The 113,648-nt window shown below is 61.4% G+C and carries 105 protein-coding genes, 2 tRNA genes, 5 pseudogenes and 1 CRISPR repeat array (2 of these 113 running past the window's edge); of the genes and pseudogenes, 35 read left to right on the top strand and 77 right to left on the bottom strand.

The features are described 5' to 3' along the window. The 3 genes from ccoN to C7441_RS12935 all read right to left on the bottom strand — a co-directional run. On the bottom strand, nt 1–1,559 hold the 5' portion of the coding sequence (gene ccoN / locus C7441_RS12940; protein WP_109613212.1) for a cytochrome-c oxidase, cbb3-type subunit I. 97 nt of this gene lie to the left of the window's left edge; the window shows 1,559 of its 1,656 coding nt (coding positions 1–1,559); the start codon lies at nt 1,557–1,559; the stop codon falls past the left edge of the window. A gap of 201 nt (nt 1,560–1,760) precedes the next feature. Next, nucleotides 1,761–1,898 carry a hypothetical protein gene (locus C7441_RS24065; RefSeq protein ID WP_170125114.1) on the bottom strand — a complete coding sequence of 46 codons (138 nt, stop codon included), beginning with the start codon at nt 1,896–1,898 and terminating at the stop codon, nt 1,761–1,763. Next, nucleotides 1,895–2,203, bottom strand: coding sequence for a TehB family protein (locus C7441_RS12935; RefSeq protein ID WP_109613211.1), 309 nt, complete (start codon nt 2,201–2,203; stop codon nt 1,895–1,897). Before C7441_RS12935 ends, C7441_RS24065 begins: the two co-directional genes overlap by 4 nt. Before the next feature lie 225 nt (nt 2,204–2,428). On the opposite strand from C7441_RS12935, the gene C7441_RS12930 reads away from it, so the two are divergent. Further along, nucleotides 2,429–2,992, top strand: coding sequence for a group III truncated hemoglobin (locus tag C7441_RS12930; protein WP_210205637.1), 564 nt, complete (start codon nt 2,429–2,431; stop codon nt 2,990–2,992). Nucleotides 2,993–3,084: 92 nt separating this feature from the next. On the opposite strand, the gene C7441_RS12925 is transcribed toward C7441_RS12930, so the two are convergent. Beyond that, a complete protein-coding gene (locus tag C7441_RS12925) occupies nt 3,085–4,056 on the bottom strand; it encodes a methionyl-tRNA formyltransferase (RefSeq protein ID WP_109613210.1) in 972 nt (323 codons plus the stop codon). Between the two features lie 113 nt (nt 4,057–4,169). Continuing rightward, nucleotides 4,170–5,639 carry an aldehyde dehydrogenase family protein gene (locus tag C7441_RS12920; RefSeq protein ID WP_109613209.1) on the bottom strand — a complete coding sequence of 490 codons (1,470 nt, stop codon included), beginning with the start codon at nt 5,637–5,639 and terminating at the stop codon, nt 4,170–4,172. Nucleotides 5,640–5,846: 207 nt separating this feature from the next. Here C7441_RS12920 and C7441_RS12915 point away from each other — a divergent pair, with 207 nt between their 5' ends. Next, nucleotides 5,847–6,917: a substrate-binding domain-containing protein gene (locus tag C7441_RS12915; RefSeq protein ID WP_109613208.1), complete on the top strand. Its 1,071-nt coding sequence runs from the start codon at nt 5,847–5,849 to the stop codon at nt 6,915–6,917. Between the two features lie 125 nt (nt 6,918–7,042). Here the strand turns inward: C7441_RS12915 and C7441_RS12910 are convergent, their stop codons facing one another. From C7441_RS12910 to C7441_RS12885, 6 genes and pseudogenes are all read right to left on the bottom strand, one after another. Continuing rightward, nucleotides 7,043–8,251, bottom strand: a complete 1,209-nt coding sequence (locus C7441_RS12910) for a cyanate transporter (RefSeq protein ID WP_109613207.1) — start codon at nt 8,249–8,251, stop codon at nt 7,043–7,045. 3 nt (nt 8,252–8,254) lie between these two features. Further along, nucleotides 8,255–8,722, bottom strand: coding sequence for a nucleoside deaminase (locus tag C7441_RS12905; protein ID WP_109613206.1), 468 nt, complete (start codon nt 8,720–8,722; stop codon nt 8,255–8,257). A gap of 17 nt (nt 8,723–8,739) precedes the next feature. Continuing rightward, nucleotides 8,740–9,411 (bottom strand): ankyrin repeat domain-containing protein, encoded by a 672-nt coding sequence (locus C7441_RS12900; protein ID WP_244916139.1) that lies wholly within the window; start codon nt 9,409–9,411, stop codon nt 8,740–8,742. A gap of 73 nt (nt 9,412–9,484) precedes the next feature. Then, nucleotides 9,485–9,667 carry a hypothetical protein gene (locus C7441_RS12895; RefSeq protein WP_109613205.1) on the bottom strand — a complete coding sequence of 61 codons (183 nt, stop codon included), beginning with the start codon at nt 9,665–9,667 and terminating at the stop codon, nt 9,485–9,487. Beyond that, nucleotides 9,667–10,857 (bottom strand): annotated as a pseudogene (locus C7441_RS12890) (IS701 family transposase); the annotation flags it as partial. The pseudogene C7441_RS12890 and the gene C7441_RS12895, both read right to left, overlap by 1 nt. A 324-nt stretch (nt 10,858–11,181) precedes the next feature. Next, nucleotides 11,182–12,201: a linear amide C-N hydrolase gene (locus C7441_RS12885; protein ID WP_244916143.1), complete on the bottom strand. Its 1,020-nt coding sequence runs from the start codon at nt 12,199–12,201 to the stop codon at nt 11,182–11,184. A gap of 176 nt (nt 12,202–12,377) precedes the next feature. Here C7441_RS12885 and C7441_RS12880 point away from each other — a divergent pair, with 176 nt between their 5' ends. Next, nucleotides 12,378–13,835: a metal-dependent hydrolase family protein gene (locus C7441_RS12880; RefSeq protein WP_244916138.1), complete on the top strand. Its 1,458-nt coding sequence runs from the start codon at nt 12,378–12,380 to the stop codon at nt 13,833–13,835. A 16-nt stretch (nt 13,836–13,851) separates the two neighbouring features. Continuing rightward, nucleotides 13,852–14,691, top strand: a complete 840-nt coding sequence (locus tag C7441_RS12875; protein ID WP_425326585.1) for a porin family protein — start codon at nt 13,852–13,854, stop codon at nt 14,689–14,691. Nucleotides 14,692–14,724: 33 nt separating this feature from the next. Here the strand turns inward: C7441_RS12875 and C7441_RS24250 are convergent. The 5 genes and pseudogenes from C7441_RS24250 to C7441_RS12855 form a co-directional block, all read right to left on the bottom strand. Continuing rightward, nucleotides 14,725–14,910, bottom strand: a pseudogene (locus tag C7441_RS24250) (IS630 family transposase); the annotation flags it as partial. Further along, nucleotides 14,829–15,143 carry a PIN domain-containing protein gene (locus C7441_RS24060; RefSeq protein ID WP_170125112.1) on the bottom strand — a complete coding sequence of 105 codons (315 nt, stop codon included), beginning with the start codon at nt 15,141–15,143 and terminating at the stop codon, nt 14,829–14,831. The gene C7441_RS24060 and the pseudogene C7441_RS24250, both read right to left, overlap by 82 nt. 134 nt (nt 15,144–15,277) lie before the next feature. Then, nucleotides 15,278–16,069 (bottom strand): phytanoyl-CoA dioxygenase family protein, encoded by a 792-nt coding sequence (locus C7441_RS12865; RefSeq protein ID WP_109613259.1) that lies wholly within the window; start codon nt 16,067–16,069, stop codon nt 15,278–15,280. A gap of 359 nt (nt 16,070–16,428) precedes the next feature. Then, complete coding sequence (locus tag C7441_RS12860; RefSeq protein WP_109613201.1) at nt 16,429–16,743, bottom strand: ArsR/SmtB family transcription factor; 315 nt, start codon at nt 16,741–16,743, stop codon at nt 16,429–16,431. Continuing rightward, on the bottom strand, nt 16,740–17,684 hold the full coding sequence (locus C7441_RS12855) for a cation diffusion facilitator family transporter (RefSeq protein WP_425326584.1): 945 nt from the start codon (nt 17,682–17,684) through the stop codon (nt 16,740–16,742). The genes C7441_RS12860 and C7441_RS12855 overlap by 4 nt, the downstream gene beginning before the upstream one ends. A 237-nt stretch (nt 17,685–17,921) precedes the next feature. Here C7441_RS12855 and C7441_RS12850 point away from each other — a divergent pair. Then, a pseudogene (locus tag C7441_RS12850) lies at nt 17,922–18,517 on the top strand (LysE family translocator). Here the strand turns inward: C7441_RS12850 and C7441_RS12845 are convergent. Beyond that, entirely contained in the window at nt 18,504–19,379 is an 876-nt protein-coding gene (locus C7441_RS12845) for a helix-turn-helix transcriptional regulator (RefSeq protein ID WP_244916137.1), read from the bottom strand. The pseudogene C7441_RS12850 and the gene C7441_RS12845 overlap by 14 nt on opposite strands. A 27-nt stretch (nt 19,380–19,406) precedes the next feature. Between C7441_RS12845 and C7441_RS12840 the strand changes: the two genes are divergently transcribed. Continuing rightward, on the top strand, nt 19,407–20,984 hold the full coding sequence (locus C7441_RS12840) for an MFS transporter (RefSeq protein WP_109613258.1): 1,578 nt from the start codon (nt 19,407–19,409) through the stop codon (nt 20,982–20,984). A 10-nt stretch (nt 20,985–20,994) separates the two neighbouring features. On the opposite strand, the gene C7441_RS12835 is transcribed toward C7441_RS12840, so the two are convergent. After that, nucleotides 20,995–21,960, bottom strand: a complete 966-nt coding sequence (locus C7441_RS12835; RefSeq protein ID WP_244916136.1) for a LysR family transcriptional regulator — start codon at nt 21,958–21,960, stop codon at nt 20,995–20,997. Between the two features lie 63 nt (nt 21,961–22,023). Here C7441_RS12835 and C7441_RS12830 point away from each other — a divergent pair, with 63 nt between their 5' ends. Continuing rightward, a complete protein-coding gene (locus C7441_RS12830; protein WP_109613197.1) occupies nt 22,024–23,523 on the top strand; it encodes an MFS transporter in 1,500 nt (499 codons plus the stop codon). A 531-nt stretch (nt 23,524–24,054) separates the two neighbouring features. On the opposite strand, the gene C7441_RS12820 is transcribed toward C7441_RS12830, so the two are convergent. The 4 genes and pseudogenes from C7441_RS12820 to C7441_RS12805 all read right to left on the bottom strand — a co-directional run bounded on the left by C7441_RS12820 (nt 24,055) and on the right by C7441_RS12805 (nt 27,693). After that, nucleotides 24,055–24,543, bottom strand: coding sequence for a GlcG/HbpS family heme-binding protein (locus C7441_RS12820; protein WP_109613196.1), 489 nt, complete (start codon nt 24,541–24,543; stop codon nt 24,055–24,057). Between the two features lie 87 nt (nt 24,544–24,630). After that, nucleotides 24,631–25,238, bottom strand: a pseudogene (locus tag C7441_RS12815) (response regulator transcription factor). After that, nucleotides 25,235–26,770: a sensor histidine kinase gene (locus C7441_RS12810; protein ID WP_109613195.1), complete on the bottom strand. Its 1,536-nt coding sequence runs from the start codon at nt 26,768–26,770 to the stop codon at nt 25,235–25,237. The pseudogene C7441_RS12815 and the gene C7441_RS12810 overlap by 4 nt, the downstream one beginning before the upstream one ends. After that, the gene (locus C7441_RS12805; protein WP_244916135.1) at nt 26,767–27,693 is read right to left on the bottom strand and encodes a LysR family transcriptional regulator; all 927 of its coding nucleotides are present in this window, start codon (nt 27,691–27,693) and stop codon (nt 26,767–26,769) included. The genes C7441_RS12810 and C7441_RS12805 overlap by 4 nt, the downstream gene beginning before the upstream one ends. 193 nt (nt 27,694–27,886) lie before the next feature. Between C7441_RS12805 and C7441_RS12800 the strand changes: the two genes are divergently transcribed. Genes C7441_RS12800 through C7441_RS12790 form a run of 3 tightly spaced genes read left to right on the top strand, consistent with a single transcriptional unit; the run spans nt 27,887 to nt 30,251 of the window. Further along, nucleotides 27,887–28,480 (top strand): ankyrin repeat domain-containing protein, encoded by a 594-nt coding sequence (locus C7441_RS12800; RefSeq protein WP_425326583.1) that lies wholly within the window; start codon nt 27,887–27,889, stop codon nt 28,478–28,480. Nucleotides 28,481–28,495: 15 nt separating this feature from the next. After that, nucleotides 28,496–28,969: a nucleoside deaminase gene (locus tag C7441_RS12795; protein WP_109613257.1), complete on the top strand. Its 474-nt coding sequence runs from the start codon at nt 28,496–28,498 to the stop codon at nt 28,967–28,969. Between the two features lie 4 nt (nt 28,970–28,973). Beyond that, a complete protein-coding gene (locus tag C7441_RS12790) occupies nt 28,974–30,251 on the top strand; it encodes a cyanate transporter (RefSeq protein WP_109613192.1) in 1,278 nt (425 codons plus the stop codon). Here the strand turns inward: C7441_RS12790 and C7441_RS23755 are convergent. From C7441_RS23755 to C7441_RS12770, 5 genes are all read right to left on the bottom strand, one after another. Continuing rightward, nucleotides 30,207–30,989, bottom strand: a complete 783-nt coding sequence (locus C7441_RS23755) for a hypothetical protein (RefSeq protein ID WP_146201460.1) — start codon at nt 30,987–30,989, stop codon at nt 30,207–30,209. The genes C7441_RS12790 and C7441_RS23755 overlap by 45 nt on opposite strands. Nucleotides 30,990–31,348: 359 nt before the next feature. Next, a complete protein-coding gene (locus tag C7441_RS12785; RefSeq protein WP_109613191.1) occupies nt 31,349–31,792 on the bottom strand; it encodes a hypothetical protein in 444 nt (147 codons plus the stop codon). Nucleotides 31,793–31,858: 66 nt separating this feature from the next. Beyond that, entirely contained in the window at nt 31,859–32,671 is an 813-nt protein-coding gene (locus C7441_RS12780; protein WP_109613190.1) for an SH3 domain-containing protein, read from the bottom strand. Between the two features lie 2 nt (nt 32,672–32,673). Next, nucleotides 32,674–34,698, bottom strand: coding sequence for a vWA domain-containing protein (locus tag C7441_RS12775; RefSeq protein ID WP_170125111.1), 2,025 nt, complete (start codon nt 34,696–34,698; stop codon nt 32,674–32,676). Nucleotides 34,699–34,724: 26 nt separating this feature from the next. Further along, entirely contained in the window at nt 34,725–35,708 is a 984-nt protein-coding gene (locus C7441_RS12770; RefSeq protein WP_109613188.1) for a hypothetical protein, read from the bottom strand. A 186-nt stretch (nt 35,709–35,894) separates the two neighbouring features. On the opposite strand from C7441_RS12770, the gene C7441_RS12765 reads away from it, so the two are divergent. The 4 genes from C7441_RS12765 (at nt 35,895) to C7441_RS12750 (ending at nt 40,653) form a co-directional block, all read left to right on the top strand. Further along, nucleotides 35,895–36,410 carry a putative pterin-binding protein gene (locus C7441_RS12765; RefSeq protein WP_210205636.1) on the top strand — a complete coding sequence of 172 codons (516 nt, stop codon included), beginning with the start codon at nt 35,895–35,897 and terminating at the stop codon, nt 36,408–36,410. Next, entirely contained in the window at nt 36,392–38,218 is a 1,827-nt protein-coding gene (locus C7441_RS12760) for a sensor histidine kinase (protein ID WP_109613186.1), read from the top strand. Before C7441_RS12765 ends, C7441_RS12760 begins: the two co-directional genes overlap by 19 nt. Next, a complete protein-coding gene (locus C7441_RS12755) occupies nt 38,215–38,862 on the top strand; it encodes a response regulator transcription factor (RefSeq protein WP_109613185.1) in 648 nt (215 codons plus the stop codon). The genes C7441_RS12760 and C7441_RS12755 overlap by 4 nt, the downstream gene beginning before the upstream one ends. Nucleotides 38,863–39,327: 465 nt before the next feature. Beyond that, nucleotides 39,328–40,653, top strand: coding sequence for a hypothetical protein (locus tag C7441_RS12750; RefSeq protein WP_244916134.1), 1,326 nt, complete (start codon nt 39,328–39,330; stop codon nt 40,651–40,653). Nucleotides 40,654–40,910: 257 nt separating this feature from the next. On the opposite strand, the gene C7441_RS12745 is transcribed toward C7441_RS12750, so the two are convergent. The 4 genes from C7441_RS12745 to C7441_RS12730 form a co-directional block, all read right to left on the bottom strand. Beyond that, a complete protein-coding gene (locus C7441_RS12745; protein WP_109613184.1) occupies nt 40,911–41,771 on the bottom strand; it encodes a hypothetical protein in 861 nt (286 codons plus the stop codon). 119 nt (nt 41,772–41,890) lie between these two features. Next, on the bottom strand, nt 41,891–42,808 hold the full coding sequence (locus C7441_RS12740) for a hypothetical protein (RefSeq protein ID WP_146201459.1): 918 nt from the start codon (nt 42,806–42,808) through the stop codon (nt 41,891–41,893). Nucleotides 42,809–42,822: 14 nt separating this feature from the next. Further along, nucleotides 42,823–42,916, bottom strand: a tRNA-OTHER gene (locus tag C7441_RS12735). A gap of 439 nt (nt 42,917–43,355) precedes the next feature. Beyond that, the gene (locus C7441_RS12730; protein ID WP_109613182.1) at nt 43,356–47,153 is read right to left on the bottom strand and encodes a hypothetical protein; all 3,798 of its coding nucleotides are present in this window, start codon (nt 47,151–47,153) and stop codon (nt 43,356–43,358) included. A 900-nt stretch (nt 47,154–48,053) separates the two neighbouring features. Between C7441_RS12730 and C7441_RS12725 the strand changes: the two genes are divergently transcribed. The 3 genes from C7441_RS12725 to C7441_RS12715 all read left to right on the top strand — a co-directional run bounded on the left by C7441_RS12725 (nt 48,054) and on the right by C7441_RS12715 (nt 56,229). Then, complete coding sequence (locus C7441_RS12725) at nt 48,054–49,007, top strand: DUF6615 family protein (protein ID WP_109613181.1); 954 nt, start codon at nt 48,054–48,056, stop codon at nt 49,005–49,007. Nucleotides 49,008–49,278: 271 nt separating this feature from the next. Continuing rightward, nucleotides 49,279–49,746, top strand: coding sequence for a hypothetical protein (locus C7441_RS12720; RefSeq protein WP_109613180.1), 468 nt, complete (start codon nt 49,279–49,281; stop codon nt 49,744–49,746). 144 nt (nt 49,747–49,890) lie between these two features. Beyond that, nucleotides 49,891–56,229 (top strand): NACHT domain-containing protein, encoded by a 6,339-nt coding sequence (locus C7441_RS12715; protein ID WP_244916133.1) that lies wholly within the window; start codon nt 49,891–49,893, stop codon nt 56,227–56,229. A gap of 301 nt (nt 56,230–56,530) precedes the next feature. Here C7441_RS12715 and C7441_RS12710 read toward each other — a convergent pair. After that, nucleotides 56,531–56,607, bottom strand: a tRNA-Arg gene (locus tag C7441_RS12710). Between the two features lie 404 nt (nt 56,608–57,011). On the opposite strand from C7441_RS12710, the gene cas9 reads away from it, so the two are divergent. The 4 genes from cas9 (at nt 57,012) to C7441_RS12690 (ending at nt 63,060) form a co-directional block, all read left to right on the top strand. After that, complete coding sequence (cas9, locus tag C7441_RS12705) at nt 57,012–60,272, top strand: type II CRISPR RNA-guided endonuclease Cas9 (RefSeq protein ID WP_342353272.1); 3,261 nt, start codon at nt 57,012–57,014, stop codon at nt 60,270–60,272. A gap of 15 nt (nt 60,273–60,287) precedes the next feature. Further along, on the top strand, nt 60,288–61,226 hold the full coding sequence (cas1, locus tag C7441_RS12700; RefSeq protein WP_109613177.1) for a type II CRISPR-associated endonuclease Cas1: 939 nt from the start codon (nt 60,288–60,290) through the stop codon (nt 61,224–61,226). Beyond that, on the top strand, nt 61,223–61,585 hold the full coding sequence (gene cas2, locus C7441_RS12695; protein ID WP_244916131.1) for a CRISPR-associated endonuclease Cas2: 363 nt from the start codon (nt 61,223–61,225) through the stop codon (nt 61,583–61,585). The genes cas1 and cas2 overlap by 4 nt, the downstream gene beginning before the upstream one ends. Nucleotides 61,586–61,657: 72 nt before the next feature. Continuing rightward, a CRISPR array of direct repeats spans nt 61,658–62,353; the repeat unit is 36 nt; unit sequence AGCTTAGCAGTTCAGAAAACGCGGTCCAGCCGCAAC. Nucleotides 62,354–62,472: 119 nt separating this feature from the next. Further along, nucleotides 62,473–63,060, top strand: a complete 588-nt coding sequence (locus tag C7441_RS12690; RefSeq protein WP_109613176.1) for an IMPACT family protein — start codon at nt 62,473–62,475, stop codon at nt 63,058–63,060. Nucleotides 63,061–63,117: 57 nt separating this feature from the next. Here C7441_RS12690 and C7441_RS12685 read toward each other — a convergent pair whose 3' ends face one another. Continuing rightward, nucleotides 63,118–64,317: a pyridoxal phosphate-dependent aminotransferase gene (locus C7441_RS12685; RefSeq protein WP_109613175.1), complete on the bottom strand. Its 1,200-nt coding sequence runs from the start codon at nt 64,315–64,317 to the stop codon at nt 63,118–63,120. A gap of 85 nt (nt 64,318–64,402) precedes the next feature. On the opposite strand from C7441_RS12685, the gene C7441_RS12680 reads away from it, so the two are divergent. Continuing rightward, nucleotides 64,403–65,089, top strand: a complete 687-nt coding sequence (locus C7441_RS12680) for a GNAT family N-acetyltransferase (RefSeq protein WP_109613174.1) — start codon at nt 64,403–64,405, stop codon at nt 65,087–65,089. Between the two features lie 43 nt (nt 65,090–65,132). Further along, the gene (locus tag C7441_RS12675) at nt 65,133–65,339 is read left to right on the top strand and encodes a hypothetical protein (protein ID WP_019174001.1); all 207 of its coding nucleotides are present in this window, start codon (nt 65,133–65,135) and stop codon (nt 65,337–65,339) included. Nucleotides 65,340–65,353: 14 nt separating this feature from the next. Here C7441_RS12675 and C7441_RS12670 read toward each other — a convergent pair whose 3' ends face one another. Then, entirely contained in the window at nt 65,354–66,793 is a 1,440-nt protein-coding gene (locus C7441_RS12670; protein ID WP_109613173.1) for an ATP-binding protein, read from the bottom strand. Then, entirely contained in the window at nt 66,790–67,506 is a 717-nt protein-coding gene (locus C7441_RS12665; protein ID WP_019173170.1) for a response regulator, read from the bottom strand. Before C7441_RS12665 ends, C7441_RS12670 begins: the two co-directional genes overlap by 4 nt. Before the next feature lie 224 nt (nt 67,507–67,730). Between C7441_RS12665 and C7441_RS12660 the strand changes: the two genes are divergently transcribed. After that, on the top strand, nt 67,731–68,000 hold the full coding sequence (locus tag C7441_RS12660; RefSeq protein WP_019173171.1) for a hypothetical protein: 270 nt from the start codon (nt 67,731–67,733) through the stop codon (nt 67,998–68,000). Nucleotides 68,001–68,043: 43 nt separating this feature from the next. Next, the gene (locus C7441_RS12655) at nt 68,044–68,286 is read left to right on the top strand and encodes a hypothetical protein (RefSeq protein ID WP_019173172.1); all 243 of its coding nucleotides are present in this window, start codon (nt 68,044–68,046) and stop codon (nt 68,284–68,286) included. An 84-nt stretch (nt 68,287–68,370) separates the two neighbouring features. Here the strand turns inward: C7441_RS12655 and C7441_RS12650 are convergent, their stop codons facing one another. The 3 genes from C7441_RS12650 to C7441_RS12640 form a co-directional block, all read right to left on the bottom strand. Continuing rightward, nucleotides 68,371–69,474: a nickel/cobalt transporter gene (locus C7441_RS12650; RefSeq protein ID WP_170125110.1), complete on the bottom strand. Its 1,104-nt coding sequence runs from the start codon at nt 69,472–69,474 to the stop codon at nt 68,371–68,373. Nucleotides 69,475–69,478: 4 nt separating this feature from the next. Next, complete coding sequence (locus C7441_RS12645) at nt 69,479–70,144, bottom strand: DUF1007 family protein (protein WP_109613171.1); 666 nt, start codon at nt 70,142–70,144, stop codon at nt 69,479–69,481. An 83-nt stretch (nt 70,145–70,227) separates the two neighbouring features. After that, nucleotides 70,228–71,127, bottom strand: a complete 900-nt coding sequence (locus C7441_RS12640) for a LysR family transcriptional regulator (RefSeq protein WP_019173175.1) — start codon at nt 71,125–71,127, stop codon at nt 70,228–70,230. Nucleotides 71,128–71,755: 628 nt separating this feature from the next. Here C7441_RS12640 and odc2 point away from each other — a divergent pair. Both odc2 and C7441_RS12630 read left to right on the top strand, forming a co-directional pair. Further along, nucleotides 71,756–72,889 (top strand): ornithine/lysine decarboxylase, encoded by a 1,134-nt coding sequence (odc2, locus tag C7441_RS12635; protein ID WP_109613170.1) that lies wholly within the window; start codon nt 71,756–71,758, stop codon nt 72,887–72,889. A 123-nt stretch (nt 72,890–73,012) separates the two neighbouring features. Then, a complete protein-coding gene (locus C7441_RS12630; protein WP_109613169.1) occupies nt 73,013–73,633 on the top strand; it encodes a GNAT family N-acetyltransferase in 621 nt (206 codons plus the stop codon). Nucleotides 73,634–73,724: 91 nt separating this feature from the next. On the opposite strand, the gene C7441_RS12625 is transcribed toward C7441_RS12630, so the two are convergent. From C7441_RS12625 to C7441_RS12445, 37 genes and pseudogenes are all read right to left on the bottom strand, one after another. Further along, entirely contained in the window at nt 73,725–74,006 is a 282-nt protein-coding gene (locus C7441_RS12625; RefSeq protein WP_019173178.1) for an SCP2 sterol-binding domain-containing protein, read from the bottom strand. Between the two features lie 138 nt (nt 74,007–74,144). After that, on the bottom strand, nt 74,145–74,660 hold the full coding sequence (locus tag C7441_RS12620; RefSeq protein ID WP_244916130.1) for a hypothetical protein: 516 nt from the start codon (nt 74,658–74,660) through the stop codon (nt 74,145–74,147). Next, nucleotides 74,657–75,070 (bottom strand): hypothetical protein, encoded by a 414-nt coding sequence (locus C7441_RS12615; RefSeq protein WP_019173180.1) that lies wholly within the window; start codon nt 75,068–75,070, stop codon nt 74,657–74,659. Before C7441_RS12615 ends, C7441_RS12620 begins: the two co-directional genes overlap by 4 nt. A gap of 24 nt (nt 75,071–75,094) precedes the next feature. Further along, nucleotides 75,095–75,664 (bottom strand): rod-binding protein, encoded by a 570-nt coding sequence (locus C7441_RS12610; protein WP_109613167.1) that lies wholly within the window; start codon nt 75,662–75,664, stop codon nt 75,095–75,097. A 63-nt stretch (nt 75,665–75,727) separates the two neighbouring features. Continuing rightward, on the bottom strand, nt 75,728–76,117 hold the full coding sequence (locus C7441_RS12605; protein WP_109613166.1) for a hypothetical protein: 390 nt from the start codon (nt 76,115–76,117) through the stop codon (nt 75,728–75,730). A gap of 5 nt (nt 76,118–76,122) precedes the next feature. After that, a complete protein-coding gene (gene fliR, locus C7441_RS12600) occupies nt 76,123–76,875 on the bottom strand; it encodes a flagellar biosynthetic protein FliR (protein ID WP_109613165.1) in 753 nt (250 codons plus the stop codon). After that, nucleotides 76,872–78,971, bottom strand: coding sequence for a flagellar biosynthesis protein FlhA (gene flhA / locus C7441_RS12595; RefSeq protein WP_170125109.1), 2,100 nt, complete (start codon nt 78,969–78,971; stop codon nt 76,872–76,874). The genes fliR and flhA overlap by 4 nt, the downstream gene beginning before the upstream one ends. A gap of 233 nt (nt 78,972–79,204) precedes the next feature. Further along, complete coding sequence (locus tag C7441_RS12590; RefSeq protein ID WP_146201458.1) at nt 79,205–79,912, bottom strand: hypothetical protein; 708 nt, start codon at nt 79,910–79,912, stop codon at nt 79,205–79,207. A 146-nt stretch (nt 79,913–80,058) separates the two neighbouring features. After that, the gene (gene fliQ, locus C7441_RS12585) at nt 80,059–80,325 is read right to left on the bottom strand and encodes a flagellar biosynthesis protein FliQ (RefSeq protein ID WP_109613163.1); all 267 of its coding nucleotides are present in this window, start codon (nt 80,323–80,325) and stop codon (nt 80,059–80,061) included. Next, nucleotides 80,322–80,759, bottom strand: coding sequence for a flagellar hook assembly protein FlgD (flgD, locus tag C7441_RS12580; RefSeq protein ID WP_019173187.1), 438 nt, complete (start codon nt 80,757–80,759; stop codon nt 80,322–80,324). The genes fliQ and flgD overlap by 4 nt, the downstream gene beginning before the upstream one ends. Nucleotide 80,760: 1 nt before the next feature. Continuing rightward, on the bottom strand, nt 80,761–81,204 hold the full coding sequence (gene flbT / locus C7441_RS12575; RefSeq protein ID WP_019173188.1) for a flagellar biosynthesis repressor FlbT: 444 nt from the start codon (nt 81,202–81,204) through the stop codon (nt 80,761–80,763). Next, nucleotides 81,201–81,548, bottom strand: coding sequence for a flagellar biosynthesis regulator FlaF (gene flaF, locus C7441_RS12570; protein ID WP_019173189.1), 348 nt, complete (start codon nt 81,546–81,548; stop codon nt 81,201–81,203). Before flaF ends, flbT begins: the two co-directional genes overlap by 4 nt. Nucleotides 81,549–81,559: 11 nt before the next feature. Next, nucleotides 81,560–82,606 (bottom strand): flagellar hook-associated family protein, encoded by a 1,047-nt coding sequence (locus tag C7441_RS12565; RefSeq protein WP_109613162.1) that lies wholly within the window; start codon nt 82,604–82,606, stop codon nt 81,560–81,562. Nucleotides 82,607–82,610: 4 nt separating this feature from the next. After that, nucleotides 82,611–84,059: a flagellar hook-associated protein FlgK gene (flgK, locus tag C7441_RS12560; RefSeq protein ID WP_109613161.1), complete on the bottom strand. Its 1,449-nt coding sequence runs from the start codon at nt 84,057–84,059 to the stop codon at nt 82,611–82,613. A 29-nt stretch (nt 84,060–84,088) separates the two neighbouring features. After that, nucleotides 84,089–85,357, bottom strand: coding sequence for a flagellar hook protein FlgE (locus tag C7441_RS12555; RefSeq protein WP_170125108.1), 1,269 nt, complete (start codon nt 85,355–85,357; stop codon nt 84,089–84,091). Nucleotides 85,358–85,481: 124 nt separating this feature from the next. Next, on the bottom strand, nt 85,482–86,150 hold the full coding sequence (locus tag C7441_RS12550; protein ID WP_109613159.1) for a response regulator transcription factor: 669 nt from the start codon (nt 86,148–86,150) through the stop codon (nt 85,482–85,484). A gap of 223 nt (nt 86,151–86,373) precedes the next feature. Next, nucleotides 86,374–86,883 carry a transglycosylase SLT domain-containing protein gene (locus tag C7441_RS12545; RefSeq protein ID WP_109613158.1) on the bottom strand — a complete coding sequence of 170 codons (510 nt, stop codon included), beginning with the start codon at nt 86,881–86,883 and terminating at the stop codon, nt 86,374–86,376. 7 nt (nt 86,884–86,890) lie between these two features. Further along, a complete protein-coding gene (locus C7441_RS12540) occupies nt 86,891–88,234 on the bottom strand; it encodes a flagellar hook-length control protein FliK (protein ID WP_109613157.1) in 1,344 nt (447 codons plus the stop codon). Beyond that, a complete protein-coding gene (locus C7441_RS12535) occupies nt 88,231–89,517 on the bottom strand; it encodes a chemotaxis protein MotC (protein ID WP_109613156.1) in 1,287 nt (428 codons plus the stop codon). The genes C7441_RS12540 and C7441_RS12535 overlap by 4 nt, the downstream gene beginning before the upstream one ends. Beyond that, nucleotides 89,514–90,749 (bottom strand): MotB family protein, encoded by a 1,236-nt coding sequence (locus C7441_RS12530; RefSeq protein ID WP_109613155.1) that lies wholly within the window; start codon nt 90,747–90,749, stop codon nt 89,514–89,516. Before C7441_RS12530 ends, C7441_RS12535 begins: the two co-directional genes overlap by 4 nt. Beyond that, nucleotides 90,746–91,381 carry a hypothetical protein gene (locus tag C7441_RS12525; RefSeq protein ID WP_109613154.1) on the bottom strand — a complete coding sequence of 212 codons (636 nt, stop codon included), beginning with the start codon at nt 91,379–91,381 and terminating at the stop codon, nt 90,746–90,748. Before C7441_RS12525 ends, C7441_RS12530 begins: the two co-directional genes overlap by 4 nt. 3 nt (nt 91,382–91,384) lie before the next feature. Next, nucleotides 91,385–93,030, bottom strand: a pseudogene (gene fliF, locus C7441_RS12520) (flagellar basal-body MS-ring/collar protein FliF). A gap of 120 nt (nt 93,031–93,150) precedes the next feature. Continuing rightward, complete coding sequence (locus tag C7441_RS12515) at nt 93,151–93,933, bottom strand: flagellin N-terminal helical domain-containing protein (protein ID WP_109613153.1); 783 nt, start codon at nt 93,931–93,933, stop codon at nt 93,151–93,153. A gap of 165 nt (nt 93,934–94,098) precedes the next feature. After that, nucleotides 94,099–94,830 (bottom strand): flagellar type III secretion system pore protein FliP, encoded by a 732-nt coding sequence (gene fliP, locus C7441_RS12510; protein ID WP_109613152.1) that lies wholly within the window; start codon nt 94,828–94,830, stop codon nt 94,099–94,101. Next, nucleotides 94,827–95,315, bottom strand: coding sequence for a flagellar basal body-associated FliL family protein (locus tag C7441_RS12505; protein WP_109613151.1), 489 nt, complete (start codon nt 95,313–95,315; stop codon nt 94,827–94,829). The genes fliP and C7441_RS12505 overlap by 4 nt, the downstream gene beginning before the upstream one ends. Nucleotides 95,316–95,326: 11 nt before the next feature. Next, nucleotides 95,327–96,028: a flagellar basal body L-ring protein FlgH gene (gene flgH / locus C7441_RS12500; RefSeq protein ID WP_019173202.1), complete on the bottom strand. Its 702-nt coding sequence runs from the start codon at nt 96,026–96,028 to the stop codon at nt 95,327–95,329. Beyond that, complete coding sequence (locus C7441_RS12495) at nt 96,025–96,570, bottom strand: MotE family protein (protein WP_244916129.1); 546 nt, start codon at nt 96,568–96,570, stop codon at nt 96,025–96,027. The genes flgH and C7441_RS12495 overlap by 4 nt, the downstream gene beginning before the upstream one ends. 9 nt (nt 96,571–96,579) lie before the next feature. Continuing rightward, the gene (locus tag C7441_RS12490; RefSeq protein ID WP_109613149.1) at nt 96,580–97,731 is read right to left on the bottom strand and encodes a flagellar basal body P-ring protein FlgI; all 1,152 of its coding nucleotides are present in this window, start codon (nt 97,729–97,731) and stop codon (nt 96,580–96,582) included. Beyond that, complete coding sequence (gene flgA / locus C7441_RS12485) at nt 97,728–98,186, bottom strand: flagellar basal body P-ring formation chaperone FlgA (protein WP_244916128.1); 459 nt, start codon at nt 98,184–98,186, stop codon at nt 97,728–97,730. The genes C7441_RS12490 and flgA overlap by 4 nt, the downstream gene beginning before the upstream one ends. 18 nt (nt 98,187–98,204) lie before the next feature. Further along, on the bottom strand, nt 98,205–98,993 hold the full coding sequence (gene flgG / locus C7441_RS12480; RefSeq protein ID WP_109613147.1) for a flagellar basal-body rod protein FlgG: 789 nt from the start codon (nt 98,991–98,993) through the stop codon (nt 98,205–98,207). Nucleotides 98,994–99,007: 14 nt separating this feature from the next. Then, the gene (fliE, locus tag C7441_RS12475; protein ID WP_109613146.1) at nt 99,008–99,331 is read right to left on the bottom strand and encodes a flagellar hook-basal body complex protein FliE; all 324 of its coding nucleotides are present in this window, start codon (nt 99,329–99,331) and stop codon (nt 99,008–99,010) included. Continuing rightward, nucleotides 99,328–99,747: a flagellar basal body rod protein FlgC gene (gene flgC / locus C7441_RS12470; protein WP_019173208.1), complete on the bottom strand. Its 420-nt coding sequence runs from the start codon at nt 99,745–99,747 to the stop codon at nt 99,328–99,330. Before flgC ends, fliE begins: the two co-directional genes overlap by 4 nt. A gap of 2 nt (nt 99,748–99,749) precedes the next feature. Next, complete coding sequence (gene flgB / locus C7441_RS12465) at nt 99,750–100,130, bottom strand: flagellar basal body rod protein FlgB (RefSeq protein WP_109613145.1); 381 nt, start codon at nt 100,128–100,130, stop codon at nt 99,750–99,752. A gap of 65 nt (nt 100,131–100,195) precedes the next feature. Further along, nucleotides 100,196–100,810 carry a hypothetical protein gene (locus tag C7441_RS12460; protein WP_109613144.1) on the bottom strand — a complete coding sequence of 205 codons (615 nt, stop codon included), beginning with the start codon at nt 100,808–100,810 and terminating at the stop codon, nt 100,196–100,198. After that, nucleotides 100,791–102,203: a flagellar protein export ATPase FliI gene (fliI, locus tag C7441_RS12455; protein ID WP_109613143.1), complete on the bottom strand. Its 1,413-nt coding sequence runs from the start codon at nt 102,201–102,203 to the stop codon at nt 100,791–100,793. Before fliI ends, C7441_RS12460 begins: the two co-directional genes overlap by 20 nt. Nucleotides 102,204–102,212: 9 nt before the next feature. Continuing rightward, nucleotides 102,213–102,935 carry a flagellar basal-body rod protein FlgF gene (gene flgF, locus C7441_RS12450; RefSeq protein WP_019173212.1) on the bottom strand — a complete coding sequence of 241 codons (723 nt, stop codon included), beginning with the start codon at nt 102,933–102,935 and terminating at the stop codon, nt 102,213–102,215. Between the two features lie 10 nt (nt 102,936–102,945). Further along, nucleotides 102,946–104,067, bottom strand: a complete 1,122-nt coding sequence (locus tag C7441_RS12445) for a DUF1217 domain-containing protein (protein WP_109613142.1) — start codon at nt 104,065–104,067, stop codon at nt 102,946–102,948. 160 nt (nt 104,068–104,227) lie between these two features. Here C7441_RS12445 and motA point away from each other — a divergent pair, with 160 nt between their 5' ends. Genes motA through C7441_RS12415 form a run of 6 tightly spaced genes read left to right on the top strand, consistent with a single transcriptional unit; the run spans nt 104,228 to nt 109,109 of the window. Next, nucleotides 104,228–105,106, top strand: a complete 879-nt coding sequence (motA, locus tag C7441_RS12440; RefSeq protein WP_026060611.1) for a flagellar motor stator protein MotA — start codon at nt 104,228–104,230, stop codon at nt 105,104–105,106. A gap of 34 nt (nt 105,107–105,140) precedes the next feature. Beyond that, on the top strand, nt 105,141–106,076 hold the full coding sequence (locus C7441_RS12435; protein ID WP_109613141.1) for a FliM/FliN family flagellar motor switch protein: 936 nt from the start codon (nt 105,141–105,143) through the stop codon (nt 106,074–106,076). A 43-nt stretch (nt 106,077–106,119) separates the two neighbouring features. Next, nucleotides 106,120–106,527: a flagellar motor switch protein FliN gene (gene fliN / locus C7441_RS12430; protein ID WP_026060612.1), complete on the top strand. Its 408-nt coding sequence runs from the start codon at nt 106,120–106,122 to the stop codon at nt 106,525–106,527. Between the two features lie 43 nt (nt 106,528–106,570). After that, a complete protein-coding gene (locus tag C7441_RS12425; protein ID WP_019173217.1) occupies nt 106,571–107,578 on the top strand; it encodes a flagellar motor switch protein FliG in 1,008 nt (335 codons plus the stop codon). Between the two features lie 20 nt (nt 107,579–107,598). Then, on the top strand, nt 107,599–108,678 hold the full coding sequence (flhB, locus tag C7441_RS12420) for a flagellar biosynthesis protein FlhB (protein WP_109613140.1): 1,080 nt from the start codon (nt 107,599–107,601) through the stop codon (nt 108,676–108,678). Continuing rightward, entirely contained in the window at nt 108,675–109,109 is a 435-nt protein-coding gene (locus C7441_RS12415) for a hypothetical protein (protein ID WP_109613139.1), read from the top strand. Before flhB ends, C7441_RS12415 begins: the two co-directional genes overlap by 4 nt. Before the next feature lie 61 nt (nt 109,110–109,170). Here C7441_RS12415 and C7441_RS12410 read toward each other — a convergent pair whose 3' ends face one another. Together C7441_RS12410 and C7441_RS12405 are read right to left on the bottom strand one after the other, a co-directional pair. Further along, nucleotides 109,171–109,917, bottom strand: coding sequence for a helix-turn-helix transcriptional regulator (locus C7441_RS12410; protein ID WP_109613138.1), 747 nt, complete (start codon nt 109,915–109,917; stop codon nt 109,171–109,173). 17 nt (nt 109,918–109,934) lie between these two features. Next, nucleotides 109,935–110,645: a helix-turn-helix transcriptional regulator gene (locus tag C7441_RS12405; RefSeq protein WP_109613137.1), complete on the bottom strand. Its 711-nt coding sequence runs from the start codon at nt 110,643–110,645 to the stop codon at nt 109,935–109,937. A gap of 449 nt (nt 110,646–111,094) precedes the next feature. On the opposite strand from C7441_RS12405, the gene C7441_RS12400 reads away from it, so the two are divergent. Then, complete coding sequence (locus tag C7441_RS12400) at nt 111,095–112,120, top strand: substrate-binding domain-containing protein (RefSeq protein WP_109613136.1); 1,026 nt, start codon at nt 111,095–111,097, stop codon at nt 112,118–112,120. A gap of 128 nt (nt 112,121–112,248) precedes the next feature. Then, a protein-coding gene (locus tag C7441_RS12395) for a sugar ABC transporter ATP-binding protein (RefSeq protein ID WP_109613135.1) crosses the window boundary here: on the top strand, nt 112,249–113,648 show its 5' portion. 103 nt of this gene lie beyond the right edge of the window; 1,400 of the gene's 1,503 nt are visible here — the first part of the coding sequence; it begins with the start codon at nt 112,249–112,251; its stop codon lies off the right edge, out of view.

Raw genomic sequence — 113,648 nt, 5'->3', positions numbered from 1 at the left:
CAGATGTTGTAGAAGCCGATTATGGAGCCGATCAGGAACAGGAGGCCGCCCACGCCGCGCGCGACGTAGTAGGGATGCATCACCACCACCGAGTCGATGAATGAATAGGCCAGCGTTCCGCTTTCATTATAGGTGCGCCACATCAGGCCCTGGATGATGCCGGAGTTCCACATCGCGAAGACGTAAACAAAGGTGCCGGCGACGGCGAGCCAGAAATGCACCTCGACAAGCGCAGGCGAGTACATCTGCGGGCGCTTCCACAATTGCGGAACGAGGTAGTAGATCGCGCCGAATGTGATCATCGAGTTCCAGCCGAGCGTTCCGGCGTGGACATGGGCGACCGTCCAGTCCGTATAGTGCGACAGCGAGTTGACCGGCCGGATCGCCAGGAACGAACCTTCGAAAGTGGCCAGTCCGTAGAACACCGCCGCAACCATCATGAAACGCAAGGTGGCGTCGTCGCGCACCTTGTGCCAGGCGCCGTTGAGGGTGAGCAGCGCATTCGCCGCCGCAATCCACGAAGGTATGAGAAGCATCAGTGAGAAGGTCATGCCGAGCGTCTGCACCCACTGCGGCAATGCCGTGTAATGCAGGTGGTGCGACCCCGCCCACATGTAGAAGAAGGTGATGCCCCAGAAGCCGATGATCGACATGCGATAGGAGAAGATCGGCCTGCCGGCGCGCTTCGGCAGATAGTAGTACATCATGCCGAGGAAGCCCGCCGTGAGGAAGAAGGCCACGGCATTGTGGCCGTACCACCATTGGGTCATCGCGTCCTGCACGCCGGAGAACAGCGAGTAGCTTTTGGCGCTGCCCAGGGAAAGCGGCACCGCCAGATTGTTGACGATGTGGAGCATGGCCACCACGAGGATGAACGCCATGAAATACCAGTTCGCGACGTAGATATGCGGCTCCTTGCGTCGCGCGAGCGTGCGCAAATAGAGGGCCAGATAGCTCACCCACACGACCACCAGCCAGATATCGGCATACCATTCAGGCTCGGCATATTCCTTCGACTGGGTGATCCCCATCAGATAGCCGGAAACGGCGAGCAGACAGAAAAGATTATAGCCGACGAGGATGAACCACGGGCTGAACTGGTCGGGCAGGCGCGTGCGCGACGTCCGCTGAAGCACATGAAAGGACGTTGCGATCAACGCATTGCCGCCGAAACCGAAAATGATGCCCGTGGTGTGCACCGGCCGCAGCCGGCCGAAGCTCGCCCAGGGCGCGTCGAAGGTCATGTCGGGATAGGCCAGCAGCCAGGCGACCCAATCTCCGACGAACATGGCGACGATCGCCCAGATCATCGACACGATGATGCCGGCCCGAATGGGGTCGTCGTAATATTGCGCAAGCCGCTCGCTCGACGGTTCGGGGGCATAATATCCCGACATGACCGCGAAAAGCATCGCGATGCCGAACAGCAGCACTATGAAGCCCTGACCGCCCATCAGGTCGCCTCGCCCGAGCACTGCCATGGCCAATCCGAGAGCCACCACAACGGCCGAGGTGGCCAGTGCGAGTTGCCGTTCGCCTAAGGTGAGTTGTGAGATCATGCGGACGCCCCGTGCTCCTCGGCTGGCATGCGTCGCGTAAAGCACTGCGTCATGACATGCGACCGCCGGTCAGGGCCGATGGGTCACTGTTCTGACGCGAAACCCCGGAGTCCAGGAGCCGTACCGCCAGAGACAAGCAGCACCCGAGACCTCCGCCTGTGCACGACCGCTGCCTGCCTTTCATCGATTGGTTATGATCTATCATATTTCTATCTTTTCAATTTCTGGTTGGCAATGATCGGTGACGCATGTGCGGAATTGTCCTGCCGCCGGGCCGCTGGTTCCGGCAATTGCCGGGATGAAGCGACGCTTTTTCTTATGACGGTTCACCAAGCTCATGGATTTGCCGGCTCGATGGCGCGGTAGAACTCAATGAAGAATCGCCCCGGTTCGACGAAGGCGACGCGGTGCGATATGCCGGGTTCGATAACCAGCCTTTCATCGGCTGCCACCATTCGCTGGTCCGAATGGGGTTCTTCCAGCCGGTAGAGCACTTTGCCCTCCAGCACGTGAAGCAATCCCCATGTGCCGGCTTTCGTTGCGTGCGCCGCCTGCAGCTTGGCGGGCAGGTTCTGCGGAGTGAAGTCGGGTGATCGGCCATAGGCCACCAGGCCGTGCGGAAGCGTTTCGGGAACAGGGGACATGCGGTTCTTTCGCCAAGCCAAAACGTCGCGGGACGTCGAGTTGCAATTCATGCCCCATAAGATACATTTAGGTTATATCTTTGTGAAGCCTTTTTGCGGTGTGTGGTTCTCAGGAACAACGCGCTCAGTTCGGAACAAGGTCACCATCATGCCAGGGAAATCTCGTCATCATATCGCCATGCTCAGAGGAGCAGTTGCGGCCGTCTCACTGCTGGGTGTTGCGATATGAGCAAGGAAGTTCAGACGAATTCGGCCGCGCCGCAAGCTGCGCGGGACGATACCATTTCCGTGCGGTCGGTGCAGGAAGGCGGGCCGGAGCGCCGCTCCAGCATCACCGCCGAGATCATGGAAAGGACGGGGATCGACGAGACGATGATCGAGCGGCTCGTTCGCACCTTTTACGATCGCGTCCGGCAGGACACATTGATCGGCCCGATCTTTGCCGCGCGGATTACCGATTGGGAGCACCATATCGCCAAGCTCTGCGCGTTCTGGTCCTCAGTGGCGCTGATGTCCGGGCGCTATCACGGGCAGCCCATGCAGAGGCATGTGGGGCTGCCGATTGGCGGTGCGCATTTCGATCGATGGCTGGACCTGTTCGAGGCAACGGCGGTGGAGCTGTGCCCGCCCGTCGCGGCCGCGCATTTCATCGAGCGCGCCCGGCGGATTGCCGACAGTCTGGAGATGGGCGTCGCCACCCAGCGGGGTCAGTTCTACAGGCCCCGGCATAGCAACCGGGAACTTGACCTTCGAAGCCTCGAAGCCAGCGGCGCCGAAACATCGCGGTAGTCGGTATAACCCTTATCTCTCGAAAAAAAGGCCGCCGATCGCTCGGCGGCCAAAGGGGAAGATGGGAAACTTCTGAACCGGCCACGGAAAAGTCAGGAAGCGGTCTCGGCGGCTTTTTCCTTCGCTTCTGCCTCGACGTCGAGCTTCATGCCTGCGGTCAGCGCATAAGCGGCGGCGAGTTCGGCACCTGATAGCTTTTGCCCGGTTTGCGTGCGCGCCTTGAAGATTTCGAGGACACCGCCCTGCACGCTGACCGAGAAGCTTTGCTCACCGACGGCGACGATCTCGCCCGGTTTGCCGACAACATCTCCGAAACGGCGCACCGGGTGCTTGCGCACGTCGAACAGCCGCACCTTCGCGCCGCCAATCGTCGTCCAGGCACCGGGCGCGGGGTCGCAGCCGCGGATCAGGTTGTGAATGGCATCGACATGGCCATGCCAGTTGATCTTTGCCTCCGGGTCTTTGCACCAGCCTTCATATGAGGCCTGGCTCTCGTCCTGCACGGTTTGGCTGTGGCGGCCGGCAATCACCAGATCGGCCGCTTCCAGCATGGCCTCGACCCCGAGCGGGAACAGCCAGTCGAAATAGACGCTGCCCAGCGTGTCTTCCGGGCCGATGTCGACACTTTTTTGCAGGATCACCGGGCCTTCATCGAGCCCGTCGGTAGGCCGGAAGATGGTGAGACCGGTTTGCGTTTCGCCCTTGATGATCGGCCAGTTGATAGAGCTTGGCCCGCGATACTTAGGCAGCAGCGACGGGTGATACTGGATGGTGCCGTGCCGGGGGATATTGACGAAGGACTGCGGCGCGAACTGCAGCACATAGGCCATGACTGCGAGATCGACGTCGAGCGCGCGCAACGCGTTTTCGGCCGCTTCACCCTTGAGGCTGGGAAGCTGGAACAGTTTGAGGTCGGCCTTTTCGGCCGCGAGCCGCAAGGGGTCGGGCCGCGCGCCCGGCTTTTCCGGTGCGCAGAATACGCCGGCGATCTCGTCGCCGCGTTCCAGGAATGCCTCGAGCACGCTTTGTCCGAAAGCCTGTTGTCCGATGATGGCGATACGCATAAGGGCTTGATCTTCTTCGGATTGGGCAGGGTTCCCCCGACGCCTGGCATATAGCCTTTGCGAAGGGGGCGCCCTGCGGTTGCAACCGGCTCGCGCCTCTCGGCGCGAGACATTCAGCGGCCAGTGTTGATCCAGACCGCTTTAGGTTCGGTAAAGTTCTCGATCGCCTCTTCGCCATGTTCGCGGCCGAAGCCGGAGTCGCGCGTGCCGCCCCAGGGCAGGCGAATGTCGGTCGGACCATAGGTGTTCACCCAAACGGTTCCGGCCTTCAGGCGCCGCGTGAAGCGATGCGCCCGGCCGATATCGGCGGTCCAGACACCGGCGGCGAGGCTGTAGACGGTGCCGTTGGCGATGCGCAGCGCGTCGTCTTCGTCCTTGAAGCTGATGACGGTCGCGACAGGGCCGAAGATCTCTTCCTGCGAGATGCGCATTTCGTGCTCGACCCCGGCAAAGACGGTCGGTTCGACATAGAAGCCGCGCTCGCCGTGACGGTTGCCGCCGGCGACCAGCCGCGCGCCTTCCTTCCTGCCGATGTCGATGTAATCCAGCACCCGGTTCATCTGCACTTCCGAGACCAGCGGCCCCATGCCGGCGGAACTGTCGCGCGGATCGCCGATGCGAACGGTGCTGGCACGGGCCGCCAGCCTCTCGACCACCTCGTCATAGACCGATTCATGGGCGAGAATGCGCGAGCCGGCCGAGCAGACCTGCCCGGTATTGAAGAAAATGCCGGCCGCCGCCGCCTTCACCGCCGCATCGAGATCGGCGTCGGGGAAGATGATGTTGGCCGATTTTCCGCCAAGCTCCAGCGTCACGCGCTTGAGATTGCCTGCCGCGCCCTGAAGGATCTGGCGGCCGACAGTCGGCGAACCGGTGAAAGTGACCTTGTCGATATCGGGATGGTCGACGATGGCCTGCCCGGCGATCCTCCCGAAGCCGGGCACCACGTTGAGCGTGCCGGCGGGCAAGCCCGCCTCAAGCGCCAGTTCGCCGATCTTGAGCGCGGTCAGCGGGGTGATTTCGGCCGGCTTCAGCACCACGGTGCAGCCGCAGGCCAGCGCCGGTGCGATCTTCCACATGCCGATCATCAGCGGGAAATTCCATGGGACGATGGCGCCGACCACGCCGAGCGGCTCGCGCACCGTGTAGGTCAGCGCGTCCTGACGAGCCGGGATGACCTGGCCGTTGATCTTGTCGGCCATGCCGGCATAGTAGACCAGCGTGTCGATCACCGCCGGCAGGTCCTGACGGCGGATCGCCGAGACGGGCTTGCCGCTGTCGAGGCTTTCAAGGCTCACCAGTTCGTCCTCGTCGCGGCGGATCAGTTCCGCGAGTTTGAGCAGAAGCAGCCCGCGTTCGTTGGCGCGCATGCGCCGCCAGTCACCCTCGAATGCCTTGCGGGCCGAGCGAACGGCCTTGTCGACATCGCTGGCGTCGGCCTCGGCGATCTTGGCGATGATGTTGCCGGTGGAGGGATCGACCGTGTCGAAGGTGCGGCCGGACAGGGCATCGACGCGCCGGCCGTCGATCAGCAGTTTCTGGGTCCAGTCCGAAAAAACATATACCACTGACTCTTCCTCCATATATGAAATCTGATTCATATTTATCGTCAACGCACATCCGTGCAGGAAAGACGCCGTAAGGGTAGGGAAGATATGGTTGCATGTGAATAAGATATAAGTTGCCTATATCGGGCCGCTGATACATGATCCCGAGTGCCGATTTGGTGACGGTCTATATATGAATTTCAAATCATATTTATGCCGCGTGGAATAACAGGGAGGATTGCGGTGATCCGGATCGAGATCGACCCCGTCTGGCGGTTCAGGCGTGACGAGGACTCCCAGTCCTTGCAGGTCATGCTCGACTTCCTGGCCGAGATAAAGTCGACCGGGAAGATCACGAAGGCCGCCGACCGCGCCGGGGTTTCCTATCGGCATGCCTGGAACCTGATCGAGAAATGGTCGGCTTTCTTCGGCACGCCGCTGGCGGTGCGCAAGCGGGGCAGCGGCACGAGCCTGACACCCTTCGGCGACAAGCTGGTATGGGCCGGACAGCGGCTGGAAGCACGCCTTGGTCCGCTCCTGCAAAACCTGTCGCAGGAGCTGGAGACCGAGATCAACCAGCTATTGCCGCACCAGCGGTTGATCCTGCGCGTTCATGCCAGCCATGGCTTTGCGGTGCCGAAGCTGCGCGAATTGCTCAGCCGGGAGCCGGGCATGGGCATAGACTTCCGTTATGTCGGAAACCAGAACTCTCTGGTTTCACTGGCGCATGACGGATGCGACCTCGCCGGCATGCATCTGCCGCAGGGCGAGTTGCGCAAGCGCAGCATCGCTGCCACCAAGGGCTGGCTCAGCCCCGGCGGGCATCGCGTCATCGGCTTCGTCATCCGCGAAATGGGGTTGATGGTGGCGCCCGGCAATCCGCTGGGCATTACCTCGCTCGAGCGGCTGCTCGATCCGCAAATCCGTTTCGTCAACCGTGATCCGGATTCGGGCGCGCGCATGCTCTTCGCGCAATTGCTTGCGCAGCATGGCATCGATCCTTCGCGCATCAACGGCTATGAGCATGCCGAGTTCACGCATGCGGCGGTGGCGGCCTATGTGGCGTCGGGAATGGCCGATGTCGCTTTCGGCGTGGAAGCGGCCGCCAGCCAGTTCGGCCTCGATTTCGTGCGGCTTCTGACCGAGGATTATTTCTTCGTCTGCCGCAAGGAGACGCTGGAACTGGAAGCCGTCAAGCGCGTGCTTTCAGTGATGCGCAGCCAGGAATTCCACGCAGCCATATCGCAACTGCCCGGCTATCGGGTGAACGACGCCGGAACCATCAGGACGGTGCGCGATGTCTTCCGGACGTAGCCGTCGGAAGTCGTTGCCTGCGACTGCCTGAGCGGAGCCTCAACACGTTTTCCCGAATCGTCTTGAGTAGGGGCTTTTTCGAAACCGGTTTCCACTTTTCGCTGGCGCGGTCCTTCGGTTCGGGATCATGCTCTCGCCGCGGCTTCGACTGCCGGCATGGTGTGCGCATAGCTGCGTGGCGCAAGCCGGTATGTCAGCACCATCACCACGGCGACATTGACCAGATGCAGCGTCCAGCCGGCCACGAAGTCGCCGGTCAGGTCGTGCAGGACCGCGACGATCCAGGGCGGCATCGCTGCAAGCAGGAAGCCGCCGCCCTGCATAAGCGCCGACAATGCCCCCGCTTCCGCCGGGTCGGACAGGTGATCGAGCGCGACGATCATCGAGAGGGCAAAACAACCGCCCAGACCAGCGCCGACGACAGCCGCCCAGACAAGTGGCGCGACCTCCGGCCAGAAGGCGAGCCCGGCAAAGCCTGTCGCCTGCATGGCCAGGGTAAGCCACAGCCAGAGGCGCCGATCGTCGCTTCTGCTCGCCAGGGCAGGCGCAAGAAGCGCGGAAACGGCCTGACAGACCGCCATGATCGCCAGTAGACCGCCACTGGCGGAGCTGCTCCAGCCGTGGCTTTGGTAAGCGGGTGCAAGCCATGCCACGACGGTCGAATAGCCACCGTTGACGAGGCCGAAGCATGCCATCAGCAGCCAGGTGCGCGGTCGCTTGAGCAGGGTCATCGCGACATTCCCGCGTTGCTGGCGTGCTCCGTCGTCCGGCAGATGAAGGAAAGCCAGGGCGGCAGCGAGAAATGCGGGGATTGCCAGCCAGGCAAGCCCCAGATGCCAGTTTCCGGAGATGTTCGCGATCATCGGCGAGATCTGTGCGCCAATGGCACCGCCACCCATCAGCATTGCGGAATAGAGCCCCATGACCACGCTGACATGCCGAGGAAAATGGCGCTTGATGACGCCGGGAAAGACGGCCTGCACGATCGCCGCCCCGAGGCCGAGAAGTGCTGCCGTGCCGACCATCTGCCAGCCGGTTGATGCGGATAGGCGCAACAGGGAGCCAAGGCCGAGGATGGCGAGTGCCGCAATGATGGCCCGCCGTGCACCCAGCCGCGCCTGCAGAGAAGGTCCGGCAAAGGCAAAGCATCCCATCAGCAACATTGGCACCAGTGTCAGAAGCGCCATGCCCTGGAGATCAAGTCCGGTCTCCGCACCTACGCTGCCAGCAAGAGGGCCGACGCCGGTGATGAACGGCCGCAGATTGAGGCCGACCAGCGCAACGATTGCAAGCAGAAGCAGGCGAGTGGACGATGACAGTTCCTTCCTCTCCATTGCCTAGGCCTGCTGTCTCCGTTTCCAGTCCGCATAAAGGTCTAAGCCGGTCTCCAGACGAACCGGGACGTAGCGGATTTTCATGGACTGTTCGGCGAAGGGCTTTGCGAGATCGGCGTAGATCGCGGCGGTCGAGAGACCGAACGGCGTGCCGTCATCATTGGAATAGGCATAGGCAACCTCGCCGACGCCGGCGAGCCGCATCGCTGCCATGCACATCGGGCAGGGATGGCCGCTGGCATAAACCGCGCAGCCTTGAAGATCGGGCGAGCCGAGCTTCTGGCTCGCCGCGCGGATAGCGGTCAGTTCCGCGTGGGCGGTCGGATCATTGGTGCTGAGAATTTCGTTCACACCTGTGGCGATCACCTCGCCGTCCTTGACGACGACCGCGCCAAAAGGACGTCCGCCCTTCTCGACATTGGCATGGGCAAGCTCGATGGCTTCGCACAGGAAGCGTTTTTCGTTTTCCATGATGTTCTCCGGCCCTGTTATCGGGCGCTGGCCGCGACGAGGATCGCCTCGATTTGCTTGTAACCGCGCTGACGCGCGTGCTGGAGTGGCGTGACGCCATCGCGATCCGCCAGATTGACGTTGGCTCCGGCCTTCACCAGCAGGTCCACGATCTGGCGGTGCGCATTGCCGCCTTCGCCCAGGATGATGGCCTCAAGCAACGCCGTCCAGCCAAGGTTGTTGACGTGGTCGACATCGACCCCGGCTTCGATCAGCGTTCGCACCGTCTCGACATGCCCGCGTTCGGCAGCGGGAATGAGAGCCGTACCGCCATAGCGGTTGGTGCTTTTGAGATCGGCCCCATGCGCCAGCGTCATCATCAGAATTTCCAGATGACCGCGTGCGCCGGCATAGAGATAGGGGCTGTCATGGATGTTGTCCTTGGCGTTGACGTCGGCACCAGCGTCGATCAGCGCCCTGGCGGCGTCGACCTTGTTGCCGTGGGTCGCAACCAGCAGGGCAGTGCGCCCGTCACCGTCCCGCGCGTCGATATCGACGCCTTTGGACAGCAGTGTTCCGATCGTCGCAACATCGTCATTCGCAGCCGCGCTGAACAAATTGGTCTCCTTCGTCGATTGTCCCGAAGCCAGCATCGGATAAACCATCACGCCGGCGATAAGGGCGACAAAAATGGCAAGGACATTGCGCACCGTCAGTTCTCGCTGTTGTTGCTGGCAGGGTCCAAGGCAAGGCCACCTTGGCCAGGGTCATTGCAACCTAACATTACAGTTGCGGTTTTGATTTGAGGTGTGCTTGTCGAGCAATGGCCTGATGCGCGCGTCGCCAGACCGACCAGGCGATGATGTATGAAGGTTCGATGCGCGTCCGTGCGAGGCGGGTGGCGATGCGGCGGATTTCCTGGATCGACCAGCGGATCAGTTGCCGGTGCTGCGCCTTGAGGTCCACATCGTTTTTGGGGGCGGCGCGACATTTGCATGGTGGCGGATCGCCGCCATCATGGCGAAGGCGAGCATGACCAGCGAGACATGACGATGCCAGCCATGCCAGGAGCGGGTCTCGTTATGGTCGAGACCGAGTTCGTTCTTGGCGCTCTCGAAGCTGTCCTCGATCGCCCAGCGATGGCCTTCCACCGTCACCAGCGTCTCGATGGATGTGCCGGCCGGACACCAGGTGGAGAAGAAGGCGAGATCGCCATCGGCGATATTGCGGCGGATCAGCAGTCCGCGTGTCCAGATGCCGGGGAATGTCGCATCAAAATCATCGGCGTCGAGGTCGGCAAGATCGAGGTAGACCCAATCATGCAGCCGTGCGCCTTTGGTTCCTTCGCCTGCCGACAGACGTTGCCAGGCATCTTCCGGCAAGCTTTCGGCGATGTCCTTCGCCGTCCCGGCGACAGCCAGCGGTTTACCCCATGCGCGAAAGGGATGGTTGGCGTTCACTCCCAGCACATAGCCCTTTGCGGCCCGTTTAAGTGCCATTTCGATATCGCCAACGCCGTAGACACTGTCGGCCGCCACCCAGGAAAAGGGCACGTTCGTCGCGATGGCCCGCTCAATCATGGCGAGCGCCAATGCTGGCTTGGTGGCAAAGTCGGTATTGTCTGGCACATGGGACCTGGCCATACGCGCAGCGTCGTCCGTCCAGGCCTTCGGCAGATAGAGCGCCCGGTCGATGAAGGCATGGCCATGGCGCGAGACGTAGGAAGCGAAGACGCCGATTTGGCAATTGGTGATCTTGCCCGCCGAGCCGGTGTATTGCCGGCCAACACCACAGGACGCCTTGCCCTGCTTGAGAAAGCCGGTCTCATCAAGCACCAGAACAGCGCCAGGATCGGCCAGTGTCTCCAGAGCATAATCGCGCACGATGTCGCGCAGCGCGTCTGCATCCCATTGCCCGCGGCCCAGAATTGCCTGCTGCCGCCACGGACCGGCATCGCCGGCCGCTTCCGCCCGCATCCAGCCGGTCTTGCGGCGTTCATCGCCAAGCAGGCCATCCAGAAACTGCCCCGCTGAGACCGCAATGCGCTCCTGGGTGAACAACGGCCGCATTCGGGTCTTCACATCGCGCAGCGAAGACACCCAAAGCTCCAGCGTCGCCTCGATCGATAATCCAGTCATCCATGGCCTCCGAATCATGGAAACCCATGGATTCAGAAGTCAGAAAAAACCGCAACTGTAATGCTAAGCCAAAGCGGTCCTGTTCGGAAACCATTTGTCGAATATTCACCTTCAAGATTGAATTGATAAAACAGACCGGCGAGAGGCCTGTGCGATACCGGTATGATCCGCAGCGCTTTCATCTGACTTGGGAGCCATCCGAGATGCGGCGCGCGCCGCATCTTGCGTATCGTTTCGGTTTTCGCCGAGGGGAAACGAGCAGCTTTTCCGGCGCAAATGCTGCGCTGACGGAGGCTCTTTCTTGCTTTTGCGGAGCGGAACCGGGTTTCCCAGCACCCTGGTTTAAAGGCCCAGGAACTTGAAAGGCTCGGCTTCCTTGAACTGGTCGTTGGTCATGCCGGAATGGATGTGCGTCTGGTCGGGGCCTAGATCGAGTTTCATCACCTTTCCGGTCCCTTCCGAGAAATCCAGTTTCGTGAGATCGACCCAAAAGACATTCGGCGTGAGCGCGGACTCGAAGAAATAGAGCTTGCGCTTATGGTCGGAAACGGTGCGCCAGCGCGTGGAGGAAATGTTGGGCTGGTCGGGTGTCGTGATGCCATAAGGAACGGAGACGTTCCGGATCACGCTGAAGGCGCTTGCGATGGCTTCCACCGGACTCTCGCTTTTTGGGATCGCGTTCACGTAGAAGGAGGCGCGCGCAAAACGATCGGAGGCCCGGTTCGTGCCCGGCAGCATGACCGTGCCGCCGATCTGCTTCCAGTATTCATTCAGTGCGAGCTGCTGTTCGAAAACGGGGGAATTGGTCATCACCTGATAATCGCGGCTGTGATGAATGACCTGCTTGCCGTCGATATATTCGATGATGGCACTGTCGCCGCTGGCGTCCGAGAGCGAGAGATGCAGGGTGGCAAGTCTCTCTTCACCCGGCACGCTGTCCGTGACGACGGTGAAGGGCTCCTTGGCCAGAGCATCGACCGTTTCCTGTACGGTCCCAAAATTGTCGAGCACATATTGCGCCCATGCCGCAAGCGTCAGGCCCGGCGTCTTGCCATCGTATTCGGGGTAGGAAGATTCCACCAGCCACAACAGGTTGGCGACGAGTCCCGCCTCGTTCATGCCGTCCGTTGTCGAGATGTCGTAGCCTGATGCGATGACGCTGCCGTATTTCGACGTCCACTGGATCGAGTTCGGCCCCGCCTCTCCAGACCGCTGCATGCCGCGCGGAAACACCCACAGATTCGTCCCGACATCCGTCTTCCAGTCCATGGAGCGCCCAGTGATCACCTGATCATCGACGCCATGATAGACAAAGCGCGTACACGCCTCGGCTGTCGAGGAAACCAGCATGCCGGTGGACATGAGCGCGGCGATCCAGGTGATCGCGCGCGAACGCTTCTTCGAAATCATGACTTTACTCCATCAATTGCAGTCCGATATCGCCAGACGATTTTAGCTGGGGAAGTCCAATCGACTCAATGAGTTGATTGATTCTTGCTTGATGACATAAATAGCGGCGAACGCGAAGGGAGCATGTCTTGCCGATTCGTCTTGGTCAGAAATACCAGCACCTGATCCACGGCCGGGGTTGCGCCTGCCATAACCCGCAGGCGCAGCAAGTGTTGGCGCGAATCGACCAGGGGTTGTCGCGCCGCTCCGTTCTGAGTGGAATCGCGGCGAGCTTTGCTGCTCCCGCCCTTGGCCTTGTCAGCCCCGCCTTCGCGCAAAGTCCCGCAAAACCACTGCTGCTCCGGAACGCGAATATCTTCGATGGGACAAACGGCAAGCTTGTCGAAGGTCAGGACGTGCTGGTCGATGGCAAGTTCATCAAGGCCCTGATCGCATCCTCGGACCCGGTCGCGGATGCGGACGTGATCGATTGCGGCGGGCGCACCCTGATGCCGGGTATGATCGATGCCCACTGGCACTCGATCCTCGCCGGTATTTCGCAGATGGTGGCGATGACCGCGGATATCCCCTACGTCCATTTGGTGGCGGCGCAGGAAGCCGAGCGCACGATGTTGCGCGGCTTCACGACGGTGCGCGACGTCGGCGGGCCGTCATTCGCGCTGAAACGCGCCATCGACGAGGGGCGCATCGCGGGGCCACGCATCTATCCTTCCGGCGCCATGATCTCGCAGACGTCCGGGCATGGCGATTTCCGCATGCGCCCGGAACTGCCGCGCGCGCCGCAGAGCGACCTCAGCACGGCAGAGCAGGCGGGCATCTCGGCGATCGCCGATGGCGAGGCGGAGGTGCTGCGCCGGGTGCGCGAGCAGCTGATGCTCGGCGCCAGCCAGATCAAGATCATGGGGGGTGGCGGCGTTGCCTCGAGTTACGACCCGATCGATGCGCTCCAGTATTCCGAAGCCGAGATGAAGGCGGCGGTTTCTGCGGCGGCGGACTGGGGCACATATGTGTGCATCCACGCCTACACGGCGGCCGCCGTCCAGCGGGCGCTTTCCTGTGGGGTCAAATCGATCGAGCACGGCCAGCTTGCCGACGAAGAGACGGTCAAGCGCATGGCGGATGCCGGCGCCTGGTGGAGCATCCAGCCCTTCCTTGCCGACGAGGATGCCAACGTCTACCCATCTCCGGAACAGCGGGCGCAGCAGCAGCGCATTGCCGAAGGCACGGCTCGGGCGGCCGAGTTGGGGCGCAAGCACGGGGTCAACATGGCACTCGGCACCGACATATTGTTCAACCCGAAGGGAACGGCGACACAAGGCAAGCAACTCGCCAAGTTTGCCCGGTGGTACGACAATGCGGAGGTGCTGCGGCTTCTGACCAGCGGCAATGCCGAGCTTGCAGCCCTGTCCGGGCAACGCAACCCCTATCCGGCGCGGCTTGGCCGCATCGAGGCCGGAGCTTATGCGGATATTCTCGTGGTCGATGGCGATCCGCTCGAAGACATCTCGTTGATTGCCGACCCGGACCGGACGATGAAGCTCATCATGAAGGATGGGCGCATTCACAAGAACATGCTTGCGGCCTGATAGAGGAGAGGGGTCCTTGAACCGATTTGCTACTGTCGTCGTTCTGTCCCTGTGTGGATTGCGGGCAGCATATGCCGCCGACACTGTTGCGCCGGAAGAACCGGCGCCGGAAGTGGCGCGCCCGGCCTGGGCGCTGCAGATCACGCCCTATATGTGGGCAGCCGGCCTTGAGGGGGATATATCGCCGTTCCGGCGCGCTCCGACGATTCATGTCGACAAGCCGTTTTCCGACGTCATCGACGATCTCAATTTCGGCGGCTTCGTCAATGTGTGGGGGCGCTATGACCGCTTCGTCCTCTCGGGCGACATGATGTATGTCGATACGACCGACAACCATGGCAGCGGCCCGCTGCCGGCGCTGCAGATTCCGGGCCTGGGCATCACGATACCGCCGGGCGCCAGTGTCGATGCGAAGGTCGACACGAAACAGTTCATGGCAACCTTGCAGGGTGGCTACCGCATCATCGATACGCCGCAATTCACTCTCGACGCGCTTGGTGGCGTGCGCTTCTGGCACATCTCGAACGACGTCACGGTCACCGCAAGTCACCCCGCCATCGGCACCCGTTCCGCGACCCATCGCGAGAGTTTCGGCTGGGTGGATCCGGTGGTCGGCGTGCGTGCCTTCCTTCCGTTGACGGAAAAGCTATCTTTGCAGGCGCAGGCGGACGTGGGCGGGTTCGGTGCCGGATCCGATCTCACCTGGTCAGCCCTCGCCACCGCCAACTATACGGTCACCGAGCACCTTTCGTTGTCGGCGGGCTACAAGATACTGAAAGTGGATTACGATCGCGGCGATCATGTCTATGACACCAGCTTGAGCGGTCCGGTTCTGGGTATGACCTGGCGCTTCTAAATAGTTGCTGCATTCGGTTGGTTGGATCATCGCGCGCTCCACGATGAAGGCCCGGTGCGGTTCCAAAACGTGCTTGCGATGCCCGCCCATCTTGCGCGGCACCAACGAGCCGGTTGCCCGGTAGCGCTGGTGTCACTTTACTGCCGAGGAAACGGCAACCCCAAAGTACGCAGTGACAGACCGGCAGCTCTCCCCAACGAGTACAGGCCGTCCATCCACTGCCTGAGGCCGCTTGCTCTGGCGGTGGCGCCTTTTCGTTCGAGCAATATGATCCCCCGTTCGATCTCGTGGATCGTGACGACCGACAGGAAAAACTCAGCCGTCTTTTCCGTCTCATCGAGCCAGGCGGTCAATCCCGTCGCAATCTCGGCGCGCGAAGGCGACAGCGGCGAGACGACATTCGTATCTGGTGGATTCCGGAGCACTGAAGGCCCCGGAATTAAGCGAACCATGGAGGGCAGTCGCCGGACTGTAGCGTGCCGCATTTGCGTTGACGCGCTGGCGGCACTCCTAAGCCTGCTGCAGACTCAGTGGCGGATTGCCGGCAACATCCGGGACCGCTTTGCGGTCCCGGATGTTTTCTGGCTTAGAGCGTCAGCCTACATGCTTGGCGGATAGCCATCTGGACCGGCGATGGAGGTAACGCCGGATCAAACTCACCCTTGGGCAGCAGCGGTGGCTGTGCCATGAAACGCGGTTGCTCCCCTCGGTGAGGCTGCGCGGCATGGACGATGAATGGGTGGCATAGGTAGACAGTGCCCGCCGCACCTGTTGCCAACTCAACATCGCAACCTTCCGTGGAGGCGTAGCCGTTAGCGGAAAGTTGCCTGAGCGTCGCGCCCGCGTCCACGTAGGGCAGCAACTCACGCGCAATGGTTCCGTGTGACCTTTTTCGTATTTTTGTTGGCGCATCATTGGGACCAACATCCGACAACAGGAACAGCATCAACAAGGCGCGTCCGCTACTTTTCACGTTGGCCCTCCACTCCATGAAATCCGGATTGTCGGTGCCAAAGCTTACGTCCACATGCCAGCCATCGTCACCGGGGGATTCCGGTGAGGGAAAGCGGATCGGGAAGGTTCCCAGTTCTTTGGGTGCAATCCAACGATTTTCCCCGACCAGCTGATCGTAGGCTCTGTGTAATTGCGGTGTGTTAGCGGCTTCGATGAAGGGAGGCGAGGATTTCGAGGCTACCCGAATAACGGGTCGAACCCATTTTTCGGGATCGTCCTGCGACAAACCGATTTCCGCCCACAATTCATCCCTGCATTGCTTTGCAAGGTCTAGACTGAAGGCGTTTTCGAATTTGACGAAGCCATCGTTGATGAAGCTCTGGACCTGACCAGAAGTCAGGCCGACATGCTTAGATTTAGGCATTACAAACACATTCTCCATTCGGCCGCCGCGTCAGCAGGGCCGTGTCAATCTGAAGGGCGCAGGTGCGCCGGCACGACTTTCAGTCGTTCAGATCAGCGGGAAGAATGTGGAAATGAACATCACGAGTGTCACATAAGCTTCGTGGCGGATGGATTTCAAGACGCACGACGGAGCACATGCCGCGGCGCAGGATGCTTGATGGTTAGCATATCCCCGTCAACGAAAATAGGTAGCTGTGTAGAGTTTTTTACTTTTGCCACCCACATACGCCAATTCAAGCGCATGCTTTTATAGTCTGTTCCGCCTCCTGCCGTGCCAGTTTTTTACGCGGTAGGACCATCAACACGAAAGCTTGCTTGTCAATCATCTACATGGTCTTCATCAATGTGAGTCGCCATGTCGGTCAGCATGTCACTCACGTGGCTGTCGGCGATCTCGTAGAAGATCTGTTTTGACCGGCGCTCTCCCCTGACCAGCCGCGCGCCCCTCAGCAATCGCAGATGGTGGCTGACCAGCGTCTGGGACAGGTCGAGACTATCCGCAATGTCGCCGACCGACTTCGCTTCCGGCAGACAGAAGAACAGAATCCTCAGCCGGGTCGGATCTCCAAGCAGCCGGAAGGTCTCTGCCAGAATGGTGATTTCGTGTTGCGATGCTGACGGGGCGGTCGTCAATGTACATGCTCCTTCCTGCTATGGTCGTATTCATATGTATGATGGGCATGATCATGTCCTTGGACGAAGGATCGAGAGAGACTGCACAGATCGGTTTCGCCATTCCAATCCAGAGCGACGGTGGCATGTTCAATCTCGAACTGTGACCGCAACGCTTCCTCGACCGCTTGCACCACCTTGCGGGCATCCGAGTCAGCCGTGGGTCGCACATGCAGCGTGGCCAGCGTCCGACCTGATGTGATCGACCAGACATGAATGTGACTGACTGCCGCAACGCCAGGGACGCTCTTCGTGAGATGGCCTTCGATTTTCTCGGGCGCCGCATTGTCTGGCGCCCCTTCAAGCAGGATATGAAGCGACCTGACGAGAAGCGCCCAGGCGCTGCGCAGAATTAGAAGAGAGACGACCACCGACAGGATGGGGTCGATTGGTGTCCAGCCCGTGTAGTGGATCACGATGGCCGCAGTGACCGCACCGACAGAACCGAGAAGATCGCCGAGGACGTGGAGTGCGGCGCCCTTGATGTTGACGTGCTCGCTATCCCCACGCGTCAGAACCCAGAACACGAGGATATTGACGAGCAAACCGGCGATGGCAACGCTGAGCATTGGTCCCGCAAGAATGACATGCGGCTCCTGAAAGCGCTGCCAGGCTTCGTAGACGATCCATACGACGATGGCGAAGAGTGTGATCGCGTTGATGAAGCCAGCAACAACCTCGAAACGCAGGTAGCCAAAGGTCCGCCTCGCATCGGCCGCGCGTCGTCCAAAGCGGAAGGCCGCATAGGCGAGCGCCAACGCAGCCGCATCCGTCAGCATGTGCCCCGCATCGGCGAGCAATGCGAGAGAGCCCGAGATCAGGCCGCCGATGACCTCCACGATCATGAAGGCGAAAATCAGGGAGAACGACAGAAGCACCTTGCGCTCGTTTTCACCGGTCATGGTGGGCGCATGGGAATGATCGTGGTCGTGGTCATGATGACCGTGAGAGTGTGATTGGGACATGGCTCGCTCACAAGGGTTTTGACATGAAACATATGAATATATATTCATATGTTTCATGTCAATGGCGGCCCATGATGCCAATGTCCTGCGGCGTGGAACGAGCGTGCCGAACCGGGCCGCTGGGGCACTGGCCGCGATCTGGTCCGCCGCTGCAGCGACAGGAATGGAACCCCAATGACGCTGGAATTTCTCCTGACCTCTCTGGTCATTGTCGCGTCGCCCGGAACCGGCGCGATTTGCACGGTGGCAGCCGGTCTTTCGGGAGGTGCGCGTGCAAGCGTCGCCGCCTTCGGCTGCACGCTCGGCATCGTGCCGCATATGCTGGCCGCGATCAGCGGGCTTGCCGCCCTGCTACACACGAGCGCGCTGGCTTTCCAGATTCTCAAATATCTCGGTGTCGCCTATCTGCTCTACATGGCATGGGCGATGTTCCGTGATCGCGGAATGCTGAGTCTGAACGATGAGACAAGCGGTAAGAGCGTCCGGCAGGCGATCCTCATCAACCTGTTGAACCCCAAGCTCTCGATCTTTTTCTTCGCCTTCCTGCCGCAATTCGTGCGGCCCGACGATGCAGCACCGGTGAGCAGGATGCTGGAATTGAGCCTCGTGTTTATGGGCTGACCTTCGTGATCTTCGCTGCTTATGGAGCCTTCGCCGCTGCTGTCCGACGGCATGTCATCTCTAGCTCCTCCGTGCAGGTCTGGATGCGGCGCGGCTTCGCGGCAGCTTTCGCCGGCCTCGCGGCGCGGCTCGCGTTCACCCAGCGATGAGGCGGCGATCCGATGATCCGAAATACACGATCATCTTTAGATGACGATACTCGTCCACGATCAGCATCTCATGGGCGAAGTCGCATCGAACGCCAGCATGGTCAAGAAGTGCCCCAATTCCCCGACTGTAGCTCTCCATCTCGGGTTGTTCGAACCAGCGACGGAAGTCAGGCGACAGTATTTTAAGCTCGTCAATCAGCGCAAGCATAGCGGGATCATCTGGGGCGGTTGTCAGGTCAGCGCGGAATTGCGCGAGCAACCTCGGCGCATCTTCTTTCCAAGCTGGTAAGCGATGACGCATGTCAGGATCGGCGAAAACTATCCGCATAACGTTGCGATCCACTTGCTCCCGACGAGCAAAGCTGAACAGATCATCGGCGGCGACATTCCACGCGATCACGTCCCAGCGCAGGTTCAGCACATAGGCGGGACGAACCGTAAGATCGTCCAGCATCTGCTGGATCAGCGGCTTCACGGACGGCCACTGATAGGCTTCCGGGGGCGGAGGACGGCGGTGCGCAAAAAGGAACAGGCGGCTGCATTCCGAGTCGTCCAGCCGGAGCGCCTTCGCCACCTTGAGCAGAAAACTCTCCGAGACCTGAATGTCGCGGCCCTGTTCGAACCATGTATACCATGTGAGGCCGACGCCAGCGAGCCCTGCCACTTCCTCACGACGCAGGCCCGGCGTACGGCGACCGCCGGTGGTCGGCAGCCCTACATCAGCCGGCGTGAGCTTCGCCCTGTGCCGGATCAGGAAATCGGAAAGATCGCTTCGCGTGCGAGCAAGGGTTCGGGTGGACAAGATGTTGCTTTCAGTAATAGGATAATTTCCAATATTGTAACGGTTTTCATTCTGACTCAATCATCCGTCTCTAGCAAGGAGACGATGATGAGTTCACAGCACGAGACCAAAGTACCCAAAACCCCGGCACTAACGGATGATCCTTCATCGCTTGTCTCCAAAGCCGGCCCGCGTGAGTGGATGGGACTGGCGCTGCTCTCGTTGCCTACCGTTTTGCTCGGCCTGGATCTGACGCTTCTACACCTCACATTACCGGCTCTCGCGGCGGATTTGCAGCCCACCAGCACCCAGGCGCTTTGGATCATGGACGCCTATGGCTTCATGATCGCCGGCTTCCTCATCACTATGGGCACGCTCGGCGATCGCATTGGCCGGCGTAAGCTACTGATGATTGGCGCGACCGCCTTCGCCATCGCTTCCGTATTTGCTGCCTTCTCAACGAGTGCGATCATGCTAATCGCTGCCCGCGCTATGCTCGGTATATCGGCAGCGACGCTCATGCCTTCGACACTCGCGCTCATCAGCAATATCTTCAAAGACCCGCAACAGCGCGCGCTCGGTTTCGGCATCTGGGCCACCATGTTCGGTGTCGGCTATGCGCTGGGGCCTGTCGTGGGCGGCTTCCTGCTGGAATTGTTCTGGTGGGGCGCGGCGTTTCTGATCGCGGTGCCTATAGTCGGGCTGCTGCTTATCCTGTCTCCCATCCTCCTGCCGGAATACCGCGCCCCGAACAGTGAGCGACTGGACCTACCAAGCGTCGCACTGTCGCTCGCGTTAATGTTGCCGGTCATCTACGGTATCAAGCAAATCGCCAAGCATGGCATCGCGATGGATGCGTTCATCGCCATCATCGTAGGACTGGTCTTCGCCGTTCTCTTTGTCAGACGGCAGCGGCGGTTGGTCGATCCGTTGCTCGACTTATCGCTGTTCGTCAACAAGGCCTTCTCGGTGGCCCTGATCGTCTTGCTTGTGGGACTGATCGCCGTGGGTGGGGCCATGTTGCTTGTTGCGCAATATCTCCAGCTTGTCGCGGGCTATTCCCCGTTCGGCGCCGGTCTTTGGATGGGCCTTGCTGCGTTGGCAATGATCGTGGGTGGTGTCACCGCGCCACTGATCGCCCGCCACATCCGACCCGGTTACGTTGTCGCCGCCTCGCTCGTTCTATCAGCTATCGGCTATATCCTTCTGGCGATCATCGGCAGCGATGCGTCGCCCGGGGTGGCTTTGGCCGTGGCAGGACTCGCGCTCGCCTATCTCGGCAACGGCACAATCGCAGCGCTGGGCACTGACCTCGTTGTCGGTTCCGCGCCACCTGAAAAAGCGGGTTCGGCCTCCGCCATGACTGAAACCGTACAGGATCTTGGCATCTCACTGGGCATCGCCCTGCTTGGTAGCATCAGCTCCGCCGCCTATCGTCATATGATTACCCTTAGCGCACCCGAAGGCCTGAGCGAGGCGACGCACAATGCTCTCAGCGATAGCCTGTGGGCGGCGCTGGCCGTGCAGTCGGAACTACCGGCAGGGCTGATCGAGCAAGCCCAGGCGGCATTTACCAAGGGCTTCAACGATGCATCCGCCGTTAGTGCCGTAAGCGTCGTCGTTCTCGCGTTTCTCTCAGCCGTGGCATTGCGTCATGTCGGCAAGCTCGGGCAGCCTGATGATTAACTACGCAATCTCAAAAGGCTTTGTCCCAATCCGGCAACGGCGACCAGCTTTCTGCAATCAGGTCGATGAAACGACGCACCTTAGGCGACAAGTGGCGCGGCGATGGATAGACGACCCGGATTGGCTCGCCCTCGATCGTGTGGCCTCTCAGGAGGGGGATGAGCCGACCAGCACGCAGATCGTCACCAATGAGGAAGGTCGCAAGCTGGCCGATGCCATAACCGGCCAAGACACCGTCGCGCAGGGCCTCCGCATTGCCGGCGCAGAAACGGCCATGGACTGGAAACAAACGCGGCACACCATCAACGGTGAACCGCCACTCCGCCGGACGACCGCCATGAATGTAGGCAAGGCAGCTGTGGCCCGCCAGATCATCGAGGTTCGCGGGCGTTCCATGAGCTTCGAGATAGGCAGGCGTCGCGCAGGTGACGAGCCGCTGCGGAGCAAGCGCCTTTGTCATCAGGCGGCTATCATCCGCCCCGCCGATCCGAATGGCAAGATCGATGCCTTCCTCGATCAGATCGACATAGCGGTCGTTGAAGCTAACATTGACCACCAGTTCCGGCCACTCCGCCATGAAACGGTGCAGGACCGGCAGAACATGCAGCCGGCCGAAAGAAACCGGCACATCGAGTCGAAGTCGCCCGCGTGGTTCTTCCTTACGGGTCGCCATCACCGCTTCGACTTCATCGAGATCGGCGAGGATTCTCTGGCATCGGTCATAGAAGGCTGCGCCTTCGTCCGACAGGCTGACGCTGCGCGTAGTGCGATGAAGGAGGCGAAGCCCGAGTCGTTCTTCCAGTCGCACGATGCGCTTGCCCACGGCCGAACGCGAAAGGCCAAGTTGTTCGGCCGCTACCGTGAAGCTGCGCGCATCCGCCGTGCGGACGAAAGCTACGATGTCACCCATACGATCGAGGTTCATGATTTCATTTATTGCACACTTGTTTTCCCCAATAAAGGGAAATATTGTCACTTAATATGCAGATATTTCCCTAATAGGCTCTACCGGATCGAGATCGAATCCGAAAGAGATCTAATGACCACCTTCCTTCATGACCGCCGATACTGGCTGCTTCTGGCCGTTTGTATCGCCAGCTTCCTCGAACCGCTCGCAACGACGGTCGTCACTGTTTCCCTGCCGCAAATCCAGCGCGCGACCGGAGCGAGCTTCGCCGAACTCCAATGGGTGCTGAACGCCTATGTGCTGACCTTTGCCGCACTGGTGCTGACCGGTGGCGCGCTGGCGGACCGCTTCGGGCGCAAACGCATCTTCAACGTCGGCCTCTGGATGTTCATCACCGCATCGCTGGTGTGTGGTATCGCGAATGACCCGTTACTGTTGATCGTCGGCCGCGCCGTCGCCGGCACCGGATCGGCGTTTATGTTGAGCGCGGGCCTCGCGTTGCTCGTGCAGGTTTTCCACGGCAAGGAGCGCGTGCGGGCTTTCGCGATTTGGGGCGTGGTAGTCGGCGCGGGTTCGGCTCTTGGCCCACTCGTCGGCGGTCTGCTCACCGACAATCTCGGCTGGCGCTGGATTTTCTTCATCAACCTGCCAGTCTGCCTGCCGCTGCTCTGGCTCAGCCATTGGAGTGCGGGGGAATCGCGTGACCCGCAGTCGGGCGCAATCGACTGGCTCGGCCTCGGCAGCTTCACGGGCATGTTCCTGCTGCTGATGTATGCCCTGATCGAAGGCAACAACCTCGGCTGGACCAGTCCCGCCCTTATCTCGCTTCTCGTCGTGTCCGCAGCTCTGCTCGCGATCTTCATCCGCGTGCAGCTCCGTCGGCCGCGCCCGATGTTCGACCTGTCGCTATTCGCCAATCCGACCTTCACGGGGGCGTCCATCGTCGCTATCGCAATCGCGGCCGCCTTCTTTACACTACTGGTCTATCTGCCGATCTACATTCAGGGCGTGCTCGGCTATAGCCCGTCTCAGACCGGATTGGCGTTGGTGGTCATGGCGGTGCCGCTGCTCGTCATGGGCCCGGTCAGCGCCCGAATGGCGGTTGTCATCTCGCCGAGGCTGTTTCTGCCCTTCGGCCTGCTCATCATCGCAGGGGGCGGCTTCCTGCTAAGTCTCGTCGATCAATACGGTGCGACGGCCCTCTATGCGGGCATGATCGCCACCGGCGTCGGCGCGGGTCTCATCAATGGCGAGCTGTCGAATGTCGCGATCAGCGTGGTCGCGCCGGAACGCAGCGGCATGGCGTCGGGCATTAACAACACTATGCGCCAGCTCGGTTTTGGCATTGGCATTGCTGGGCTGGGCGCGATCTTCAGCGCCAACCTCACGCACGGTCTCTCACAATATGATCGCGCCTTTGTCGAGCGGGTGGCTTCTGGCGACGTAGTGGCAGCGGCTTCTGATATTGGCAGCGACCCGGCGGGTGCGGTCGATACGGCCATGGCAACACTCGCCTCGGCAATCTCTGATCTGTCACTCTGGGCGGCAGCGTTAGCGGCGGCAGCGGCAGTGCTCGCTTTCTTGCTCATCCGCCCCGTGACTGTCGCGAAGGCAACGCGCGAGGCCGGGTAGTACATGCGACGGCGGAATTCAGCACCTATCATCGATCGCCAATGGGGGATGCCGACCAAGTTAGGCTCGCGTATCCCCTTGGCGTCCCTGATCCAGACGCTCGCCGTTGCCGAATATCTGAACATCCGCCATGCCGCTAATGCGCTGGGCGTGGCGCGCTGCACCGAGTGAAGATGACAACTATGTCTACGCCATAGCCCTCTAAATTCAAAGGCCGCAATCGAATCGGAAACCGCTGAAACAGCAGTGACTTTCAGTCTTCTCCCTTATCCAAATCTGCATGCCAAGCGCCAAGCTTGCGCGCCTGAGGTTCGAAATCTACCTACCGACCAGCCGAAGACGCCGATGCCGGGATAAGCGTTGAAGATGCTTCCGTGACTATCAGTCTTTGAAGAAAGAATAGGAGCTCATAGCAAAGGCTTACGTCCGGACGCCTCTCAAGGCTGAAGCCCTATCCAACACAGGATACCAAAAGGAAACGGCCCGCATCGGAGGCAGGCCGTTCGGTCTTACATGCTGTTCACAGCGATATTACTCGGTCGCGGCGCCGATGGCCTTCAGACCGGTAACGGCGCAGCCGGCGTCGATATCACCCGAGGGGGCACCGCCCACGCCGATGCCACCGACAAGCGCCGTGCCGAACTTGATCGGCAGGCCGCCGCCCTGAATGACCATGCGGCCATCCATGTCGCGCAGGCCGTCATTGGCCGGCTTGGAAGCGATGAACTCCGCAAGGCCAGCGGTATCGCGACCCATGGCGGCGGAGGTGAAAGCCTTGCCGGTGGCGCTGGAAGCCGTATGGGGGCCGGAGTTGTCGGCCTTCAACAGCACCTTGGTGGCACCGTCGCGAGCCACGATGGCAACGCTCACATTGTGACCTTCGGCAGCGCACGCCTTCAGCGCGGCGTCGGCAGCCTGGGTGGCCAGCTCAAGTGGAAGGTACGGGGCCGTCGGCAGGTCTTGTGCGGAGGCAGCCAGCGGAGCAAGAAGCGCGGAGACGAGAACGAGGGTGCGGATCATTTGGGTTCCTTTCCTGTTGATGGCCGTCATTTAACCCGCCCATTGTTCTCCTGCCATTCGTAGGTCTTGTGGGCCATATCCGTAGTTCTACGGAGTTTGGCGCCCCTCAAGCCACAGCCGCGTCATCTCGGCCTGCGAGGTGGTGCCGAGTTTCGCGCCGATGGCGGCGCGGTAGCTTTCCACGGTGCGTGGCGACAGGTCCAGTCCCTCCGCGATCTGACGAGTGGTGAAACCTTCGGCAATACGGTCCAGCACCTCGCGCTCGCGCCGCGTCAGCGCGGCGAGCAGCGCCAGCGTTTCCGCCTGTTCGGCCGCCGGTCAAGCGTGCGCGCAAGCACTTCCTGCCCTCGCTGAATGGCGTCGATCAGGTCTTGCTCATCGACCGGCTTGGACAGGAAATCGACCGCGCCATTGCGGAAGGCGCGCCGGCAGGCTTCGATGTCGCCATGGCCGGAAATGACGATGGTGGGCCAGTCGATACCCTGCGCTGTCAGCCGCTCCTGCAATTTCAGACCGGAAATGGCCGGCATTCTGATATCGAGGATCAGGCAGCCGGGAGAAAGTTTCGGCACTTCAGCCAGGAAGGCTTGGGGATCGCCAAAGCCTGTCGCCGTGATGCCGACGGTGGATAGAAGCAGGGCGAGGGCCTTGCACACCGCCTCATCATCGTCCACGAGATAGACAGGATGGATCATCGTTTGACCTCCATCAGATCCTGTTTGCGCGGCAGCACGACCCGGAAGGTTGCTCCCGCGTCGCGGTCGACCAGTGCGATTTCCCCACCGGCGCGCTCCACCAACCGCTGGCTGAGTGCAAGACCAAGCCCGGTGCCGTCGGGGCGGGTAGTGGTGAAGGGCGTGAACAGGCGCGGCCGCAATTCCTCCGGCACGCCGGGGCCATTGTCGGTCACCTCCAGCAGGATATGGGACACATCCCGCCGCAGTTGGATGGTAACCCGCCCCCCGCTGCCGGCATAGCCTGCGGCTTCGATGGCGTTGCGCACGAGATTGAAGACGACCTGCTCCATCTCGACGGAATCGGCGGCCACCGCTACCGACGTTTCCGGTACGTCGAAGATAAGCTGCACACCATGCTGCATCGCCTGCGGCTCCAGCAGCGTCCGCACATTGGCGACCGCCTCGCGCAGATCGAAAGCTGATACTGGGTCATGTTGCGGCCGAGACCAGTTGCGGAAGCGCTCCAGCATGGCGGAAGCCCGGCGCGCCTGCGTCACCGTGTCGTCGAGTGTTGGAGCAAGTGCCGCCGTATCACCAAGTATGAGCAAGCGCCGACCAGCCTGCGCCTGCGCCAGAATGGCGGTTAGCGGCTGCGTCAGTTCGTGGGCAAGGCCGCTTGCCATCTCCCCCAGCGCATTGACGCGCGAGGCATGGGCAAGGCGCGAATCCAGCGCGCTGAGCCGCACCTGCTCCAGTGCCCGGCGGGTACGTGCCCGCTGGCGCAGCATGATTAACGCTGCAACATAGGCCAGCGCGACGGCTAGCAGCACCAGCACCGTCTTGACGGGCGGGAACAGGTCCGCCAGCCTGACCTCCATCCCGGTCTGAAGAACGAGAGGCTGAGAGGCGCTGCCGAGCGGCTGTGAAAAGTGGATCGTCTGTGGCGCCCCGCCATAGGCTGTAAGCTTTTGGCTGCCAGGCAGGGAAAGGCCGAGTGCGATGCCGGGCCGCTGCCAGAACGACCCCGCCTCGTCGAGCAGTCTTTCCGCATCGATGCCCAGCATCAGCCCGTAGCGTGCCGCCTCCGAATTGGGACTGCGCTTGACCATGATGTAATGATGCGGCTTACCGGGATGCGGCAACAGGGCGATCCTGCCATCGGACGCCATCGCCGCCGCACGGATCGTTGCGGCCAATGCCGGATCGAGCCGTTCCGTGCCGATGATCTCTCCCTGATCGAACAGAGGAACGAGTTGCACTTCGTCGATCCGCGGATAAAAGCGCGAGATGGTGGCGGCGACGTCGAGAAAAAGGTCGTGGCGCGCGCCATTCGCAGCCACCGCAATCGCCGACAGGGCGGTCATATGCGCATCGTGCTGATCGGCCTGCTGCGATGCCAGCCGATGCAGGACGATGCTTTCCTGCTCCAGTTCGGCTATCAGTGACTGGCGCTCCGCCATTGCCAGAATGCCGGCCGCGCACAAAAGCAACAGCACGCCGCCGACGATCAGCCGGAACGGATTTTCAAGGGTTGGTCTGTTGCCAGTCATCGAAGCTCTCCTGCCGTATCCGTCCGAGGCCGAAATGGCGTGGCTCTGGCGGCAAGAACGGACTGCATGGAATCCACCAATTCGGACACCGCCCCCGTGCTTTCCCAAGAATAAAGGGAAACGGCCATGGCCGTTTCCATGTCGAATGGCGCATAGGGGCGGACGCGGTAGTCCTGCGCGGCCCTGACCGGCAGAAGGGAGAGACCGAGCCCGGCTTCCACGGCGACCAGCACATTGTGCAGGCTGCTGGCCGCGAAGGCGACATACCAGCGGCGGTCTTCACGCTCGATGCGCTCGAACATTGCCTCGCGATAAAGCCCGCCCGGCGGAAAGGCAACCAGCGGGACCGGGTCCGCATGGGTCCCCAGCGTATGAATGTCCGGTGGCGTATCGATACTCTCGAACCAGGCGATGGGCTCGGCAAAGGCCACCCGGCAATCGGGACCCGGCTCGCTTTCCTTGACGATGACGATGTCGAATTCACCGCTGCGATAGCGCCTTGTCAGATCACGGCTCAAGCCGGTGGTGACGTCGAGCCGAATTTCGCGATGGCGGCGGGCGAAGCTGCTGAACGTCCTGGCCATGGCTGCATCGACAATATCTTCGGGTACGCCGATGCGGATCGCCGCTGTTCCGGCCGGTTCGCCGACCGCCGCCTGCGCTTCCTGTTGCAAGGCGAGTAGCCGGCGGGCATAGCCCAAAAGCCGCTCTCCCGCCGCCGTAGGCTCAACCGGTCGAGCTGCCCGCTCGATCAGTTCTGTGCCCACCGCGCCCTCCAGCCTGGCGAGTTGCTGGCTGATGGTGGATTGCGTCATATGCAGCCGCTCGGCCGCAAGGGTGAAGCTTCCTGCATCGACGATTGCAGTGAAGGCGCGAAGCAGGCGCGGATCGAGCATGTCGGTTCCGTCGGCGGGAGATGGCATTCAGATTTTCAATGCAAAGCATCTTGATATTTAATTTTCAAATGTCAACTTTCCTCCCTATCTGGACGGCATCAGTCACGGGCGACCGTTATAGCCATTGATCAGGAGTTTCATTGTGCGCCGACGTACGATCCTTACAGGTGCCGCCGGCTTGCTCTTGATGGCAGCATCTTTCGCTGGAACAGGAGAAGCCATGAGCAAAACGCACTTGCACAATGCGGCTGAAAAGAACGAGGCAGCCCTCATCACGCGGCTTCTGGCCGATGGGGCCGAAATCGATACACGCGACAGCAGCGGAGCGACGGCGCTTTTGAGTGCCACCCACGCGAATGCGGTCGATGCGGCCCGCGTCCTCATCGAGGCTGGCGCCGATGTCAACGCCAAGGACAAGATCAATGACAGCCCCTATCTCTATGCCGGGGCGCGGGGTCATCTGGAAATTCTTAAAATGACACTGGCGCATGGGGCCGATCTGAAAAGCACCAACCGCTATGGCGGCACGGCGCTGATTCCGGCTTCGGAGCGCGGCCATGTGGAGACGGTGAAAACGCTGATCGAGGCAGGCGTCGATGTCGATCACGTCAACAACCTGCACTGGACCGCGCTGCTGGAGGCGATCATCCTCGGCGATGGCGGCAGCCGCCACCGTCAGATCGTGGAACTGCTGGTCAAGGCCGGCGCCAACGTCAATCTGGCGGACGGCAATGGCGTGACGCCGCTTCAACATGCACGCAGCGCCGGCTATCGCGACATCGAGAAAATCCTTGCCGCCGCTGGCGGCCGATAAACCGTGGAGGTTGCAATGAGTGATGCAAAGGGTTTCTTGCGCCAGGCGGTTGAGCTCGCGCGCGCGAATGTCGAGGCCGGCGGGCGGCCGTTCGGGGCTGTGGTGGTGAGTGGCGGCGAGATCATAGCCACCGCCGTCAACGAAATGCATCTGAGCCATGACGTCACCGACCACGCTGAACTTCTGGCCATTCGCGTTGCCGCCCGCACGCACGGCCCGGACGCGCTGAAAGGCAGTTCCGTCTATGCCAGCGGCCATCCCTGTCCGATGTGCATGGCCGCCATGCGGCTGGCCGGGGTGGGTACGGTCGCCTACGCCTATTCCAACGAGGATGGTGCGCCGTTCAACCTGTCGACGGCTGAGATTTATGCAGAACTGAAGCGTCCTTTTGCCGAGCAGTCGATGACGATCAGCCATCTGCCGCTGGAGAGCAAGCCCGGCCAAAACCTCTACGAACAGTGGGCCGAAGCCCGCGACAGTCGGAAGTAACACGATGAAACACGACTCCGCACCGGTTCCCGGTGGCCTGCTGCTGCTTGCGGCCATTGTGCTGGTGGGGCTGGCTCTGAGGTTGTTCATCACTGGAATCGGTCCGCTCGCCGCCGATATTTCCTTGCAGACCGGTCTCGACCTGCAAGGCCTCTCGCTGCTGACGCTGGTGCCGATGTTCCTGATGGGGGCGCTGGCTTTCGCGGGCCCGACCTTGCAGGCACGGGTTGGTGCGCGGCGTTCCATCCTTGTCGCGCTTGCGGTGCTGGCGGTCGCCTCATTGCTGCGCCTGTTCGTGTGGACCGGCTGGCAGATGGTGGCCACGGCGGCGCTGCTCGGCCTTGGCGCGGCAGTGGTTCAGGCCATGTTTCCCGGCGTCATCAAGCGGCATTTTCCTGCCCATGTCAGCGTCGTCATGGGGCTTTACTCCGCCATGCTGATGGGCGGCGGCGCGGTGGGAGCACAATTGGCTCCGCTGATTGCGACCGCTACCAGTGACTGGCATGCGGGGCTAGCCTGGATGGCGTTGCCAGCGTTTCTGGCGCTGGGGCTTGTTGCGCGCAGCCTGCCGGCAGACGCGCAGAGTGTGGGTGGCGTGAGCAAGACCGGCGCTCTTCTCAGACGTCCACGAACCTGGCTCCTGATGGCCTGTTTCGGCCTCGTCAATGGCGGTTATTCCACTGCAGTGGCGTGGCTTTCGCCCTTCTATCGCGATCTCGGCTGGAGTGCGCCCGCCAGCGGCAGCCTGTTGGCGGTCATGGCCGTGTGCCAGGCCGGCGCCGCGCTGCTGCTGCCGCTGCTGGCCAACAGGCGGGAAGACCGGCGGCCATGGCTATGGCTGACGCTGGCCATGCAGGTTATCGGATTTCTCGCGTTGGTCCTGCGGCCGGAGGCAGCACCATTTTTGTGGGTCGCCGTTCTGGGCGCCGGGCTGGGCGGCTGCTTCGCGCTGTTGATGATCGTGGCGCTCGACCACCTTCCAGACCCTGCCGAAGCCGGAGCGCTCTCCGCACTCATGCAAGGTGGCGGCTTCCTGCTTGCGGCACTGCCGCCATGGATCGTCGCCACCCTCCACAACCTTACCGGCGGCTTCACGGCAGGCTGGACGCTGCATCTGTGCTGCGCGGTTGTGGTAGCCGGGCTCTTCTGGCGCATGGCACCCGCCGGCTACGCCAGAGCGATGGGTCGGCCGTTTCGTACGACGACGACAACGGAATGCGGACCTCACCTGCCCAGCTCATTGGGTATCCAGGCGATCAATCCCGGTAGGTCCAATCGGTAACGGCGGCGACCTTCTTGAAGACACCATCGACTCCATTGGCTGTCGGATCGGCCAGTTGGAGCCACTCCTCTGCCCCCTTTCCGCCTTGGCGTTCAATCGCCTTGAACAGGCATCCAGAATACGATGCTTGCGACGGTCCGTTTCGGTGAATTCGCTCGGACGGTACAGATTGCGCATCCATGGATCGCGTTCGTTGCGGGCCTGCCGCTTCTTTTCCTCATGCTCAGCGAGCCATGACGCGATCACCGCGTGTGGTCTCAGGAGGCGCTCGGGCACTACAAGGGAGGATCCGCTCGCGCGAGCTTTGTCTACCTGTTGCATTACCTCCGGTGGTAACTCAATGGGAGGCGGCGGCAAGGGTGTCGGGCGGATGGTGATGGAGCGCGCACTTCTCGATTTCGGCAATGGTGTCTGTTTTGGCGCTTTGCCTACGGTATGCTTCGCCCAATATCCGCGTGGCGGATGCGGGATATCTTCCCGATCGCAAATCTTGGCGAGACCATTGCCGCTGATCCCATATTCCTCAGCCAATCGCGACATCGGCGTCGTCCATACCGCGCCATAGAGCTCCTGTCGTGTCATTGTGGTCGGTTGTGTAGGACGTGGCTTTGGCGTGGCCCGGAGAGGATTTTCGGGCGTCGCTGCTAAAGTCTTCTGTGCCACGCCGAGATTGAGTGTCAGATCCGCTGTGACATGTTTAGGCTTGCGCCCAACTCCCTGCTTCTCAGTATCCAGCACTAGCGGCTCAACACATCCGGATGGTGTTAGCGGTAGAGGGGGCTGTTCTATCGGCTTTCCGAACTCTTTCCGCATCCAGTGCCCGGACGAGGGAGTTGGGATATCGGCACGTCGCAGGGCGGCACGAACACATAATCAGGGGATGATATTCACGCCACCCATGGGGAGTGGCTTAATGATTGGCCAGCTTGCCGCGCGCACCTATCGAGTCAGATCGTTCGGTACGTCATTCCGTATTGTGTAGTGGGTCGCTCGTCGTCGAATGTGATGTCGATGGCTCCCGTCTCCATCGGGTAGTGCGATATATGCTGCAGCCATCAGCGCTGCTGCGGCCTTTTCCTTGTTCCGAACTCCGTTCCTTACTGCGCGCCGCAATCGATGGTCAGGGTGGCGCGGTCATCGATAGATGCGCCATTTTCGTCCACCAACACCAGACCTGCAACGGACAGCTGTCTCCCGGAAGTCACGATGGTGAACTCCTGTGAATAGACGCGCCCGGCCTGAATCTGACGCTCGGGGCTGGCGAAGGGACGATCGACGCCGAGGCCGATGGTCATTGCATTTGCAGTAGACGACAGTTGGAAAAAGAACTTTTCTCCATTTGGTGCCGTCCCTGGCCCCTGGATTTCAATATCGTCGAAATCATCCTGGCTATAGATGCCGCATGTGGTCGGCGTAAATTCGTAGCGACCTGTCGTTGTTTCCAGAACACTTATCGCGACGCCGGTGGAGTTTTTCGATGTCGGCGCTTCCGCTTCCGCGCTGCAACCTGTCAGCAACAGGGCGCCGAACAAGCCGATCATGACAACGGATCCGGTTCTACATCCGTCCATTCCGTAATTTCCTGTGATCACGACTTTCTCCATGGCCTACGGATAGGACCAGCCATTGTGTTCGACGCGGAAAATGCGGAGCGGCGCGCCGGGTTTGGTGGTGTCGGCGCGCAGTAAAAAGACCGCGCGCTGCTGCTTGCCGAAATTGGTGAAATCGACATTGATGGTGATCATGCCGCGCAGCATCGGCTGTCGAGGGTCGGGCACCGGGTCTTCTATGGCGCCATCAAAATCCTGAGCGCCATAAAGCGGATGCGCACCGATGTTGCCAGAGGCCAGCCAGGCCAATATGTCGTCGGTGAAGTAGTTCCTCGACACCGCCGGATCGAATGCGCTCGGCAGATTGCTGTTTTCTGACTGGAACTGACGTTCGTAGATCTCCCGCACCAGATCCTGTGCCTGGGCAACCGGATCGATGTCGGGGTTCGGTGCGTAAGGCTCGCGTGCAGGCTGCGCGGGGCGGGTCTTCGTCGGAGTGGCCAAGACCTTGCCGCTATCGGGTGTGATGTAGCGCTGCGCGACCCAGCCGGCCTTGCTCATCGCTTTGTTGCGCATCAAACACCAGCGCGCCGGCAGCGCTCTGATCTGAGCCTGCGACATCGCTGTGTAGTGGGCTGCTGTATAGAATGGTACACAGGTGATCTGCTGCATGCCGCGTTCATTGTGGGCAAATGTCTCAATCACCGGATAGTTGGTGCCTGGACCCATCCGGGCGTTGAGAGTGTCGTTGGCGGATACTCCCGTTACTCGCCAGGCATCCGGCCCGTGTCCGTCGATTTCGGCGAGCGCTGGAAATGTCGCGATACCGAGCGTGATTGCAGCAAACACCGCTTTGAGCATGCCTGCCATATTCACTTCACCTCCACGATTGAGCGGCCGAGAACCTTGCGGCCACTGATATCGAGAAAGCGCACCTCATAGGCTCCGGCTTCCGCTGGCATTTGCAGTTCCAGTACTTTTTCCGCCCCCACCTTGTGGGCGGCAATCCAGCTGAAATCAGCCTGATCGGCGCGGGCAACAGAGACGCGCTGGTCCGCACTGCCGGCCTCCGCAGTCCACGACACGGTGATCGTCTCACCGACACCCGCCTGTGCCGGTGCGTTGAGCCCCGCTCCTTCATCCAGTGGTGCGTTTGCCGGGACGACCTCGAAGCTGTGGGTGGCCATTATCCGGGCGCCTTCGTTCAGAATGTAGCGCAACTCGTAAAAGCCTGTTTCGGTCGGCCCGACGAGCTTGCCATCCGTGTTGTCCCGCACACGAAGATATTTGCCTTCCGCGCCCTGCCCGGCACCGGCGGGCACGATGGTGATGAAATCCTGCGGATGGATTGACGAGGACCAGCTCATGCGCATTTCCGAGCCGGCGCGCAGCACATCGGGAGCGCTGAGCGTTACCTCGGCCCCGACCACCTCGACGGGCGTGAACGCCATGGTGCGCCGGCCATTGTTCAGCACATAGCGGACCTCGTAGAGGCCCGGCTCTGCCGGCGCAACAAGGCTGTTTTCGGTGTTTTCACCGACGCGGAAATATCTGGCTTCCGTGCCTTCATCCGACCCGGCAGGCACGATGGTGACAAAATCCTGCGGATGGATAGACGAAGACCAGGTCACCTTGAAGCTTGCGCCCGTGGTCACCTGTTCGGGCGCGGCGATGGCCATCTCCGCTTCGATCACTTCGACCGGCGTGGAGGCCATGGTACGCCGGCCATTGTTCAGCACATAGCGGACCTCGTAAAGGCCGGGTTCCGCCGGTGCCACAAGGCTGTTCTCGGTGTTTTCACCGACGCGGAAATATCTGGCTTCCGTGCCTTCATCCGACCCGACAGGCACGATGGTGACAAAATCCTGCGGGTGGATAGACGAAGACCACGTCACCTTGAAGCTTGTGCCCGTGGTCACCTGTTCGGGCGCAGCGATGCCCAGCTCCGCCTCGACGACTTCGATTGGTGTGGAGCCGAGTGTGTTGTGGCCCTGGCTTTGCACGTAGCGGACTTCATAAAGGCCGGGTGTGGCCGGCGCGACCAGTGCGCCCTCATTCTTGTCGCCGACGCGGAAATATCTGCCTTCTGAGCCTTCATCAGCTCCGGCAGGCACGATGGTGACAAAGTCGTTCGCATGCAGATTGTCCGAGTAGGTGACCGCGAAGCTCGCGCCGGTGATCACGGTTGCAGGAGCCTGCACCTCTATCTCGGCGGTTTGCTGCTCCGGTTCAGGGGTTGCTTCGCCCTCTTGCTGTACCATCGGCTGCAGGTCCATGACCGACTGTACATGCGCCAGCGCGTCTTTAAGTTCCGCAGCGTTCTGAGCCGGGACAAAGACGCCGCCGGTGTTTTCAGCGATGCAGGCAAGGCTGGCATGAGCCTTGTCGTCAAGATCGAAACCGACGACATGGGTGGTGAACTTCACACCCTGCTGCGCCAGTTGTCCGGCCAATGCACAAGGATCGGCCTGACAGGTTTCCAGCCCGTCTGAAATGAGCACGACAGTTGCAGGATTATCGCGATAGGACAGGAGATCGGCGGCATGTTGCACGGCGGCCGAAATCGGTGTTTTGCCTCTCGGCTGGATGCCGTTGACCTTCTTTATGAAGTTTGCCCGGTCGAGCGGCCCCGGTTCGATCAATGTCTCGATGTCGCGGCAGTCGCCTTCGGAGCGGTGCCCGTAGGCGACCAGGCCGAGATTGATGTCGGCGGACCATCCGGTCACCAGATCTGCCATCACTTCGCGCGCGATCTCGATCTTGCTGGTACCGTCGATCTGGCCCCACATCGAGCCGGAGGCGTCATAGACGATCACCACATCCTCAGCCGCCGAGGCGCCCGAAAAGGACATCGTGACTGCTGTGGCCGCGACAAGCGTTGCCTTCAGAATTTTCATCATTGTCTCCTGTCGTGGATGGCGCGTCACGCCTGACGCCAGCCGCTTTCAGCTGCGGCGGAAGGTCGTGCTTCACCCAGGGCCCGGGCCTTCAGCTTGCGGAATTTGGCCGACATCTGTTCCAGCCTTGCGTCCCATTCGGGGTTTGGTTGCTGGCCTTCAATCGTCCTGAAATAGACCTGCATCATGCAGGCGATGGCGAAGGGTTCCAGAAGCGCTGCCTTGACGCTCCAGGCAAACAGTAGTGCGAAGACGAAGCCGCCTGCTGCCCAGGCCCCCGGCATCAGGTAGACGACGAGAGCCGCCGGCGCGAGCATGACCAGAAACACCAGAAAGCTCATGAGGTAGACAATAATCGCCAGCCAGGCGGCGTTCTTGAGCATGACCTTGTAATTCTGGCCATAGAGCACCAGCGCTTCCCTGGCCGATCCCCATGGGTTGGTCGAACCGGTGCGAATTGCGTAGGCTAGGATGACCTCGTCGATGAAACCGACGGCAACCCGCAGGAAGGCATGCAGGATACCGGAAAGCTGCTGCGCGCCGGGTATGGGCAGGATGGTCAGAATTCCGCGCACCAGCCCCGTGATCGCGCCGATCACGCCCTTGACGAGCTGATCGATGGCAAACAGCACGCTGGCCTGAGCGAAACGCTCCTTTACCACCGCTGTCGCATGGCTGACCTGCGACTTTCCGTCTGGCATCGGCTTGCCGTCGATCAGTTCGACCAGCACCGCTATATGGCCCGCCTTGACGATATAAAGGATGTATTCGCGCGCCCAGTACATGATGGCGCCAAACAGGCCGAAGCCCATGATGCCGCCCCACATGGTCGTATTGGCCTGAAAGCCCTCGTCACCGAAGCCGCCAACGCCATAGCCGATGCCGGCACCGGTTCCGGTCACCAGAACGTAGCCAACGGCAATGCCGAAATAGACCGCCATGCGTAATACGATGAATGGCATGGTCCGCGCCATCATTGCCAGTGCGCCGCCGACGCTAAAATCCCACATGCTCCGCCCCGCTTTCTACACCTGTCCGGCTCTAGCAGGAGCAAAGCAAACATGCCCCGTCCATTTGGATAGGGACGTGCCGGAAAGCGTGAGTATAATTGGCCGCAGGTATCCAAGGCAGGAAAAACGAATAAAGTAAGCCGGCACGATAAGGATAGGAAACAGCTTGGGGGGCGACGCGTCGATTTGCAGAGGTTTTTCTTTTCTATTCTGACAGCCACGTTGTTTTACTTTTCTACTGACGTCCATGGCCGTGACACGGAAAAAATGCCGCCCCCCACGTCTCCCTCCATACTTGAGGTGCGTGGCGCCATTTCCAGGATCAATGCGGAAGGGGTGGCGCATTTCGATATGGAGATGCTGAGGGCGTTGCCCGCCGCCCGGCTGGAAACAACGACGGCCGTCACAGATGGCGTACGTCGCTTTGACGGCTTTCTGATGAGGGATATTCTGGCGCATGTCGGCGCCAGGGGCACAGCCGTGACGGCGCGAGCCGTGAACGATTACGCGATTGAAATCGCGATTGAAGAATTCGACCGGTTCGACGTGCTCATTGCCTATGAAATGGACGGCGAACCGCTGCTGCCGGGTGACAAGGGGCCGCTATGGATGATCTATCCGCGTGATCAGCATGCGGAATTGCAGGATATCCGCTTCGATTATCGCTGGGTCTGGCAATTGCGATGGCTCGAAATTCGATGAAGAAACGGGCGCGGGCATTGCTGGGCGTCGCACTGCCGGTCTCGGCCATCATCATATTCGTCGTGCTGCTGGCCTTCTCGCTGATGCGTCTTTCCGACCTTGAGCGGGACATGCGCATCGAGGCCACTCAGAACATGCTTTGGGTGATCTCGCGGGCACATATTTCAAGCCTTCAACTGGGTGAGGCCGTCGCGGGCAGCGTTGCCGGAGAGGTTGATCCTGCGCAGATGGAGCTGCGTTACAACGTATTCCTCAGTCGGCTTGCCTTGCTTGACGATGGCCCGCAGCGTCGGCGGATGGAAGCACTTGGCGCGACGGCCCCGCTTGACGCCTTGCGTGGAAGCCTGCCTGAACTTGGCTCACTGGTGATGAGCGCCGGAACAGAGACGATGCCGCGCATCAGGGCCTTGCTTGTCCCCTACAATGTAGCGCTCACGGAAGCGGCCAACAAGGCAATGGTGGCCGAATGGGACGACCTTGGCGCCACGCTTGACGCAACGCGCAAGCAGCTGTGGCAGATCATCATCTCCATGGTCGGCATATCGCTGGCAGGTACCGTGCTTTGCTTCCATTTTTTGCTGGCGATCCGCGATGCAAGGCAACGGACCCGCCTGCTCAACAAGGAAAAGGCGTTCTCTGAACTTCTGATCGGCTCCAGTGGTGAAGGCATCATCGCTGTCGATATGGATCGGCGCTGCACGCTCTGGAACGAGGCTGCCGAACGGCTGTTTGGCCACGGCACTCGCAGTGCCACAGGCTCGTTGCTGCGTGAACTCTCCGGTTTCTTCGAAGTAGACAGGGTCGAGCAGGCGGTCGGCGATGCCCTTCAGGGCCGGGCGGTTGCGTTGTTGGATCAGCCGTTCTTTCCACCTCACCAATGCGACCCGCTTTATGTCGATTTGCGCTGCTTCTCGCTGCGTGACGGTGGGCGCATCATTGGCACGATCCTGCTGGTCTCGGACGTGACCGAACGAAGGGCGGCTCAGCGGGAGATTGCCAATCATCGTGATCATCTGGAACAATTGGTGCAGGCCCGTACGCAGGAGCTTGACGCGGCCCTGACCCGGGAGCGCGCCACAGCCGATCTTTATCGGAACTTCGGCACCATGATCTCGCACCAGTTCCGCACCCCGCTCGCCCTTGTCGATTCCGCGCTTCAGCGCCTGATGCGCCGGCGTGACAGGCTAACCCCAAAAGAGGTCCTGGAACGGGGCGAGGAAGCCCGTAGCGCTATCGCGCGTCTGGTCAGGCTGGTGAAAAGCACCCTCGACGCCGCGCGCCTCGATGCCGGCCAGATCGAAGTCCGCAGCCAGCTTTGCGATCTCGGTGACCTCGTAGCAGAGGTCTGCTCCCGGTCGACGAAAGACACCGGATCGGGCCGGATCACTCTCAAGCTTCCGGACGGTGATTCTCCCATTGCCTATTGTGATCCCGTGCATGCGGAACACATTCTCACCAATCTGCTGTCCAACGCAGTCAAATACTCACCGGCAAAGACACCGATAAGAATTACCCTCGCTGACAGCGGCACGCAGATCGAATGCGTGGTGACCAACACTGGACCTCCGGAGGGGTCATTCGAACAGGAGGCGCTGTTCGAACGCTATTATCGCGGCAGCAATACGGAAGGCCGTCCCGGTATCGGCGTAGGCCTCTATATGGCCAGAGCGCTTGCCCGTTTGCAGGGCGGCGATGTGCAATTGCAAGATTCGGAGCCTGGCATGGTTCGACTGGCGATGCTGCTGCCCAGCGGTGCCTCCGGTTTCGCCTCTGTTACGGACATGGCGCTACGAAAGGAGTTGGCATGACATTGGCGCCGTCTCCGAACCGGAAGCCTTTTGTGATCCTTTGCATTGAGGATGAAGCGCAGCTGCGGCGTGACATCAGGGATGAGCTGGTCGAGGCTGGCTATGATGTGGTTGAAGCCGACAATGGCAAACAGGCGCTCGGGAAGCTGGCGCGTGTTTGCCCCGATCTGGTTCTTTGCGATATCTCAATGCCCGAACTTAACGGTTATGGCGTGCTTGAAGCCCTGCAGGAAAGGGGGCCGGACTATGCCGAAATTCCGTTCGTATTCCTCTCGGCCCTTGCCGATCCAAGGCATATTGTGGATGGCAAGCGGCTTGGTGCCGATGATTATCTCGTCAAACCAGTGGATTACGATCTCTTGCTGGCGACCATCGAAGCGCGTTTGCGCCAGATCGAACGTATCCGTTCGGCACGCCCACCGGAGCCGACGGGTCCAGATTTTACAATGGTGGCGCAGTCATATGGCCTCACACCCGCAGAAATAAGGATAACCCAAGCGCTTACGCAAGGCAGGAAGCTGACGCAGATCGCGGCTGACCTTGGTGTATCCCGGTCCACCGTTGCCTTTCATATGCGCAATATATTCCAGAAGACTGATACCGGCAGGCAGGCGGAACTGGTTGCTCTACTGCTCAAGAAATGACAGCCCTGCGAAGCTTCGTATATGGAGGTCGTCATGTGACCACCGAGGCGGTGTTTTCTCAGCCGTTTCTTTTACTGGCGCTACTTTCCAACAAAGTGAGAGGTGCCGAGACGCAAGTATAACCACTTTCAATAGGAGGTTCGACTTTGCTATTGACGGATATAAGGCGTGCAACTGCCATTCAGAGTCTCATGCACAACGTCTTTTGGGAAAAAACCATCAATCGGCCGGAAGCGATTCGAACTTTTCCACCGCCAAACGCCGCCGTTTCTACGCTCCCTCACATGACGCCCCCTTCCGCTCCTGGCACAAGCGTACTTTCGGCGGCAATAGCGTATTGTGGAGAATAATCGGCGGAATTTGGCGCGCCACACCGGGTGATGATGACAACTATATCTACGCTATAGCCCTCTAAAATCGGCATCAAAAAAGGGCAGTTTCCCCTTCAAAAGATGGGATCAATGCGTGTACCTGCAATGCGATATCGGTGATGAGGGAATTGAGATATTCGCTATGCAGGTGACTCGCGTTGAGCTTTATAAACGAGTCTGTGAGAGGCCACTTAGCAAAGTCGCACCGGAGCTCGGAATTTCCGGCACGGCACTGGCAGCTATCTGCAAACAATATCAAGTGCCTTATCCCGGATCGGGATACTGGACCCGCAAGTCCCTAGGACTTCCGGCAGAGTTGCCGACCTTGCCAGAAGCATCCGATGAGACCACCGATATCCTGCCGCCAGTTGTCAAACCGCGCAAAAAACGAACGATGGAGGAAGGAGCCCCGCGTAAGCCAAAGCTCGCTACGAAAACTCGCCGCCCGGTTCGTCACCCGCTGCTTTTTGGTGCAGAAGAACATTTTCGGAAAACACGGGAGGTCAAGAACGGCGAGTTCCTCAGGCCCTACAAAAGGATTCTGCCGGACCTGATTTCATCAGAAGCCGCGCTTCAGCGTGCTCTCTCCATCGCCAACGCTCTGTATCTTGCGCTTGATGAGCGAAGTTACCGCGTTCAAATCGCGCCAGCCGCCGACAATCTGCTGCGGATTCATGTCAGGGAACAAGAGGTCGAGCGAGATCGCAAATACGGTCGCTACCACTCGGGAAGTATTTGGGCACCTGACAGGCCGACGGTTTTTTATATCGACATGGTGCCTGTAGCGCTCGCCATCACCGAGATGACTGAGCGCGTGACGATGCGCTATTTCAATGGCGACTACCATCGTGAGGACAGCAAGCTCATCCGGTCAGCAAAATCTTGGCAACTGACGCACTCGTGGACAACCGAGCAGGATATGCCGTGCGGGCGTTTTCGTATCGTTGCCTACTCACCAAAGAATGGCGTCAACTGGTCTCGCAACTGGCAGGAAACCGAGCAGCAATCGCTTGAGCGCCTGATCCCAGAAATTGTCGAGACGCTAGGGGCGTCAAAAGTTGATCTGCAACGCCTTATGGAGGCCGAAGAAGCGGCGGAGGAGCAGAGGAAAAAAGAGCAAAAAGAGCGGTGGGAGCGATACGAAAGGGAGGAAGATGCAAGGAAAACGGCCCAGGCTCTCGCCGACAGCCGGCAGCAGCTGGCCGAGATCATGGAGAAGTGGGGAAAGGCGATGACCGTAGAGCGATTCTTCGCGGACGCAACAGAGCGCCTAAAGAGCGCGGATGACGACCGTCGGCAGCGTTTAGAAGGACGTCTAACGCTCGCCAGATCAGTGATGGGAAGTGTTGATCCGCTGGATTTCATTGAAAGCTGGCTTGCCCCGGAGGAGAGACACCGTTCGAAATTTTCTAGCGGATAGTAAGGTCGTTTGAACAATCACAGCGCGTACATTGAGATGAGAGCACTCTAGGGCAGCAACCCGGACGAAAGCGGTCGGTTCGGTACCAGCGAAAAGCGTTAAATAGCTGTCGTCCGCAACCCACGCCATTCTCGCCGTTGGCGTGCTTCTGTCGTCACCTTAAACCAGCCGTTCGTTCAGAGTTCGCCCGAAGGCCGGCGCGGGGTCACTAGCAAGCTGGCGACTGTGAGGATGTGTACCACCCTCTCTAGCGAAATTCAGCCCACCTCGCCGCGGCGTACGCGGCGCTCATGCTTATAGTCGAAATGCCGGTCGACCGCCGCGATGAGTGGCATCTTGAGAAATGACCAATCAGGGGCAAAATGCGGCTCGAACAAGTCGCCGACGAGCCCGTGGTCGAACGCCTCGAAATGGCTAGCGAGCGCAAGATCGAGGACCTGGCGCAGGAGCCGCGCGATAGCGTTGATATCTGCGATGGTCTCGAACGCGAAGTGTTTGCCCTTCTCGAAGTTGGCAAAGTCGCGCTCGACATTGCGCGACGAGACATGCGTGGTCGTCGAGAGCGTGCCATATAGGCTTTTCGCCGTTTGTCGATACTGTTTGCCGGCCGTTTCATCGAGCATCCCAAACCGCAGGCTGCCGACTACTTCATCGAAACGCTCGCGCCCCAGCCCGTCTAGCGCGGCGACTTTTTCAGCCACCGTCCTCGGCGGCACAGTCGCATCGCGATCAGCGTCCTGCCGGAGCGGGGGCGAGCCCTGGTCGAGCCACAACGCTTTGACAGACGCCTCGACCAGGAAGCGCATCTCTCGCCTTGCAGGATCGTGCAGCCCTTCCTTGATCATATGAGCGGCCGCGATCATCGACTGGACGAAGTGGGGCTTGATCCGGAGCGAGATTAGCTGATCGAAGAAGGGCGGATTGCGGCTCGCCATCATCTCGATCATGTTGATGCCGAGTCCATAGTCGAGGATGTAGCGGTCAATCTGGCGAATAGACGCCACGTAAGCATCGCTTGCGCGCAATGCGGCATGCTCGTCTGAACGCCGCTGCCGCTCGGCTACAGCACCTTGGATGATCGCCGTAACAAAGTCGGACTCAAGGTCGTTATTAGTCATGTCTTACCCTTAGGCGGTACCGGTGCGTCTGATGATAAACTGTTGCCCTCGCGCAGCCTTCACGGTCGCGGCCGAGCTCGCCTCCTTTCGCACTCCCGCCCACCGGACACACGGTTAATTTACTGGCGAGCCCAAGCGAGAACCGACTTTGGCGTCTGTCGCTGCAGCTCAGCGATAAGGTCTGTTGGGATCACCACCCCTGTCTGCTGCTTGGTCGGAACCCTAGCGAATCCTTGCTGGCCGAGCAGTCGTAAGACTGCGTCACCTCGGTCGCTTGGATCTTTGCCCCAGACACTAACGGCGCGACGCTTTCTAGTCTGCTCAATCAACTCAAGGGGTTTTTGGCTATCGCTCAGCGAGGCCCAAATAACGTCCTTCAGAAACTGCTCGATATCCAGGGACTTCAGGAGTAGCGTGTCTAAGTTCGCCACAAGGTGATGCGCAGCGTTAATCAGCGATGCAACTTCCTTGAACGTGACGGGCCGCATGGCCTCGTACCCACCGAGAAGCATTTCGGCGTCGAGCCCACTGAATCTAGCCGCCACCTTCTCTGCATTGGAACGCAGTAGGGCCAGATGCACTTCCGGCGCGTCGCGGTCGGCTTCGGTGTGGGCACCTCGATTTCGCCACGCCACCATAAGAAAAACCAACGCGAAGGCGATGGTGTCAAGGTTGGGACAGTGGCGCTCAACCGCCTGTAGCTTCCGGAAGACGCTCAGGCCCGCCGAGTCCAAGTCTTTCCGGAATTCGTCCGATTGGACGAGTGCAGGTTTGCGCACGCAATCGCGGAGATACACGTCGATGGCATCGATGGCCCTGATCAGTGACATATCCAGAATCAGTCGCCTGCTGCGCTTTGCAGAGCTCACCGCATTTTTAGGAGACCAAACGGTCCGTAAATCTTCCGGTACTTCGCGCACGACACCGCGCTCGATAGCATCAAGCCCAGCCAAGGCGGTTATGATCAGGTGATTGGCGTTACCAAGCAGGCCTTTAAAAGCTTTTCGCGGTCGGCTTCGTTCAAGGTAAAGCGTCATTCCGTTCTCAACTGTGGCGCGCCCGGCGCGTTTCGAACACACATCTGCCGCTCTTAGAAAGCCGAGGCTTCATGAAGGCGGCTGCTCTACCCCTTGAGCTACGAGCGCCGGCTCAGCATTCTTGTCTCGACTTCGTTTTGTCAAGCTAGCATTGCGGCGCGGGAATTCTCCGCAGTGCAGGTCTGCCGCGTCACGAATGTGTGCTGTCCAATGATCTCGTCTATCAGCAGCCAAACGCGCATCTTCGGTTTGCAGGAATCCGCTGAGCCCACCGGAAGACCAGCTTTTTCGGGTCACCTTGCCATCGAAGTGCGGCGATCGCCTGAATGGCCATATTTCCAGCGCCGCCGCCCAGAAGCCGCCTGTCAGCAATCCACCCCATCCCGGTCGTTGCCTTTGGCTTGCTTACTCAAGCTGGCAAATGTTTTCCCGATGACACAATTAGAGCCGTGACTCCACCGGCTGCCATCAGGCTCGACATGCCCGAAAGCGAAACCGCAATGCCTCAATCTTCCGGCCGCTGTGCGCCTGCACTTTGCAAGTAAAGCTATTCGAACCGCTCGTCGCGTCCGCGGTCGCGCTGCGTCTCCCAGCGCTGCTCCTCGGCAATCGCGTCCGCGAGGCCCTTCTTCGCTTGCTCGATGAAGCTGATCGCAGCGGTGTCACCTTCAAAATCCAGCTCGTCCAGCATGCGCGCATTAGACTCGATGATCGCCGCGCGAGAGCCGCTCCACATCCGTGGCCGGAATCGCGACAGAAATTCGGTCAGGACCTGTAACCGGTCAGGTGCTTTTTCCAGCACCAGCCGCGCCGCCGGCGTCCATTGCAGCGGCGCTTTTTCCTCCGGTCGGCGGAACAGCGTGACTGTTGCGGCGGCGACCGGATAGCGAATTGCGGGGTCGGCTTCGCACCATGCAATGAGGACATCATCCGGGACGGTATCCATCGGATTACGATGCAGACGCGTCATATCTTCGATAGCCCGCACGCCAGATTTGCGCAGTGACGCATCGCCGTCAAAGAACCCGTCAAGAACGGCAAGCGGTTGTGCTTTGGCGACACCCTTGACCAGATCGTCGTGATAGTAGGCTTGGGTCTTACGCTCCTTCGTCGCCTCCAGAAGCCTTCCGACAAGATCGCGAGCTATCGAAGCTCCTTCGTCGCCCACGAGGCATAACTGCGCAATTCGTCCCAGCCGATGGTCCTCGCGGTCATTCTTGTCGCCGAAGGTGATACGCTGGAGGACCTCGCGTCCGGTTTCCAAAAGCTCTGGCGACGGCTCCGCTTTTTGCGAGCGATCGGCATGAAAGCGCGTTGAAAGAATTTCAGCGGCGACGTCGAAGCCGCCGGCCTTGTCGGCGATTGCGACGATAAGATCAGCCAGTTCGCGTGGATCGACCCCATCGGTCGCCCGCCCCCAAGCCAGAACATGAAACCGCGTGATCGGCGCCATATTGCTCGTGAGCGATTGGCCGAGACGTGCCATTTCTCGCGATTTGATCGGCACGGCAGATTGCAGGATCGGAAACCACGGTGCCAATGTGTCGTGCAGCAAAGCCGCATCGAGAAGCTCATCGACTGCGGCAGCATCCAGTTCCGCAACCCTGTTCAGAATTCCACGCAGCAACTGAACATTCTGGTTGGTTTCCGGTGTCTTCGCCAACTCATCGACAAGCACGTCCCATAGAACGGCGCGATCAGGCGCGGCATTGGCCATACCGCGCCCCAGAAACCACAACTGCCCTTCGGCGCTGACGAGTTCGGGGAGCAAGATGGCAAAAGCATCCACGTCGTGTGCCAGCTCCTCGCCAAGCTGGAAAATGATCCGCTCCGTGCGTGCGCTTTCAGCTTCGATGTCGTCGTCGGGACCAAAGATGTCATCAAGGTCAAGGGCACCAATCCCCCTACGGTTCATGACGATGGCCAGCACGTTCTGGACGAGATTGGCTGGGCGCAGAATCTTCTCGAGGGCGTCCAGGCGCGCGGCGATCTCTGCGGACCTGGCCGAGCCGTCAAACTTTTGGGTCTGACGTACGGCGATCCACCCCTCGCGCCAGAAGCCGTCGGTCGCAATGGCCTTGGCCGTCCTTTCGAGCGCGTCTAACGCGCCGGCGGATGACCATAGCCCGCGGAACCTTTCCGCTATCAGGGTGCGGAGGGCCGAGGCTGCAGGATGGCCTGCGATTACGAGCGTTCCGGCGAGATTCAGCGCGGACTCGAACCAATGATGCACTTCGGCATCCGTTCGCGGATGGTAGCCGTGATTGCGCGGACGCGCACCAAAATCGAAATTGTAGGAGGACGTGAAGTGATAGGCCTCGAACATGGCGCCCAGCGCCCGAATGCCGAGTGCGCGCTCGGCCGGATCGCCCGAACGCAACCAGGTTTCGACCGCGCGCAGGCGCTGGTCGATGCTGGCATGCGTGCCGGAGAGATAGAGGTAGAACAGGGATTCTGTGGCGTCGGCCGCTTCGTCGTGCACGTCATCGACCGCCGGAGCGAAGCTTGCCAAGAGGGCGACCGTCCGATCAAAGAATTCGGCATCATACGCAAGCGAGCGCAGGAGGCGCAGGAGATGCCGCCCGTTCTCTCGCATCGCCTCGCTGTCAGGCCCGCGAGCGGCGCGCTCGATCGCATCGAGGGCGGCCGCCGGCGCCACTGGCGCGATGTTTTCCAGGATCGCCCGCCCGAACGCGTTCAGGTTGGCGATATCGGCGACATAGCCGCCGGGTCCAAGCCAGCGTTCAACGATCGCGACCGCTTCCTTGCTGCCGTGAAGGTAGCCGAGGCGCCGCGAGAATGATCTTATCAGCCGTTCCGAGGCGCCGTTGACGAGCTGGGTTTCAATGGTTGCCCAAGGGATGTTCTGAAGCGCCATGGCGGCGAGGCGGTTTGCTATGGCGTGCGGCAGCACGGCCCGCCATAGTCCGCGTTGCTGTACAAGGTCACGGCGGCGAAGCTCGGCAACGCCGGCGAAGATCTCGGCGCCAGTCTTACCAACCATGCCACCCAGACGGGCGATCTCGGACTCGTCGCCAGTGACAGTTTCGCCGTCGAAGGAGAAGACCAGCGCGCACGCTTGCGCTACGAGCAGCAACCCGCTGTCATGCTCGTGTCGCTGCTGAAACAGGCGCCGGAAAAGTCCGTCGTCTGTCAGTCCGGCAAGCGATTCATTCTTGCCGACGGTTGCCCCGAGCGCCAGGGCGATCCGCGCGTTCCCGCCTGAGAATTCGGCTATTGTCTGCGCATCGACGTCGGAGAGCGATGGAAAGCGCCGGCTGACCAGTTTCTCGACGAGGTTGGGCGATGACGGCTCCAGCGTGAAGACATCCGTGCCCTCGGGTTCGTCATCCCGGATGTCGTATTCGATGGTGATGACGCTGACCGTGCTGCCGGCGGCGCGGACGAGTTCCGAAAGTCGCCGGTGCAGTTCCTGCGGGCAATTGTCGATAACCAGGATTGCACGCATGCGTTGGGCGACCAGATTGCTGGCAAGCGCGATCGGCTGCGGATCAGGCGTGTCCGCCATGTCGGCATAGACGGCACGCGACGGATCGAGGCTTCGCGCACCGATGGCCGGATCGAAAAGCGCCTGGACAAAGCGGGTCTTCCCGACGCCTGAAAGTCCGACCAAACGCACGACTTTACCAGGTTGGCCCAGAAGATCGCGGATTCTCTCAAGGCCGGTGAGCGCGTCGACGCCATCGCCATTCTCAGCGCTGCTAGTCTGGATACGCAATGCGTCATCGACAAGGTAGCTATCGTCGCTGCCGGCAGGCGTCTGCGCCCACTGCCCATAGGGTTGCCACGCCGACATGGATTTGCCGATGCGAGTGCGGACCCATGGGATGAGGCCCGGATGACCGCGTACCCATGTCGCGACGCGCCCGCGATCATAGAAATCGAGGACGAGCTCATCCCGTTGTGCGATGTCCTCGACCGCATCCGCCATCGCCTTCCGCCGATTGGCGAGCGCTCCGTCCGCAGTCGATCCGGTTGCGCTGACAATAATGTAGGCGCCGGCTTGCGCCGCCAGCTCCTGAATGACGAACCGAACCGTTCCCGTAGGGCGCATTTCTGCGAGAATTTCGCTGCGCGGCATGTCGGGCTTCTTCACCTGAAAGCCCGTAGCGGCGCGCGGTACGAACCCGTCGATCGGCGTTCCGGCGGGGAGAGAAACGCGGACATCGAGGCCGCCGTCGGGGGCAGTCTGGTTGCCGCCCCAGGTCACGGCCGACGCAGGCAGGCCGCGGTGACGCAATTCCGCTTCGCAAAGAAGAGCGACAAGATCTCTGAGATCTTTGTCATTCAGAAGAGCGATATCATTGCCCGTGATCTCAAACATGCCGACGCGTAACCAAACCCTCGATTCTGGTCAAATACGTACGGGCCAAATCTTTTCATTGATAGGCCCAATCGCCCATATTTCCCCGAAGTCAATTGGCGTCATTCGTGCAGCCAAAGCCCAACGGCAACTTACGGGGAACGATCTATTGGACTTGAACGACTAGGATGAGGGCGCATAGCGGTCGTTTAATGCACCATAAACAAGTCTGCGCAGGGTCAAAATCGACCAATCGACCGGAAGCGATTCGAACTTTTTCACCACCAAACACCGCCGTTTCTACGCCTTTTCGCGCAAGGACCGTCTGATGCTCTTTGTGCGGGCGTAGTTTCGCCGGTTATCGGCGGCAACAGAGGGCAATCGGCGGTATTTGGCGCGCTGTACCGGGTGAAGATGACAGTTACATCTACGCTATAGCCCTCTAAATTCCAGTAGTGTTTCTGCGGATAACATATTGGAATAAGAAGTGTTTTATCTAATCAGCGGGTTGGTGACATTTCGAGCCATTGCCTCAATCTGTCGACGACGGCGCTACCACGGCCGAAGATTTATGATCGGCGGATTTGGGGCCGGCTGCTGCCTGTCCGGTTCTGGCAGAAAAACTCAGGAAGCCGCCGTTCGGCAACGTCGACCCATTGTCGTCGTTCGGTGTTCTTCCAACACCACCCAAAACCTGCCGTTCATTCAGTCTCGCCAAACGGCAGGACCGAGGGCGTTAGCTGCTCGGCAGAGTCATTTGCGCGCGGACAGGAAAGCGGGCTACTACGGTGCAGTACATCCGAGAACTGGCAAGGAGATATCCAGTTTGAGCTAGTCGGTCTATTTCCCCATCTTGCCAATCCGCATCAGATACGATTTTGGGTGTAGCCAATTGCGCTCGGTGGGAAGGGTTAGCGACTGATGCTCTGTGAGTTTGCCAACCGCTTTCCGCGTGACCTTGCTCAGCTCCTTGAGCGCAACCGTCGTCTTACCCGCAACTTCCGCGAGGAGACCGCGACCGATCTGCTGATGATGGGTCTCATGCCACTCCAGCCGCTCGGCGTCCGCGTCGACTTCCCGGATGAGAAGGTCACGGGCGCGGACATGGACTGGATCTATGCAGCACCGCATGAGGTTGGGGGCGGCAGCTACCTGCGCCTGATGATCCAATCGAAGCGCTGTAAGGAGCAGAGGCTAAAGAATGGCTCAAGCTACTGGTATTATGATCATCTCGATCATGGCACACCGAAAGGTAGTCAGAGTCAGACGCTGGTGAACCATGCTGCGGCATCGCCCGATGGCATGGCCACGCTTCCGCTCTACATGTTCTATCATCCTCAGTCGGCTCTGCAGCGTCCGGTAGGAGCCCTCCCGGCGATCGAAGGCATCAACATTAGGCTTGCGCGCGATGTCGTCGGTATCGTCGCCGGTGGGTGCAAGCGGAAGGAAAAAAAGGTCAGCCGATGGCGGGCGGGCTTCATGTCGCTGTCAGATCTTCTGTGCTGGCCGGTGGTTGACCTGCCTTCGCCGCCGTCACCGCCAGTGGGCCCCACAACCGAGTTCCTCCTGCCTAGCGGGTTCGGGGAGCTTAGCTATCTGTCAATCGCCTTCCATCCGGACCTAATCGCCGAGCGCATCAATCTGAGCCGCGGCGTGGCCGCCCGTGCCGCCGACCCTGATTTCCAGGTCCGTTCGTCAGGGGAACTTCCCGACAGCATTCGCCGAGCAATTGCCGGCGAGGTGACCGACAAAGACCGAGCCACTCTACAACGGCCGAGGGTCATCCTCAGCACCCAGCTAACGCGCGAGCACCCGAGCTTTGAGCAGGCCCGCGCCGCTGTGCGTCGTAGAAGGGGGAGGTCAGCCAGTAACTAACCGCAACCGCATGGCAAGATCGACCGGCGTCCCGAGGTGACGGGACGCTCCCGCGCTTCAACCTGCTCGCGTTGATCCTCGTCGACCGTGCCCGACGATCGGAACCGTTTACCCAGAAGGCAACCGCGAGACGTGCTCTGCGCGCCTCAGTCATCAGCATGCGGATCGCGCCGAGAAGCTTTACTCTGCGGACTTGCATAATCGTCCCAACCGTCGTCAACATGATCCGATTTGCGCAGACAGTCTGGCAGGTTAGTTTCGGGAGAGCGTCATGCGCCACGAAGAGGTGGAGGAAGATCTGTGGCCGCTGATTTGCGACTTCTTCTTCTGGTTTTCTCGGTTCGAGTCTGCCCTAAAAGAGAATAACTGGCTCCAGTCGAAAACGGTTAATGCAACGGCGCTGGCGGACTGGAAGGGTTTCGTCGAAGCGTATGGCGGCGACTATGTTCCGTCCAATGCCGCCGGACGGCTCGTCGTCGCCAACCCGCAGAAGCAAATCGTTGGCGATGCCGGGCTGACGTTCACCGAGGTGACTTTCACGGACAGCGCCTCGCAGCTCGACCGCGTCACATTACTGCTAAAGACGGTGCGCAACAACCTGTTCCACGGCGGCAAGCACGGAAGTGCCTATTGGGACGATCCCGAACGAATACGGCTGTTGCTGCCGCTTTGTATCACCGTGCTCGGAGAACTGGCCGAGTTCGGCGGGATGCAGGCCGACTATACCGGTTATTACTGATGGCGAGGCCTCCAACAGACTGGTTCGGTGGCAAAGGACGTAATTGAAATAGTGCAAAATATTGCGGGGAACATTGATACCGTCCGGGCATCGCGCGCAGGCCATACCTTCCACGAGAGATGGGCTGCTCGGAGAGCCTTACAGTTGGTTTTCCCGAATGACGGTCTGTTTGCGATCGCCGTAGAGGGAATCTCGTCGACCGAGACTGCAAGCCCAGGCACAAGCGGCGAGGAAGTCGCCGATCTTGTCCTCTATTACGGCCATGGAGACAATTTTCACAGCTGCGAGCGGCTTGAGACCGTTCAATTCAAATACAGGATACGCGACGAGGCTGTCACAGCCGCCTATCTGAAGAAGACGATCGAAAAGTTCGCTGACACAATCGTCGGCTATGAGGCTGCGTCGTCTGCGGCCGACGTTGACGATAAGGTATCGTTCCTCTTTGTCACGAACTCGGAATTTGCGGACAGTCTTTGGGACGCGATCCAGTCCCTCATCAAGGGAACGACGCCTTCAGATCTCGGCGCAGCCACTCAGGCTCGCAACCTCAAGAAATGGTGCGCGAAGCGCGGCCTGTCGGATGCAAGCCGCCTCTTCTCAAGAATAGTCTTTCGGGCCGGGGAGAAGAGCCTCGCAGCTCAAGATAACGCACTCAAGCGGACACTCACCGACTGGTCGGCCGGGACGGACTCCGAGGCTCGGCTCCGGCTACATGGACTTCAGGACCTTGTCCTGAAGAAGGCCGGGCCAAGCGGTCAGGGCAAGAACCTTATTCACCGCGAAGATGTTTTAGACGCGCTCGATTGTGAACCGGAGGACCTGTTTCCGGCAGACACCCGCTTCATCGACGTGGGCGCTGTCGTCGGGCGAACCGAGCTTTCGACGACAGGCGAACTGATCAAGACCTCACCGCTTCCCGTTTTCGTCCACGCGGAAGGCGGAGTGGGCAAGACAGTGTTCGTCCAGAGCCTTGCGGCGAGGATGGCCAACGAATTTGAGGTCATCGTTTTTGATTGCTTCGGAGGTGGTTCATACCGTTCGGACAATCACTCCCGGCACCTTCCCAGAATTGGCTTGGTGCAGATCGTCAACGAACTGGCGTCACGAACCCTCTGCGATCCGCTGCTGCCAGGCGGGGATGACAGTCGCAGGATCATCAAAGCTGCACGGAAACGACTGGCGCAAGCGGCGACAGCAATCCGAACCCAATCGAGCAGGCTCGGATTGCTCATCATCATCGATGCTGCCGATAACGCCCAGCTTGAAGCTGACTACCGCCACGAAGAGGCATTCCCGAAGCTTCTTCTCTCGACCATCGACGAAGACCCGATCGAAGGTGTGAAGTTGCTGCTTACAGCCCGCACGCATCGCAAAGAGAACGTCATCGGACGCACTACGGTGGAAGAAGTCGAGTTGGGGCCGTTCACCGATGTGGAAGCCCGCGAATTTCTGAAGACCCGCGTGCCACACGCTTCCAGTGTAGAAATAGCCACTGCCTTGACCCGCTCCGGTCGGAATGCGCGTGTCCTCGATTATCTGGTTCAGACCTGGGATACAAACGTACTCGGCGAGACGTCTGCTGCGCCCATCACTGTCCCCGAAATTATCGCCGAAAGTTGTAACAAGATTGTCTCGGACCTTCATGTTGCCGGGTGGCCGGATTCAGAGGTAGCCGAGTTCTTCGTGGCACTTTCACTTCTACCTCCCCCTATTCCGCTCGCCGAACTGGCTAACGCGTTGGGGTGGTCTGTGGCTCAGGTCAACACCGCAGCATCGGATTTGGCTCCAATGCTCGAGATCACTTCGCATGGCGCGATCTTCAGAGACGAACCCACGGAAACATATGTGAGGGAGACCTATTCCGGCAAACCAGAAGCTCAACGGGCCATTGCCGACCGGCTTCTTTCTTCGCAGGGTACATCGGCCTATGCCGCCGAAGCGCTGCCGCACTTTCTGGTTGTCATCAAAGACAGCGACAGAGCATTCGCACTCGCTGATTCAACCAGTTTTCCGACGACAGTTCAGTCAGAGTTCGGTCGCCGCAGGCTGACGCTCGCTCGGCTGCGTGCGGCCTTTCGACTGGCGGTCGCGGAGCATGACTTTGACCGCGTGCTGGGCCTCAGCATGCGACTGGCACAGGCGGTCGCGGCGAATTTGCGAGGCGACGAGTTCATTCGTGGCGCCCCGGCTCTCGCCGTTGTGCTTGGTGACGCCGATTCCTATCGCCGCCTCTTCGCAGATCGCTCCGGATGGCGCGGTGCCAGAAGTGCAAGGCTGACAATTGCGCATCGCTTTGCGGGTGACAGCGAAGAAGCCGGAATTCAATGCGAAAGCACGATTCGCTGGATCAACTGGCACATTGCGCAGCCACCTGATGAGACGCGTGGCGCTCCCGCCGGGCCGGAGATCGACGACTACGCGGCTGTGCTGTTCCAACATGTGACCGAAGGGGAGTTCGGCATCGCTGACCGCAACCTCGCTCGCTGGAACGATGGCTTTTCGCTGTCAGCAAGCGACAAGCTTCTGCAGCTTCTAGAGCTTTTCGACAGGGCAAACGGCACGGCGATACTCGCGAATTTTGTCTCGTTTGCCGCAAGCGACAAAGGCACGTCCAAGGCGCTCAAGCTCCGGCTTCTAACACGCCCCCGCTATCTCGGCAGAAAGCAAGTCAAGGCACTCGCCAGAGCGATCGGATCTCACGTTTTCGTCGAAGACCGCGAAGATGAAGGCTTTTCAATCAGGTCTGAGCGAGAGAACAGCGGCGATCTCGTGCAAGCGGCGCTGACAACGCTTTTCTATGGTTCCCGAAGCGCTGCCAGAACGATCATCCGCCGTGCGCCAACAACCCGTCCTTCCGCCTACGACTACGGCGAACGCTATGGCCCTTCGAGAGTTTGGCCCCCAATTCTTCGCGCTTGTGTTCGCGCATGGTCGGCCGGAAGACCGCTCGCCTGTCATGACCTGCTTCCGAACGACGTGAAGATTACCAGGCAGGCTAAGGCTGTTAATGACAAAAGAGGACTGGTGGCTTTTCTCAAAGAGCTACGCCAAGCCGCCCCCGCCGTTTCGGCCGAGAAAAGTCGCAAGAAGCAGCAGAGGGCGCGGTTTAGTGAGCGAGAACGGGAGGATATCAGCGAAGCTATCGAGCTTGCCCGTGAGTTGATCTCGCCGATTGAGGAAGCCGTGCTGTCGCGCAAGGGTATCTCCGGTACGAGCGTCGATACCTTTCTCGACGTGTGGCGCAAACACTTGCGCGTTGGCATACACTGGAATGCGGAAAGTGCAGCTGATGTGCTTGCCCGCACCATCGGGCTTGGTTGCGTTCGCATCCTGCTAAACCATTCGCCGACACTATCGGCAGCCCAAGCCAAGGTCCTGATCGATCTGGTTTCCGCTGGGCGGTTCTTTCCTGCGCAGAAAATCGATCTATTGGCTCGGCTGGCTTTGCGCCCAGAGCTTCATGAGCTTGCCGGGGAATTCGCGCAGCATGTTGTGGAGCAAATCCGTCAGGATGACAATATCGGTCAGCGTGGAGATTCCTACGCCGACCTTGCGGCTTCCCTTGTGCCCATGGGCGTTGAAGAGGCCCGTGAATACTATCGACAAGGCTTGGCCCAGTTGGACCAAATGGGCGGAGAGAGCTACGAGGAAATCTACTCGCTGCTTCATTTTGCAGCGGTTCAGAAAGGCGGCTTTCTGAAACCCGCACTAGCGCAGCGGCTGATGAATCTTTGCCAGATCATTGCGGCTGGCGAGCCAAGCAAGTTCGGATGGACATTGTTCGCTCGCGCCGCTGCCAACTCAATAGGTTTTCCGGCAATCACTAAGTTGGTGCGATGGCACGATCAGGATGTAGCGAAGCTATCTTACGGCTTGCCGCAGCTTGCATGCTTTCTAGCCGAAAACGGCAATCTCGATCCACGCCGCGCCGCCTTTGTCCTTACGATCTGTGAAGATCACGGCTGGTGGGACTGGCGCTCCGGAGACGCGGTCGCCGATTTACTGAAATTGTCCGTACCAGCGGATCAGAGGCGCATTTTTCAGGCGATCATCTCGAAACTACGCTCCGAACACCCGGACGCCGCCTGGCCCTCGCTCTGGGAAAGTTACCTAGAGACCGCCAATCAGTATCCGAACGCCATCACGACCGAGGAGCGAGAGGCGATCGAACAGCTCAGGATCGAGGCCAAGCGCAAGCAGGATGCGTATAACAGTCGGAACAACTCCTCACCCGATATCCTGACCGAGCAGACCCCAAAATCGACCAAAGAGGATATGAGCTACTTCATCTCAGCGTTGGTCGAGAACTGCGATCTGTCGTCGGCAAGTTCGATCGACAGTGCGCTGAAGGCCATCGATGAGAAGATACAATTTTCCTACGATGCTCGGCGGCGCTTTTACGCCGAGTTGCGGGATGCGTGTCCATACGCGAAGCGTTTGGCATTTTTGTTCGCGATCTGCGACGCGACCGAGTTGAATTACACGCAGTCCCTTGAAATCCTCACCGACTGTTTTCGCGTCTGGAGCGGTTCCACCGCGCATCTCGTCTCAAACGCAAAGTCGCTGGTTGGACGACTGTTCGCGAACAAGGCCTCGGAATTTCTCGAAGGCCAGTTCTCCAATGTCGCGCGCGGCGTCCGCCAGCTGTCGGATTTGTGCGGCGACAATCTCTTTGCATTGGAGCTCGTTCTAAACAAGGTCGTGGCGGATGAGGTCGATTTCGGAAGTGATGAGTGGCTTCAACTGGCAACGGCGCTGACCGACGTAACGTCGGGCCAGGCCGGGTTAGAAGCGCTGGAGTTACTGCTGTCCGGGCCTGCATCCCGCATAGCTGACGAGATCGGAGAAGGCGCCTTTCGTCCTGAACAAGCAGTTGCAGGGAACGAGGATGACTTCGTTGCCGACGTGATTTGGCATCTCCTCGGCGATGACGACGCATATGTCCGCTGGACGGCTGCAAGGGGGCTGAGAACACTTGCCGAGTTGGGGCTCGTCAACGATCTCGGCCTGCTGCTTGATCGCTTCGACAGAAGAGAAGTCGCAACACTGGCATCACCGGATCGGAAGCTGCCGTTTCAGAACTCCCAGCAGTGGTTGCTGATGGGGCTGGCGCGGACCGCGTTGCGCCACGGACAAATGATGCGGCCGCTTTGGCCCAAGTTGTTGGCTCTTTCTCAAAGAAGCGACCTGCACCTCATACATAAAGTCCACCTTGTCCGTTGTTTGCGGCACATCAGCAGCGAGCGAGAGCATGGCGCTGCGCTGGACGCGTTGCAGGATGAGATCGATAAGCCGCAGAAGGGAATCGTCACCGACGACACCCACCCGCCCGCGGGAAAACCCACGTCAGGTTTTCGATTCGGCTACGAGTTCACAAAAACAGAAATCGACAACTTGGCCCGGCTGTTCAATGTCGCGAAGGCAACGGCGGAAGACGCCATTGCGGCCGAGATCGTGCGCCTATGGCCGGAGGCAACCTCCCTGGACAGCTTCCCCGGCCGCGACCGGTACCAATGGGACCGCGACGATCGATATGAATTCTTCCGTGAACACGTTCAACGGCACGCGCTGCTCAGTGCTGCCACGAGCCTTTCAAAGAAGCTACCTGTGGTCGTTCGCAGCTATGAAACCGAAGAGCTCTCGCCCTGGACGGAATGGCGCGATCGCTATGACGTTACATTTGATGACGGCTTATGGCTATCGGACTGGAAGGACCCGATCCCCCAACAGGCAAAGGAAGACCTGCTGGGCAATAGGATTGGCCAACAGGAAACGCTGCAGGATCAGCAAACGGTTTTGCGTAAGCTAGGCTTCCGGGACACCCCGGACGATGCGCAGTTTCCGCTGTACGGGCGCTGGTCATCGCCGGACGGCGTCTCGGTGAGTATCGTGTCGGCACTGACGGAGCGAAAGGGCGCTGTAGGCCGCTGCACCGCACTCGCCAGGCAACCCAGCCATGACCTCTTGCTCCCGGAGTTCTGGGACGAGGGCTACTATGATCAGCGCTATCGCGAAAAGAGCCCCTTCGCTCCCTTGGTGTGGGCACCCGAGACCCACGGTCTCGGCATCGACATCGGCGACGAAATCGCCGCGAAAGGTCCCGCCGGGAGACCTCGTCTTGGAATCAACCTCACCAAACGCCTCAAGTTAGTCAATGAACCAAACGGCGGTGATTGGTGCACGGCCGATGGAAGTCTCGCTCTGCGCAGCCAAGTCTGGGGGAGTTGGAGTCCCAATCCCGACGACACCAGATATCGCCACAATAACGATGGTGAAATTCTATGGGCTTCGGCCGATTGGCTTGCTTCGATGCTGTCCGCCGTGGAGAAGCAACTCGTTTTCAAACTGAAGCTTTGGAAATACAGATCATCACGCGACTATGATGCTACAAACGGAGTAAAGCTTATCCTTATTGGACTCAGACGGGATGACGGGACTCTTAGATTCTGGCACGCGAAGAAAGCTTCGCGACGAGACCATTGATGTTTGGGGCGTCCGGCTGGCAGAGCGTGAGCTGCGCAATTTGTTCGACCGAATGGCTGGTTTTGGGAAGCTGCTAGGTTCTGCTCAACGGCCGAATTGGGGGCGCATAGCGGTCGTTTAGTGATCCATAAACCACGTCTGCGCAGGGTCAAAATCGACCAATCAACCGGAAACGATTCGAACTTTTCCACCGCCAAACACCGCCGTTTCTACGCTTTTTCGCGCAAGGGCCGTCTCACGCTCTTTGCGCGGGCGTAGTTTCGGCGGCTATCGGCGGCAACAGAGGGTAATCGGCGGTATTTGGCGCACCCGACAGGATTCGAACCTGTGACCTCTGCCTTCGGAGGGCAGCGCTCTATCCAGCTGAGCTACGGGTGCCTCGCGGAAATATGGAGAAACTTCCGCGCAATCGGGCAACTGGCCGACCGATCCTGCGCTTCATAGCCGATGCGTCGACGGTCATCAATGACTGATTTCGGGTAAGGATGACGTTGGTCCGATCTTGCGGAGTGCGACGTTGCGTCGGCCACAGCGGTCCGGTCGGGAGCGACGCGTTCAGGAGATGATCGCCGAGGCGTCACCTCAAAAGAAAAAAGCGCCCGCCGGAGCGAGCGCCTTATCTGGTGCTGTCTTAGCTTGTTAACGGCCAGACCGCGTTTTCTGAACTGTTACATATATGAAAGTTCCACAGTAACTCTGCTTTGTCAAGCACGCTTCTATTGGAGTTTTTGGGGTGAGGTGATAGGTGATTATTGGGGGAAGTTACTAGGGGAGGGGTGGTTATGCCTTTCAGGCAGCCAGTTTCTTACGCATTTGACATGGGCACCAATTCCATTGGCTGGTGTGTCTTTCGGCTTAGCGCCGCAGGTCATCCCGTGGCCATTGCCGATGCCGGGGTGCGCATTTATTCCGACGGGCGCGATCCGCAATCGAAGACCTCGCTGGCCGTTGCCCGCCGTGAGGCCAAGGCAGCCGCACGCCGGCGCGACCGGACCAAGCGTCGCCAGAAGGCGACCCTGCGAACGCTTGCCGAATACGGCCTCATGCCGGGCGGGAAGGACGAGCGTGAACGGCTGCTGCGCGAGACGGCCGACAGCGCCGACAGAAATGCACCCGCCAACGACCCGCTCAACCTGCGTGCCCGCGCGCTCACGGAGAAGTTGCCGCTTCACCACATCGGACGCGCGCTGTTTCATCTGGGCCAGCGTCGCGGTTTCAAGTCCAACCGCAAGACCGATCGGCGTGACAACGACAAGGGCAAGATAGCCATTGGCATAGACCGCCTGCGCGACGCCATTCGCGAGGCGAAGGCCGAAACGCTCGGTGTGTTTCTGGCATCGCGCCGCGCCCAGGGGCTGCATGTGCGCCTGCGTGCGGGCAGCAGCGTCATTCTCGACGATGGTTATGATTTCTATCCCGTCCGCAGCCTGCTCGAGGAAGAGTTCCGGCACATCTGGGACGCGCAGGCGGTGCACTATCCTGATGTTCTCACCGAGGCGCGCGGCGAGCATCTGTTCAAGGTGATCTTCCATCAGCGTCCGCTGAAGAAGCCGCGCATCGGCAGTTGCACCTTCAACCCGCTCGAACAGCGTCTGGCCAAGGCGCATCCGCTGTTCCAGGCCTTCAGGCTCTACAAGGAAGTGAATGAACTGGAGGTCGTGGCGCCGGACCTTTCCCAACGCAAGCTGACGTTGGATGAACGCGATGCGCTGGTGTTAAAACTGCGTGGCGCGAAGACGGCGAAATATAAGACGTTGCGCAAGGACCTGAAGCTGACGCCGGACATGCGCTTCAACAAGGAAAGCGAAAACCGCGTGGATATGGCCGGCGACGAGGTTACTGCGGCGCTTTCGGCCAAGGGGCTTTTCGGGCCGCGCTGGAACACGCTCTCCATGGATAGCCAATGGAAGGTGATCGAGCGTATCCAGGAGGAGGAAAACCCGTTTGTCCTTCACCAGTGGCTGGTGGAAACGCATGGCCTGTCCGACGATGCGGCCGAGGCCGTGGCCGCCTGCCATCTGCCGGAAGGCTACGGCCGGCTCGGTCACACCGCCTTGTCGACCATGTTGGAGGAACTCAGGGCGGATGTCATTCCCGAGGCTAAGGCGGCCGAGCGCGCCGGCTACAACCATTCCTATTTCGGTACCGGTGAAATTTTCGATGAACTGCCGAAATATCAGGAGGTTGTTGCCCGCAGCATTCCCCCGGGCACAGGCGATCTGGAAGACGAATACGATGTCCGGAAAGGCCGCATCACAAACCCCACAGTCCATATCGGGCTCAACCAGCTGCAAAGACTGGTCAACGGGCTGATCAGGCGTTTCGGCAAGCCGGCCGAAATCGCAGTCGAACTGGCGCGCGATCTGAAGACAAGCGAGAAGAAAAAGGTGGAGATCAATCGCCGTATCGGCGAAAACACGCGCGCGGCGCGGCAGCGTTCGGAAAAAATCGCGGAACTCCGGAAAGATACTCCGGCTCTCGTCGACAATGGCTACAACCGCTTGTTGCTGAAGCTCTGGGAAGAGCTCAATCCGGCAAAGCCGGAGGATCGCTGCTGCATCTATACCGGCAAGCCGATCAGCATTTCCATGCTGTTTTCCGGTGCGGTGGATGTCGATCACATCCTGCCCTATTCCCGCACGCTGGATGACGGGCAGGGTAATAAGCTGCTGTGCCTCAAGGAAGCCAACCGCGTGAAGCGCAACCGCGCGCCTTCCGAAGTGACGGAATGGGCCAATCACTACGATGAGATTCTCGAGCGCGCCAACCGCCTGCCCAAGCCCAAGCGCTGGCGCTTTGCGCGCGACGCCATGGCGGATTTCGACGCCGATAGCGGCTTTCTCGACCGGCAGCTCACGGACACGCAATATCTGTCGCGGCTGGCGCGCGAATATCTTTGCTCGCTCTATCCCGAGAAACACGAGCAGTGGCGGGTGCGTGTCATTCCCGGCCGCATGACGGAAATGCTGCGTCGCCACTGGGGGCTCAACACCCTGCTGCCCGATCACAACTACAGCGATGCGAAAAATCGCAATGACCATCGCCACCATGCCATTGACGCGGCGGTTGTCGGCGTCACCACGCGTTCGATGCTGCAGAGAATTTCCACGGAGGCCGCGCGGCGCGAGGAGCAGGAACTGGAAGATGTGGTCAAGGGCATTCCGGTGCCGTGGGAGCACTTCCGGGATGATCTGCAGCAGGCGCTCGACAACATCGTCGTCAGCCACAAGCCCGACCACGGCACCGTTGGGCTTGATGACAAAGGCAAGTGGCAGACGGCAGGCAAGCTGCACAACGACACCGCTTATGGCCTGACCGGCGAAGTGGATGCCAGAGGCAACACCATCGTGGTGCGTCGCAAGATGCTGCTTTCGCTGACCGACAAGGACATTCCCGCGATCCGTGACGACGAACTGCGCGCGCGGCTCTATTCGGCGGCCGGCGGGCTTTCGGGAAAGGAATTGCAGCAGGCGCTGCTCGATTTTGCGCGCAACGATCCGAAATATCGGGGCATCCGCCGGGTACGTGTCACCGAAACGCTGGCGGTGATCCCAATCCGCGACAAGGACGGCAATGTCTACAAGGGCTACAAAGGCGACGCCAACTATCGCTACGATGTATGGGAAATGAAGGATGGCAAGTGGCAGGCCGAAGTCATCTCCATGTTCGATGCGCATCAGAAGGGGTGGGAATCGCCGGTGCGCAAGGCAAATCCAACCGCGCGCAAGGTGCTGAGCCTGCAGCAGAACGATATGGTGGCCTATGAGCATCCGAGCGATGGCTACACGATTGCGCGGGTGGTGAAATTCGCCAGTTCGGGTCAGATTGTCTTTGCCCGGAACAATGAGGGCGGCAGTCTCAAGGCGCGTGATGCCAACCGGGACGACCCCTTCAAATATTTCTCCAAAACGGCAAATGGCCTGCGTGAGATAAAGGCGCGGCAGATCCGCATCGATGAAACCGGCAGGGTTTACGATCCCGGGCCGCGTGATCGGGAAAGCCGCATGACCAGCAACCAAAAATTGAAAACAATTGCAATTTAGGATTGTTTTACCTCCGTGCGCCAGACTTGGCGCATGGAGCGTGTCGTCGATATAGCGACAGACGGTCTGTATCTGGCCGTCCATCGCGGTTTTCTCACCATCAGCGATAGTGGTGAGGAAAAGGGCCGTGTTGCCCTGGACGATATCGGCGCCTTGATCGTGCATGCCCATGGCACGACATGGAGCAATACCGTGTTCACGCGGTTGGCGGAGCGCAATGTTCCGGTGGTTTTGTGTGGCTCGAACCACGCGCCGGTTTCCTGCATTTGGCCGCTGCAAGGCCATCATGCTCAGGGCGCGCGCATGCGGGCGCAACTGGAGGCGTCGCGACCGCTGAAGAAACGGCTCTGGCAGGTTGTCATCGCCGCGAAAATCCGCATGCAGGGGTATGTGCTGACGGCAAATGGTGCCGAAGGCGGCGGCTTCGACCTTCTGGCGCGCAAGGTGCGCTCGGGCGATCCCGACAATCTGGAAGCGCAGGCGGCGCGGCGCTATTGGAAGACGCTGTTCGGCAAGGAGTTTCAACGCGACACCGATGCCGATGGCGCGAATGCGCTGCTTAACTATGGCTATACTGTCCTGCGGGCCACGCTCTCGCGTGCGATCTGCGCGGCCGGACTGCATCCGACGCCGGGTATATTCCACTCCAATCGCGCCAATGCCTTTGCGCTGGCTGACGACCTCATGGAGCCGTACCGGCCGCTGGTGGACCAGATCGTGCTCAACCTGATGAAGCAGGGGGTCGAAACCGTGACCCCGGAAGCCAAGCGCGCGCTGACATCGCTGACGACGTTCGACCTGGAGACGCCGGTCGGGCTTTCGCCACTTTCGGTGCAGGTTCAGCGCTTCGTGCATTCTTTGGCCCTGAGCTTCGAAACCCGGCAGGCCGTGCTGGAACTGCCTGGCATGCCGCCGCCGCTTGCCCTTCTGGGACTTGGGGCACCGGCGCCATGACGGTGCCAGCCAAAGCAAATATGGGGCCCGCTCATCTCAGTGGATACAGGCTGATGTGGATTTTAGTGACGTTCGATCTGCCGGTGGAAACGAAGAAGCAGCGCAAGGCGGCCACGAAATTCCGTCAGTATCTGCTCGACATGGGCTTCGAAATGAGCCAGCTTTCCAACTATCTGCGTTTCTGCAGTGGCAAGGAGCAGTTCGAGACTTACCTGCGCAAGATCGAATCACACCTGCCGGAATGGGGTGACATCTATGTCTTTCAGTTCACGGACAGGCAGTATGAAAATATCGTCCGCTTTTCCGATCAGGCCCGCCGAAGGCAAAAGAAAAACCCTGATCAGCTTGCCCTGTTCTAGGGCCATGAGGCGCTTTTTCTGCGCCGTGACCGTCGATTTTCCCTTTGAAATCAGGAAGATCGACGGCCACCGAGCTTAGCAGTTCAGAAAACGCGGTCCAGCCGCAACTCGTCGGGGTGTTCGTACTCGGGCCGCTTGAGCTTAGCAGTTCAGAAAACGCGGTCCAGCCGCAACAGGGCACGCTGTTCTTCGATGTCGCGCGCAAGCTTAGCAGTTCAGAAAACGCGGTCCAGCCGCAACAGGAAAGGGTGCTCGACGCATTCACCCGCCAGCTTAGCAGTTCAGAAAACGCGGTCCAGCCGCAACTGTACGGGCTCGTCACCAATCGTTTCAGCAAGCTTAGCAGTTCAGAAAACGCGGTCCAGCCGCAACCGCTCTGCGTACCGAGCGCCATGAGGGTCCAGCTTAGCAGTTCAGAAAACGCGGTCCAGCCGCAACAGCACAAGAAGCATGCCGCCTTTGTCCAGTAGCTTAGCAGTTCAGAAAACGCGGTCCAGCCGCAACGATGACAGTGGGCGATGCCATTCAGGCTGTAGCTTAGCAGTTCAGAAAACGCGGTCCAGCCGCAACTCGGCGGCAGAGCTTTGCGTGAAACCGGGCAGCTTAGCAGTTCAGAAAACGCGGTCCAGCCGCAACCGGAGAGGTATGATGCTGGGAAGGCTTGCGAGCTTAGCAGTTCAGAAAACGCGGTCCAGCCGCAACACCGGCGATATGCTTGACGCCGCTGGCGGCAGCTTAGCAGTTCAGAAAACGCGGTCCAGCCGCAACCATTGTTCGCATCACAGGCTACGGCCCGCCGCGAGCTGCCACTTTCTGCTGGCATGCGTGCAGGCACTTGGCTCTGCGGCGTATGGGGGTTAGGACGTCCGGGTAAAAGGACGCGAAAGATGTTCAGCCTCGAAAACGTCGAGACCTTCAGCCAGGAGATCAGAAAAAGCCGCTTCCATGCGGTGGCCGGGCCTGTCGCGAGCGAACAGGCCGCGCGAGAATTCATCGCCGCGCATTCGGATTCCGGCGCGACCCACAATTGCTGGGCGTGGCGCATGGGCCAGAACTATCGCTTCAACGACGACGGCGAGCCCGGCGGCACCGCAGGCAAGCCGATCCTGCAGGCAATCGACGGGCAGTCGCTGGATGGCGTGGTGGTTCTGGTCACGCGCTGGTTCGGGGGCATATTACTGGGCAGTGGCGGGCTCATGCGTGCCTATGGCGGCACTGCCGCCTCCTGTTTGCGCGCGGCGGCGAAAGTGGAGCTCGTGGCCACCGTCGATGTGGCCATAGGGTGCGGCTTCAGCGATCTTGCGCTGGTCAAGGCACGGCTTTCGGCGCGCGCCGGCGTGCACATCGCAGGCGAAACCTTCGGCGCGGAAGGGGCAGAGCTTGTGGTGACGCTCCCGGAGAGGGAATTGCAGGAGACCATCCGCATGGTCACGGACATAACCAGCGGGCGTGCCGCGATCACACCCCCGGATTAAGGTTGCCGCACCGTTGCCTTGCCGCTTCATACGACGGTACGGGGCGCATCAACGCGCCTACACGCTTGCACTGCGGTGCGACAGAAATTCGCCGATTCGCTCCAGCGCGCGCAGGATGTTTTCTTCGGAATTGGCGTAGGAAAGCCGGATATAGCCTTCGCCGAGCATGCCGAAGTCCGGCCCGCCGATGAGCGCTACGCCGGCTTCCTCCAGAAGCGCGCTTGCAAGCTGCTTCGATTTCCAGCCCGTGGCGGCGATGTTGGGGAACGCATAGAAAGCGCCCTTCGGCGTGATACAGGAAATGCCGGGCAGGGCGTTCAGCCCTTCGACCACCACCTTGCGGCGCCGGTCGAAGGCCCGCAGCATCTTTTCGACCTCGTCCTGTGGCCCATCGATGGCTGCGATGCCTGCCCATTGGCTCGGCGCGTTGACGCAGGACCAGCAGTTCACCGCCAGCTTGCGGACCTTGTCATAAAGGTGGCCGCTTTCTACGGAGTTCGGCCAGATCGACCAGCCCATGCGCCAGCCGGTCATCGCCCAGGTCTTGGACCAGCCGTTGAGCACGATCAGGCGGTCGCGGATTTCAGGAAATCGCAGCAGCGAGCAATGCTGCTCGCCATCATAGGTCATGACGTCATAGATCTCGTCCGAAAGGATTGCGACATGTGGATGCGCCTCCAGCCCCTTCACCAGTTTTTCGATTTCGGCGCGCGGCGTGACGCCGCCGGTCGGGTTGGCCGGCGAGTTGAGGATCAGAAGCCGCGTTCTGGGCGTGATCAGCGCCAGCGTTTCCTCGGCCGGGAAGGCGAAGCCGTTGGCCTCGCGCATCGGCACGGGAACAGGGGTCGCGCCGGTGAACTCGATCATCGAGCGATAGATGGGAAAGCCTGGATCGGAGTAGAGGATTTCCGCGCCCGGTTCACCGAACATCAGGATCGCGGCGAACATGGTCGGCTTGCCGCCGGGCATGATCATCACGCTCTCGGGCGATATTTCCACACCGGTGGTGGCCAGCGTGCGACGCGCCACCGCCTCGCGCGTGGCCAGCAGGCCATTGGCGGGCGTGTAGCCGTGGTGGCCGTCGCGCAATGCCTTTATCGCGGCCTCGACGATGTGCGGCGGTGTGCTGAAATCCGGCTGGCCGATGCCGAGATTGACGATGTCGCGGCCTTGATGGGCGAGTTGCGTGGCGCGTGCGAGCACGGCAAAGGCGTTCTCCTCGCCGAGGCGGTCGAAAGCGGCAATCGTTTGGAGCATGGTTCGCGCCTGTCTGGTTCTTTCGTGCAGAATGCGTTTTTGTGAGGCTTTCACGCAAGGAAAGTCAATCTTGAGGACACAACGGATGACGAAGGATCTGGCAAACTGGCAGCCGCGGCCGCGCCCGCGGCGCGAAGTCATGGAAGGGCGCTATGTGCGGATCGAGCCGCTCGACCCTTCCAGGCATGGCGACGGGCTGTTTGCTGCTTCGTCGGTGGCGGATGCCGATGGTCGCTTCCGCTGGCTGCCGGACTATCCGCCGCAAAGCCGCGCGGCGTTCCAGCCCTGGCTCGACAAAGCGGCCGCCAGCGACGATCCGCTGTTCTTCACGGTCATCGACAAGGCGAGCGGCAAGATCGCCGGACGGCAGACCTTGATGCGCATCGATGCTGGCAATGGCGTCATAGAGATCGGCAATATCTATTGGGGACCGCTCATCTCGCGCAGGCCCGCCGCCACGGAAGCGCAATTCCTGTTCATGCAATATGCCTTCGATACGCTCGGCTATCGCCGCTATGAGTGGAAGTGCAACAATGCCAATCTGCCCTCGAAGCGGGCGGCTGAGCGTTTCGGCTTCAAATTCGAGGGGATTTTCCGCCAGCATCTGGTCGTGAAGGGCGAAAATCGCGATACGGCATGGTATTCGGTGATCGACGGTGAGTGGCCTGCGCTGAAACGCGCCTATGACAACTGGCTCGACCCGACTAATTTCGATGCCGATGGCGGCCAGAAAAAACGGCTGGAAGATTTTCGCGCCGAAGCCGGCGCGTAGCGGAGGGCCGGTCGCTCGGCCCTGCAACGGAATGGGAATAACGATGGATTCGAACAACCGCAGCAATGCAATCGCCGCGGCGGTGATTCTGGTGGGCTTTGGGCTTTTTGCCTATTTCATGCCCACCATCATGCTTGACATCGGCAGCGTCTCCCCCATTGCGGCCGGTGCCGTGGCGGTGCTGTTCGTCGTGGCCTTCTTCGTGGTTTTCTGGTTGCGTGCCCGCAGCCAGAAGAAGCGCTCGCGCTGAGATCGACTCAGAAATCAGCCCGACCCCGAATACGCATCCGCCGCGCGCGGCAGTGTCAGCGTCGTGCGCAAGCCGCCGCCGGCACGGTTTTCCAGAACCACGTCGCCGCCGAAGCTTCGGGCGATGTTGCGGGCAATGGTCAGGCCAAGGCCGAAGCCGCCCGTCTGCCGGTTGCGCGACCCCTCCACGCGGGTGAAGGGACGGAACACCTTTTCCATGTGATCTTGCGGTATGCCGGGGCCATCATCATCGATCGTCAGCACGATGCGGTCGTCGGTGTGCGAAAGGCCCAATCGTGCCGCGCCGCCATATTTCACGGCGTTTTCGATCAGATTGGTGATGCAGCGGCGCAAGGGTACGGCGCGGCCGAGACAGACCAGTCCACGCAGGGGCGCCGTCGTTTCGTCGAAAGAGACATGCGGATTGCCGTCGGTAACGGAATCCACCAGCGACCAGAAGTCGATCCGCTCCAGATCGTCATGGCCCCCGTCATGAGTGGCGAAGTCCAGAACCGATGAGGAAATTGACTCGATGTCGGCAAGGTTCTGCATCAGCGCCGTCTTCAGCGGCGATTTGCGCAGAAGCTCCAGCCGCAGGCGGATGCGTGTCAGTGGCGTGCGCAGGTCGTGGGCGAGCGCGGCCGCCAGCAGTTCGCGATCCTCGACATATTCGCGCAGCCGCGCCTGCATGGTGTTGACCGCGCGCGCAGCGGATTTGTATTCGCTGCTGCCATGTTCTGGCAGGGGCGGACTTTTCAGGTCCTCGCCGATGCGGTGCACAGCGCTTTCGAGTGCTCTGTAAGGCGCAGTCAAACGCCGCAGCAGCCAGATCGACAGGAGCACCACCGCCGCCGCCGCGGAGGCGAACAGGGGCAGGCTCTGCGAGGTCAGGATCGGGCTCAGCGGCGTTGAGGGCATGACGAAGTTGAGCCACTGGCCATCATTGAACTCGATCGACGCGATCAGCGTGTCGCTTTTCGTGAAATCGGCCGAAAGCTCCAGCAATTCGCGTTCGATGCTGCCGATGTCTTCTTGCTGTTGCGGCGCGCGGGGCCGGTGCGGGCTGCTTTCGGCGTCGGTCGCGGTTTCGCGGCGCACGCGCGCGTCCTGCACGCCATATTTGGAGAGGCGGCCGACGATGATGTCTTCCATTTCAGCCATCTCGTCGTCGCTCGGGATCGTGGTGGTGATGGCGGGCGTGTCGGACATCGTCACAGCATAGGGCGGCACGGAGAGGCCGGCGGCGACGGTTTTACGCTCTTCCGGCGTGGCCGCATATGTCAGACGTACCAGCGAAAGTGCGCGGTCGTTGAGACGAAACAGGTCGAGGATGTTGTTGGAGGCCGCCCGCTCGCGCGCCACGATGGAGAGCGTCGAGACCTGGATTGCGAGAAGCCCCGCGATGACGATCAGCAGCACCCAGGCCGGCAGCGATCGCGGCAGCAGCCATTTCATTCGGCGACGACCTCCGGCACGAATTGGTAGCCGCCGCCGCGCACGGTGAGGATCAGTTTCGGCGCGCGCGGATCATCCTCCATCTTGCGGCGCAGGCGGCTGACCAGAATGTCGACGCTCCGGTCGTAGCTGTAATCGCCATTCTGGTTCGAAAGCTCGATGAGCTGGTCGCGGCTCAGCACGCGCTGCGCGCTTCTGGCGAGCGTCAGCAGCAGATTGAACTCGGCGGTGGTGAGTTCGATGCGGACATCTTCCGGATTGAGCAGCCGGCGGCGTCCGGAATCGAGGGTCCAGCCGGCGAATTTGTAGATTTGCTGTAAAGGTTTGTAGGCGGCGCCGGGGTCCGCGCGCCGGCGCAGCACCGCGCGCGTGCGCGCCAGAAGCTCGCGCGGATCGAAGGGCTTGGGCACATAGTCGTCCGCGCCCATTTCCAGTCCCACGATGCGGTCGATCGTTTCCGTCACGGCGGTGAGCATGATGATGGGAACGGCCGAGTGCGTCCTCAGCTCGCGACAGATATCCAGCCCGCTTTTACCGGGCAGCATCACGTCCAGAATGATGAGGTCGATGGCGGTGCGGCGCAGCGCGGCCTGCATTTCGTCCTCGTCGCGAGCGGTGGAAACGCGAAGCCCGTGCTTCTGGAAATATTCCTGAAGCAGATCACGGATTTCCTTGTCGTCATCGACAATCAGAATGTGGGCTTCAGTCTTCAATTCATGGGTTCCTGATCGGCGGAATCGGGATCGGCCCGCACATTGGCAAAATAAGGTTCAACCGCGGAATTGACCAGCGAGGCGAAGCGGCGGACAGCGGCTGTTACAATCCGGAAACAAAATTCTGCAGAGCAGAAAAACGCCGGACATGACGGCCCCGCATAAAGACCCTGCTGCCAGTCACCGGTTCAGGGGTCGTCATGCAAAAGTCAGGGACCAGTTCGATGATCGTTCTGCTCGCCGCGCTTGCGCTTGGCGCTGCTGCCACCCAGTCACTGGCACGGGGGACGACGTCGCGGGCCGATCAATGCAATCAGCTGCAGCAGCAGTTCTCCCACGCAATCACCGAGCACGCGGAGGCAAAACGGGCCGCCGAAGCGAAAGCCCTTCAGCGCAAGGCCGTGAAATTCTGTGCAGGCAACCGCCAGGCACAGGGCATACGCGCCTATGCGACCGCGCTGAAGATGCTCGGAGTGCAGCCGATCGAGCCATGATCGGCCACGTTAACCCAGGCCCCTCTAGACAAGGAAACCTATCATGACCCTCTCCAAGTCCCTGATGTCGGCTCTTGGCCTGACCGTTGCCCTGGCCTTCTCGGCTCCGATGTTCGCCGCCACGGCCAATGCCGCAGGCACGACCACCACGTACAGCTCCCCCACCGAGAACACCAATGCGCCGGTCAAGAAAATGAACAAGAACGTTCATCATAAGAAGACCACGCACAAGAAGCACCACAAGAAGGCTGCTCCGAAGAAGGAAGAGAACAAGTCGGCCATGTAAATCAGTCGGGCCGGCCCGCCGGCCGGACCGATTGTTCTTCGCCCTGGTCGCTGCCACGGCCAGGGCGATTTTTGTGATCGCCGGTCAGGCCGACAGGCTTGCGGTGAGAAGCAGGAGGCCGAGCAGGAAGACGAGCCCCGCGCCACCGATCTCGATCGCGGCATGGATGCGATTGCCGGCGCGGCCGTCACCGGCAAAGGAAACAGCCCAGTTCTTGGCGGTGACCGCCATGATGGCCAGCGCCGAGACGGTGATGGCCGTGCCCACGGCCATTGCAAGAACCGAAAGAACGCCGCCGACCCAAAGGCCGTTGAGGAAGGCGAAGGTCAGCACGATCAGTGCGCCCGAGCAGGGTCTGAGGCCAACGGCGGCCACTGCTGACCAGGCCGTCTTCCAGTTGAAATGGTCGCCCGATATCATCGCCGGGTCCGGTGCGTGCGAATGCCCGCATGTGGAGCAGACCGTGCCCGGACCGTGATGGTGGTGATGATGATGGTCATGCGCGTGATCCGAATGATCATGGCCCGCGTGACTATCCTCGCCGGCAGGTTCATGGCTGTGATGGACGCAAGCGTGATCGTGATGATCATGCGCATGCGCCGCCGAAAGGCTGTAGGCCGGGTTCGCGCCGATCATGCCGCGAATGCGCGGCGCCGCCTTCTGCCAGAGCAGATATGCACCGAAGAGCATGACCAGCAGGTAGCTTATCACTTCCAGGAACCATGTCGCGTTGGTCATGGTGATGGAGGTGCCGCGCAGCACCAGGAACAGAAGTGTCATCATCGCGATGGCCGTTGCCGCCTGCAGGAAGGCCGAGACGAAGGAAAGCATGATGCCGCGCCGCAGCGCCACCTCATTGGCCAGCATGTAGGAGGAAATGACCGCCTTGCCATGACCGGGACCGGCGGCATGGAAAATGCCGTAGGCGAAGGAAAGGCCTACCAGCAGCCACATTTGCCCGCCGTCCTGCCGCATGGCCTTCAGCGCGCCGGTGAGCGCGCGATAGAATGCCTGCTGCTGGATGTTGATCCACATCATCAGGCCGCCGAACAGCCCGGTCGAGGGGATGGTTGCCTCGCTGGTGCCGATGCCGAGCGAACTCTGCGCATGGGCCATGCTCGAAAACTGGGCGAGCGCGCAACCTGCTACAAGAGCGGCAAATACCAGACGTCCGGTGGTTCTGTTCACGGGGCTATCCTTGGGCTGGGCAGGTGAGTTCGAGACGGGTGGCGAAAATCTTGCTCATGTCCGTGCCGGTCGGGTCGTTGAAGAAGGCGTCGGTGAGCGTTCCCTGGTTCTGGGCAAGCGCTTCTTCCGGATCGGGCCGGATGACGGTGCGGCTGCAATCGGCCGGCATGCCATCCACGGCCATGTTGTCGTCCTCGATGAAATCGATGGCCGTGTAGAAGGTCGGATCGTAGACGCCGAAACTGACCTTGCCGGAGAGCTTCAGCGGCTCCCTGGGCTCGGATTCGAACAGGATCAGGAGCTGGTCCTGATCGAAATTGGCCATGAGCTTTGGCGGCGGGTTCATCGCCGCGTCCTTTCCGTCGACCATCACGATCTGGAAATAGCCAAATTCGGCGAGCGACTCGTAGACGGTGTCCGATACGTCCTTCAATTCCGCGTCGTCGAGCTTGAGATCGCCGTTCTTGTCGAACTCCATCAGCACGGTGGACGAAAACAGGTCATCGAAGCGCCAGACATGGCGCAACGACTTTACCGTGCGGTCGGGGTTGACCAACACGTCCAGCCTCGCCTCGGCGAAGACATGGGGGTGGACGCTGGCGGGACCGGTCGAAACGAGAAGCACGGCGATGGACGCGGCAAGGGTCGTCGTTCTCGTTCTGACATGCATGGACGGTCGCATTCCTGTCGGGATTCGTGATTACCGAAGGTTATCAGAAACCCGGCGAAATTGGGACCATCCCGGGGAATGGGTCAGGCACGATCCTGCGGCTTGAACCACTGCACAAGAAAGTCCACGAACACCCGCACCTTTGCCGGCAGATAGCGGCGGTGTGGGTAGACCGCGAAGATGCCGCCGCCAGGCAGAATGCGGTCGTCCAGCACCGGCACCAGCCGTCCGGCCTCGATGTCGGATGCGGCGATGAAATCCGGCAGTATGGCAAAGCCGAGACCGGAAAGCGCGGCCGTGCGCGTGACGATGGGGCTGTTCACTTCCAGCCTGCCGTCTACCGACACCGTGATCGTCTCGCCGTTTTCTCCCAGGAACGGCCAGTTGGACAGCCAGCGCCCGTTAGTGTCCACGATGCAGGGCATATTGGCCATGTCCTGCGGCCGCTCGGGCTTGCCATATTTTTCGATCAGTTCCGGCGAGGCGCAGATGCGCACCGAGAACGGTGAGAGCCGGCGCGCGATCAGCGAGGAATTCTCGAGCCTCGAAATGCGGATTGCGAGGTCGAAACCCTCCTCGACCAGATCGACGAAACGGTCGTCCAGATGGGTTTCCAGCACGATGTCCGGGTAGGTCTTGGCGAAATCGATCAGCGACTGGCCGATGGGCGCATCGGCGAAGGTGCGCGGCGCCGACAGCTTGATGCGGCCTCTCACGTCACCGGAAGATTCGCGCACCGCGTCGGCTAGGCTGTCCACTTCGCGGACGATTTCAGTGGCGCGGCGATAGTAGGTGTGGCCGGCCTCGGTCAGCGAAAACTGGCGCGTGGTGCGGTTGAGCAGCAGCGCGCCGAGTTCGTCTTCCAGCTCGCGCACATATTTGGAAAGCAGCGCCTTGGAGCGGCCGATCTTGCGCGCGGCGGCTGAAAAGCCCTCCGCCTCCACCACGTCGATGAAGGCCCGCATACGGGTCAGTGTGTCCATTCAGTCACCTCTTGCCGTTGGGAAACGGCGGTTCACGGGTCGTCCGAAAAAAGGCATCCAGCCTGTCGCGCATCGGGGCCCGTCGTTCAACAAATCAGCAGCTTGGCGGCAGCTTCGTTCGATGCTCGGCTTTTTACAAGCGACCTCAAGATTTTTGTTGATTGTGACAGTGCGCGATCCTATATGCGCGCTTGCCCAAAGTCGCACGTGCCTGTGGGCGTCCCCCGACCCCTCGAATGGCGAGGACAGTCGGGACGGTACCCGGGAAGTAACGAGCCCGGTCGGTTAAGTGGCCAACCGCCTAGCCGAGGACGTCTTGAAGCAACGACGGTGCGGGCCTTTCTGGTGTCTGCCGATCGTCCATAGATCGGGGTTACTGAAGAGGCACACCTTCATTGCCGGCAGTGCGGAACGGGTCTCCCAATCCAAGCCAAGGCAGACAAAGCGAGCATATGCCGCAAGGCGCATGCTCATCGCCGCGTGAAAGCGTTTTTTCGTTCCGGGATCTCCACCGCCCGGCTCGTTGAATCGCATTCATGCCTTTGTCCATAGCGGCATCAGCGACCGGACGGGATCGCGCCGCAGCTTTGTTTTCGCGTGGGAAGAACCCCACGCAGAGGAGAGACCCATGGCCACCCAGCGCATCCTCGATTTTCTTGCCACCCGACGTCCCGAAGGTCCCTGCCTCGTGGTGGATCTCGACGTCGTGCGCGACAATTATCATGCCTTCGAGAAGGCCCTGCCGAATTCGAAGATCTACTACGCGGTGAAGGCCAATCCCGCGCCGGAAATCCTGCGCCTGCTTGCATCGCTCGGATCGTGCTTCGACACCGCTTCGGTGGCCGAGATCGAGATGGCGCTGGATGCGGGTGCCACGCCTGACCGTATCTCCTACGGCAACACCATCAAGAAGGAGCGCGACATCGCGCGCGCCTATGAGCACGGCATTCGCCTGTTCGCGGTGGACAGCGTCGAGGAAGTGGAAAAGGTAGCCCGCGCCGCGCCCGGCGCCCGCGTGTTCTGCCGCGTGCTGACGGATGGCGAGGGAGCCGAATGGCCGCTGTCGCGCAAGTTCGGCTGCGTGCCGGCGATGGCGGTCGACGTGCTGCGTCAAGCCAGGATGCTCGGTCTCGATGCCTATGGCGTGTCATTCCATGTCGGCTCGCAGCAGACCGACCTCGTCGCCTGGGATCGCGCGCTGGCCGACGCCAAGGCCGTGTTCTCGGCGCTGGCGCAGGAGGGCATCACGCTGCGCATGGTCAATATGGGCGGCGGTTTCCCGACCCGCTACCTGAAGGACGTGCCGACCGCGCAGGCCTATGGCGAGGCGATCTTCGACGCGCTCTCGAAGCACTTCGGAAACCGCATTCCGGAAACCATCATCGAGCCGGGCCGCGGCATGGTGGGCAATGCCGGCGTCATCAAGTCGGAAGTCGTGCTGATCTCGAAGAAGGCCGACAACGACAATGTGCGTTGGGTCTATCTCGACATCGGCAAGTTCGGCGGGCTGGCCGAAACGATGGACGAGGCGATCCGCTATCCGATCGTCACCCCGCGAGACGGCGATGCGGTGGAGCCCTGCGTGCTTGCCGGTCCGACCTGTGACTCGGCCGACGTGCTCTACGAGAAGGCGCCCTATCCGCTGCCGGTGTCGCTGACCATCGGCGACGAGGTGCTGATCGAAGGCACCGGCGCCTATACGACGACCTATTCGGCCGTCGCCTTCAACGGCTTCGAGCCGCTCCGATCCTACGTGATCTGACGGCTCGTTCCGGGCACCTGTTCGCAGGTGCCCGGCAGCCGCCAGATCATCCTGCCCGCCGATGGCTTCATCGGCGGCGGGTTCGCTCGTGGAACAGACCTCCGCTTGTGAAGGATCGCGGAAATGGAAAATGCAGACTGGATTGCCAAAGGCGCTAACGCTGAGGATTGGCTGATCTCCTCCACAAGAGGGGAGGTCGTCAGTTGCACGGCCTTCACCATCACCACCGAACAGGGCTCCGACATTCCCGCGCGTGAGGCAATGCTCGATCGCGCGATGGGCCAGCAGCGGCGGCGCAAGTCATCGGAAAAGCTGCGTCGTGGCCGCATGCCATCGGCAGGGCTGGCCTTTATTGCGCGTGATGCAGCGGGCGTCGTTATCGGTACGGTGCGGCTTTGGGACGTGACGCTTGGGGAGGGCGGGGCGAAAGCACTGCTGCTCGGGCCGCTTGCTGTCGAGCCGTCTCAGAAAGGCGCCGGCGTCGGGTCCGCCCTGATGCGTCACGCCATCGCCGAAGCGGCCAGGCTCGGCCATGGCGCGATCCTGCTGGTGGGCGATGCGCCCTATTATGCGCGCTTCGGCTTTTCAGCCGCCAAGACCGGATCGCTGGCTATGCCGGGACCTTATGAGCTGCATCGCTTTCTCGCGCTGGAGCTTGTCGAGGGCGCATTGAACGATGCTTGCGGAGTGTTGAAGCCAGCCGGGCGCAAGATGAAGACGACGCGGGTGAAGCTGGTCGCGTGAGAAGCCCGGCAAGTCAGCCGCCTGAACAAGGCCAAAGCAAAAGCCCGGCGCTCGCGTGAACGCCGGGCTTTTTCAAAGTCGCGGATCAGATTCAGAGAATCTGGCTGAGCGCCATGGCCACAGACATATCGCCATCGACCTTCAGCTTGCCGGTCATGAAGGCGGTGGTGGGGCTGAGATCGCCCGCGATCATCGACTCCAGATCGTCAAGGCTCAGCGTGATCGTGCAGTCGGCCGGTGCGTCGGTGGTGGAAATCGTATTGCCGTCGATGACGATCACCCCGTCGCCGACCGTGTCGAACTTTACCGAACCATGGAAGCCGGAAGCCTCCACGCGCGACCGGATCTTATCGGCGACAGCTTCGACACTCATGGCAACTTCTCCCTGGAATTCATTTTGGCGGTACCGCCTGATGAAAGCGGTTCATACTTTTCGTATAGCCTTTCGTTGACGTAAACGTCAATTTGTTCTTCCCGGGCAACCCGATTTCGAACCGCTTCTAGGCGGCCTCTAGTGAGCGGAGGCGGACGTTTTTGGAGCGATCGGCTGGCCGACATCCCGACGGGGGATCGACTTTCCGCGTGTTTCGTCGCGCGTCAGGAAGTCGATCTGATCGATGATGACTTCGTGGATCAGCTTCTGCTCCACGCGGGCGTTGATGCTGTCGCGGATGCCATTGCGGAAGGCGTCGAGATCGAATTTGGCGCGATTGGCAAAGTCGATCTGCGGGTTGGCGTAGAGATAGGAATACACCTGATCGGTGATCAGCGACTCGGCCGGCACCGTCAGCTTCTTCAGTTCGCTGGGATCGGCGGTGTAGACGAGGCGCGCAAGAAAATAGCCTTCGACATTGGCCTCGTTGAATACCGGCACGGTGATGATGTTCGTCTTGACGTAGTCAAGGCCGCCCAGCAGCGGTGGCAGTGCGCCGTCCTCCAGCTTGGCGCTGGAGGTCTGGAAGGAATAAAACACGGCGCCGAGCGTGACGATGCATATCCACACCGCCGCGCCGATGAACTTGATCAACGGGCCCACCCGAACTCACCTTCCGTATAGGTGCCGTCCGTCTCGGCACGCTGGATCACGCTCTGCATGAGGGCGGCGACCTCGCCCACCGCATTCATATGCGCCAGGATGACCGACTCGTTGGCGGCGAGCCGTTCGCGCAGATGCACGAGGCTGTCGCGATGCTCGGCCAGCACCTCGGCGTCCTCGATGCCCTTGGTGGCGCGGGTGAGCTCGTAGAGATAGCGGCTCTTGCGCATATTGGCTGCCTTGATGTCGAAATCGGCGCCGCCACGACGGATCGCGGCGGTTTCCTGATCAACAGCCTCCACGATGCGTCCGATGATCGCCGACAGATTGCCGAGCCGGGCCGCGGATGCGGCCCTGGTCTGCGCCGGCAGGTTCTGGACGGTCGGCTGCGGTTCGGTCATGATCGGTCTATCCCGTTGCGATTGTCAGATTTTCGGCCCCGAGGGGGCGGCGGTGGCGGCTTTGTCGCTGATGAGGTCGCGCGTCAGCTTGCGCTGCAGATCCTGCACCAGAGCCGTCGAAAGGCGGTTCTGCTCGTCGAGTTCGGCCTTGCCGGGTCCACCGGAAATCGGTCCCACGGCCTTTCTTTCCTTGCCGTCCATATAGTGGTCGCCCAGCACGCGGTCGGCGATGCCGATGCCGCCGCGCTCGGCCATGACGTCAGCGATCTTGCCGGCGAGCATGGATTTCCACATATCGCCCGCCATGCCCTTGCCGTAGACGTTCTCGGCTTCCTTGGGCATCATGTTCTGCACGAAGGTTTGCAGCACCATGGCCTCGAAGCGCTTGAAGGCGTCAGGCGCCTTCGCCTCCGCATTGGCGGTTGCAGCCTTGCCATAGCGGCCGGCATCGCCAAGCGAGAAGCTTGCCGATATGCCCCCGGCTCCGGTCGCATTGGCGCGCTTTGCCAGTTCCGCGCGGGCTTGTTGCACGCCCGACGGCTCGACCGCGCGGGCCACGTCCAGGACAATGTCGCTGGGGGGAGAGATCGCCAAGGAGAGACATCCTTCGTCGGGTTAACGCAACCTGCATTATGTGCAGGCAAGCTTGTGGCAACCTTACCGGTCGTCGGCCACGGCGTTGCGTTCGATGATTTCCAGCCGGTCGCGGTCGGCGCTCTGGCGTTCGTCCCATTGGCGCACCTCGCGATAGGCGCGCTCGACCATGTTGGTGCGCGCGGTCGCGACTGCCACCTTGCCGGCCTCGGTGCGAGCCAGTTCCTCCTGCTCCTGCCTGCGTGCGACCGCCTTGCCGATGCGACGATGATAGACATCCGGGAACATGCCCGACAGCGATCCCTTGGCATCGAAACGATTGACGAGTTCGACCGCCTCGTTCTCGGCGGCCGCCGCTTCCGACAGGAAGCCGGCATGGCGTGTCTCATGCAGGGCCTTGAGCTGCCTTTGCACCTTGACCAGTTTTGCCAGACGCTGCTTGCGGTCGGACATGGCGATTATCTTCCGATTGTGGTTGCGACGAAGCCATCGGCAAAAAGGCTGATCATGACGCCTATGGCGAAGTAGAAGATGATCAGGCCACCCGCGATGACGAAGGGCAGCGAGATGAAGTAGATCGGTATCTGCGGCACCAGCTTGTTGACGAAGCCGATGGTCAGGTTGACCAGTATGGCATAGGCCACGAAGGGGCTGCCCAGCCGCAGCACCAGGAGAAAGCTTTCCGACAGCGTGTCGGTGACATCGACCAGCGCCGCGCGCGGATTGAAAAGCGTGTTGAGCGGCGCGACTTCGTAGGACGTCACCAGCGCCTTGACGATCTCGTGGTGGAAGTCGAACACGAACAGCAGCAACAGCGCCGAGAACGAAATGATGCTGGCAAGGGCCGCCTGCGGTTCGTTCTCCTCGATCGCCGTGCCGCCCATGCCGCCATAACCGATGAGCATGGCGATGGCCGCACCGATGAAATGCAGCGCGAGCACATAAAGCCGCGCCAGCCCGCCGATCAGCCCGCCGATCATCAGTTCCGAGACGATCATCGGCGCAAGCACTTGCGGCCGGCGGTCGATGAAGGGGACGATGTGGTCCCACAGATGCACCAGAAGCGCACCGGTGGCCGCGACCGCGATGAACAGCCGGACCTGTACCGGCACGCGCGCGCTCGAAAAGCCCGGCATGATGAGGAAGCATCCGCCGATGCGACAGAAGGCGACGAAGGCCGCCAGCACCACTGTTTCGGGCGCTACGTTCACGAAATGGTTCCGAGCACCTTGATCTCGACGCCGCGCGCGATCTCCACATGCGAGAGCACGGGCAGCGTGGAGAACAGCCGCTCGATGATCATGCGCACATAGGGCCGCGAATCCGGCGCGGTGACGATGGCGAAGCGCTCGCCCGCTTCCAGATGCGCGCGGATGACCTTGGTGGCTTCCTGGCCGAATTCCTCGAGCTGACGCGGGTCGATGTCGAATTCGCGCACCTCGCCCTTGGGGTCGCGCTTGAGGGCCTGGTGGAAGGCGAGATCCCAGCGGTTGCCCAGCCGCAGCACCTTCAGCACGCCGCCTTCGCTGAGGTCGCCGCAGATCTGCTGGGCCATGCGCACGCGCACATGTTCCACGATCTGCTCGGTGCGGCGCACATGCGGCGCGATCTCGGCGATCGCCTCGATGATCAGATGCAGATTGCGGATCGATACGCGTTCGGCAAGCAGAAGCTTCAGCACCGCCTGCAGGCCAGGATAGGAAATGTGCGAGGTGCAGATTTCGTCGGCCAGCTTGCGGTATTCGGGGTCCTGCCGGTCCAGAAGGGCCTTCATGTCCTTGTAGGAGAGCAGTTGCGGCAGGTTGTTGCGGATCACCTCCGACAGATGCGTCAGCAGCACCGACATGTTGTCGGCGAAGGTATACTGCTCGCGTTTCAGATCTTCCACGAACATGTCCGGCACCGAGTAGGCGCGCATGCCGAAGGCCGGCTCGCGCACTTCCTCGCCCGGAATGTCGGGCACGTCGCGCTGCCCCAGCAGCACCATCACCTCGCCGATGCGCATCTGGTACTCGGCCACCACCGTGCCATGCACCTTGATCTGATAGGTCTTGGCCGGCAGGCTGACATCGTCGGTCAGCCGCACCTCGGGCACCACGAAGCCGTATTGCTGGGCGAATTTCTTGCGCATCTTGTTCATGCGGAAGGCCAGTTCCTGGTGCGACAGCAGCAGCTTGGTGGAGAGCTGCTTGCCGATCAGCAGCTCGATCTCGGCGGTCTTGAGCGAGTTCTTGACCGAGTTCTTCTCCTCTTCCTCCTTGCTAGCCCTGGCTTCCTGTTCCACCGCACGCGCGGCGGCAAGGCGCTCCTGCTCGCGGCGCGGAATGACGTAACCCACGGCCGCCATCGCCGCCGCCAGCATGATGAAAGGGAACATAGGCAGGCCGGGCATCAGCGACAGCACCACCAGAAGCAGGGCGGCCACATAGAGTGCGCGGGGATGGGCGCCGAGCTGGCCGAACACGGCCTGGTTGGCCGAGCCGCGGGTGCCGCCCTTCGACACCAGAAGGCCGGCGGCGAGCGATACGATCAGCGCCGGGATCTGGGTGACGAGGCCATCGCCCACCGACAGCTTGACGAAGATGTCGGTGGCCTGGCTCATATCCATACTGTGTCGGAAATAGCCGATGGCGATGCCGCCGATGATGTTGATGGCGGTGATGATGAGGCCGGCGATGGCATCGCCACGCACGAATTTCGAGGCGCCGTCCATGGAGCCGAAGAAGGAGCTTTCCTCCTCCAGCTCGCGGCGGCGGAGCTGCGCGGTCTTGTCGTCGATGACGCCCGCGGAGAGGTCGGCGTCGATCGACATCTGCTTGCCGGGGATGGCGTCGAGGGTGAAGCGCGCGCCCACTTCCGCGATACGCGTGGCGCCCTTGGTGATGACGATGAAGTTGACGATGATCAGGATCAGGAAGACGATCAGGCCGATCACGAAGTCGCCGCTCATCACGAGCTGGGAAAAGCCGCTGATGACATAACCGGCCGCGTGGGTGCCGACATTGCCTTCAGACAGGATCATGCGCGTGGTGGCGATGTTGAGCGACAGGCGCAGCATGGTGGCGATGAGCAGGATCGTCGGAAAGGACGAGAAATCCAGCGGCCGCTGGATCCACAGCGCCACCATCAGGATCAGCACCGACAGCGCGATGGAGAAGGCGAGGCCTACGTCGATGAGGAAGGCCGGGATCGGAAGAAACAGGACCGCAAGGATAACGATGATGCCAAGCGCGAAAAAGACGTCGCGACCGCTTCGGCTGGCGGTGCCGGAAGTCGTTGTTTCTACGAGGGCCACTTGCTTCTCCATGCTCGCTGCCCGCCGGCGCGCGATGCGGGCGCTTCGACCTTAGGGCGCCAAGCTTGCGCGAGCATGGGAGGGGACACCTCGGATGAGGAGGGTGAATTCCCTTGGAACAGATGCCGGATTTGCAGCCGCAGGCCTGCCATCACAGGGCTGTTCTCCGGCGATGCGACCGCACTCCGTTGTTTCCCCGGCCCAAGACGCGGCCGCTGGCGGCCTGATGTGTCCGCCTTCCTGTTTCAGCGAATGGTCGCGCGGACGGACATGGCTTTCAATCGGATGGATGGCTTCGCGCCCGGCGTGCTGGGAAGCTGGCTGTCCACCCAGGAGGCAACGCCTTCCGCCGAATAGCTGATCGGCTGGGCGCCACCGAAATCCAGCGTGGCGTTGAGCGCCTTGCTGCTTATGTCGATGGTCTCGTTATGGTTTACCTGGGCGAAGCTTATATCGGCATCCACGGCTTGGCTTTCCATGGAGAGAGCGGTGGCATGTCCCTGGAGCAGCAGCCTGACGGCGTTTGTCCGGGTCGTCACCGATTTGAAGTCGCCATTGAGTGATGCCTGCAGACCGTATTGCCTGATGGCAACATCGGCATTCGCCGGAATATTCGCATTGATGTCGTAGGAACAATCGTCGAGATCGGAGGAGGTGGAGGGCGCGACCTTGACGACCAGTGCGGCTCCCTGGACTCCGATCGAGGCGAGTGCCTGGCAGGCTTCGAGAAAGCTGTCGGAGGAGTTGGAACCGCTCTCGCGGGCACGGATCGACGCGCGGTAGGGCTGACCTGTGGCGGTGGTGATGGTGACTTCGCCGGCGGGGCTGTCGATGCGAACGTCGGTGACGCTTTTGGAGAGATCGACGGCCTTGGGCGCCGGCTTGGCGTGTGCCGGGGCCGCAACCAGCAGGGGGGCCGCGAACACAAGGGATAGGAGCGGGGAATTCGGCATGCGTTTCCTCCCGATCGGATCAATCGGTTGTCGGGAAGACCGCGAACCGCCATCCGCTGTCTTCGGGCTTGCATGTTTCCCCGGTTCCGGCACTACAGTCTATGCACAGTCTTCCGGTAAAATCGATCCCCGATTGGGATATGCCGTCAGAAACCGTGTTCGATCCGCTCGAAGATCACATTGGCGAAAGAGGAAATCTGCGCGCCCATGAACGGACCGGTCAGGGCCACGACCAGCATGATGGCCACGATCTTGGGCACGAAGGTGAGGGTGATTTCCTGGATCTGGGTCAGCGCCTGCACCAGCGCGATGCCCACGCCCACAAGCATCGCGGCCGCCACGGCCGGGCCGCTGGCGGTCAGCACTGTCCAGATGGCGTACTGGACGATATCGAGGGCGTCGGCCTCGTTCATGCGTCGGCTTCGGCCTCGGGCTTGGTGGGCTGGATGGTGATGCCGGGGCCGACGACGACCTGCGTGCCGTCCCTGAGTTCGGCGATGATGCCGTCGGAATAAAGTTTGACGGAGGCTACCTCGCCGGTCACGCCGTCGGCGGTGGTGATGGTCCGGCCGATCAGCGCATCGGCTTGCGAAAGCGACTGCGATTGCAGGAGCTGGTTCAGCTTGTCGTTGATCTGCACCGATTGCTCGACCTGTGAGAAGGAGGCGAGCTGGGCCACATACTGGGTGGAATCCATCGGGTTGGTCGGGTCCTGGTTGCGCATCTCGGCAATGAGCAGGCGCAGGAAAGACTGGTAGTCCACCGCAGTCTTCGACGTCTGGTCGGTGCCATTGCTGGTGTTGGTCGCAGTTGGATTGTTGTTCACGAGACCGATGGGGGCGACCATTTTATTCTCCTACGGCCAGGGGACGGGGCTGTGGTGCGGGCACGGGTGCGCTGGCGGCTGCAAGGACTTTCGCTTCCAGCGGATAGAGGCCGCGCACCGCCTTCAGGGCCTCATAGACCCGGTCTTCGCTGACCATGCGGTCGATCTGCTTGAGACCGATCTGGATTTCCCGCTCTTCGAAGGTGTCGATGAGGAGCGGCAGCGACTGGCGAAACAGCGCACGCGCCTCGTCGGCGCCCGACGGGTTCATCAGCATGATCTGTATCATGAAATAGAGCTGGCGCAGCGGCGTCGAGGCATCTTCCGGCTGCAGCACATGACCTTCCAGCAGAAACTGGACGTCGTTCAGCACTTCGAGCGTGACCTTGCGGTCGACCTTCACGACCGCGCCGTTCAGATAAATCTTCTCGTTGGGCTTCAGCGAAATCTTGAGGGTGCTTTTCATTGAATGCCGTCGCGGATTATCTGCGACACCTCGATGAGTCCCTCGAAATTCGTGGAGCGGCCGCTGCGCACCTCCTCGGCTTCGCGCATCAGCCACAGCCCAATGGATATCAGGTTGGCGCGCAACTCGCGCGGCAGTGCATTTTCGGGATTGCCAAGATCCTCGACGAAGACGGTCCACAAACGGTTCAGGAAGTAGATCGCCTCTATAGCCTGCCGCGAGCCGACGCCGTTGGCCTGTGCTTCGACCAGCAGGTCGATGGACCGGCTGAGGGCCTGCTTTTCGCGATCCTTGGCGTCGGCGACGGAATCGTCCTGAATATCGGCATAGGAAAACTGATACATGATGCTCCCAATCAGCTCAGGAATCTGAGGAGGCTGAGTTGCTGTATGCGCGCTGTCAGAGAGTATGCGGTTTCGACATGCGACATGAGTTCGGAAACGCGCGTGGCAGCTTCGTAGGGGTCGACGCCTTCAAGCGACAGGATTTGTCGTTCCATGAGGTCGCTTTGCTGACCCAGACGATCGGTGGCATCGCTCAGGCGCTTCTGCGCGATGCCCGTCTGCGAACGCAGATCCGTCAGGTCGGTCAACGACGACGCGACCAGCGACATTGCCTTGTCGACGAGAGCGGCCCTGGCATCGTCGGCAAGGGTATCGCTCAGAAGCTGGCTTATCATTGTAGCAGCCATGGCCATCTTGCGAACGCCGGAATGATTGGCGCTGACGGATGTCTCGTTGGTTTCGTTCAGCGAGATGCGGCTGGTGATCGCCTGATCCGAGGCGCTGGACCAGTCGCTCCAGCCGGCGCCCATGAACAATGGCTCCAGATATGTGCCGCTGAAGAGGTCCATGTCGGCGGCGGTGGGAAACGGATTGGTCGGGTCTGCGCCTGTGTCTGAAAGATACCGGGCATAGGCATCATCATATGCCGTTTTCGCGGCCGAGCCGGCCTGGAAGAAGTCATCGATCGGCTTCACATCCGTGTTGATGCCAGCAAAGATATACTCGCCGTTGACGCTGGTGTTGAGGGCGCCGATGAGCGACTCGAGCAGGTCTTCCGCGCCTCCGCGCAGCACATTGTCCTGAAGCGCTCCCGACCTGGCCGTGGTCAGGGTGGCCAGGAAGGCCTGGCCGCCTGCGGCAAGGTGGTCGAGAGCCTCCTGGGTGGCTGACAGCCTCGTGGCCGCGAGAGCATTGGAATCGATTATGCCCTTGATGCGTTCGAACTCGCGGTTGAACGTGACCGACTGTGCGGTGCGAACGCCCAGCGCCAGGCCCTTGTCGGCCACGAAGCCCGTGGCGTTTTCCTTCTGCGCCTTGACCAGATCCGCCTGGGTCTTCATCAGCGAATAGCGCATCGCCTCCGAAATGGCAGACGACGAGACGAAGCTTGCTTTCATGGCGCTACCTCACAGCCGCGAGCAGGGCCGACAACATGTCGTCGACGGCCTGAATCAGGCGGGCCGACGCCTGATAGGAGTGTTCGAGATCGAGCAGGTTCGACATTTCCATGTCCACATTGATGCCGATGTCGTTCGACAGCGCCTCGGCGGTGCGCACCGCCAGCGCTTCCTTGGTGTCGGAGGCGCGCGAAGCGTCCTGCCGCAGCCCCTGGAACCAGCCCACGGAATTGGACGCATAGCCGGTCAGGCTCGCCTTGTCGCCGTTGCCCGCGAGCGGATCGAAGTCCATCGGCTGATCCATGCGCTCATTATAGGCGAGCAGCAGGTCGGCATAGGATGCGCCGCCGTCGGCATTGTGGACGTAATCCGTGCCATTGGCGCCGCCGTCGCGCAACAGGTGCGAATTGGCGACGAATGCGGCGTTGACCGAAATCTGCCCAGCCAGCCCGTTGACCAGCAGGCCGCCATCGGGAACCGTTGGCGCGCCCGGCCAGGTAAACAGGCCGGCTGCATCGGGCAGGGCGCCGGAAGGGTCCGTTTCGGCGAAGGCGGAGATCAGGCCGCGCGCGACCTCGTCCAGTTGCTGCTGCATGGCGACGGCGACGCCGTCGCGAAGCTGGACCAGGCTGGAAAGCTTGCCGCCCGAATTCGTGTTGGCGCCCTTGCCGGCCTGAAGCGGCACGCCATCGATGTAGATCTGGTTGCCGGTCGCGCCGGGTGCATAGGCCGGCGCCGGCTCGAACGTAACGCTGCGAGGCACGGTCTCGAACAGCGTGGTGCCGTCGGCGGTCATGATGACCATGTCGTTGTCGCCGCGATTGAAGGTTGAGATCGGAACATACTCCGAAATCTTCTTCAGCAGCCCGTCACGCTGGTCCAGTGCGTCATTGACGTCGCGACCTGCGCGCGTGCCGGCGACGATCTCGTTGTTGACGTCCTTGAATTGTGCAAGCAGCGCGTTGAGGTCGGTGATCGAGGCGGCGATTTCCTGGTCTGCCTCGACGCGGAAGGTCTGGATCGCGGCCGCCCCTTCGTTCAGGCTGCGCACCACCTGCTGCGCTGCGCTGACGGCATTGTCGGCAAGGGTGCGGTTGGAAGGGGAGGCCGAATAGATTTGCAGGGCCTTCTGCAACTCGGCGATGGACGCTGCCGGGTTCATGGCGCCGTCAACGCCGTTGACGGAAAGGTTGAGCCGTTCAAGGCCGCCTGTCAGCGTGCTTTGCGCGCTCCACGAGGATGTTGCCGACAGGTTCTGGCGAAAGAGCTGCTCGCTGGTGGCGCGGTGGATGACGACGACGCGCGCGCCGGGAGCGTTGCTCGACAACACCGCAGTCCGCCGGGAATAATCGCTGTTCTTCTCCTGCATCACGTTGCGCGAGACGACGCTGGTCTGGATGCCGGTGTTGAGAAGCGACGATTGCGCGATGTTGAGTGCGGTGGAAAGTGACATACCCTAATCCTGTTCGGCGATGGCCGGGCCTATCTCTTGAGATTGACCAGAATGTCCATGAGGTCGGCGCCTGTCTGGAACACCTTCGAATTGGCCGTGTAGCTGCGCTGGGCCTCGATCATGTCGGTCAGTTCCTGCGCAATATCGACATTGGAGTTCTCCAGTGCGCCAGCCACGATCTTGCCGCGTCCGCTCTCGTTGGGGAATCCAAGCTGCACGGCGCCGGAATCCCCGGTCGGAACGAAGACGTTGCCCGGAAGCACCTGCATCAGGTCGGGGCTCGGAACGTCGGCGATCGGCACGCGGAAGATCGGCTTCATCGCGCCGTTTTCATATTGGGCGTAGACCACGCCGTCCTCGGCAATCTGCACGCCGGCGATGCCGCTGGGGGCCGCGCCATCGACCTTGGCATCGACGACCGTGTAGCTCTTGTCGAGCTGGGTCATCTTGGACAGGTCGATATCGATCGACTGCGCGGGCGGGCCGGGGATGGTGACGTTGACGTTGAGCGGCGTCGTGGTGAGCTTGCCGTTCGACGGGTCGAAGGTAAGTGTCTGGGTGCCCACCATCTCGTCGCCTGCGTAGGGGAAGGAGGTGTCGGGGGCGGCGTCCGATTGCTTGAAGATCGCGACTTCCCAGGTATTCGGCCCGGTCTTGGTGTAATAAACGTCGAGCAACTGTTCGCTGCCGAGGTGGTCGTAGGTCACCAGCGAGGACTTGGCGGAATATTTGGCCGTCGCGTTGTTGGCGGAAGGCCAATCGTTCGGATCAGTGACTTCTTCCGCATCGGCCGGCAGATTGGCCGTGAAGATGCCGGTGGCGGACGGAATGGCGACGAGGTCGGTCTGCGAGATGGTGACCGGCACCAGTCCGCCAAGGCCGTTGGCCACCACGCTTGGATTGCCGTTCTCGTAGGAATAGCCCATCAGCTGGAAGCCGGCAGCGTTCACCAGTCGCCCCTGCGCGTCCGGCACGAAGGAGCCGGCGCGGGTGAGCACGGGCGCACCACCGGGGCTCTGGACGACGAAGAAGCCCGAGCCGTTGATGGCCAGATCGCTGCCCGAGGTGGTGTATTTCAGGTCGCCCTGCTGGCTGATCGACGTGCGCACCGTCGTGGTCACGCCACCGGAGGTGTAGTTGCCGGTGACGGTCGGAATGATGAGCGAGGAGAACTCGGTGCTTGAGCGCTTGTAGCCGGTGGTGCTGGCGTTGGCGATGTTGTCGGCAACCGTGGACAGCCGGTTGGCTTGTGCGTTCATGCCGGACACGCCGGTGCGCATCATTCCGTACAAGCTCATAGAAACGTCTCCTGATTTTCCGGGCTCTGGCCAGGCAGGGTATAGTTCCTGACTTGTGCGAAGCTGGTGCGAGCTTGCCCGGCGCGGCCGGGCGGAGCGGATATGTCGGGCCGCGATGTATACATCAGGCGACCAGGCGGTAGCCGAGGAAGCGTTTGGAATCGACCGGATCGAAACCGAGCTTCTCACGCAGCTTCTTGCGCAGCTTGCTGATGTGGCTCTCCACCACGTTTTCCTCGACGTCCTCGTCGAAGATGCCGTAGATCGCGTTGAATACCTGGGTCTTGGTGACGCGACGGCCGCTATTGGTCGCCAGATATTCGAGGATGCGGCGCTCGCGGCGCGGCAGCGGCATCGGCTCGCCGTCGATCTCCGGGTCGCGGCCGTCGAGGAAGATGCGCAGCGGTCCGACCTGGGTGTAGGCCGCATCGTCATTGGCGCGGCGGCGGATGGCGTTGATGCGCGCAAGGATTTCACGGATGTGAACCGGCTTGTGGACGACGTCGTCGACGCCGGATTCGAACAGCTTCAGTGTGTTTTCCAGCGAGTGATGATCGCTTAGCGCGATCACCGGCGCGCCGGTGCGGTCGCGCAGACGGTGAGGGGACACCACATCATCGTCACAATTGCCGATGAGAAAGGCGCTGATCGACTTGAGGTCCGATTCGGCCGCGCTCTCGACCCATTCGCCGAATTCGGTCGAACGGAAGCCGGCGCTGGCAACACCCTCCCGGTCGAAAAGTGACGAATAGCCTTGTTTGACGAGCTCTCGCTCGTCCACGATCACGATCATAGATCCGCCCCCGAATCAGCAGTGGTAGTCTGTGCGTCAAGTCGTAAACGCAGAGGCGAATCCTGAAAAACCATCAAATCTTGTGGATGCTTTCTTGGGAGTCGGGAATCGCAAGGGTTGCACCTGGGCGCCCGGCTTGTTGAGCCGGCTTACCTCCCTCAAGGCGTGTATTCATTGACGTTGAGACTCGGACCGGGGCGGCAGGCGAATCCCGAGGCTGCCACTATGGCGTGCAGAAGGAACGCGCGTTGCTGGTCCACTTGCCGAAACCGGTGGCGACCATGTTCGCGATGACGCGGCACACATAGCGCTTCTGCGCCGGATCATTGTTCGGCCCGGCATGGTAGCGCGCCACCGCCATCGACCAGGTCATGTGCCTGGCATGAAGGCTGGCCAGGAAGCGCGCGGCGTAGTCCACGTTGCGGCGCGGGTCGAGCATTTCTGCCACGCTGCGGAACTGCTTGCCGTGATAATGGTGGTTGATCTGCATGCAGCCAAGGTCGATCAGCTTGGCGCCGCTGCGACGGGCTGCATTGAAGGAGGCCAGCGCCTCGCTGGCCGAGCGGGTAAATACAGCCTTTCCTTCGATGTTCAGTGCATAGGGTTGCAGACTGCCCTTGCGTCCGGTTTCGGTGAGGCCCACGGCATAGAGGATGCCGACGGGCACGCCATAGCGGTCCGCCGCGCGCAGGATTTCCGGCTCGCACGGATTGGTCGCGGCCGTCGCCGGCATCGCGACGCTAGATATAAAGGCTGTCGCCAGGGCGATGGGAAGCAGCCGGTGCGGCATCATCTTCGGAAGACCCATGGGAACTCTCGTTGCTGTTTCCGGCAGAGGCGCGCCCGCCTTCACCGCCGCCGGAATTCGCGGAAGCGAAGGCCTGCTGGTCGCGCGGGCCGAAGCCGGCTGCGGCATTGTTGCCATCCGCGCCACCCTGTGCGGTTGCCGACGACTGCGGCTGCTGGATAGTGACCTGATCGATATTGAGCCCCATGCTGCGCAACGATTTGACGATCGTTTCGCTGTCGGCGCTGAGGCGTCTGTAGGCCTCACCGTTTTCAACGCGCAGTTCCACCGTAAGGTGCTCGCCCGAGAAACGCAGATTGGCCGTGACCATGCCCAGTTCGGCCGGGTGCAATTGAAGTTTCAGCGTGTGTGCGGAGGCGAGGTTCGGCTGCGCGGTCAAGGGCTGGAAGGACGGGGCAGCAGCCGCTTTCCAGCCCGGATCGGCGGAAATGAGATTTGCCAGCCCGACTGCGGTGGAGGGACCGGGCTGAGCCACAGGCGCGGGGATATTCTGCTGGGCAACCACGGTGATACGCTCCGGCCGGGTATCGGGTCTGCGGCCAAATGCGTCGGGTTGCGGACGGTCGCCGTCGATCCCGGCGGCCAATGTCTGGAGAAAATCGCGGCCGGGTGTCAGGGCCGCATCGGCGGGCGTTGCAGTCTGCTGCGCCTGACTTGCCTTGGAAGCAAGCGACAGCGTGATCGTGGCGGCATCGGGCATTCTTGTCGCAGCATTGCGTGCGGCAGCGGCGTCTGCGGTTTCATTCCCGGGCGCGCTTGCGCCGGACGAACCGGCGGCCTCCGCCTTCTGCGCCGTTCGCGAGCGGCCCGCAGCATTGCGGGCAGCGTGTTCGGCGGCTTCGACGGTTGCGGGGTCCAGCGCGACCTTGATATCCGGCTCGCCGCCTGTGCCCATCTGCGTCTTGCCATGCTGGGTGCCTTCGGCGCCCCGCGCGCCGTTGCCTGTCTGCGTGGCCCGTTCATCGAGCGCACGCGCCGCGATCATGGCCGACAGCGGTGTTGCGGCTGCCTTGCCGTTGGTCTCCCCAGCCGCTGGCTCGGCGTCGGCGATCTCGGTACCCTTGGCGATCCGTTTGCCATGTCTGGGTTCGCCGCGCGTGCCCTCAGCGGCTTCGCGGGTCCGGTCCTTCCCGTGACGGTCCTGCCTGCCGGTTTTCTCCAGATCGAGGGCCGAGTTGAAATCCCCGTCCTCGGCTTGCGCCTTCCTGCCCGCCCCTTCGGATTTTGCCGATGAAGGGGCCAGAGCGGCTATCGCCTGGTTGATGCCTATGCTCATCGTACATCTCCCAGCAATCTGTCGATCTCTTCCAGCCGGCGACGGGTTTCCGCCACCTTCTTGTCCGAGGGCGCGGCGATGGGCGCAGTTGCCGAAGCTGGTTTGGGCGCGGGTGCGACCCTGCCTGCTGCCGTGGCTTGCCGGGGCAGCGGCGCCGTCTCGACATCAAGAACGGGAATATCGCCCTCGTCCATGGCTGCCATGTCCGCCGTTTCAGGCTCGACGGGAGGAGCCGGCAAACGCGGCGGTGTGGCCGTGAGCTTGGCCGCGACGGCCGCGACCGCATCGAACAATTCACGGTCGCTGGCCGACAGCTTGCGCCGGTCGATCTTCGCCAGCTTTGCGCTGATCTCTTCGGATGTGCCCGACGAGACGGCCGCGAGGCTCGAATAGAGCAGGGCGCGCGGGTCCTCGGCCACGTTCACGCGGAGGCCTGCTTCCTGCGCCTTGTCGGACGCGAAGGAAGCCAGTTCCTCAAAGCCGTTGATACCGGCGCGGCGCGCGATGCGCAGATAAATCACGCGTTCCTGTTCGGCATCCATCAAGGCGGTGATGTCACCGATTGCGGCGAGGTCGAGCGAGCCGTGGAGAGTAACGACGCCGGCCACGAATGCATCAGCGAACTGGCTCGCATAGGGCGAGCGCAGATAACGCTCGGCATATTGCGACGCGGCGCGCATGAAGCGCGTGGTATCGCCGGTTCCGGCCGCGAGACCGATCGAACGCCGCAAGGCGCCTTCCTCGACCAGCGTGCCGGGTGCCAGCAGCCGGGCCTCGTCCAGCAGTTTCAGCGCTTCCGCTGGAGCTTCCGTCCCGACAATGGAGCCCTTTATCAGAGCTGCGAACGCGCCCAGAGCGGGCGGCAAAGCGAGTGGATCGACAGGGCGCAAGGCGGCGTGCGCCTCCGTGTTTCGGCCATTGAGATAGTGCAGGACGCCCGTGCCGATGTCCTTGTTGGGTCCGGCAAGGTCGAGGCGGGAAAGGACGATACTGACGGTTGCGGGGTTGCCGCCGCTCATGGCGTAGACCAGCAGCGCCTGAAGGTTGCGGTCATCGGCGAAGTCCGAAGTCTTCATGGCGCGCAAACGGCTGTCGATGATGGCCAGCAATTCGCGCTGCATGGGCATGATGGCGTGGTCGCCGGTGGCGATACGGTCCTGCACGATTTCGAGCGAACGGACCATCTGATAGGGCTGCAATGCCGTTTGCGCGCGCGCGAGCGCCGGCACCACCGCCAGCATCGCCAAAGTGGCAACTCCGCACAGGCGCGACAACGGCGTCATTGCGGCTGCTCCAGCCGGATTTCGATGCGGCGGTTTACCGCTGCTAACGGTTGCGAGGTGTCCTTCAACTGACGCTCGGCGAAACCCGATACTTCGGTGATGCGCTGCTCATCGAGGCCACCACGCACCAGCATGTAATAGGCCGAATGCGCGCGTGCGGTGGAGAGCCGCCAGTTGTCATAGGCCTCGCCGCGGAAAGGGCGGGCGTCGGTGTGACCGCTGATGACGATGTTGCCCTTCTGCTCGCTCAGGACCTTGCCGATCTTTTCCATCGCCAGCACCAACTCGTGCCGGGGCACGGCCGAGCCGATCTCGAACATGCCGAAATCGAGCTGGTCGGTGATCGAGATGGTGACACCGCTGGCGGTCGCCGTGACGGAAATGCCGTCATGGAGCTTGTCGTTTGCACCGAGCGCGGCATTGAGCTTTTGGGTCAGCTCTTCCGCCTTGCTTTCGTTGGCCGGCGTGGGGCGGCCGTCCTGAGGTGCCCGGGGCATATCGGCGGCTGCGGATTGCTGCGCCTTTTCGGCCTCGGCCATCTGCAACGGCGCGATATCCTGCGGGGTTTTCAGCTCGCTTGCCTTGGTTGGACTCGCATCGTTTGCAGTATTGGCTCCGGTTTTGGAGCGTTCCGCGCTCGCCTCGGCAAGCGGCGTGGCAACCTGCTGGGACCAGAAATCCGGCGCGAAAGGATCGCGATAGGAATCGCCGCCGGAGGCGCCGGTCGCCGGACCAGCCTCCTGAACGCCGCCGTCGCCCCTGTCGCTGACATTCTGGCGCACGCCGGAATTGGCCGCGATTTCGGCCAGGACCGCATAGGGGTCGGCAAAAAGCTGCTGGTCGGAACGCTCGATAGCGTTCAGCGAGGCGCTGGAATTGTCTTCATTGGTCGGACCTGCGGTGCCGTTTCCGTCCACGCCGCCGATATCGGTGCTCTGGTCGGGGTCTGGCCCGATGGCACTGGCGCCGTCACCGGCGTTTTCCAGCCCCTTCTGACTCGACTTCTGGTCGATCAGCTTCACCGGGTTGAAGTAGTTCGCAACCGCTGCCTTGGTGTGCTCGTCGGCGGCGTTGATGAGCCACATGACCAGAAAGAAGCACATCATCGCCGTCATGAAATCGGCGAAGGCGATCTTCCAGACACCGCCATGGTGGCCGTCGTCATGATCGCCATGGTTGCGGCGAACGATGACGATCTCGTGCTTGACGTCGCCTATGTCGACCGTATTCACGACAGTATCTCCGTAAGCGCGGCGGACCATTCCGAAAGACGCGTTTCGAAGATGTCCTCGTCAATCGCGACCGTGAGGTCGAAGGTGGCGGCCTGCGTGTGGTCGAAGCGCGCGGCAAGCTCCGGCAGGGCGGCGGCAAGCGCGTTGTACAGCGTTGCCGGTCCGCTGATCCTGATGCGCACCGCCTCCTTGTCCTGCACTGCAAGACGGATCGACCGCGCGAGCCTGTCGAGCGAACCTTCCTGCAGGGCTTCGCTCAGCACGCCACTCATGATGCGGGCCGTAGCGGCCGTGGTCAGCTCGCTCACCCGCTGCTCCATATCGGCAAGCCGGTCGGCGATCATGGCGGCGGCGTCCTCGCCGAGCCTGCGCGTCAGCGCCTCCAGCTCGGCGGCATGTTTGCGCTGCTCCGCCTCAAGGGCCGCCGCATGTTCTTCGTTGAGACGCTGGGCCAGCGCGATCTCGGCGCGCGCGACCTCTGCCGCAATGAGTTCCGCCGGGTCCGGAACCGGATCGGGCGCCGGCTGCCTCGGCGTGGAAAAGGTCTGGACCGACTGCACGGCGGTGGGCCGCGCCGCCGTGGGCGGCGTGCCGAAATCCTGCAGAAGCTCGAACAATGCAAGTGCGGACATGGTCTAGCCCGCTGCTTCCTGATGCGCCCATTTGCGCAGGATGAGCGCGGTGCGTTCCTCGTTGAGATCGACCATGCGGGCCAGCCGCTCCTGCGGTGCGGGTTTCAGCTTGCGGCGCAGATCTTCCAGCGGGTTGCTGCGCGGCTGCGGCAGCGCTTCCGTTTCGGCCGCTGCCGCCTCCGGTGTCGGCAGCGAGCGCTGCACCTCATCGAAGCTCGGGTTCTGTGCCTCGGCCGTGCGGGTCAGGCTGGCGACCATCGGGCGCAGGCCGAAGAAGGCGACGAGGAAGACCACGACGATGAAGGCGGCGGCATTGATGATGGTGCCGAGGTGCCTGCTGAAGGCGTCGAGCATGCCGGGTTCGGGGACCTGCACGCCGTCGAGCCCATCGATGAACTCGACCGCCGCGACATTGATGATATCGCCGCGACATTGATGATATCGCCGCGATTCTGGTCAAAGCCGGTGGCGGAGGTCACCACTTTCTGGATTTCGGCGACGCGTTCGCTGATCATTTCGGGCGTGGCGTCCTTGCCGAGGATTTCGGACAGGCGACCCTGGTTGACCACCACGGCGATGGACATCTTGGTGACGGCATAGCCGTTGCTGACGGTGGCGATGCGCTTGGAGTTGATCTCGTAATTGGTGGTTTCTTCCTTGCGCTCGCTCTGCTCGGAAGATTGCGGGCCTTCGGCGGGCGTGAGATTGGCTTCCGGCAGGTTCTGCTCGACTGTGGCGGGGGCGGCGGCGTCGCGCCGGTTGGCATTCTCGTTGGAACGCACCACCTGCACCGAACGCTCGACGCGCGATTCCGGATCGAAGATGGTTTCCTCGGTCTGCCGGGAATCGGTGTTGATGTCGGCCTTCACGCTGGCGCGGAAATTGTCCGGCCCGAGATAGGGGGTCAGCGCGCGGCGGATATTTTCCTCGATCTGCATTTCCACGGTGCGCTCGACGCCGAGCGAACGGCTGGCGCTGGAGTTGAGCGGGTCGTCGCCGGCGGCAAGCAGGTTGCCGCTGGAATCGAGCACGGTAACCTTGTCGGCGTTGAGACCGGGCACGGCTGCCGCCACGAGATGGCGGATCGACATGGCGCTCTTGACCGCATCGATATTGTTGGCTGCACGGATGACGACGGAGGCCGAAGGCGGCTGCTCTTCGCGGCGGAAATTGGCGCGCTCGGGCAGCACGATGTGGACGCGGGCGGCGCGGATACCGTTGATCGACTGGATGGTTCGGGCGATTTCGCCTTCGAGCGCGCGCACGCGCGTTATCTGCTGCATGAAGGAGGTCAGGCCGAGCGAGCCGACATTATCGAACAGCTCATAGCCGGCGTTGGCGCTGGTCGGCAGCCCCTTTTCCGCCAGCAGCATGCGCGCATCGGCCGTCTTGCCGATGGGCACCATGACCGAGGTTCCGTCCGAGCCGACATCGAAGGGAATGCCCGCTTCGCCAAGCGCGACGCCGATCTGGCTCACATCCGAGCGCTCGAGCCCGACATAGAGCGTCTCGTAGCTCGGGCGATTGAGATAGATCGCGCCGATGGCGATGACCGCCAGAACGAGAGCCGCCACGCCACCCATGATGGAAAGCCGGCGCGGGCCGAATTCCTGCAGATTGGAGATGAGGGTCTGAAGTTGCTGCGGCACGGTTCGACGGCTCCTGCATGTCTGTCCGCCGGAACAGTAGAGGTCGAAGCTTGTGCGAAAATGAAATCAGGCCGCGCCCTGAAAGAGCGCGGCCTGTGTTCGCCGTGAGGCGAGATCGTCTTAGCGGAAGAGCGACAGGATGGCCTGCGAGCTCTGGTTGGCGATCGACAGCGCCTGGATGCCGAGCTGCTGCTGCGTCTGCAGAGCGGCAAGGCGAGCCGATTCGGCATTCATGTCGGCGTCGACGAGCGAGCCAACGCCGCGGTCCACCGCGTCCATCAGCTTCGAGGTGAATTCGAGCTGCGAGTCGATGCGGATCTTGGCGGCGCCCATGTCAGCGGCAGCCTCGCGCATGGACTTGAGCGTCGCCTCGGCGGTCGCGATGTCGGCGAAGTCGGCGGCTTCGAGATCGTAGGCAGCTACGGTGATCTTGTCGACAGCGCCAGCGGCCGAATCCTTGACCTTGCCGGCGAGAACTTCCAGGTCGGCACCACCGGTCTTCAGAAGATTCTGACCCTCGAAGTCAGCCGACTTGGCGATCTGGGCGATCTGTTCGGTGAGCGCGGTGATTTCCTTGTCGGTCGCGCCAGTGTCAATGCCGCCCTGTTCGTTGGACACCAGCTTGGCGAGGATCTTCTCACCGAGCTTGATGGCCTCTTCGATGCCGGTATAGGCGACGTCGACGACTGCCGAGCCGAAGCCAAGCGATTCCTTGACCGCCTGATTGACGCTGTTCTGCGCCTTCATGCCGGTCGCGATCGACCAGTAAGCGGCGTTGTCCGAAGCGGTCGAAACGCGCTGGCCGGTTGCGATGCGGTTCTGGGTGGTGGCGAGGTTCTTGTTGGTCTGCGACAGGGTCTGCAGGGCAGTCATGGCAGAGGTATTGGTCAGAAGGCTGGCCATTGTGTGTTCCTTTATGAAATCAGACTTTTTGTCAGGAACATGCCGGAAATTACCGGCGAAGGGTGGAGCGGCATCATGCCTGTGGCTTTTTTGAAGCCACCCTCCCTGTATGGCTGTCTTTATGGGGGACAATTCCTACCAAAAGACTAACCCGACAGGTGCAAATCAGCTGAAGGACCTCACCAGGCTGCCGACGAGCAGGTTCCAGCCGTCGATGAGCACGAAGAACAGCAGCTTGAACGGCAAGGATACCACGGTGGGCGGCAGCATCATCATGCCCATGGCCATGGTGATGGTGGCCACGATCAGGTCGATGACCAGAAAGGGCAGCACGATCAGGAAACCGATCTCGAAGCCGCGCCGGATTTCGGAGATCATGAAGGCTGGCACCAGCACGCGCAGATCGACATTATCGCGCGAAACGGTCTGGCCCTGCTCGCGCGCGAGGTCGGCGAACAGGTCGAAATCCTTGTCGCGCACATGCTTGGCCATGAACTGGCGGAACGGGTCGGAGATGCGCTCCAGCGCCTGCTGCTGGCTGATCTCGTTGTTCATCAGCGGACGCACGCCGTTGTTCCATGCCTGATCGAAGGTCGGCGCCATGACGTAGAAGGTCATGAACAGCGACAGGCTGATGAGGATCAGGTTGGCCGGTGTCGATTGCAGGCCCATGCCGGCACGCAGGATGGAAAAGGCGATGACGAAGCGGGTGAAGCTCGTGACCATGATCAGCAGGCCGGGCGCCACCGAAAGCACGGTGATGAGGCCGAACATCTGGATGATGTAGCCCACGGTGGTGCCGTCGGCCTGGCCGATGGCGCCAAGGTCGATCTGCTGCGCCTGCGCTGCCGTGACGGTCGCGAACAGCGCGAGGGCGATGATGGGAAGTTTTTTCATTCGAACAGCAGCGTCTGGATGAGTACCTGCCGGACATGGCCGCCGCTGCGGATCTTCGCCCGCTCTTCGAGGTCCGCCTTCAGGTTGCGGAAGCCGGTGGCGCCTTCGACCTGATAGACCCTCAGGGTGCGCAGATAGGCGACGAAGTCCTGATGGATGTCGTCCGCGAGCGAGGGGGCGGCCGGCTCGTCGAGGATGATGGAGGCTTCCATGCGCACCCATGTCGTGCCCGGCACGGCAAGATTGGTGGTGATGGGCGCAAGCGTGATCTCGATACCGCGCGTACCAGGCCCATGGGCATCACTTTCCGCTTCGGCAGTCGCTGCGGCAGGCGCCTCGATCCGGGCCGCGTCGTTGCGATAGAGATACTGGCCGGCTGCCCAGCCCAGGCCGATCGCTGCGGCGGTCATGGCAAGCAGAACCGCGCTCTGCACGATGAGCGAGGGGCCTTTGGCCTCCGAAGTTGTCTGCTCGACGATCGACATGCGGTCCTCGCCTAAAAGGGCAATACGTTGTCGAGGATCTGCTGGCCGTAAGGCGGCTGCTGAACCTCGGTCAGGCGTCCGCGGCCGCCATAGGAAATGCGGGCCTCCGCGATGCGGTCATAGCGGATCGTGTTGTGGGGGCCGATGTCCTGCGGCCGCACGATGCCGGCGATGGTGAGGATGCGCAACTCCGCATTCACACGCACCTCCTGCGAACCATGGATGAGCATATTGCCGTTGGGCAGCACATCGCTGACCACGGCCGCCACCGACAGTTCGATGGTCTCGGAGCGTTCGGTCTTGCCCGAGCCCTTGGTCGAGGTCTTGGAATCGATATCGGCGTCGAAGGAGCCGCCCTGCTTGCTGCCGTTCCAGCCGAAATCCATGGCAAGGCCCAGCGAGCGGCCGACCTTGCGGTCGCGGTCGGATTCATTCTTGAAGCGGGCGCGATCATTGATCTCGATCTTCACCGTCAGGATGTCGCCGGGCGCGAGCGCGCGCGGATCGGTGAACAGCCGCTTCTGCCGGTCGTCCCACAACGAGAAGCGCTTCACCGGCTGGGCCGGCTGCTGCGGATACTGATAGACCATCGGCGCCTGTGCCAGACCGGAGCCGACGGGAGACATGACCGGTGGCCTGCCGATTTCATCGGTGCGCGCGGCGCAGCCGGACAAAGCGGCCACGGCGAGGGCGGTCAGGACGAGGCGGTTCATGTCGGGTCTTCCTTGCGCGTGGCCGCAGCCATGATGCGGGTGAGTTCGGCTGCCGACTTGCGGTTCATCTCGTTGAGGATGACGCCCGCCTTGCGGGCTTCGAGCTTCATGAGGATGCCGGCCGCAACCTCCACATTCACCTCGGCCAGCCGCTCGGCGGCGGCATCCGGCTTCATGGTGGAGTAGATCTTGACGACGTTGTCCTCGATCCTGGAGAGGAAGTCCTCGCGCCGCTTCAGCCACTCTTCATATTCGGCGCGCTTTTCCTCCAGCGCCTTCATGCGCTGGTCGATGTCCTTCTGCAGCGTCTCCAGTTCCTGACGCTGCAGGGCATAGCGCCGGTCGCGCGCAACGTCGGCGATGTTGGAGCAGAAGCGCTCGATCTCGGTGGGTTCGGATGCTGCGGTGATCGCCGCCATCGGTTCGGCCGCGCCTTGCTGCGCCGACGCGGCCATGCCGGTCATCAGCACGATCGCCGCTGCCGAGGCCGCGAGAAGGCCGGTGCGACGTATCGCGAGCGGCAGCGATGTGGAAGCGGTCATCTTCGTCACCTATTGCAGCACGAGGTCTGCCTGCAGGGCGCCGGCCGACTTGATGCCTTGCAGGATCGCAATGATGCCGGAAGGCTTCACGCCTAGTCGGTTCAGCCCGGAAACCAGCGTTTGCAGATCCGGTCCGTCGAGAATGGCAACCTTGGCATTGGGTTGGTCGACCTCGATATTGGTGTTGGGCTCGACGGCGGTGACGCCGCGCGAGAAGGGTTCGGGCTGCACGATGGTGGGCGTCTCGGTGATGCGCACTGTCAGCGTGCCGTGGCTGATGGCCACACGCGAAATCCTGACATCCTGGCCGATGACGATGGTGCCGGTGCGTTCGTCCACGACCACGCGCGCCGGGGCATCCGTCTCGACCACGAGATTTTCCAGCTCCGCGTAGAAGCGGGCGGTGGAGATGTTGGGCGGGCGACGGATGACGACCGTGCGGGCATCCTGCTCGCTGGCCACAGGTCGTCCGAAACGAGCGCGGGAATATTCGTTGATGGCGTCGGTCACGCGCACGGCGGTCGAATAGTCGGCGTTGAGGAGTTGCAGGGTCAGCACCGCCTGATCGCCGAGGGTGGCCTTCACCTGTCGCTCGACAATGGCGCCGTTGGGCACGCTGCCGCTGGTGGGAATGCCTTGCGTCACGCGCTCGGCCTGGCCCTGTGCGTCAAAGCCGGCGACGAAGACCGACCCTTGCGCGACCGCATAGATTTCGCCATCCGCGGCTTTCAGCGGGGTCATCACCAGCGTTCCGCCGGCCAATGAGGTGGCGTCGCCCAGCGACGATACGCTGACGTCGATGCGCGCGCCCGACTGCACGAAGGGCGGCATGTTGGCGGTCACGATCACGGCGGCGACATTCTTGGCGCGCATGCGCTCGCCTTCGCTGGCGATGCCGAGATTTTCCAGCATGGCGCGCATCGACTGCTCGGTGAAGGGCGCGTTGCGCAGGCTGTCGCCCGATCCCTGCAAGCCGATGACGAGGCCGTAGCCGACAAGCTGGTTGTCGCGCGAACTCTGGATGCGCGCGATGTCCTTGATGCGCGAGATAGGGCCGCCCGCGCCGGGCAGGGAACTCAGCAGCCGCCCCTCAGGTCCATCGGCAAATGTCGGCTGAAGTCCGAGAACAAGCGCCAGAATGAGCGTCAGCGCACGGATCATAGATCGCCAACCTGGATGGTGCCGTTCGTCAGTACGGTGCCGGAAAGCACCTTGCCGCTATCGACATTGCGGACCCTGATCAGATCGCCGGGGCTGCCGGGCTGAAGCGAGACGGCCGAAGCGGTGATCGTCAGCGGGCCGGCCACGAAGACAGCCTGCACCGTTGCCCCCTGTTCGACCAGCCAGGCGTCGCGCAACGAGGCGAGCGGGATATAGCGCCCCGGCAGCAGGGTGCGACGCGCAACCTTGCCCTCGATGTCGCCTATCGCCAGGGCGACTGCGGCCGGCGGCACCTTGCCTTCGCGCAGCATCACTTCCTTCAACGCATTGGCAGGGATGGGCTCGCCCGGATAGATGACGCGATTGGCGATCGCCACCGTCTGCCCGCTCAGTGCCGGCGCAGCGCCCGCAAGCACCGCCAAACCGACGGTAGCCGCAATGACGAGGTTGTGCATGGCGCGCGCCATCATGCCTTACCTGATGCTCTTGGAGACGACCGCAGCCATCTCGTCGGCTGCCTGAATGACCTTGGAGTTCATTTCATAGGCGCGCTGGGCCGAAATCAGCTCGGTGATTTCCTTCACCGGATCGACGTTGGACGATTCCAGATAGCCCTGCTCGATCGTGGCATAGCCGGGATCGCCGGGGACGCCGACATTGGCGGGGCCGGAGGCGACGGTTTCCTGGAACAGGTTGTCGCCCAACGGTGCAAGACCGGCTTCGTTGGAGAAGGTGGCGAGCGTGAGCTGGCCGAGTTCCTGGAGGTCCATCTGTCCGTCGAGGCGGGCAAACACCTGCCCGGACTTGTTAACGATGACTTCGATTGCGTCGGCGGGAACGTTGATGGCCGGCTGCACCGCAAAGCCGTCCACCGTGACGAGATCGCCGGTGCCGTTGATGTTGAAGGCGCCGGCGCGCGTGTAGAGCGTCTCGCCGTTTGCCCCATCGACCTGGAACCAGCCCTTGCCGGTGAGTGCCAGATCGTAGGAGTTTCCGGTGCTGGTGAGCGACCCCTGGATATGGACGTTGCGAACGGCCGCGGTCTTGACGCCGAGACCGACGGAGACGCCTTCGGGCACGATGTTGGCGTTGGCGCGGTTGGGCACGCCCTGCAGGCGGTCCACCTGATAGATCAGGTCGGAGAACTCGGCGCGGGCGCGCTTGTAGCCGGTCGTGTTGATGTTGGCGATGTTGTTGGCGATGACTTCCAGATTGGTCTGCTGGGCATTCATGCCGGTGGCGGCGATGGCGAGCGCTTTCATCTTTGCAGTTCCCTTCAGATCGCCATGCGGCTGACTTCGAGATAGGCGGACACGATCTTGTCGCGGATGGCGGTTGCCGCGTGCAGCGACTGCTCGGCGTTCATCACCGCGTCGGCCACCTGACGCATATCGGCATCGCCCTGCAGCGCGCGCACCGAAACCTGCTCGGCACCCTGCAGCGTATCGATGGTGCGATTGGCCACTTCCGACACCATGGCCGCGAAGGACTGGCCGGTCTCGACGCCCGTCGGCGCGAGTGCCGTGGGGGAGACGCCGGTGACGCTGCCTGCGTCCTTCGACAGAAGCTGCGAGTTGATCGGGCCGACGCCGGTAATCATGATTGGCCTCTCATAAGATCGATGGTCATGGAAATGAGGTCACGCGCCTGCTTCACGACCTGGAGGTTGGCTTCGTAAGAGCGGTTGGCCTCGGTCATGTCAGCCATTTCGACCAGCACGTTGACGTTGGGCATCTTCACGTAGCCGGCTTCGTCGGCCGCCTCGTGGCCCGGCAGGTACTCGACCGGGAAAGCCGAGCGGTCGCGGTCTACCGAAGCGACGTTGACCGTGGATGCGCCAACCGAACGGTCCAGCTCGGCGGAGAAGATGACGGTCTTGCGCTGGTAGGGATCGGAACCGGGCGTGCTGCCGGTCGACTGCGCGTTGGCAAGGTTTTCCGAGACGATGCGCAGGCGTTCTGACTGCGCGGTCAGGCCGGAAGCGGCAACCTTGAGGGTGGCGGAGAGCGCGTCCATGGTCAGCCTTTCACGCTCAGCATCATCATGCGGTGGAATGCCTTCACGATGGCGGTGTTCAGCTCATAGGTGCGGCGCACTTCGCCGGCTTTCATGAGTTCGTTTTCCAGAACCACCGTATTCTCCGAAGGCAACACGGAATTCTTGCCGCTCTCGTTGCGCACGGCGAAGGCGGCATTGGTCACGCCGGCCTCGAAATGACCCGCCTGCGTCGCCTTCATCGAGACGCTTTGATTGTTGAGCACTTTCTCGAAGGGCTCGATTTCGGCGGTTCCGTAGCCGGGCGTATTGACGTTGGCGATGTTGCCGGCAATCGCCGATTGGCGCACGGTGAGCCACTGCGATTGCTGCGAAGCGAGATGGAACAAATTTACGGGCTGCATAGACTTCTCCGGGCAGATGTCCGGACTCTAGGCAGTCAGTCTTGCGCGGGCCTTGCGGCGTGCAACTATTTGTTAATCTCTACGACCTTGTCGCGGTTGGTCACCATCACCCACTTTCCGGCGCGGCGTTCGATGCTGGCGACGCGGCTGCTGTCGGGAAGCAGGGCGCCGGGCTGCACCACCCACAACCCGGCCTCATCCTCGATCAGGCCGCGGCCATTGACGACGTGAAGCAGTTGATAGGGAACATCCTCGAGCGGAAAGGGCTGGTTTGCGACGGGTGTGCGCTCCCGCTTCGCATCCGGCAGGGTGCCGGTGGCGAAGGGGTCGAGCGCGTCGGATGGAAGCGCATCCTCGGGCAGCAGATCGACAGGCCGCAGGGTGCGCGCGTTCAAGGCAAGCGGACCGGCGCGGTCGCTCTCGCCATATTCGCCGAATTTCAGCGCTTCGATGCCGAATTTCTCCTGATTGAAGAAGATGTACCAGGGAAACAGCGCGCAAACGAGGCCGAGCGTGACGCCCAGACCGGCGATGACGAGGTCGCCGCGGCGATCCGGCTTGCCGGCTTCGGTGCCCCAGCGGCGCAGCAGCGCCAGCGGTCTCCAGCGTCGTTTCGCCTCGGCCGCTCTTTCGTTCTCGATCAGTTCGTGAAGGGTCTGCTCAATCTGGCTGAGCTGCATTGGGCTTTTCCTTCGTTCTGAGATGACGGGCGAGATCGGCCAGCGGATCGGGGGAGGGCGGATCGGCGGGCGTTTGCGTCAGGACCTCATAGACAATGGGGACCTGCCGCACGGCCATGTCGAGTTCGGCGTCGGCACCGGGCTGGTATGCGCCGAGCAGGCGGATGTCGCGGGTGTCCTCGAAGCGCGAGATCAAGGCCTTGAGGCGGCTGACAAGCACGCGTTCGTCGTCGCTCCATGCCTTGCCGGCCAGACGTGAGATCGAGGCAAGCGGGTTGACGGCCGGAAAGCGTCCTTGTTCGGCAATGCCCCGCTCAAGCACGATGTGGCCGTCGAGGATGCCGCGCACGGAGTCGGCCACCGGATCGTTGTGATCGTCACCATCCACCAGCACCGAGATGATCGCGGTGATCGAGCCGGCGCCCTCGACGCCCGGACCGGCACGCTCCAGAAGCTTGGGCAGGTCGGTGAAGACGGAGGCCGGATAGCCGCGCGCGATCGGCGGCTCGCCGGTGCCGATGGCGACCTCGCGCAAGGCATGGGCAAAGCGGGTGATGGAATCGAGCACCAGCAGCACGCGGTCGCCACGCTCGCGAAAATGCTCGGCCACGCGCATGGCGGTGTCGGGTGCGCGGCGGCGCATCATAGCGCTTTCGTCGCTGGTGGCGACCACGGCAACCGTTTTTGTCATGCCGTCCTTGCCGAGCGTGTCTTCCAGAAACTCGCGCACCTCACGGCCGCGCTCGCCGACCAGCGCCACCACCACCGTATCGAAGGCCTGCGCGTTCGCCAGCATCGCAAGCAGCGTCGATTTGCCGACGCCTGAACCCGCAAAAATACCGAGGCGCTGGCCGAAACAGATCGGCGTGAAAATGTCGATGACGCGCACGCCGGTCAGAAAGGATGTCTCGACGCGCTGGCGGGCGAGAGCGGCCGGGGGCGTTGCCTTGCAGGCATCGCGAGCGTCGCCCTGCATGAGCGCCGGCCCGCCGTCGATGGGCATGGCCAGCGCATCGATCACGCGACCTCGCCAGGAATGATGGGGGGCGACCGTGAAGGGACCGCGATTGAAGACCAGGTCGCCGACGCCCGCATCGGCCGAACGTTCGAACGGCGCGATGAGAACGTCATCGGCGTTGATCTGCACCACCTCGCCACGGCGGGCGCCGGCCTGTCCGCGATGTTCCACGATGTCGCCGAGCCGGGCTATGTCCGAGAGGCCGCGAACCCGGTAATGGGTTTGCGAAACCTCGATGATGCGACCGCCGCGCTTGACCATGGTTCGTTCATCGGTGAAGCGCGCGAAGCCGTGCTCCAGCAAGGTCAGCCGGTTCTCCCGCTCCATCATGGGCGGTGCTTGGAGGTTCGCCTTGGCCGGCAGTGTGTCGGGCATGTCGCGCGCTTACTTCGAGCCGAGCGTACGCACCGCCTCGCTAAAGGTTTCGCTGGTGTTGCGTACCAGGGCGGAGGTGTTTTCGAAGGCGCGCTGGACCGAGATCAGGTGTGTCAATTCCAGGATGGGGTTGACGTTGGATTCTTCCACGAAGCCCTGAGCAACCCCCATCTCGATGCGATCGACCACCGGTTCGGGCTGCCCGTTTGGAATGATGCCGGAATTGGCGAAGCGCGTGAAGTTGAGGCCGGGATCGAAGGTGAAGAGGCCGATCGCGCCGATCTGCTGGCCGGCCTGACGCAGCATGCCGTCGGCGCCGACTTCCGGTGGCCCGGCGCGCGGGTCCAGCTGGATCGGCGCACCGCCGGCATCGACGACGGGGTATCCTTCGACGCTTACGAGATCGCCGTTCTCCTGCATGGTGAAGCGGCCGTCGCGCGTCATCACGAGACCGGCCGGGGTCTGGAGGCCGAACCAGGCCTCTCCCTTGACGGCGAAGTCGAAGGGGTTGCCGGTCTCGCGCATGCCGCCGGAGGCGGTCGACAGATAAGTGTCGCCGGTGGAGACGAAGGCCACGGATTTCTGGCCGAGTCCGGAAATCACGTCTTCAAATTTCACGCCGGTGGCCCGGAAGCCGACCGTGGAAGCATTGGCGACGTTGTCGGCAATCGTGTTCAGCCGGCGCTCCAGCGCGATCTGCGATGAAAGGGCTACGTAAAGACCGTCCTGCACGTGCTTGTCCTCAGCTTCTCATTTTCTGGATGGCCAACAGCAAATTGGTCGAGACGCCATATTCTGGCGGCTGGCTGAACAGGATGCTGAGCGAGGCCTGCGCGGGAGATGACGGGTTCTCGATCTCCCACATGGTGGTGAAGCGGGTCAGGAACTTTTCGAGCGCCTTTGCGTCGGAGAAATCCTCGACTTTCAGCTTCTGCTCGAAATACTTGACCTGCTTGTCAATGTCGGTCTGGACAAAGCTGTCCGGCAGCCCGAGCACCGTGCGCACCACCTGCGCAAGCGCCTTGTCGCCGAGGACCTGATAGAAGGAGGTGATGCCTGACGCCTTGCGCTGGAAGTAGAGCGCGAGCCGCACGCCTTCATTCTGCTGGCCGGCATCCTCCTCGAGCGTCTGGCGATAGAACTTTTCCGTGACGGAAAGCTGCGCCGGATTGCGCGTCGTGGCTTCCTCGCCAAAGGCTTCGAAATTGTAGGCCGTAGCGAAGGCGGCATAGCGAGGCTCGGACTGCTTGTTGGCCAGGCTGTCGGGGTCGCGCACACCGCCTTCGAGGATCTTGCGCAGGAAGTCCTTCGTATCGACTTCGGGATCCATGCCGAAGGCCGTGGCGGCATAGGCGAAGAGCTGGTCGTCGGCCATCAGGTCGTCGATCGACTTCACGTCGACGATGTGGGTGAGGTAGTACTGGTTCGCCGCTTTCACCTCATCGGAATTGGGATCGATGCCGCGGATCACGGCCTGCGCCCGGAAATTCTCGACGGCGAACTGCTGCGCCTTGTTGTAGACGGTCGCCTCGCTGCCATGGTCCGCGAAGTTGAAGGCGCTGACGAATTCAGCATAACGCTTGTCGGTAAGCTTGTTGGCGAAGCTGTCGGGGTCGGAAATGCCTTCCTTCAACGCCTTCTTCATGAAGGCCTTGGCGTAGGACATGTCCTCGAGCCCGAATGCCTTCATGGCGTATTTGAAAAGGCGGGGGTTATCGACGAACTCGTCGATCGACTTAACCTTGGTGATGTTCTCCAGGTAGTATTTCGTCTCGCGGTCCACCAATGGCTGCTTCTGCACGCGGCTCAACGACTTGTCGATGTCGCGCGTGATGAGCTGGTAACTGGTGTAGGTGTTGATCACGTGGCAGCCTCCGCACCCCGAACGTAGCCTGCCATGCTAGAGCGGATTCCTTGCGCGAAGCTGAAGGGAGGCGGTGGATGTGGCGCGCATCGATTCAAGCCTCACACAAGGCACGGTCATTATTGCTTCTTCGATAACGCGACTTGCGGAAGGACTGACGGTGGGCATTATCATCGGTATCGTTGTGACCATGGGCTGCGTGCTTGGCGGCTTCATGGCCATGGGCGGGCATATCAATGTTCTGCTCCAGCCGTGGGAAGCGGTCATCATCGTCGGTGCCGCTGTCGGAACGTTCCTCGTCGCAAACCCCATGGCGACGGTGAAGGACACCGCCCGAGCCTGCGGCGAGGCCTTCAGGCAGGCCGTTCCCAAGGAACGCGACTATCTCGAAACGCTCGGCGTACTGCATAGCCTGATGCGCGAGCTGCGCGCCAAGTCGCGCAGCGAGGTCGAGGCGCATATCGACAATCCCGAGGAATCGGCGATCTTCCAGGCGTTTCCGAGCGTTCTCAAGAAGCCTGACCTCACCCAGTTCATTTGCGACTATTGCCGCATCATCATCATCGGCAATGCACGCCCGCATGAGATCGAGGCGTTGATGGATGAGGAAATCAATACCATTCGCGTCGACAAGCTGAAGCCTTATCACGCGCTGATGGCCGTGGCGGACGGTCTTCCGGCGCTTGGCATCGTCGCGGCGGTGCTTGGCGTGGTGAAGGCCATGGGCGCGCTCGACCAGTCGCCGGAAATCCTCGGCGCGTTGATCGGCGCGGCTCTTGTCGGCACCTTCCTCGGCATCTTCCTTTCCTATGCGGTGGTCGGGCCCGTAGCGACCAAGATCAAGGTCGTGCGCGAGAAGAACCACCGTCTCTACATCATCGTGAAGCAGACCCTGCTTGCCCATCTCAATGGCGCGCTGCCGCAGGTCGCCATCGAGTTCGGCCGCAAGACCATCTCTTCCCACGACCGTCCCTCCATCGATGCGGTCGACCAGAGCACGATGAATACCGGCTTTGCCGAAGCCAAGAAGGCTGCATGAGGATGGCAGCGGTAAAGTGGAATGAGGGCCAGCCATGGTAAGTGCGGCGAGTCGAGCGGAAACGCCTTCTTCCTTCATCGTCGAGCGCCTCGTCGGCGACACCGGCGAGCCCGGCCGCGTCATCGGCGCGGCGCGGGCGCTTGCCGAGCGTTCGCTGTCGACGATCATGGAGAGCCTGAACGCCAAGCTTGCGTCGCCGCTCGATCTGGAGATCGACACGGTCGAACTCGTGCGCTTCGCCAAGGCGCGGCCGTCCGACGCGCGCCATGCCATGACGGTCGCCGCGTCGGCCTCCTCTCCGGACGCGCTGATCCTTTCGGCCAATCCTGCGGCGATCACGCTGCTCGTCCATGCCTTATTCGGCGGCGATGTGGACGAGACATTGCCGGCCATCGACCGTGACCTGTCGCCGACCGAGACCGAGATCGCCACCATGGTGTTCGAGGAGATCGCCAGGGCGATCAACGGGAGCGGCCCGCGGGCTTTCGAGTTCCGGCTGCCGCTGCCGCACGCCATCACCGGGACGGATCTGAGGCGCCATATTTTGCGCGATGGTCCGGCGGTACGCGTCGTGTTCTCCATTTCGTCGGCCGCGAACCTGGGCACGATCGTGCTGACCATGCCGGAGCGCGTGCTCCTGAAGCATCGCGGCGAAGCGGGTGTGCCGTCGCCGGCTGCCGAGACCGAGCAGGACTGGCAGGAGCGCTTCGGCGAGGAAGTGATGCGCTCCAGCGTCAATCTGGAAGCGACGCTCCAGCTCGCCCGCATGACGCTTGGCGAGATCGCGCATCTGCGGGAGGGACAGGTGATCGAGCTGGACGACATGGCGCAGACACAGGCGCGGCTCTCGTCGCGCAACAAGACGCTGTTTATGTGCGAATTCGGTAAACTGGGGCAGAATTACACGGTGCGAATCAGGCACCCGTTCGATGCCGGCCAGGATCTTATGGAAACGCTGTTGCCGGGATGACGCATGGCGTCGTTTCGTGGAATGCCCTGAAATGGAGACCCAGATGAACCAGACCAGCGCGGAACAGCAGGCCGATACCGCCGCCGATATCCCGGAAGAGCAACTCAACCGGGCTATCGAGGAACTGCGCGGCGCGCTGCGGGACGAGGCCGGAAAGGCATCCGACGACAGTTCGCGGCATGAGCGGCAGGCGACGCCGAACGCGGCGGTCGTCATGAACATCCCGGTGGAGGTCCAGATCGTGCTCGGCAGCACCGAGATGCAGGTGTCGGAACTGCTGGCGCTTCAACAGGGATCGACCGTGGCGCTGAACCGCCGCATCGGCGAGCCGGTGGATGTCGTCGTCAACGGGCGCAGGATCGCGCGCGGCGAAATCACGGTTCTGGAAAGCGACCCGTCGCGCTTTGGCATCAAGCTCACCGAAATCATCACCGCGGCGAAGCCTGCCTGATGTCGTATCGCCTACAGCCAGATCAGCCTGAAGGTTCGGCGGCATGACGGCGCTGGCCACGCTCACGCGCGCGCAGAAGGCTGCCGCGATCCTGGTGGCGATGGGCAAGCCCTCGGCCAGCCGGCTGCTGAAGTTCTTCAAGCAGGAAGAGCTGAAGGCGCTGATCGAAGCGGCGCGCCTGCTGCGCACCATCCCGCAAAGCGATCTTGAGAAGATCGTCGCCGAGTTCGAAGCCGAGTTCACCGAGGGCGCGGGCCTGCTCGATTCCGCCGACGACATGAACGCGCTCCTCAATGAATCGCTGTCGCCCGAGGAAATGAACGCCATCATGGGGCGCGGCGGCGCCAAGGCCCAGGACGGCCCGCCGCCGGTCTGGCCCGAACTGGAAAGGGTCGATCCGGCGCGGATAGGCACTTTCCTTGTCGGCGAGCATCCGCAGATAGCGGCCGTTATCCTGTCCAAGCTTGCGCCATCGGCTGCGGCAAATGTCCTGCTTTCGCTGGAAAAGGAGATGCGCGCCGAGATCATCAAGCGCATGATGTCGATGGGAACGGTGCCTGAGGCGGCCACGCGCATCGTCGAAAACCAGCTCCGCAGCAGGGTGCTTTCCGAGCGCGCCTCGAAGGACATTTCCGCCGGGCAGAGCCGTGTCGCCAGCCTGCTCAATGAAATGGACAAGTCGCAGGCCGAGGAACTCATGCAGGACCTGGAGCAGCAGGGCGCGGCCGACCTGGATGGCATCCGCGCACGCATGTTCTCCTTCGACGATGTCGTGTTTCTTTCGCAGAAGGCGCGCGTGGCCCTGTTCGACGGGCTTTCGACCGAGTTGCTGACCCTGTGTCTGCGCGGAGCCCCGCCCGAAATGGCCGAGGCGGTGCTGTCCTCCATCGGTGCCAGAACGCGGCGCATGATCGAGACGGAGCTTGCGCAGGAGGTGGACGGGCTGATCATGGCCGATGTGATGAATGCGCGCCGCACCGTGGCTTCGACGGCCATCCGCATGTCGCTGGAGGGAGTTTTCGAACTGCCGAACGCCCAGAACGCTGCCTGACCGGCTGACCGGACCGCGCCATGTCCGAGAGCGCCGATAAAGACAGCAAAACAGAAGAGGCGACGGAAAAGAAGATCCGCGACACGATCGAGAAGGGCAAGCTGCCGGTCTCGAAGGAAACCTCGATCTTTGCCTCCCTCACCGCCGTCATGGTGTTCGCGATTTTCTTCGCGCAAGACGACATTGCCCGGTTGGGCGTGTTTCTGAGCATTTTCCTGGAGCGGCCGGAGGAGTGGCCGCTGGCGACCGAGCAGGACGCCATCGGGCTCTATCGCGTCGTGTTCATGGAAATCGCAAAGCTGCTGGGCACGCTGATGGTGCTGCTGGTCGTCGCGGGATTTGCCGCTTCGGCTTTCCAGAACGTGCCGCAATTTGTCGCCGAGCGCATCCGACCGCAGGCATCGCGGATTTCGCTGGCGAAAGGCTGGAACCGGCTGTTCGGCTTGCAGGGTTTCGTCGAATTCCTGAAATCTCTGGCCAAGCTTGGTTTTGTGATTGCCGTTCTGGTCTTCACCTTGCGTGGCGATTATCGCGAATTGCTTTCAGGCATGATCACGCAGCCGCAGGCGTTTCTGCTCACCGTCCGGGGCATTCTCATCCAGATACTGGTGTCGATCGTGCTGGTCATGGCCGCAATCGCGGCGGCGGACCTGGTGTGGTCGCGCTTCAACTGGCGTCGCGACCTGCGCATGACCAAGCAGGAAGTGAAGGACGAACTCAAGCAGTCGGAAGGCGATCCGATCGTGAAGTCGCGCCTGCGTTCACTCGGTCGCGACCGTGCGCGCCGGCGCATGATGTCGGCGGTGCCGCGCGCCACGCTGGTGATCGCGAACCCGACGCACTATTCCATCGCATTGAAATATGTCCGCGAGGAAGACGCCGCCCCTGTGGTGCTTGCCAAGGGGCAGGACCTGGTGGCGCTCAAGATTCGCGAGATCGCGGAGCAGCACGGCATCCCGATATTCGAAGATGTCGCGCTTGCCCGCTCCATGTACAAGCAAGTTTCAGTGGATAGTGTGATCCCGGCTAAATTTTATCAGGCCGTGGCCGAACTGGTTCGTATCGTCTACAGCAACAAGGCGCGGAAAGTCGTTTCATGATCAGGCAACCGCACACCTCCCCTCGCGAGATAATCATTGCCGACGCGATAAAAGAGGTCGTGAGCGAGCTGCGGCTTGTGGATGTGGTGGACTACATTGCCTTCATCCGGCTGGAGCAGTTCGGATGTATTTCGGATATTGTTGATTCCGCTGCCGAGCTCTTCTTTTACCCCGGTGCATTGCGGCTGGGGCATGGCGGCGAGGTGCATGTGGGCTGGACTGAAACGCCGCGGGTTGTGCTTGATCTCGAACTGCGCCCGGCCGGTGCCACCGTCTATTTCGCATTGACGCTGACGGCGCTGCACGCCTCGGTGGAGATCAACTACGTGTCGTTCGACGCGCCCGACAGCGACCCGGAAAAGAACACCGCGTTCCTGGCCGATGCCGTCGAGCGCACGCGTATCCGCCGTACCGCGCCGCTCCCTTCGTGAATTTGAACTTCGGTTCCCGCACGGCCGGTGACGGGGTCGAAGCCATATCTTCCTGAAAGCCTTATTCGATCAGGCCGAGACGCAGGCCCTTGGCCACCGCATGCATGCGGTTGACGGCGTTGAGCTTCTGGGTGGTGTTGGTCAGATACTGGTTGGCCGTGTGGACCGAAAGGTTCAGGCGGCTGGCGATCTCCTCGCTGGTCAGGCCGTTGGCCGTCAGTTTCAGGCATTCCAGCTCGCGCTTGGAAATGGAGGGGATTCTTCCGCTGTCGTCGGCACACAGGCGCGCCACCGCCGAGAAGACGGCGAAACAGCGTGCGTGGAACTCGGCCAGCTGGTTCTGGGCAAGAACGATGTCGTGCCCGACGAAAACGATCAGCCCGCATTGCCCGCGTTCGGCATAGACCGGAAAGGCGATGCCCGACCAATGGGGCGCAGGAAGCGAAATCCTGCTTGCCCAGGCAAGCGTGCCGAGGGTCGTGGCGGATCGGGATGTGTCGTCGTTGCTCCACCAGCACGGGATGGTGGAGATGCGCGCGTGCCTGCTGAGTTCGTCGCCGCCCTGACCGGAAAGCAGCTTTGTCGATGCCGAAATCTGCGGGTATTCGGAATCGAAGCAAGGCACCAGTCGCGCCCGGTCGGCGGAAGGGCTGACGAAGAACAGGCTGGAGCCGGTCGCGTGGAGATCGGCGGCGATCCAGCGGCAGCGCCGCGCGGCATCGGCGATCGACATGGCCGGCAGCGGTTCGTGCGCCGCCGCGGCATAATTCGTTTCAATGGCCGTGCGGTCGAGCCTCACTGCTTCCATTGCGCCGTTACCCCTTTCTAGATGATGCCGCTTCGAATCGCCGTTGCCACTGCCATGGCGCGGTTGCTTGCGGAAAATTTCCGGATTGCCTGGGTGATGTAGCTGTTGACGGTGTTGGAAGAGACGCCGAGAATCACCGCGACCTCGTCGGTGGTCTTGCCTTCCGATACCCAGAACAGGCACTCGCGCTCTCGGTCGGAAAGCGGGTCCGGTGCGGAGGCCGCTCCCAATACGGTCGGCATGCGCGACAGGGCGTAGCAGCATTCGAACTGCGCCTGCATCAGCGTGGCAAGGTCGATGCGCCCGATCGCCTCAGCCGAGAACAGCAGGAAAAGCCGCTGTCGGCCGACATTGAGTTTCAGGGCGTAGATTTCGCTGTGGCCGAGCACGTTGAGCAGCCTGGCATCCTCGCCGCTGACGCCGGGTAGGGCCGGGGCGGCCGCCGTGATCACCGCGCGCGGCCGCCCGCCGGGCTCGGCGGCAAAGGGGCTTTGTGCCAGATTGGCAATGAGCCGGTGTCCGGCGAGTTGGATGGCGTCATAGATCCAGTTCGATGCGATGATGCGCGCATCGGTGCGATCCTGATCGTGCAGCAGCGCCACCAGCATATAGGTGTCGGCCCCAACGGTAGCGGTGAGTTCCATGAGAAAGGCAGTGAGTTCGCCATGAGTACCGGACCTGGCGAGCGGTGTCTCGGAAGTTGTATGTTCAGCGGCGAGACGTGTCATTGCCCTACAGATGCGGCCTCAAAAAACGGCCAATAGAATATTGCACCCCGCTGCGGCGACGCCGACGCAAAGGGCCTGGAACGCTTTCACTGATACGAAACCGCGCACCGTAGTGGTGTTATCTGCCGGGCTGCAGGGGTTGGACGAGCGCAATCGCCATCCGCGCCCGACAAAGGACGCCTTTGGCATCTGATCGCTTCGATGGCCCCCATCGCCGACTGATTCGTGCTTACTCTAACCTACGGGATTCCAACATAAAACCCCGCACATTAACGTCCTGTTAACTTTTGTGATCCCTGCGGCGCGGCCTGTGGACAGGCACTTGAATGCGCCAAATTCACCACGAAAATTATGCAAAAGAGCACGAATTTTGACTCTTTCGGGCTATTGAAATCGATTTCATTCCGGATAATATCGCCTTGGTTTGGTTATTTTCGTGGGAGGAACACATGAAAAAGTTGACTACGCTTGCCCTGACCACGGTGGCCGCGCTCGCGGTTTCCGTGTTTTCGACGCAGGCCAAGGATCTCAAGGTCGGCCTGAGCAATGGCTGGGTCGGCAGCGAGTGGCGTACCCAGATGATCGACGAGGCCAAGGCGGCCGCCGAAGCCTGGAAGGACAAGGGCGTCAATGTCGAGGTCGTGGTGCAGAGCGCCAATGTCGACGTGCCGGGGCAGATCGCCCATGTGCGCAACTTCATGAGCCAGGGCGTCGATGCCATCATCATCAACCCGAACAGCCCGACGGCCTTCGACCCGATCTTCAAGCAGGCCAAGCAGCAGGGCATCCTCGTCATCGCCACCGATGCCGAAGTGTCGTCCAAGGACGCCACCTATGTCGGCATCGACCAGAAGGCCTGGGGTGCGGCCGGCGCCAAGTGGCTGGCCGAGACGCTGGGCGGCAAGGGCAATGTCGTGGCCATCAACGGCGTGGCGGGCCATCCGGCCAATGAAATGCGCGTGGCCGGCTACAAGGAAGTCTTCGCCGACTATCCGGACATCAAGCTCGTCAACGAGGTGAACGCCAACTGGGACCAGGCGCAGGGCCAGCAGGCCATGCAGAACCTGCTCGCCACCTATCCCGACATCAATGGCGTCTGGGTGCAGGACGGCATGGCCGCCGGTGCCTGGAAGTCGATCATCGACGCCAAGAAGCAGGATTCCATCGCCGCCAGCGGCGAAATCCGTAAGGACTTCATCGACATCTGGAAGGCCGACAAGCTGAATTCGGGCGCTTCGGTGAACCCGCCCGGCGTCATGGCCAGCGCGCTGAACGTGGCCGTGCTGATGCTGCAGGGCAAGGAACTGAAGGAGCCGGCGACGGCTGGCCAGTATGGCAACGCCATGTATCTGCCGATCCCCTTCATCGACAACAAGAACCTCGACGAGGCCGCGCAGGCGCTGGACGGCAAGCCGGGATACTATTCCTACACCAGCCAGCTTTCCATCGAGGATGCTGAAAAGCTGTTCAAGTGATGCGCTTCCGGGGCGTGCGGTCCTTTCCGCGCGCTCCGGGCTGTCCGGCCGCCGACGAAGGCCGTGGCCAAACAGGGGAGTTGAGGTCATCCTGACAGGATGAACCCGCTCGACAGGAACCGAAAACAATGTCCGAGCTGCTGATACGCGGCGCGCGCAAGGCATATGGCGCGACGCTCGCCCTGCGCCGTGGCGATTTGCATCTGCTTCCCGGCGAAGTCCATGTGCTGATCGGCTCGAACGGTTCGGGCAAGAGCACGCTGTGCAAGATCGTGGCCGGCAGCGTGAAGCCGGATGCCGGCGAGGTGCTGCTGGACGGCAAGCCGGTGACGATTGCCGGGCCGCAGGCGGCGCGCGCCCTGGGCATCGGCATCTTCTACCAGGAGCTTTCGCTGGCGGCCCGGCGCACCGTCGCCGAAAACATCTACCTGCCCGCGCTTCCGGTGAAGAGCGGTGTCTTCGTGGATCGCGCGACGCTGGAGGAAAAGGCCCGGCGCGTCATCGCCGACTTTGCAGACGTGGCCGGCGAGGGGTTCTCTGCGGATACGCCTGTCGAGACGTTGCGCGCCGACCAGCGCCAGCTCGTCGAGATCATGAAGGCGCTGGCGACCGAAGCGCCTGTCCTCATCTTCGACGAGCCGACCTCCGCGCTCGACCGGGCGCAGGTGGACCGCTTTTTCGAGATATTGCGCCGGCTGAAGGGCGAGGGCAGGGCGATCATCTTCATCTCGCACCGAATGGACGAGATTTTCGCCATCGGCGACCGCGTGACCGTCATCCGCGATGGCGAGACGGTCGCGACGTCGCGGATCGCCGAGACGGACCAGGCGACTATCATCCATCAGATGGTTGGCGAGCGCGAGGAACTGGCGACGCCGTCGGTGGCGCCGGCGGTCCACGCCACGTCGCGCGCGACGGTGCTGTCCGTGCAAGACTTTAGCGGACCGGGCTTTCGCAATGTCGGTTTCGAGGTGGCCAAAGGTGAAATCCTCGGTTTCGGCGGGCTGCATGGGCAGGGCCAGTCTTCGGTGATGCGCGCCATATTCGGCGCGTTGCCGCACCAGGCGGGATCGATCACGCTGAACGGAAAGGCGCATGCCATGCGCTCGCCGCGCGAGGCGATTGCGGCCGGCTGCGCCTATGTTTCGGGCGACCGTCGCCGCGACGGCATCCTGCAGGGGCGACCGCTCCTTGAAAACCTCACGCCGATCCATTTTCTGCGAAACCGGCTGATGCTGGCGCGGCCCTCGCGTCTGCGCGAACGCGCGTTGAAACCATTGCAGGCGTTGAAGACGAAGTTCCAGGCGCTGGAACAGCCGATCAACTCGCTCTCGGGCGGCAATCAGCAGAAGATCGTCATCGCCCGCTGGCTGATCGACCGGCCGGACGTGCTGTTGCTGGACGATCCGACCAAGGGCATCGACCTCGCCGCCAAGACCGATCTTTTCGCGCTTATCCGGGAACTGGCAGCGGAAGGCATGGGCATCGTGCTCTACTCGTCCGAGGATGCCGAGCTTCTCAACAATGC

The organism is Pseudaminobacter salicylatoxidans (assembly GCF_003148475.1).
Classification (GTDB): domain Bacteria; phylum Pseudomonadota; class Alphaproteobacteria; order Rhizobiales; family Rhizobiaceae; genus Pseudaminobacter; species Pseudaminobacter salicylatoxidans.
Note: the sequence above shows the minus strand (reverse complement) of the source record. Positions and strands in the feature narration are given on the sequence as shown.

Bases quoted from the DNA above. Each gene is read 5' to 3' on its own strand.
- C7441_RS24065 (WP_170125114.1), bottom strand. From the start codon at position 1,898: ATGAGCTTGGTGAACCGTCATAAGAAAAAGCGTCGCTTCATCCCGGCA.
- C7441_RS12935 (WP_109613211.1), bottom strand. From the start codon at position 2,203: ATGTCCCCTGTTCCCGAAACGCTTCCGCACGGCCTGGTGGCCTATGGC.
- C7441_RS12930 (WP_210205637.1), top strand. From the start codon at position 2,429: ATGAGCAAGGAAGTTCAGACGAATTCGGCCGCGCCGCAAGCTGCGCGG.
- C7441_RS12925 (WP_109613210.1), bottom strand. From the start codon at position 4,056: ATGCGTATCGCCATCATCGGACAACAGGCTTTCGGACAAAGCGTGCTC.
- C7441_RS12920 (WP_109613209.1), bottom strand. From the start codon at position 5,639: ATGGAGGAAGAGTCAGTGGTATATGTTTTTTCGGACTGGACCCAGAAA.
- C7441_RS12910 (WP_109613207.1), bottom strand. From the start codon at position 8,251: ATGGAGAGGAAGGAACTGTCATCGTCCACTCGCCTGCTTCTGCTTGCA.
- C7441_RS12905 (WP_109613206.1), bottom strand. From the start codon at position 8,722: ATGGAAAACGAAAAACGCTTCCTGTGCGAAGCCATCGAGCTTGCCCAT.
- C7441_RS12885 (WP_244916143.1), bottom strand. From the start codon at position 12,201: ATGTCCACCGGCATGCTGGTTTCCTCGACAGCCGAGGCGTGTACGCGC.
- C7441_RS24060 (WP_170125112.1), bottom strand. From the start codon at position 15,143: ATGGTTCGCTTAATTCCGGGGCCTTCAGTGCTCCGGAATCCACCAGAT.
- C7441_RS12865 (WP_109613259.1), bottom strand. From the start codon at position 16,069: ATGCCTAAATCTAAGCATGTCGGCCTGACTTCTGGTCAGGTCCAGAGC.
- C7441_RS12855 (WP_425326584.1), bottom strand. From the start codon at position 17,684: ATGACCGGTGAAAACGAGCGCAAGGTGCTTCTGTCGTTCTCCCTGATT.
- C7441_RS12840 (WP_109613258.1), top strand. From the start codon at position 19,407: ATGAGTTCACAGCACGAGACCAAAGTACCCAAAACCCCGGCACTAACG.
- C7441_RS12830 (WP_109613197.1), top strand. From the start codon at position 22,024: ATGACCACCTTCCTTCATGACCGCCGATACTGGCTGCTTCTGGCCGTT.
- C7441_RS12820 (WP_109613196.1), bottom strand. From the start codon at position 24,543: ATGATCCGCACCCTCGTTCTCGTCTCCGCGCTTCTTGCTCCGCTGGCT.
- C7441_RS12810 (WP_109613195.1), bottom strand. From the start codon at position 26,770: ATGACTGGCAACAGACCAACCCTTGAAAATCCGTTCCGGCTGATCGTC.
- C7441_RS12805 (WP_244916135.1), bottom strand. From the start codon at position 27,693: ATGCCATCTCCCGCCGACGGAACCGACATGCTCGATCCGCGCCTGCTT.
- C7441_RS12800 (WP_425326583.1), top strand. From the start codon at position 27,887: ATGAGCAAAACGCACTTGCACAATGCGGCTGAAAAGAACGAGGCAGCC.
- C7441_RS12795 (WP_109613257.1), top strand. From the start codon at position 28,496: ATGAGTGATGCAAAGGGTTTCTTGCGCCAGGCGGTTGAGCTCGCGCGC.
- C7441_RS12790 (WP_109613192.1), top strand. From the start codon at position 28,974: ATGAAACACGACTCCGCACCGGTTCCCGGTGGCCTGCTGCTGCTTGCG.
- C7441_RS12785 (WP_109613191.1), bottom strand. From the start codon at position 31,792: ATGATCGGCTTGTTCGGCGCCCTGTTGCTGACAGGTTGCAGCGCGGAA.
- C7441_RS12780 (WP_109613190.1), bottom strand. From the start codon at position 32,671: ATGGCAGGCATGCTCAAAGCGGTGTTTGCTGCAATCACGCTCGGTATC.
- C7441_RS12775 (WP_170125111.1), bottom strand. From the start codon at position 34,698: ATGAAAATTCTGAAGGCAACGCTTGTCGCGGCCACAGCAGTCACGATG.
- C7441_RS12770 (WP_109613188.1), bottom strand. From the start codon at position 35,708: ATGTGGGATTTTAGCGTCGGCGGCGCACTGGCAATGATGGCGCGGACC.
- C7441_RS12760 (WP_109613186.1), top strand. From the start codon at position 36,392: ATGGCTCGAAATTCGATGAAGAAACGGGCGCGGGCATTGCTGGGCGTC.
- C7441_RS12755 (WP_109613185.1), top strand. From the start codon at position 38,215: ATGACATTGGCGCCGTCTCCGAACCGGAAGCCTTTTGTGATCCTTTGC.
- C7441_RS12745 (WP_109613184.1), bottom strand. From the start codon at position 41,771: ATGACTAATAACGACCTTGAGTCCGACTTTGTTACGGCGATCATCCAA.
- C7441_RS12740 (WP_146201459.1), bottom strand. From the start codon at position 42,808: ATGACGCTTTACCTTGAACGAAGCCGACCGCGAAAAGCTTTTAAAGGC.
- C7441_RS12730 (WP_109613182.1), bottom strand. From the start codon at position 47,153: ATGTTTGAGATCACGGGCAATGATATCGCTCTTCTGAATGACAAAGAT.
- C7441_RS12725 (WP_109613181.1), top strand. From the start codon at position 48,054: ATGCTCTGTGAGTTTGCCAACCGCTTTCCGCGTGACCTTGCTCAGCTC.
- C7441_RS12720 (WP_109613180.1), top strand. From the start codon at position 49,279: ATGCGCCACGAAGAGGTGGAGGAAGATCTGTGGCCGCTGATTTGCGAC.
- cas9 (WP_342353272.1), top strand. From the start codon at position 57,012: ATGCCTTTCAGGCAGCCAGTTTCTTACGCATTTGACATGGGCACCAAT.
- cas2 (WP_244916131.1), top strand. From the start codon at position 61,223: ATGACGGTGCCAGCCAAAGCAAATATGGGGCCCGCTCATCTCAGTGGA.
- C7441_RS12690 (WP_109613176.1), top strand. From the start codon at position 62,473: ATGTTCAGCCTCGAAAACGTCGAGACCTTCAGCCAGGAGATCAGAAAA.
- C7441_RS12685 (WP_109613175.1), bottom strand. From the start codon at position 64,317: ATGCTCCAAACGATTGCCGCTTTCGACCGCCTCGGCGAGGAGAACGCC.
- C7441_RS12680 (WP_109613174.1), top strand. From the start codon at position 64,403: ATGACGAAGGATCTGGCAAACTGGCAGCCGCGGCCGCGCCCGCGGCGC.
- C7441_RS12675 (WP_019174001.1), top strand. From the start codon at position 65,133: ATGGATTCGAACAACCGCAGCAATGCAATCGCCGCGGCGGTGATTCTG.
- C7441_RS12670 (WP_109613173.1), bottom strand. From the start codon at position 66,793: ATGAAATGGCTGCTGCCGCGATCGCTGCCGGCCTGGGTGCTGCTGATC.
- C7441_RS12660 (WP_019173171.1), top strand. From the start codon at position 67,731: ATGATCGTTCTGCTCGCCGCGCTTGCGCTTGGCGCTGCTGCCACCCAG.
- C7441_RS12655 (WP_019173172.1), top strand. From the start codon at position 68,044: ATGACCCTCTCCAAGTCCCTGATGTCGGCTCTTGGCCTGACCGTTGCC.
- C7441_RS12645 (WP_109613171.1), bottom strand. From the start codon at position 70,144: ATGCATGTCAGAACGAGAACGACGACCCTTGCCGCGTCCATCGCCGTG.
- C7441_RS12640 (WP_019173175.1), bottom strand. From the start codon at position 71,127: ATGGACACACTGACCCGTATGCGGGCCTTCATCGACGTGGTGGAGGCG.
- odc2 (WP_109613170.1), top strand. From the start codon at position 71,756: ATGGCCACCCAGCGCATCCTCGATTTTCTTGCCACCCGACGTCCCGAA.
- C7441_RS12630 (WP_109613169.1), top strand. From the start codon at position 73,013: ATGGAAAATGCAGACTGGATTGCCAAAGGCGCTAACGCTGAGGATTGG.
- C7441_RS12625 (WP_019173178.1), bottom strand. From the start codon at position 74,006: ATGAGTGTCGAAGCTGTCGCCGATAAGATCCGGTCGCGCGTGGAGGCT.
- C7441_RS12615 (WP_019173180.1), bottom strand. From the start codon at position 75,070: ATGACCGAACCGCAGCCGACCGTCCAGAACCTGCCGGCGCAGACCAGG.
- C7441_RS12605 (WP_109613166.1), bottom strand. From the start codon at position 76,117: ATGTCCGACCGCAAGCAGCGTCTGGCAAAACTGGTCAAGGTGCAAAGG.
- flhA (WP_170125109.1), bottom strand. From the start codon at position 78,971: ATGGAGAAGCAAGTGGCCCTCGTAGAAACAACGACTTCCGGCACCGCC.
- C7441_RS12590 (WP_146201458.1), bottom strand. From the start codon at position 79,912: ATGCCGAATTCCCCGCTCCTATCCCTTGTGTTCGCGGCCCCCCTGCTG.
- fliQ (WP_109613163.1), bottom strand. From the start codon at position 80,325: ATGAACGAGGCCGACGCCCTCGATATCGTCCAGTACGCCATCTGGACA.
- flgD (WP_019173187.1), bottom strand. From the start codon at position 80,759: ATGGTCGCCCCCATCGGTCTCGTGAACAACAATCCAACTGCGACCAAC.
- flbT (WP_019173188.1), bottom strand. From the start codon at position 81,204: ATGAAAAGCACCCTCAAGATTTCGCTGAAGCCCAACGAGAAGATTTAT.
- flaF (WP_019173189.1), bottom strand. From the start codon at position 81,548: ATGTATCAGTTTTCCTATGCCGATATTCAGGACGATTCCGTCGCCGAC.
- C7441_RS12565 (WP_109613162.1), bottom strand. From the start codon at position 82,606: ATGAAAGCAAGCTTCGTCTCGTCGTCTGCCATTTCGGAGGCGATGCGC.
- flgK (WP_109613161.1), bottom strand. From the start codon at position 84,059: ATGTCACTTTCCACCGCACTCAACATCGCGCAATCGTCGCTTCTCAAC.
- C7441_RS12555 (WP_170125108.1), bottom strand. From the start codon at position 85,357: ATGAGCTTGTACGGAATGATGCGCACCGGCGTGTCCGGCATGAACGCA.
- C7441_RS12550 (WP_109613159.1), bottom strand. From the start codon at position 86,150: ATGATCGTGATCGTGGACGAGCGAGAGCTCGTCAAACAAGGCTATTCG.
- C7441_RS12545 (WP_109613158.1), bottom strand. From the start codon at position 86,883: ATGCCGGCGACGGCCGCGACCAATCCGTGCGAGCCGGAAATCCTGCGC.
- C7441_RS12540 (WP_109613157.1), bottom strand. From the start codon at position 88,234: ATGAGCATAGGCATCAACCAGGCGATAGCCGCTCTGGCCCCTTCATCG.
- C7441_RS12535 (WP_109613156.1), bottom strand. From the start codon at position 89,517: ATGACGCCGTTGTCGCGCCTGTGCGGAGTTGCCACTTTGGCGATGCTG.
- C7441_RS12525 (WP_109613154.1), bottom strand. From the start codon at position 91,381: ATGTCCGCACTTGCATTGTTCGAGCTTCTGCAGGATTTCGGCACGCCG.
- C7441_RS12515 (WP_109613153.1), bottom strand. From the start codon at position 93,933: ATGGCCAGCCTTCTGACCAATACCTCTGCCATGACTGCCCTGCAGACC.
- fliP (WP_109613152.1), bottom strand. From the start codon at position 94,830: ATGAAAAAACTTCCCATCATCGCCCTCGCGCTGTTCGCGACCGTCACG.
- C7441_RS12505 (WP_109613151.1), bottom strand. From the start codon at position 95,315: ATGTCGATCGTCGAGCAGACAACTTCGGAGGCCAAAGGCCCCTCGCTC.
- flgH (WP_019173202.1), bottom strand. From the start codon at position 96,028: ATGAACCGCCTCGTCCTGACCGCCCTCGCCGTGGCCGCTTTGTCCGGC.
- C7441_RS12495 (WP_244916129.1), bottom strand. From the start codon at position 96,570: ATGACCGCTTCCACATCGCTGCCGCTCGCGATACGTCGCACCGGCCTT.
- C7441_RS12490 (WP_109613149.1), bottom strand. From the start codon at position 97,731: ATGATCCGTGCGCTGACGCTCATTCTGGCGCTTGTTCTCGGACTTCAG.
- flgA (WP_244916128.1), bottom strand. From the start codon at position 98,186: ATGCACAACCTCGTCATTGCGGCTACCGTCGGTTTGGCGGTGCTTGCG.
- flgG (WP_109613147.1), bottom strand. From the start codon at position 98,993: ATGAAAGCGCTCGCCATCGCCGCCACCGGCATGAATGCCCAGCAGACC.
- fliE (WP_109613146.1), bottom strand. From the start codon at position 99,331: ATGATTACCGGCGTCGGCCCGATCAACTCGCAGCTTCTGTCGAAGGAC.
- flgC (WP_019173208.1), bottom strand. From the start codon at position 99,747: ATGGACGCGCTCTCCGCCACCCTCAAGGTTGCCGCTTCCGGCCTGACC.
- flgB (WP_109613145.1), bottom strand. From the start codon at position 100,130: ATGCAGCCCGTAAATTTGTTCCATCTCGCTTCGCAGCAATCGCAGTGG.
- C7441_RS12460 (WP_109613144.1), bottom strand. From the start codon at position 100,810: ATGCAGCTCAGCCAGATTGAGCAGACCCTTCACGAACTGATCGAGAAC.
- fliI (WP_109613143.1), bottom strand. From the start codon at position 102,203: ATGCCCGACACACTGCCGGCCAAGGCGAACCTCCAAGCACCGCCCATG.
- C7441_RS12435 (WP_109613141.1), top strand. From the start codon at position 105,141: ATGGTAAGTGCGGCGAGTCGAGCGGAAACGCCTTCTTCCTTCATCGTC.
- fliN (WP_026060612.1), top strand. From the start codon at position 106,120: ATGAACCAGACCAGCGCGGAACAGCAGGCCGATACCGCCGCCGATATC.
- C7441_RS12425 (WP_019173217.1), top strand. From the start codon at position 106,571: ATGACGGCGCTGGCCACGCTCACGCGCGCGCAGAAGGCTGCCGCGATC.
- flhB (WP_109613140.1), top strand. From the start codon at position 107,599: ATGTCCGAGAGCGCCGATAAAGACAGCAAAACAGAAGAGGCGACGGAA.
- C7441_RS12415 (WP_109613139.1), top strand. From the start codon at position 108,675: ATGATCAGGCAACCGCACACCTCCCCTCGCGAGATAATCATTGCCGAC.
- C7441_RS12410 (WP_109613138.1), bottom strand. From the start codon at position 109,917: ATGGAAGCAGTGAGGCTCGACCGCACGGCCATTGAAACGAATTATGCC.
- C7441_RS12405 (WP_109613137.1), bottom strand. From the start codon at position 110,645: ATGACACGTCTCGCCGCTGAACATACAACTTCCGAGACACCGCTCGCC.
- C7441_RS12400 (WP_109613136.1), top strand. From the start codon at position 111,095: ATGAAAAAGTTGACTACGCTTGCCCTGACCACGGTGGCCGCGCTCGCG.